The organism is Pedobacter boryungensis, assembly GCF_013204825.1.
Taxonomy (GTDB): domain Bacteria; phylum Bacteroidota; class Bacteroidia; order Sphingobacteriales; family Sphingobacteriaceae; genus Pedobacter; species Pedobacter boryungensis.
Genome location: NZ_JABMKV010000005.1, coordinates 57,672 through 146,455 on the forward strand (window position 1 = coordinate 57,672; position 88,784 = coordinate 146,455).

The following is an 88,784-nucleotide window of genomic DNA, read 5'->3' on the forward strand; positions in this document are numbered from 1 at the left end:
TGGACGAAAGCTGTAAAAAGGTTTCAAGAATTCATCATCATTTACATAATCTAAAACCAATTTAGAGAATGAATGAGTATCCTGATAAGAGATATATTTTGCCTTCATGTGTTGCGAAATTAAGCTAATTTACGAAACATTTTTAGGCTAAAGGTTTATTTTACAATTTGTCCATACAGGTCGAAATCTTCTGCACGATCAATTTTCACATTTACAAAACTACCATTAGCTGCGTAGCCTGAATTCGCATCTATTAAAACCTCATTATCAACCTCTGGACTATCAAATTCTGTACGGCCAATAAAGAAATCACCTTCTTTTCTATCGATTAAAACTTTAAATGTTTTGCCAACTTTTTCTTGATTGATATCGAAAGAAATGCCTTGTTGTAATTCCATAATCGCATCTACACGAGCTTGTTTGATTTCTTCAGGCACATTATCTACTAATTGATGAGCATGAGTTTTCTCTTCGTGCGAATAGGTAAAACATCCTAAACGATCAAAACGAGTTTCCTCAACCCAATTGTACATTTCCTCAAAATCTTGTTCAGTTTCGCCAGGATAACCACAAATTAAAGTGGTGCGCATCGCGATATTTGGAACTTTTGCTCTGATTTCATTTACAATATCAATGGTTTTTTGTTTGGTAATACCACGACGCATTGATTTTAGCATATTATCAGTAATGTGCTGCAATGGCATATCCAAATACTTACAGATATTTTCGCGTTCGTTCATCGCATCTAAAATTTCCATTGGAAACCCAGAAGGATAAGCATATTGTAATCTAATCCATTCTATACCTTTTACATCAGATAAACGACGTAATAACTCATCCAAATTACGTTTTCCATAAATATCTAAACCGTAATAAGTTAAGTCTTGAGCAATTAAAATAAGTTCCTTGGTTCCATTAGCGGCTAAAATTTTCGCTTCGTTAACTAACTCGTTCATATCCCTAGAAACGTGTTTGCCACGCATTAAAGGAATTGCGCAAAAAGAACATGGACGATTACAACCTTCTGCAATTTTAAAATAGGCGAAGTGCGAAGGAGTGGTTAATAAACGTTCGCCAATTAATTCGTGTTTGTAGTTTGCGCCTAAACTGTGCAATATATTTTGCAAATCGTTTGTGCCAAAATAAGCATCAACGTTAGTAATTTCTGATTCTAATTCTGGTTTGTAACGTTCAGATAAACAGCCAGTAACAATTACTTTTCCAACTTTACCTTCATCTTTTAACTGACTGTATTGTAAAATTGTATCAATAGATTCTTGTTTTGCATTGTCGATAAATCCACAAGTATTGATTACGATAATATCATCTTTGTTTAAACTATTTGATTCGTGTTCAACAGCTAAATTATTTCCACGCAATTGACCCATTAATACCTCAGAATCGTAAGTATTTTTTGAGCAACCTAAAGTAATAACATTGATTTTAGGTTTAGCGATAGTTTTTATAAGCTTGTTTTTAGTAATCATATTAATTAAATAACGAGTTCACGAAATCTTTTTTATCGAACAACTGTAAGTCGTCCATTTTTTCGCCAACACCAATATATTTTACAGGAATTTTAAATTGATCGGAAATTCCAATCACTACACCACCTTTTGCAGTGCCATCTAATTTGGTAATTGCTAATGCATTTACATCTGTAGCTTCAGTAAATTGTTTGCATTGTTCAAATGCATTCTGACCAGTAGAACCATCAAGTACTAATAAAATCTCATGTGGTGCATTTGGAATTACCTTTTGCATTACATTTTTAATTTTACCAAGTTCGTTCATTAATCCGACTTTATTATGTAAACGACCAGCTGTATCAATTATCACAACATCTTCTTTATTGGCAACAGCCGATTGCAAAGTGTCAAAAGCAACAGAAGCAGGGTCTGAGCCCATCGCTTGCGCTACAACTCTAACACCAACACGTTCGCCCCACAATTTAATTTGCTCAACTGCCGCAGCTCTAAATGTATCAGCTGCACCTAAAACTACTTTAAGATTTTCATTTTTCAGTTTATGCGCTAATTTGCCAATGGTAGTGGTTTTACCTACACCATTTACACCAACAACCATAATTACATAAGGCTTATGGTCACCATATTCGAAATTTCGGAAATCGTTGCTATTATTTTCTGCTAATAAAAGTTGAATTTCATCACGTAATAGATGATTTAACTCAGAAGTAGATAGATATTTGTCTTTAGCAACGCGAGCCTGAATGCGATCAATGATTTTTAAGGTAGTACTTACCCCAACATCAGAAGTTACTAAAACTTCTTCAAGGTTATCTAATACATCATCATCAACTGTAGATTTACCAGCAACAGCCTTAGTGATTTTACTTAAAAAACCTTCTTTAGTTTTTTCTAAACCCTTTTCTAAAGCTTCTTGTACTTCAGGAGCAGTTTCTTTTTTTTTGAAAAAATCGAATAAACCCATAGAATGATATTAAAATAAAAAAGCCCTTCCGTTTAATACGGAACGGCCTTTAATGCTATTCGTGAATAGAATTACTTGCTGATACCAGCAAGAGCATCTTTAACGTGATCGTTATGTACAATGATTTCTTTGAAAGAATAAGCACCAGTTTTTGGCGATTTGTTCATTGTGATAACTTTCGAATATTCTTTTCCTGTACCCGTTTTTAGGGTTGCAACTACTTTCTTAGCCATGTCTTTTAAATTTAATTATTGAGTGAGTGGATGTTTAAATTAGAATGTAAAATTCAGTTCTTCAAACAATTATCCTTCAATTATTTTATCTCTTTATGTACGGTTACTTTTTTCAATACTGGATTGAATTTTTTCAATTCTAAACGCTCAGTAGTGTTTTTACGGTTTTTTGTAGAAATGTATCTAGACATACCTGGCATACCGCTAGTTTTATGTTCTGTACATTCTAAAATAACTTGTACTCTGTTACCTTTTTTTGCCATTTTATTATTTATTTATGTCGATATAATCGACAAATGTTTTTTTACAAATATCCTTTTTTCATGAAGCGGTTAAGTGCTTCAGAAATACCAATTTTATTGATAGTTTTAATAGCTGATGTTGATACTTTTAATGTAATCCAAGTATCTTCTTCAGGAATATAAAATTTCTGAAGTTGTAGGTTAGGATAAAATTTACGTTTCGTTTTAACGTTCGAGTGAGAAACATTAAATCCCGACATCGCCATTTTTCCGGTTAAATCACAAACTCTTGACATGACTTTTTTATTATGTTGATTATTTCGCTACTTAATTTTTTTAAGAGTGTGCAAATATCTGAATTATTTTTGTAACCATCAATAGTCCACTTGAAAATATTTGATTTTGTTTATTCATTTTTTTAAACTTTACTAATAATACTATATTTGAAACACCTAATTGCTAAACCAAATTATCATGCAGATCACCTCTTTTGAGCAATATCAAGAAACGTATAAACAAAGTGTAAAAGAACCAGAAAAATTTTGGGCTGGTATTGCCGATAATTTCCTTTGGAAAAAGAAATGGGAAAATGTACTATCATGGAACTTTTCAGAACCAAATATTAAGTGGTTTGATGGGGCGAAATTAAATATTACAGATAATTGTTTAGATCGACATTTAATTGAAAACGGAGATAAGCCAGCAATAATTTGGGAACCGAATGATCCAGAAAGAGATAGTGTAACGCTCAGTTATAGAGTATTACATGACCGAGTTTGTCGCTTTGCAAATGTTTTAAAAAGGAACGGTGCAAAAAAAGGAGATCGGATTTGTATTTATATGCCAATGGTGCCAGAATTGGCAATTGCAGTATTGGCATGTGCTCGTATTGGAGCAATACATTCGGTGGTTTTCGGTGGTTTTTCTGCAAAATCTATTGCTGATAGAATAAATGATGCTGCTTGTAAAATAGTAATTACAGCAGATGGCGCCTATCGTGGTAATAAGCAAATTCAATTAAAAGAAGTCATAGATGATGCCTTAATTGGTTGCCCAACAATAGAAAAAGTAATTGTTTTAACACATACTCGCACTCCAGTTTCGATGTTAAAAGGAAGAGATTGTTGGTGGGAAGATGAAGTGAAATTAGTTGATGCAAATTGCATTGCAGAAGAAATGGATGCAGAAGATGTGTTGTTTATTTTATACACTTCAGGCTCAACAGGTAAACCAAAAGGAGTTGTGCACACTTGTGGGGGTTATATGGTATATGCAGGTTATACTTTTTCAAATGTATTTAATTACCAGCCAGATGAAGTGTTTTTTTGCACAGCAGATATAGGATGGATAACTGGCCATTCATATATTGTGTATGGACCACTTTCGCAAGGTGCAACAACCCTAATGTTCGAAGGAATCCCTACTTATCCAACTCCATCTAGATTTTGGGAAATTGTACAAAAACACAAGGTTAATATTTTATATACGGCACCAACAGCTATTCGATCTTTAATGAGTTTTGGTACAGATCCACTTACCGGAATTGATTTAAGTAGCTTACGTGTATTAGGATCAGTAGGAGAGCCGATTAATGAAGAGGCATGGCATTGGTTTGATGAAGAAATTGGTCATAAAAAGGCGCCAATTGTAGATACTTGGTGGCAAACAGAAACAGGGGGAATCATGATTTCGCCTATTGCGTTTGTAACGCCAACCAAACCTAGTTTCGCAACTTTGCCATTACCAGGTATCCAGCCGATTTTAGTTGATGAAAATGGAAAAGAAATTGAGGGGAATGGTGTAAATGGAAACTTGTGCATTAAGTTTCCATGGCCAGGCATGTTGCGCACTACTTATGGTGATCATGAACGTTGTAAACTAACTTATTTTTCTACTTACGAGAATTTATATTTTACTGGAGATGGCTGTTTGCGTGATGAAGATGGATATTACCGAATTACCGGCAGGGTAGATGACGTAATTAACGTTTCTGGTCATAGAATTGGCACAGCTGAAGTAGAAAATGCGATTAATATGCACGCTGGTGTAATTGAAAGTGCTGTTGTAGGCTATCCTCACGATGTGAAAGGGCAAGGAATTTATGCCTTTATCATTTATCCTGGTTTAAGTAAGGATGAAGACCTAACTAGAAAAGATATTCTACAAACGGTAACTCGGGTAATTGGAGCCATTGCTAAACCAGATAAAATTTTATTTGTATCAGGTTTACCTAAAACTAGATCTGGTAAAATTATGCGTCGTATCTTGCGTAAAGTTGCCGAAGGTGATACTTCAAATTTAGGCGACATATCAACTTTGTTAGATCCAACTGTAGTGCAAGAAATTATAGATAATTCAAAAAAGTTATAACATTAACTATTATTAGCCTGAATTTTTAAAACAATTAACTTCTCTTACCTGTTCTTTTTGCAACCAACCGATTGTTAAACGATAAGCATTAAGCACATGGATAAGTTAGAATTAAAAGGAAAGTGGAATGAAATTAAGGGGAAAGTTAAACAAGCCTATGGTGATTTAACTGACGATGATTTAAGTCATGAAGAAGGAAAAGACGATGAGTTGTTAGGAAAGCTTCAACAAAAAACAGGAAAAGGCAGAGAAGAATTAGTAAAGTGGATTAATTCACTTTAATAGTTTTTTAACCTAATAATAGACGACTACCTTAATTGGCTAGTCGTTTTTTATTTCCCTTTAACCTCAAAAAAATTCTCTGCATAAATTACATCCTTATCTGTAATTCCTTGAACCACAATTCTAAATTTCCCTGTAATATCGCTTGTATAAAAGCTTAATTCGGTGTCTTTTCCAGTATTTAATATGGCGCCATAATTCCAATACACAGTAGAAAAAAAAGCTGGTTCTACTGGGTCATTATAATCGCTTAGATAAAATTCTTTTTGAAGATGAATTCCTTTAACTAGCGTAAATATATTTTGATCTACAACTGTGCAACCTTGATAGGTAGTTGGAATGCCATTTACATTATATATTTTGCCAGTAACGGGTGGATGATTACCAGGGGTGCCGTTCGGATGATTTCGACAATTTAAGTTGTTGTATGAACAAACATAATCTCCGCAGGCATTAGCTCCTGTTCCGTTAAAATTATTGTCATTTTTATTATTGATAACAACTTCTTTTAAACGGATGGCTTTTTCATCAGTTCTTAAAACCAGTTCTGTATTATTTTGTAAAGTTGATGGTAAAATTGGTTGTTCAATAGCTGTGGATTTAGCTAATTTTTGATTCATGCTATTAAATTCATCATGAATCAATATTTTGGTACCGTTAGGTATTTTATCAGCTTTATTTAAAAATAGATACATTTTATTACCAGACGGAGTTATTAGATTTTCAACACTTAAATTAAATAACCCAGTTTTTGTAGTATTAATTAAGCTGATTTGTTGGGCTCCCATAGATCCGACAACCAATGAATCTGTGATTTCCTTCTTTAATCTCTTTGCTTGACCACTCATTTTTAAACTATCTACTATTGCTGTTGTATCAGTAGAATTAATGGATTGTAAACCTTGCCAAGTATATCTCCTCCAACCTTTTATTAGTAGAATTTGCTCTAAATAGTTAATGTCTTTATAACTATTTCCTTTAGTATTAATTGGAAGTGAATTCAATTCATTATTTAAGTATGTATAACTTTCAATGTCAGTCATTTTTTTGACTTCCAATCTGTTGTTTTGTACACAAGCAATTGAAACTAATGCATTTTTATCAACCTTAAGATTAAGCTTTAAATTTACTTTTTCTCTTTGTTTATAGGTTTGTTGATCTGTTATGACAGAAATTTTTTCTGGATCATCATAGTGAGCAAAGAACATCCGTTCAGCCAACGGTCTATTTGTGCTATCTAATATCGTAATGGTTGTCAATCCTTTAGGTACATTGGTCAATGGAACTTTTATATTTATATTCTCACCGTCCATAACAAAGGGAGTGGTTAAAAAACAAGTTCTAAAATTGTGAACCAGGATAGTAAATTTTTTAAATCCTATATTCTTTAAATTTATTCGTACAGTATCTTTAGCAATCGCATTTTGCATGGTTAATGTTAAACCTGTTTCAAAAGATTTTGGCAAATGATATAAAGTATCTACTAAACCAGAATGAATGAGCTTAATTGTGTAGTCTGCACCAATTTCTGGTGTGATGTGAAATTTTCCTATACCATAACTACTGGTTTCGATGGTATCGATTACTTTTTGATTTTTATATAAAAATGCTTTTAACACTACAGGCATTTGCTGTTGATCTTTAACCTCCCAACCAATACTTGATCTTAAACCATTAACCATATTTCCACCTTCGGGATAAAATTTAACTATTGCTTTATTTTTAATTCGAGGTAAAGCGAGATTGATGAAACTGCTATCTTTTTCGGCCTTTAGCTTTACATATATATTTGGATCTACTGTATTGGCTTGTGGCACTAAAGTTATTAAAGATTGTCCTGATGCATCTGTAAGTATGTTTTTTCTAACATTACCATATTTATAACTCACCTGAAGTGGTTTTGGTAAAAAACGATCGTCCTTAGTTGTTGCAGAAACTAAAACCTTATATGATTTACTCTCAGCATTTGGCATTTCAGCTAATTTTATACTTGCTTTAAATGGTGCGTCTATGTTAGATTTGATGGTAATATTTTGAACGAATATAGCCTCTGGTATTCCATTTATTAATTTATCAGTGTATGCTAAAAATCGATAATTACCAGTTGGTATAGAATCTGGCAATTTTAAACTTCCAAAACATAAGCCTTTGTCCATTAAAAATTTATCCTCAAATGCTAGTGTGCTATCCACATCTCTGATTAAAGCGACAGACATCACTCTGTGCTTAATGGTTGCTGTTTTTGCTTGCTGAATTAAATAACCTGTAAAGTAAGAGGTTTCATTATTAGAATACACGTTTTTATCAAAGTGAACAAAAAGATTACTAGTAGATTTGGCTAAAGCGTACCAAGCCATTTTTTGCTCTATGGAATTTTGAGCAAATGTATTTTGCAAACTAAAGCAAAAAATAAAATAGAAAATGACAAAGCGCATTGCTAAAGTTAACTTTTAGCGATTAAATTTTTGATAACAAAATTGATGCATAAAAAAATCGGTTTCCGTTTCCGAAAACCGATTAAATCACCCTTTAAGGAGAGGGTTTAAGTATTGTTAATATCCAAACAATTGTTCCAGCGTTAACGTAGTAACAGCGCCAAATTTCTGCATATCTTCCATTTTTACTTTTTTGTCTGATGCAACAATTAAGTAAGTATATGGCTTGTTAGCTACTTTTTGAGTATGGAAATCTTTAATACTAGCAAAAGTAATAGGTTTCAATTCTTTGTATAAATCTATTCTCGAATCGTAATCATAACCTAATTTTTTATCAGCAAAATAAGAGTAGAAAATTCCGTCTTTTGTAATACGAGCTGTTTCTAAGCCGTTTAATACATTTGCTTTTGCTCCATCAAATGATTTATCACTTTGTGGTAAAACATTTAATAATTCATTCATTCCATTCACTGCATCAGTCATTTTATCAGCTTGACTACCAACATAAGCAATCATGCTATATTGTTTATCTGCTTTATCTGGAGAAACATATTGAGCGAAAGTAGAATAGGCTAAAGCTTTAGACTCTCTAATCGTTTGGAAAACAATTGAACCCATTCCTCCACCAAAATAACTGTTAAATACTTCGATATTAGCAGCATCGGTTTTATTGTATAAACCAGTATTTCTTAACCAACGAATTTCCGACTGTACCATATCATAATTTGCAAAGTATACTTGATTTGCATTTTGAGTAGCATAAGTATAAACTTTAGCTGGGGCAGCAGGAGTAAACTCTTTAGGCATTAAATGCACTTTTTTAATATCAGTTGTGAAAGCAGCTAAATCTTTAGGGCCATAATAGGTAATTACATGCTCGTAATTAGTTAAGTTATGGATAAGAGAAATTAAATCCTCAGCTTTAATGTTATTAACTTCTTCGTTTGTTAAAACATTATTAAAAGGATTTACACTGCCGTATTGTGCATATGAAGTTAATGCATTCATAATTTGGCCTTTATTCAACTTATTGTTTTCTCGGCTTTTTAAGATTGTACTTTTAAGGTTCGATAATGCTTTTTCATCAGGTTTTACATTTGCTAAAATATGCTCAACCAAGCTCACAGCTTTATCAAAATTTTCTTGCAAACCGCTAATGTTTATCGTTGTAACTTCTGCACCAACACTTACATTATAAGAACAGGCGATGTTATAAAATGCTTTACTCAATTCTTCAGAAGTATATTTATCAGTACCTAAGAAAGTTAAATAAGTAGAAGCATATGGCAACAATTTATAATTATTAGCGCCAATATTGATTCTATAACTCATCCTAAAAATGGCATTATCATTGTTTTTTGTAGTTAAAACTTCAGCTAAGCCAACTTTACCAAAAACAATGTCTTTTTTGTAATCTAAAAATTTAGGTGCAATTGGTTTTACTGGAGCATCTAAAATACTTTTTACAAAAGGAGATGTTAAATTTGCATTAGCATTAATAGGCGTAATCGCTGGTTTTTCAACTTTGATCACGTTTTTGTCTTCGCCTTTGTGTTTAAAGCCAATTACATAATTGTCTTTGAAATACTGGTTAGCAAAAGCAACTAATTGAGCTTTAGTAATTTTAGAAGTTGCTTCTATTTCCCCTAGACTTTTATTCCATTCTGTTCCTCGGTTTAAAATAAACTCATTAGATAAGTTTTCTGCTCTATTGTTATTGCTATCAAAAGCTTGTAAGAAACCTAATTTTTGATTTGCAACGATAGATTTTAGTAAGTCATCATCAAATTTACCTTGTTTTAACAGTTCAACTTGTTCTAACAATAATTTAGAAGCTTGTTCTAAAGTTTGCCCTTGTCGTGGAGTTGCTGATAAATTAAACACGCCATAATCTTTCATCTGCTGATAGCTTGCGCTAGATCTCAACGTTTTTTGTTGCTTGTTTAAGTTGATGTCAATTAAACCTGCTTTACCATTAAATAAAACGCTTTTAGCTAAATTTAAAAGCAAGCTTTGTTGAGAATTTTGAGGGAAACCACGGTAATAAATTTCTACAGCTTCTGCACTTGGACCATAGACATCTACTTGTTGTATTTTTGTCAATGGTTTTTCTGGAGCTGGATTATACAAGGTCACTGGTTTAGCAACCATATAGCTAAAGGTTTTGTCAATCTTTTTAATCATTTCATCAGGATTAAAATCTCCTGTAAAAATGGCTGCCATATTATTTGGTACGTAATATTTATTGTAGTAATTTCTTATTTCTACTAATGATGGGTTTTTTAAATGTTCAATTGTACCTATAGTAGTTTGTTGACCATAATTATGAGTAGGGAATACCAATTCCATCATAGCCTCATCTAATTTATTGCCATCGTTATCTAAACCACGGTTTTTCTCTTCATATACAGCCTCTAATTCAGTATGGAAAATACGGAAAATAGGTTTACGGAAACGCTCACCTTGTAAAGCCAAAAATTTGTCAACAGAGTTAGATGGGAAATCTTCATTGTAAACGGTTTCTTCATACCAAGTATGTGCATTTGAAGAACTACCACCAATACCTGCTATCATTTTATCATACTCATTAGCAATAGAGAAATTAGAAGCTTCACCAGAGGTTTTATCTATCTCCTTGTAAATTTCCTTACGTTGAGCCGGATCAGTTGTTTTGTTATATTTTTCATATAACGCATCAATTTTAGCTAAATAAGGTTTTTCTTTTTCCCAATTTGCGGTTCCGAATTTATCAGTTCCTTTAAACAAAAGATGCTCTAAATAATGCGCTAAACCGGTTGCATTTTTAGGATCGGTATTGCTACCAGCCCTCACACTCATTCTAAATTGAATGTTTGGTTCTTTTGTATTTGGTGATAAAATTACCGTTAACCCATTTTTTAAGGTATAAAAACGTGTTTTAGAAGGGTCGTTAGTTACATATTTATAGCTGTAACCTCCTGAAGTTGCTGTTTTCCATTGGTAAGTGGATTGTGCAAATAAATTTTGACCTGTTATTAATAAACAGACAAATAAGAGTAGTTTTATTTTCATAATGAATAAGTTATAATCAAATATAAGTTGATAGACTATACTTTTCCTAAAAAATATTCGAAAATAATAATATATATCAGCTAATTAAGCTTCCAATAATTTCTTGTATTTTTACATTATGAATAATGACACCAAAAAACCTACTATTTTAGTTGTTAACGATGATGGTATAACTGCTCCAGGCATTAAAAGTTTAATTGAAGTAATGCAAGAAATTGGACATGTTGTAGTGGTAGCACCTGATGGGCCTCAATCTGGAATGGGGCATGCCATCACTATTGGTAAACCTTTGCGTTTCGATAAAGTTGATCTATACCCTGGTGTTGAGATGTACAAATGTTCAGGAACACCTGTTGATTGTGTTAAACTTGCTGTAAATAAAGTCTTTAAAGGTAAAAAACCTGATTTATGTGTTTCTGGAATTAACCATGGATTGAATAATTCCATTAACGTAATTTATTCTGGAACAATGTCCGCTGCGGTAGAAGGTGCTATAGAAAAAATTCCTTCTATTGGATTTTCTTTAGATGATTTCGCTCAAGAAGCTGATTTTAGTCATTGTAAGAAATTTATAAAAACTATTGCCTTAAAAGTATTAAATAATGGTTTGCCAGAGGCGACGTTGTTAAATGTAAATTTCCCGAAAGGAGCAGATTTAAAAGGAATTAAAATTTGTAGACAAGCAAACGCTAAATGGGCAGAAGATTTCGAAGAACGAACGGATCCTTATAAACGTCCTTATTATTGGTTAACAGGCGTATTTGAAAACTATGATAAAGGTGAAGATACTGATGTTTGGGCATTAGACCATGGCTTTGTGTCGGTTGTTCCTGTACAATTTGATTTAACAGCACATCATGCTATTCCAATTTTAAATAGCTGGGGATTTTCAGACAACGAGGACTCAAAATCTCAGGCAAATAAAACCGCTGGTCCAGACGGGAAAAACCTAGGTTGAAGTGAATAAGAGAATTGACGCAATAAAAGATACAGTTTGGAATGGTATAGCCATTGGATTTATTGTTCCTATTATACCCGGCGTTTTAGTGTGGTATTTAATGCAGCGTGTTACAGCTTTACATCATGCAGATTTATTGCTAATTGGTTGCGTAGCAATTAATGCCCTTTTAATGAATTTGTTTTTTAAAATTAATAAGGATAATATAGCAAGAGGAATTATTAGCATTACTTTTTTATGGGCTTTTGCCTTCTTTTTCTATAAAGTTTAATTTTGCTAAATAACTGATTCTAAATGAAATACTACCTCGTAGCCGGAGAAGCATCTGGAGATTTGCATGGCGCAAATTTAATGAAAGCGTTAAAAACTGAAGATCAAAATGCAGGTTTTAGATATTTTGGCGGCGATAAAATGCAAGCTCAAGGTGGTGAGTTAGTAAAACACTACGCTGAAATGGCTTTTATGGGTTTTACAGAAGTAATTCTTAACTTAAGAACTGTTTTCAAAAATTTAAAAGCATGTAAGGAAGACATATTACTTTATCAGCCAGATGCTTTAATTCTTATTGATTTTCCCGGATTTAACTTGAAAATTGCTGAGTTTGCTAAGCAACACGGTATAAAGGTTTGTTATTATATCTCTCCAAAAGTTTGGGCTTGGAATCAGAAAAGAGTATTAAAAATTAAAAAAGTAGTAGATCAGTTATTCTGCATTTTACCATTTGAGGTAGATTTTTATAAAAAATGGGGAATGGATGTCAATTATGTTGGTAATCCGTTATTAGATGAAATTGCTCAATTTTCACCAGATTTAGAGTTTAGAAAAACCCAGAACTTAAGTCGCCAAAAAATTATTGCCTTACTACCAGGAAGTAGAAAACAAGAAATCGAACGTTTATTGCCAGATATGTTAAGTGTAACGGCTAGTTTCCCTGATTATCAATTTGTCATTGCTGCTGCCCCAACTTTCACCGCAAGCTATTATCAACAATTTATCGGGGATAAAAATGTTAAGCTTGTTTTTTCACAGACTTATAATTTATTACACTACGCAGATGCTGCTTTGGTAGCATCGGGAACAGCCACATTAGAAACAGCACTTTTTAAAGTGCCTCAAGTTGTATTATATAGGGGAGGGGCTATTTCTGTTGGTATTGCTCGCTTAGTAATCAAAATTAGATTTATTTCATTGGTAAATTTAATAATGGATAGAAAAGTAGTTACAGAATTGATACAAAACGATTGTAATACAGAAAAAATCACTTCAGAGCTAAATCAAATTTTAACTGGAGAAAAAAGGAAAGTGATGTTAAATGATTACAATGAACTTGCCATAAAGATGGGGACAGCTGGTGCATCTGAACGAACTGCTAAATTGATTTTTGATTTTTTACGATAAAAATTTTCCATTAAAGAAAATTTTTCTACATCAACTAAAAATATAGGGGTTTTAAGTAAAAACACTTGTATAGTTTAATTGGATTAGATATCATTGCGTTCAAAAAATCCATACATGAAAAAAAATCTATTAATTCTCGCTATCATTAGTTTAAGTTTCGCGGCAAAAGCACAGTTTGAAGGTTCAAAGCAGATTTTCGAAAGTCCAAAATTAAAAACGGAAATCGCACAACATAAACTTGTGGCTATTTTACCATTCGACACAAAAATATCTTACAAAAAACAACCAAAAAACTTTAGTGTTGAAGGCAACAAAGAACAAGAAAAAACAATGTCGAAATCGATTCAATCTAGTATGTACACTTTCTTGTTAAGAAAGGGTAAAGACTATTCTGTAGAATTTCAAGATGTAGACAAAACTAATATTTTGCTTAAGAAAGCTGGCATGACTGACAAATTGGATGAGTTTACGAAAGATGAAGTTGCAAAAGCATTAGGTGTAGATGCTGTTTTAGGTGGTCGTTTTGAAACTGAACAAACTAAATCTGAGGCTGGTGCGATTGCATCTGCCGTACTGTTTGGTGGTTTTGGTGGTAAAACGGGTACTGGAACTTTGACACTTACTTTGAATAATGCTAATAATGGAGAGTTATTATGGCGGTTTTTTAAAACAATGGATGATGGCATTACCACATCTACAGATGATTTAGTAGAGCGTATGATGCGTAAAGTCTCTAGAAATTTCCCCTACGCAAAATAATAATCTTAAAACCTAATATTCTATATTTGATTACTGTGAGGTTGGAATAATTAATAAGAGTTATATTAAAATTTTACGGAGGTAAATCAAGTATGAAGGCACTCTCTATAAAGGATATTGCGTTAAAGGCCAATGTATCTATTACAACGGTTTCTTTTATTATTAATGGTAAGGCTAAGGAGAAATCAATTAGTGATGCTGTAATAAAAAAAGTTCAAAAAATTATTATAGATAGCGGCTATAAACCAAATCAGATTGCCCGCAGTTTAAGAACGGGCAATTCTAATATTATAGGTTTAATTATTGAGGATATTTCCAATTCATTTTTCTCTAGAATAGCAAGATTAATTGAGGATAAAGCTTATAAAAGAGGATATAAAATTATTTACTCAAGTACGGAGAATAATGTAGAAAAAGCTCAAGAATTGATTAATCTCTTTAAATCAAGAAAGGTTGATGCTTATATTATTTCTCCAATTAAAGGAATTGAAGAAGATATTCAGTTGTTATTAAATGAGCATAAGCCAGTAATTTTATTTGATAGGAATCTGCCAGAATTGAATACAAATTATGTTGGTGCAAATCACTTTGTAGCATCTTATCAAGGGGTAGAAAGTTTTATTAGGCAAGGAAAAAAGAGCATAGCGTTAGTTACAATTGATATTGATGTACAACAAATTATTGAGCGTTATGAAGGTTATAAAAAAGCGCTAATAGATTATGCAATTCCTGTTGATGAAGAATTAGTACTTAAAATTCCTTTCAACCAACCTGAAGTGGAAACCATTAAGCAAATCAAACACCTTTTTAAAGCAAAAAAGATAGATGCAGTATTATTTGCTACAAATTATCTAGCTATAAGCGGTTTGAAAGTATTGAAACAGATTAATAAGAAAATTGATGATCAATTTGCAGTAATCGGTTATGATGATCATGAAGCTTTCGAACTACACACCCCAAGTATATCTACCATACAGCAACCGCTAGAAGAAATTGCGGAAACGATTATTAAGTTAATATTAAATCAACTCTCATCTAAAACCAAACTTCCAGATCAACAAATTATTATTCCAGCTAAGTTAATTCTAAGAAAATAGCTGTAAAAATAGGTTATAACAATAGAACCCTAAATGTAACATAAAAGATACAATCAGTATTTAACTTTTTGAAGACTAATAATTAATATTGATATACTAAAACGTTTTACTTAAAATTCAAAAATTATTTATCTACGGAGGATTTTAAGGAAGTATTTAAGGTTTGAGTTGTTTTGCTTCTAAAGCAATTTTTATTTTAGTCTATTAGTAAAACGTTTTAGTGATGCTCGATGAGCGTTAAAAAGTAACTAACCAAATATAATATATGACTTAAAAAGAATGAATGGATTAATCTCCAAATTGTGTTTTACACTACCAAACTAACCAAAGAAAAAACTTATTTAATTCAAATTTTATGAAAAAACGGCTACTATTATTAGTCATAGCACTAATTAGCTTTATGAACGTAATGGCCCAAACCAGGGTCTTAACCGGTACAGTTGTCGATCAAGACGAAAAAACACCACTTGTTGGTGCATCAGTTAAAGTACAAGGTGCCTCAAATGGAACTTCAGTAGATGCAAATGGAAATTTCTCTTTAACGGTATCTGGCTCAGTTACCTTAGAGGTAAATTATTTAGGCTACCAACCTAAAACAATTCAAGTTAATGCAAATACCAAAACAGTAACAATTACTTTGGTGTCAGAATCTGGAAATTTAAATGAGGTTGTTGTAACCGCATTAGGTATTACCAGGCAAGCAAAAACATTAACCTATTCAACGCAAACAATTAAAAGCGATGAACTAAACACAGTAAAAACACCAAACGTAATTAATAGCCTAAATGGTAAGGTTGCAGGTGTTCAGATTAATAGAACCTCTGGCGGTGTTGGTGGTGCTGCTCGTATTACTATCCGTGGTGATAAATCTACACGTAATTCTCAACCTCTATATGTAATTGATGGTATGCCAATTACCAATCCAACTGAGGGTGCAAAAGTAGATATCTATAGCTCAATGCCTGATAATGGTGATATCTTGAGTACAGTGAATTCGGAAGATATCGAAAGCATCAACTTTTTAAAAGGTGCAGCTGCCACTGCTTTATATGGTAGTGCAGGTAGTAATGGTGTAATTTTGATTACCACTAAAAAAGGAAAACAAGGTGTTGGAAAAATTGATTTCTCTAGCAGTGTTACTTTTGATAATGTATACGGAACACCAGAATTACAAAATAGTTATTTACAAACCTCTGCACCAACTGCAACTGATGCGGGAAGTAAAGAGAGCTGGGGTGCAAAAGGAACATCAAAAAATCATGTTGATGACTTCTTTAACCAAGGATCTACTTGGATCAATAGTTTAAACTTTTCATCAGGTAATGAAAAATCAACGAATTTCTTTTCTTATTCGAATACTACAAATAAGGGAATTATTCCAACTAGTAAATTTGATCAGAACAACTTGAACTATAGAAATTCAAGTAAATTTTTTGATGATAGATTAACTTTAGATGCTAGTGTAATGGCTTCTATCCAAAAAGTACAAAATAGGGTTAATCCTGGAATGTACTTTAGTCCATTGTTAGGATTGTATTTATTTCCAAGAGGATTAGATTTTGATAATTACAAAAATAACTACGAGTATTTCTCTCCATCACGTTATTTAAATGCACAAAACTGGTGGAATATCAATTTAGATAAGAATTACACTGGCGGTGATGATCAACAAAATCCATATTGGGTATTAAACAGAAACAAGGTTAAAACCAATAACAAGAACATCTATACATCAGCTTCGCTAAATTATAAATTAACAGACTGGTTAAATGTTCAGGCTCGTGGTAACTATAACTACTACAATTCAGAAGCTCAAAGAGATGTGTATGCTACTACCCAAGCTACAATAAGTGGTGTAAACGGTAAGCTTTATCACAATGGATTTGAATCAAAAACATATTATGGTGATTTGATTTTTATGGGTAAAAATAGCTTGAGCGATGATTTTAGATTAGAATATACAGCAGGAGCATCGGTTACAGATATTAAGAAAATCAATACTACTATTGAAAATGGGAACTTATCTTATCCAAACTTATTTACGCTTTCTAACTTAATCTTTAATGGCACAAATGATAATGGTCGTCATTACAGAATTGACAATCACCATATTCAAACTCAGTCTATTTTTGCAAGTGCACAATTAGGTTATAAAGACAAATTGTTCTTAGACTTAACAGACAGAGAAGAATGGTCATCAACACTAGCATTTACACCAAAACAATCTTATAACTATTACTCAATTGGTGCTAATGCTGTGATTTCAGAATTATTTAAAATGCCAGAAGCAGTTAACTTTGCTAAGATCAGAGGTTCTTATGCAACAGTAGGTAATGGTATTGAAGATAACAGAACTAATCCACAACCAAATATTGATGCAGGTTCTTTTGTAAGTCCGGATGGATCTCCAGTTCAAGATCCAAGATATTATTTAAGACCAGAAATGAACAACACAATTGAGTTGGGAACAGAGTGGAGATTTTTCAAAAATCGCTTAACCTTAGATTTTACTTGGTATAAATCTAATATCAAAGGTCAGTTCTTAAAAGATGTAACCTTGCCTCCGGGAGTAGCTGCAGGTACAAAAGGAGATATTTCTGGCGGTAATATTCAGAACTCTGGTATCGAAGCTATTCTAGGATACAAATTGATGAACGAAGGTGCTTTCAAATGGAACACAACAGTTAACTTCAGTACTAATAAAAACAAAATTATTGAATTGTTCCCAGCAGCGCTTGGTGTAGATCCAAACAGCTTACTAACACTTGTTGGTGGTGGAAATAATTACTTAAAACAAGGTGGATCTTTTGGTGATATCTATGGCACAACTTTTCAACGCGATGCACAAGGACGTATTTTGGTTGATGCACAAGGCGTACCAAGTCGTAACGAAACAAAATCTTATTTAGGTAATCCTAATCCTAGATCTATTGTTGGATGGACAAATAATTTTACTTATAAAAACTTAACATTAAGCGTATTAGTTGATGGTAAATTTGGTGGTAAAGTATTGAGTTTATCTGAACCATTTTACGATTCATATGGCGTTAGTAAACGTAGTGCTGATGCTAGAGATGCAGGTGGTGTAACTATTCCAAATGCAGTAATTGCAGGTGGGGCAGCTTGGACGGGTAAAACTAAAGCTCAAGATTATTATTCTAAAATTGGTGGTAGAAACGAAATTGATGAAGCTTATATGTACAGCGCTACAGCAATTCGTTTAAGAGAAGTATCATTATCATATCGTGTTCCTGTAAAAGTTAAAGGAATAAGTAATCTTACTTTAAGTGCAATTGGAACCAATCTATTCTTTATTAAAAAAGATGCACCATTTGATCCAGAACAAGTTTCAGGTGTATATGCAGGTGGTGTTGGTGTTGATGTATTTGGATTACCAACTTATAGAAGCTTTGGCTTTAGTTTAAAATGTGGTTTTTAAAGATTGAATGATCATGAAAAATAAGATAAAAATTTTAAGCCTTACAATGGCAGCAATGGCAGTATTTGCTAGTTGCAAAAAAAACTTTGAAGAATTTAATACAGGTTTATCAGGGCTTACAGATGCACAATTAAATGCCGATTATACAAAAGTAATTGGTCCTATGAAGGAAGTGCAGCGTAACTTGATTAATCAGACTAACTGGATCTATCAGTTACAACAAAACTTAAATGGTGATGTTTATAGCGGTTATTTTATGAGCCCAACCACATATGGTGGAGATAACAATACGAATTACTTTATGAAAGATGGCTGGAATGATAGAATCATGATTAACCAGTTAGATGATGTAATGCAAAAAGTAAAGAGTTTTGAAGATGGAACTAAAGCTTATGCAGCAACAACTTTTAATTACAGTTCAGCAATGTTAAATATCCTGACAGTGATAGAAGGGCAAAAAGTTTCTGATATACATGGGCCAGTAATCTATAGTAAATTTGGAAAGCCAAATGCAGATTTGTCAGTAGATTATGATAGTCAGCAAGCAGCATATAATAACTTCTTTACTACTTTAGATAATGCCATTGCAAAATTGAAGCTGGCAGCTAATGCTGGTGATGTTACCGCGATGAAAGCAGCTGATATGGTATATGGTGGTGATGTAAACAAATGGATAAAATTAGCCAACACACTACGATTAAGGATGGCTATTCGCATCAGATATGCAGATGCAGCTACTGCTAAAACACAAGGTGAAAAAGCTTTAAATGCTGCAAATGGAGGCTTAATCGAAGCTAATGAAGATAATGCTTTCATTAATTACGGAGCTGGTCACCCTATCAATGATATCATCAATTCTTGGGGCGATTGTAGAGCAGGAGCACCACTAGGAGCAATTTTAGGCGGATATAATGATCCTCGCTTACCAAAATATATGACACCAGCAGCAGACGCAGCAGTAAGTGGTCAATATATCGGTATTCGTAATGGAATTACATTGGTAGATAATGACAGATATAGAAGTTATTCGAAACCTGCTGCGCTTTCTGCTAATGGAGATTATTTTAGTGGTACCAATGGAAAAGCAAGGTTAGCTTGCGCTGCAGAAACTTGGTTCTTGAAAGCAGAAGCAGCCTTATTGGGTTGGGCCAATGCAGGAAATATCCAAGTTGATTACGAGAATGGTGTGAAAGTTTCTTTTGATGAATGGGGTGTAAGCGGTTCTGCTGCAGCTTATTTAGCAGATAACACCAGTACAGCTAAACCTTATATTGATCCAAAAGCTATAGTTCCTGGTCAGAATGATGTTTTAGCAGGAAGCCCTTACTTAAGCAACATCACTATTAAATGGGATGGTGCTGCTACTGATGAGAAAAAGTTAGAACGTATCATCACTCAAAAATGGATTGCTATCTATCCTGATGGACAAGAAGCTTGGTCTGAATTTAGAAGGACAGGTTATCCAAAACTTTTCCCTGTAATTAACAATGCAAGTGGAGGTACAATTTCTACCACAGCATTTATTCGCAGATTACCATTCTGTACTAAATTTATCAATAGTAATCCAGGAGGTTATCAAAGAGCAATTGCTACCCTAGGAGGTCCCGATAATGGAGGTACCAAACTATGGTGGGATAAAAAACCATAATATTTATTTATCGACTGGATCAATTCGATCCAGTCGATATTTAGATTAAACCATTGACTAACAAATAGCTTATTGATATTTGTTCCTGTCTATTTATAATTGTTGCTAAAAACGCAACTGCTTGATAGGATTACCTATCCACCTATAAGCTTAATTCATCCTATGTTATTCAGATCACTTACCATTCGTAAAATATACCAACACACAAAAATTGTTGTGATTATTGGCTTATTTACTTCTTTGTCCCAATTTGCAAACGCCCAAGGAAATACCAATAATAGCCTAACTAAATATGTAGACCCACTTATAGGATCAGCAAAACACGGGCATGTTTTTGTTGGTGCTAATGTTCCTTACGGTGCAGTTCAATTGGGTCCGAATAATATTTTTGAAGGATGGGATTGGTGCAGTGGCTACAATTATGCAAGCAATACCATTACAGGTTTTGCACATACACATTTAAGTGGAACTGGAATTGGAGATCTTGGCGATATTTCGATTATGCCTACCACAGGAAAATTGATTTTAGAGAAGGGTCAAAAAGATAATTTAAGCAATGGCTATGTTTCTACATTCTCCCACGATAAAGAAATCGCTAAAGCAGGTTATTATAGTGTTTGGTTAGATAAATATGATATTAAAGCAGAACTTACCGCAACGGAAAGAGTAGGTTTTCATCAATATACATTTAAAAAAAATGCAGAAAATCCACATTTAATGCTTGACCTAGTAGAGGGAATTGGTTGGGATGCAGCTGTAGTTTCGCAAGTAAAGTTGGTTGATCCACAAACTATTGTAGGGTATAGAAACTCTAAAGGATGGTCTGCCGACCAACGGTTATTTTTTGTAATTAAATTATCTCAACCCGTTAAAGATATTTCCATTTATGATGGTTCATCGCTAATAAATGGAAACAATGCTACAGGAAAACAATTAAAAGCTGTTGTTAATTTTCAGGCCATTCAACAGGATGTTCTGAAAATTAAGGTAGCTATTTCGCCCGTAAGTATTGAAAATGCAATACTCAACCTCAAAACTGAATTACCAGGTTGGGATTTTAACGGTACAGTAAAAAGGGCAAATCTAAAATGGGAAAAGGAATTACAGAAAGTGAAAATAGATGCCTCAGTCAATTCAAAAAAAATCTTCTATACAGCTCTTTATCATACAATGGTAGCTCCTTCATTATTTAATGATGTAAATGGAGATTACCTAGGTACAGATAAGAAAGTATATAAGAAGGCGAATTTTAATAACTTAACTACTTTTTCACTTTGGGATACCTATCGTGCTGCACAACCTTTATATACTATTCTTCATCAAGATAAAGTGAGTGATGTGGTCAATACGATGTTAGCCATTTATAAACAGCAAGGTAAATTGCCAGTTTGGCACTTAATGGGTAGCGAAACCAATACAATGATTGGTTACCATGCAGTTCCCATAATTGTTGATGCCTACTTAAAAGGTTATAGAGGTTTTGATGTGAAATTAGCGTATGACGCTATCAAGCAATCGGCCATGCAAAAAACAGAGGGCATCGATTATATTCAACAATTAAAGTTTATTCCCGCAGATAAAGTAAATGAATCTGTAGCGAAAGCATTAGAATATGCGATAGATGATTATTGTATTGCCCGCATGGCAAAAGCATTAGGAAAAACTGCCGATTACCAATATTTTACCAAAAGAGCTAAACTTTACGAACTTTATTTCGACCCTCAAACCCAGTTTATGCGTGGGAAATTAGCAGATGGGAACTGGCGTACACCTTTTAGTCCATTTGCTTCTAAACACCGTGAAGATGACTATACCGAAGGTAATGCATGGCAATATGTTTGGTTAGTCCCACAAGATGGTGAAGGATTGGTAAAGTTGTTTGGTAGTGAAAAATCGTTTATTAACAAATTAGATTCATTGTTTACTGTTCCGTTTCAATTTGGAGAAGAGAGTTCGCCTGATATTTCTGGATTGATCGGAAACTATGCCCAGGGCAATGAACCTGGTCATCATATTCCATATTTATATCCGTATGTAGGTCAACCTTGGAAAACAGCAGATTTAATTAGAAAAATTGATAAAGAATTTTTTACTGCAAAACCAGATGGGTTATGTGGAAACGAAGATGTGGGGCAAATGTCGGCTTGGTATATTTTTTCTGCTTTAGGTTTTTATCCGGTCAACCCAGCTAATGGCGCTTATGTTTTTGGCTCGCCTTTATTAAATGCAGCAACAATTTCATTGCCAGCTAACAAAAAGTTTGTCATCAAGGTCATTAACAATAGTGCTAAAAATAAATATATCCAAAAAATAATACTCAACGGTAAACCTTATACCAAATCGTATTTATTACACCAAAGTATTGTAAATGGCGGAAACCTTCAAATTTACATGGGTAATCAACCTTCATCAACTTTTGGTGTAAATGTTAAAGATAGACCAGTTTCTAATATGAATTAGCTCACTTCCATCAATAAAATATGAAGATCATTAAAAGTGCCTATTTGTTTTTTGCCTCAACTTTAGTTTGTCTATTTTTTGCTTTTCCCGCATCAGCACAACAAAAATATGAACTCAATTCAGACTGGTTTTGTGCAAATATAAATGAAGTAAAGGTGGGTGGAGCAGAGCTATCTAAACCTGATTTCCCGGTAAACCAATGGATGAAAGCTACGGTGCCAGGTACAATACTAACCACCTTGTTAGATAATAAAAAAGTGCCAGATCCATTTTATGGAATGAATAATGAGCTGATCAAAGATATCTATCATACAGGAAATGCTTATTACACCTATTGGTTTGTAAAATCATTTAACCAAGTGGCTAAAGGCGATGAACAAATTTGGCTTCAGTTTAGAGGAGTAAATTATAAAACAGAAATTTATTTAAATGGTAAAAAGGTAAATGCCCAAGTACACGAAGGCATGCATTTACGCCAACAATATAACATTACCTCATTATTAGCTGCCAATGGAAACAATCGCTTAGCTGTTTTGGTGTATCCACCAGATTTTCCTGGCAATCCAAACGGTGGACAAGGTGGTGATGGAACCATTGCCAAAGGATTAACTACTCAATATACAGCGGGTTGGGATTGGATACAACCAATTAGAGATCGTAATACGGGCATATGGGATAAGGTTACTATAGAAAAAACAAAAGTAGTAAACTTGCAAAACCCTCATATTGTAACGCTAGTTCCTGGCAAGCGTTCTGTAGATGGTTTGCAACAACCCGCAATAATTAAAGCATCCGCTGAGTTGATAAATACAAGTTTCAAACCTGTTACTGGTACTTTATTAATGACAATGGCTGGCAAAACAAGTCAAATCAAAGTGGTATTGCCTGCAAATAAAAATACAGAAATACAATTGCCTCAACTTCTTTTGCAGAATCCGAAATTATGGTGGCCAAATGGTTATGGTGAACAAAATCTATATCCAGTTAAATTACAATTTATAACTTCTACTGTTTCTGATGAGGAAAATTTAAATGTAGGTGTAAGACAAATTGAAACGACTTTCAATACCCATACACAAAGTATGGAAACTACTATTAACGGGCAGAAAATCTTTATCAAAGGTGGTAATTGGATTATTTCTGATGCCATGTTAAGGTTTTCACCCGAAAGATATGATGCAGAAATCCGTTTCCATAGAGATATGAACCTGAACCTGATTAGAATTTGGGGAGGAGCAATAACTGAGCGACCTGAATTTTATGAAGCTTGCGATAAATATGGCTTATTGGTTTTTCAGGATTTTTGGTTTAGTGGCGATGCCAATGGCAGATGGTACGATCCACTTAAAAAAGAAGATCAATGGATAAGAAGAAAATATCCAGACAATCATCAATTGGTTTTAACAGCTGCGGCAGATCAGATAAAAATGATTAGAAACCACGCCTCATTGGCGTTTTGGTGTGGAGGAAATGAAATTACGCCACCTGATGATATTCTTCTTCCATTAAGAGATGAGATTTTGCCAAAGCTTGATGGTACTCGCACTTTTATCGATTTTTCTAATAGCGATGCCATGTCTGTAAATACATTTGGTGGGAATGGGGATGGACCCTATGGTATCCAAAATCCACGAACATTTTGGACAAACAGAACTTTTCCTTTTAACTCTGAAATTGGCTCAGTGGGTGTTGGAGACTATGAATCTTTAAAAAGATTTATCCCAGCAGCGAATCTTATTGCACCACAATACCAAGGCAAAGTAGATTCTGTTTGGCAATACCATAAGTATATTGGCTACGATCAATACATCAAACCTTATGGAGATGTTAAAAATGTACAGGACTTTGCGCAAAAAGCACAACTAGTTAATTACAATCAATACAGAGCATTAATGGAAGGCTTTTCTGCACACATGTGGGATTGGTATACAGGATCAATTATATGGAAAACGCAAAATCCATGGACAGCATTACGTGGACAGATGTACGATTATTATTTAGATGTTAATGCTGCATTATATGGACTAAAATCTGGTAGTGAACCTCTGCATATTATGCTAAATCCTGCAGATAGTATGATTACTGTTGTGAATAATCATTTTGTATCTAAACGTAATTTGATGGTAAAAGCTGTTGCCTATGATATGGCAGGTAAAGCCCACTTCCTCGACCAAATCTTTTATGAAATTAATCCAACTACAGTTAAAAAATGTTTTTCTATAAAAGGCGCTATTGAGAAGCTGAAACAAAAAGATGGTCTATTTATTCAGCTCTCTTTATTGGATGAAAAAGAACAAGTATTAAGCGAAAATTTCTATTGGCTTGAGGACGAAGATGGCACCTATAGAGGCCTACAAAGAATGGATAAAACAACACTTTCAATCCAACCAAAAGTAATAAGCAAAAACAAACTAGAAGTTAAATTAACTGCTCCCTCCAATCAACCTGTTGCATTTTTTACCAGAATAGCTTTAATAGATAGGCAAACAAATAAAAGAATACTACCAACTTTTTATTCAGATAATTACGTAAGTATTATGCCTGGAACCTCAAAAATACTAAGTATAGATTGTAACAATGTTGATTTAAATAATTGTGAAATAGAAGTTTATGGATGGAATGTAGATAGAGTAAGTAAGGCTATATTCTGATATTGGTTCGAAGAAACAAATGAAAAATTTGTTTTTCATATTCCTGTAAATCAATATGTTAATGATAAAAAGCGTAGATAGGTAAATAAGTAAATAAGAAGTCCTAAAGTTTAGAAGTTCGGTTAACAAAGTAGCCTATCATTTAATGGCTTAAAGTAAGAGGAAACCTGTTTTGTTAATAATTGATACTTTTGGCTGAAGGATAATTGATATAGAATAGAGATAACATGAACAAACCTGTTGTATTAGGGGTAGATATTGGCGGTTCGCACATTACAGCCGCATTGGTGAATTTAGAAAATGGAACTTTAATTAAAGGCTCTATTAAACGTAACGCAGTAGATTCAAAAACAGGTAAAGAAGAAATTTTAAATGATTGGTGCAAAGTAATCAATAAAGCATTTGAAGGTTCAACCCATATTGATCGGCAAATCGGCATTGCAATGCCAGGCCCATTTGATTATGAAAACGGCATTTCCTTAATTAAAGATCAAGATAAATTTAAGTCGTTATATCTAGTAAATATCAAAGAAGAGTTAGCTAAGCGTTTGCAAATTGAGCCAACTAATGTCAAATTTATAAATGATGCGGCTGCTTTTATGCAAGGAGAAGTTTTTAATGGCGCCGCTAAAGGATATAAAAATGCACTTGGCTTAACTTTAGGAACAGGATTAGGATCAGCGGTTTCTATAAATGGCATTGCTAAAGATGCAGCCTTATGGGATTCTAAGTTTTTAGGTGGCATAGCCGAAGATTATTTATCAACCCGATGGTTTGTAAACAAATACTTCAGCTTAACAGGGAAGAAATTAGCTGGCGTTAAAGAACTAGCCGCTATTGCAACTACCGATCCCTATGCTAAACAAGTATTTAATGAATTTGGCCGTGCACTTGGTCATTTTTTAGCAGATATCATCAAAGAAAAAAATGCAGAAGTTGTGGTGCTAGGTGGTAATATTTCTCAAGCCTTTAATTTATTTGCACCTCATTTAATAAGTAATTTAAAAGCTTTTCACTTAGATACAGAAATTAAACTAACAGGCTTAAATGAACATGCAGCTTTAATAGGTGCAGCTAGCTGTTGGGATTTAGTATCTAAATAGTTAACATCACATCAATCTATCTAAAAATCTAAACCATGAAAAGAAGAAGATTTATACAAAATACAGGCTTATTAGGTGCGGGTGTACTTGCATCTAAATTCTCATTTGCAGTTGCTCCCGAAGATTTTCCAGTGGTAAGAGTTGCAGCATCAAAACGTCATTTTACAAGTGTTGCAGTTGATAAAGCCATCAAAACATTCCAAGGGAATGTAGCTGATAAAGAATTGGGTTGGTTGTTCGAAAACTGTTTTCCAAACACATTAGATACAACGGTTACGCATACGATAAAAAACGGTAAACCCGATACGTATGTAATTACTGGAGATATAGATGCCATGTGGATGCGGGATAGTTCAGCGCAAGTTTGGCCGTATTTACAATTTGTGAATGAAGAGCAAAAAATAAAAGATCTTATCGCAGGTGTAATCAATCGACAAACGCAGTATATTTTAAAAGATCCGTATGCTAATGCATTTTATAACGATGAAAATAAAGTAGGTGAGTGGAAAAGTGATAAAACCGCAATGAAACCTGGTGTACATGAACGTAAATGGGAAATTGATTCATTATGTTATCCAATTCGCTTAGCCTATAATTATTGGAAAAAGACGGGAGATAAAGCTCCCTTTGATGCAGACTGGAAAAGAGCCATCGAGACTACTTTGAAAACGTTTATAGAACAGCAACGTAAAGAAAACAAAGGACCATATCGTTTCCAACGCGAAAGCTTATATCCAACAGATACACTTTCTATGAGCGGATATGGATTTCCTGTAAAACCAGTTGGACTAATTTGTTCTTCTTTCCGTCCAAGTGATGATGCAACAGTTTATCCATTTTTAATTCCATCTAATTTTTTTGCAGTAAGTAGTTTAAAACACGCTGCAGAAATGGTTACTGCGTTACATCATGATAAAGTACTGGCAGATAAATTATCCGCTTTAGCAAATGAGGTTGATGCAGCCCTAAAGAAGTATGCAGTTAAAGATCATCCCGAGTTCGGAAAAATGTTTGCTTTTGAAGTTGATGGCTTTGGAAGTGCCTATTTAATGGATGATAGTAATGTGCCAAGTTTACTATCGATGCCATATTTAGGCGCTATTAATGTGGAAGATCCAATTTATAAAAACACAAGAAAATTCATTTTATCAAGCAACAATCCCTACTATTTTAAAGGTACAGCAGCAGAAGGAGTTGGCGGCCCGCATATTGGACCAGATATGATTTGGCCAATGGCAATTACAATGCGAGGCTTAACTTCTGTTAGCGATGCTGAAATTAAAAACTGTATCGCAATGCTGAAACGTACGCATGCGGGTAAGGGTTTTATGCATGAAAGCTTCCACAAAGATGACCCTAAAAACTTTACGCGTAGTTGGTTTGCTTGGGCAAATACGCTATTTGGCGAGTTTTTATGGAAAGTATACAACGAAAAACCTCATTTATTGAAATAGAAAATCTAATTACTAACCATTATATAATGAATAAATTCCTTTCACTCATCATACTTGTTTTTACAATTAGCTTTGCGCAGGCTCAACAAACTGAAACTTTTAAAGAAAAGGGTTACACCTTAATTTTTAAAAGTAATTATGCAAATCTAGATCCCGCGTTAAAGAAAAGAATGGTAGAAACTTTCTTCCAAGTGTACCCAAAATTGGCTAATGATTTTAATAAAAACGCCCATAAAGAAGTAATATTTCATATTGATACTGCTTATAAAGGTGTTGCTGCAACTGGTGGAGGTAGAATTGTTTATAATCCAGAGTGGTTTGTAAAACATCCGGGTGATATTGATGTAGTAACTCATGAAGTGATGCATATTGTGCAAAATTACGGTGATAATGATGGTCCGGGTTGGTTAACAGAAGGAATTGCAGATTACGTTCGTTTTAAATATGGAGTAGATAATACAGGTGCAAAATGGTCTTTAACACCTTTTAAACCAGAACATAGTTATAAAAATGCATATAGAATTACTGCCAGATTTTTAAATTGGTTAGAAGTAAATGGAAATAAAGGAATTGTTGTTAAACTTGATTCCGCAATGCGAAGCAATACGTATAAAGATACAATTTGGAAAGATTTAACAGGCAAAAGTCTAGACGAACTTTGGACTACCTATGCCGCAAATCCTGGTTCTTAAATCTTTTTAAGGAACCAAAGAATTAAAATACGATTGAACCACCATCTTTTAGAGAATAAATAATGATTAAAAAACTATTAACTACCGCTTTAATTTTTACCGCTTTAGGTTTATCAGCACAAACAGTTGGCAAAATTACCGATCCTGTAGAATGGATAAATCCTTTAATGGGAACCCAATCTAAACCAGATCTTTCAAATGGCAACACTTATCCAGCTATTGCTGTGCCATGGGGAATGAATTTTTGGACACCACAAACTGGTAAAATGGGGAATGGTTGGGCGTATCAATATGATCAAGATAAAATTCGTGGTTTTAAACAAACCCACCAGCCTTCACCATGGATGAATGATTATGGTCAGTTTGCAATTATGCCAGTTACCGGAAGTTTAAAATTTACGGAAGATGATAGAGCAAGTTGGTTTACGCATAAAGCAGAAGTTGCAAAACCTTATTATTACAGCGTTTATCTAGCAGATGCCAATGTAACCACAGAGATTACACCGACAGAAAGAGCAGCACAATTCCGTTTTACCTTTCCAAAAACAGATAGTGCTTTTGTAGTTGTAGATGCATTGAATAAAGGCTCATATATTAAAATCATTCCTCAAGAGCGCAAAATCATTGGGTATACTACCAAATATGCCCGCGGCCCACTACCGAGTAACTTTAAAAATTATTTTGTTATTTATTTTGATAAAGCATTTACAATTGCTAAAACATGGTCTGGGAATAAGTTAAATACAACAGATTTAGAATTACAAAGCGACCATACGGGTGCTGTAATTGGCTTTAAAACTGCCAAAGGCGAAAAAGTAAATGCAAGAGTTGCTTCCTCTTTTATCAGCTTTGAGCAAGCTGAGATTAGTTTAAAAAGAGAATTAGCCAATGATAGTTTCGATGTTACTAAAGCAAAAGCAAAATCGATTTGGAATAAAACATTGAGCAGAATTGCCGTAGAAGGTGGAACCGTTGACCAAACACGTACTTTTTATTCATCATTTTATAGAACACTTTTCTTCCCTAACAAGCTATACGAAATTGATGCGAACAACAAAATTGTACATTGGAGTCCGTATAATGGTAAAATAATGCCGGGCTATATGTTCGCTGGTACAGGTTTTTGGGATACATTCAGAGCTTTATATCCATTCTTAAATTTGGTTTATCCTTCTATAAATAAAGAAATGCAACAAGGGTTAATTAACGATTATAAAGAGGGTGGATGGTTGCCAGAATGGAGTAGCCCAGGTTATGCAAATATTATGATTGGGAATAATTCTGCTTCTGTAGTGGCCGATGCTTACATTAAAGGCATGCGTGGGTATGATATTGAAACCTTATGGGAAGCGTTAAAACATGGTGCTAATAATGAAGGACCAATAGAAGCGGTTGGTCGTTCGGGTGTGAAGTATTACAATGAATTAGGCTATGTGCCTTTTGATGTAAAGGTAGATGAAAATGCTGCTAAGACTTTAGAATATGCCTATGATGATTTTGCAATTTATCAGTTAGGTAAGGCCTTGGGTAAACCCGCTAGTGAAATTGATATTTACGCAAAACGAAGCATGAATTATAAGAATTTATTTGATCCTGCTTCTGGTTTAATGCGTGGTAAGAATGCCGATGGTACCTTCCAATCGCCGTTTAGTCCGTTTAAATGGGGTGGAGCATTTACTGAAGGTAATAGCTGGCATTATACCTGGTCAGTTTTTCAAGATGTAGCTGGTTTAGCAAAACTGATGGGTGGAAATTCAAAGTTTGTAGAGAAACTTGATTCTGTATTTTCTATGCCTCCAGTATTTGATGAAAGTGCTTACGGAGGTGTAATTCACGAAATTCGTGAAATGCAAATTGCCAATATGGGTCAATATGCACATGGTAATCAACCTATACAACATATGATTTACTTGTACAATTATGGTGGTGCACCTTGGAAAGCTCAATATTGGGTACGTGAAGCCATGAATAGATTGTATAAAGCTACACCAGATGGCTATTGTGGTGATGAAGATAATGGTCAAACTTCTGCTTGGTATGTTTTTTCAGCAATGGGATTTTATCCAGTTACACCAGCAGTAGATCAATATGTAATTGGAGCACCATTATTTAAAAAGGTTACCTTAAACCTAGAAAATGGTAAAAAGGTAGTCATCAATGCACCAGCCAATAGTGACGGTAACAGGTATATTCAAACATTGAAAGTAAATGGTGCTAATCATAATCAAAATTGGTTAAGCCATTCAGCTTTACAAAAAGGAGCAGTTTTAGATTTTAATATGTCTTCAAGTCCTAATAAAACTAGAGGAACAACTGAAAGTGCTTTCCCTTACTCGTTTTCTACAGCGAAGAAATAAACTTTAGCCGCAGATTTGTTGATTACACAGATTCATCTAATCTGCTAATCTGCGGCTAATAATTTGACTTATGAACTAATCAAATTCGTTTTGAGTGCAAATTCATACAGCGCCACGGTAGAATCTGATAGCTCTAACTTACGCATGATGTTTTTTCGATGAGTATGCACAGTAAACTCCGAAAGATATAAGCGTTCGGCAATGTCCTTAGTACGGAGATTTTGACAAACCAAACGAATAATTTCCACCTCTCTTTTGGTTAATTTATACTTTTTTAAGAAATCATCGAAATAAGAAAACTGTGTATCAGGCATTTCTTTCTCCTCAAAACTTGGAAAGAACTCTTTTCCAGCTAATACTTCTAAAATAATAGTGGCTAAGTTTTGCAAGTCATCAGATTTTACCATGTAAGCACTCGCACCTCTGTGTTTGCAATCCTTTACCAATTCAAACGAGTGGTAATTTGTGAGGACGATAATTTTCGCTTTAATTTTTTTGTCCTTTAATTCGTTTAAAGCTTTAAGGCCATCAAGGCCAGGCATATTTAAATCTAAAAGAATAAGGTCTGCCTCGGTTAACAACGACGAGTTTAAAAGCTCAAGTCCATTATTTACCATTGCTATAATTTCGAAGCGTTCATCGTTACTAAAATGAGCCTTTATTCCTTGTAAAACTACAGGATGATCATCTGCCAATATCAATTGAATTTTCATAATGTTGTAGTTTTTGGTATGGGTAATTCAATTAATGCAAAGGTACCTGCATTTGGTTCGCCTTTTATCTCTAATTTTCCAGACAAATACGCAATGTTGGTTTGTAATAACTTCATTCCAACACCTGTGGTCTCGGTGTTTTCGTTGGGTATGCCCTTGCCATTATCTTCAATATAAATAGTGATGGCATTTTCTAATTCGATAATTTGTACAAACAAATGAGTTGCTTGGGCATGTTTAATGGTATTATTTACAATTTCTTGAATAATACGATAGGCACTCAGTATAAAGTTTTGAGGCCAATCCTTGGTGTCGTCCAATCCTTCAATTACATGTTCTACATGCAAACTATTTGCAGCCTTAATGTTGGTGAGGAGATCCAGAATAGCTGCTTTAAACCCATATTTTTCCAATGCAATTGGCATTAGCGTATGACTAATATTTCTTACTGTTTCAGAGATATCATTCATTAAATTTTTAGTAGTCTTCAGTTTATTTTCTGCATCACTATCAGCTACAAATAAATTGTCTTGCAAGGTATTAATGTTAAGTTTAGCGATAGATAACATAGCACCAACCTCATCGTGCAAACGCCCAGCTATTCTTTTCTTTTCTTCTTCTTGCGCATCCGTCAGCGTATTCATCAAATCAATATGATGTTGTTTTTTTAAGTCACTTAAAGTTGCATCGTGTAAAAGAATCGCTTGTTTTTTACGTTGAGCGATAATATAGGCAATGCCACCAAGCAATAACACCACTATGGTAGCCCCTATAATAATTAATAAATTACGTTGTTTTTGTTGATTAAGCTCTAGCTCCTGTACTTGCTTTTGCTTTTTCGTCAGCGCTAATTCTTTCTCTTTTTCATTTACCCTGTACTTGGTTTCGAGTTCATTTGTAATTTTAGACAAACTCATGTGGTACAAGGTATCTTTCAAATGCATTTCCTGCTCCAAATTTTTAATCAATGTATCTTGACCAACTGTGTTATATTGAGAGAAGTTTTTTAAGGCATTTGCGTAAATCAACCGTGTGGCTGGTGGCATTGAATATTTTTTAATGAGCCCCTGTGCTTTTTTAAAGTAGAAAGAAGCCGAATCACTTTTTCCTTCTCTTGCATATATATTCGAAAGTCCTGTCAAAATTTCAACATCAATATTCGGAGTATATTGTTTAGCCATTTTTAGCATGAAAGCCTTGAGGTAGTTTGCTTTAGCCAATTTATGGTTTTCTTTAGCATCGAAATATCTACTTTCTGCCAACTGATATTGTTTACGCGAATGTAAACTATTTTGATCCATGCCAAACTTTTTATGCTCGGCATAGTAACTCTCGAAATTGCTGTAATTCTTTAGCAGAAACGACAGATTAATCATTTTATTAATGCCATTTCCTTTTTGTTGGGTAGTCGCATTAGGTAAGTTGAATGTCTTTTCTGCATAGATAAAAGCATTCTTGTAATCGCCGTTTTTCTCATAGTTCCTAGATAAAATCTCAAAAAACAAACCTGTACGATCTGTCATGGCGTTATCCAAATCAGGAATAAGATCTTTTAGAATGGAAAAAGCTTCGTCATCCTTTCTTACACTTAAAAGTGCATTAGCATAGGCAAAACGTGTATCTTTTAATAAGGCAACATTATTGCTTTCCTTGGCTAATTTGAGCGCTAATTCGTAAGTAGGTTTTAACTTTTCATTATTTCCAGCTTTCAAATCTAAATTTGCTCTATTTCGTAAATTTAGCACACGGGGAATAATAAATTGAGGCTTATCTTTTGTAAATGCCTCCAGTTTATCATTGTAAAAAGATGATTTTTCATTATCCCCAATACGAGTATAAACCCTTGTTAAATCAGATAATACATTTACAACCGCTCTTTCAGGTAATTGCCCTAAATAAGTTTCAGCTTGTTTAATATATTTCACCGCATTTTCCTGATTGCCTAAGCCTAATTCTACGAGAGCTGTCACAGAAAGCAAACTTACCGTTAGCTCATCTCGCTTGGCCTCCCTTGTGTATTGTAAGGATTCTTCTAGCAAAACTTTTAATTCATCAGAATAGACCATTTTTGGATTTCGGCAGTATCTAACCAATTGGGTCACCTTATCAATAGATGCCGGCATCAATTTTATTTCAGAAATATCTTTTAATGGGGGAGGACTGCCAGGGGTTTGTGCAGGCAAAATAGTGCTCATGATAATGAGCATCAGCAACATTGAGAGTTTGAGAGCCGTAAATTTTGAGTGCATAATTTAAGCTCTAAAATAACAATAAATAACAAAAATGATACATGTTGAAACAATAATTAGGAATTATCGAGTTCAGTATTCTAATATTTGATATTCTAGGAAATAAATTTGCGAGCCCTAAACTTTTAATTACTTTTGTGCCTCATTCACTAAATATGGCAGCTGTTAACTGAAACTGCCAATTAAAATGGGGGATTAGCTCATTTGGCTAGAGCGCTTGCCTGGCAGGCAAGAGGTGACCGGTTCGAATCCGGTATTCTCCACCATTTTCCCTTCCCACCTGAACATACTACAGATCAATTAAGTTAATTTGAATTGATAATAAATACATTTCAATTAATTTGATGTGTAGATTAACTAAAAAACGTATTTTCTTCTAAACCTATTTACTAAATTAGCGTTTAATATACTATTACCTGACTTAAACCTATGAAAGAAACAGCTGAATTGAGCGTCGAACAATTAAACTATATTCTATCGCTAACCAAAACAGCTACTGCAGTACATGTGGGCGAAGATGCTACCATCAAGTTTGCAAATAAAGCAATGCTCAATATCTGGGGCAAAGATAATCAGGTAATTGGTAAGACATTAGCGCAGGCATTACCTGAGCTGGAGGGCCAGCCTTTTATAGAAATGTTTGCTCGTGTTTGGCGTGAGGGAATAACTATTTCGGGAAGCGATACCGCTGCAGACCTCATGATTAATGGGGAGACTAAAACATTTTACTTTGATTTTGAATATAGGGCTGTAAAAGATAGCAATAACAATGTAATTGCCATTTTACATACAGCGACCGACGTGACAGAACGGTACTTAAATAGGCGTGAACTGAAAGAGGCAGTACAGAATCGGGAGCTTTTGCAACGAGAACAATCATTAAATGAGGAATTAGCTTCTTCTAACGAGGAGCTCAATGCAATTAACGAAGAACTTTCTAAAAGTAGGGAAGATCTTTTTGTGATGAACAGAGACCTAGAGCAGAGGGTAGAAGAAAGGGTTAAAGCCTTTGCCGAAAGCGAAGAACGTTTTCGCAGTATGGCCGAAAATACAGATATATTAATAGCCGTAGGAAACGAAACAGGCAAAAAGTTCTATTTTAACAAAGCCTGGACTAAACTGACTGGACGTACGTCAAAGCAATTAATAGATTCGGGCTGGGAAGATCTGATGGATGAAAGAGACAGTGAGGAATATAAATCAGTTCAATTAGGCGCATATCAGAAGCGAGTATCTTATTCAAATGAATTTAGGCTGAGAGGGGTAGATGGTAAGGTACACTGGATGTTAAAGAAGGGAACCCCAAGATTTCTCTCTGATGGTACCTTTGCGGGTTATATCAGTTCGTGTGTAGATATCACTCAAAGAAAAGAGGACGAACAGCTATTGCAAGACTTAAATGAGGAGCTAGCCACTTCTAATGAAGAACTGGCTGCCGTAAATGAAGAGCTAGCTGCAACCAATGAAGAACTTGAAAAGTCTTTTAATGAACTTGTGATTAGTGAGCGTCGTTTTCGCACTCTAATTAGGCAGGCGCCAGTCGCTATTTGTGTCATCAGGGCACAAGATTTAATGATTACTGATGTGAATGATGCCTATCTTGAATTGGTTGGAAAGGAAAGGATAGAACTTGAGGATCATACCATTTGGGATGCAGTTGCGGAAGCTGCAGAGGGTTATGCACCGGTACTGCAAAATGTAATTGATACAGGCATTCCCTTCCACGCTAGAGAACATGAGGTAACGTTAATCCGTAAGGGAGTTCCAGAAAGAATATTTATAGATTTTGTTTACGAACCATTGAGGGGCTTATCCGGAGAAATTATCTCTGTCATGGTAGTTGGAAATGATGTAACCGATAAGGTGATAGCTAGACATAGCATTGAAGATTCAGAAGAACGAAATAGACTTGCCGTAGAGGCAGCTGAAATTGGCACCTATGATTATAGCTATGAAACCGATACACTTACTACCGGTGGTCGCTTTAACTTAATCTTTGGTGTGGCGAATGGGGTAAGGAGAGAGGAGATCATACAAATGTATCATCCAGACGATGTTGACTTAAGTCCAGCCGCCCATGAAGCAGCAAAAAATGATGGCAAGCTTTTTTATGAAACAAGGTTTCAAAAAGCTGATGGTTCGCTCCGTTGGGCTAGGTTTCATGGTAAAATTTACTATCACAATAATGGTCAACCTAAAAGGATATTGGGCACTGTGCTGGATATTACAGCATATAAAAAGCTTCAGCAGCAAAAAGATGATTTTATTTCAATTGCAAGCCACGAGCTAAAAACACCTATAACTAGTCTAAAAGCCTCCTTACAATTGCTACAACGCATGAAAGATAATTCCTCTCCACATTTTCCAAAGCTCATTGAGCAGTCGGCACGGAGTATGAACAAAATATCTGAACTAGTTGAGGACCTCCTGAATGTAACCCGAATGCAAGAGGGGCTTGTGCAGTTGAATAAAGAAAACTTTACCATTGCACAAATGCTCGATGACTGTTGTACCCATGTGAGACAATTAGGAACCTATGAACTGATTGTAGAGGGCGACAGAAACCTTCAGGTCATTGCAGATGAACATCGCCTTGAACAAGTTGTCGTTAACTTCGTGAACAATGCAATTAAGTACGCACCGAATGAAAACAAAATATTTTTAACCGTAGAGGATTTAGGTGATACAGCCAAGGTGTCTGTAAGAGATACCGGGCCAGGTATTGCGAAGGAAAAATTGCCCCATCTCTTCGAACGCTATTTTAGAGCCGATCCATCTGGAGCCCAGGTCTCGGGTTTGGGATTAGGCTTGTATATTAGCGCAGATATAATTGAAAGGCATAAAGGAAAGATTGGTGTAGATAGTGAAGAGGGCAAAGGAAGTACTTTCTGGTTTATCATTCCTAAAGCTTAATACGTACACGATATTTATATTGTTATAATGTGCTTAGCTTTGATGCGATGCTCTCCACCTAAACATACAACAATCTGATCGTATTGTTTTTTTAATCCTGTGGCAGAGTCTCGATTCACTAGATTTAATACAACCTTTTGTTCTACCTGAAATTATAAAAAAACATAATTTGAACAATGTCACTTGCCATGTGTTTACAGTAAAAAATATGTTATGGAAAGTTTCGAAATTCAATTAATAGATAAAACCTATACCATTGAACCCCAAGAGAATGGAACATTTAGGGTAATGGACGGTGAGCAAAAGATAGGTGTAGTTTATCCTGAGGTAGGTAATTTTGATGTGGAATGGAAAACGATGGATGATATGGGTAGTGATTTCGCGGGGCAGATAGGTGAGCTAATTTCAGAACATCAAATGGGAAATTCAAATCTTTAACTTAGATATATCAAACCGTTTAACTATTATCAAAGAAGCTTTTCAATGACTTTTATGTAATGAGTTGTGCTACCTTTCGAGTCAATTCATCAATGTTAAACGGTTTTGGGATGAATGATGCGTCTGGGCAGCGCTGGTTTGCCTCTTCGGTACCTTTGTGGGCAGAAATTAGGATGATTGGAACATGAGAAGTTTTAGGATTAGCCTTTAGTTCCTCGCAAAGTACCATACCATCACCATCTGGAAGCATCACATCCAATAAGTAAAGGTCGGGAACGCTCCGAGAGTTTTCCATGAAGCTGGTCACGGTTGCAAACATTTTAAGGCTATAGTTTTCTCCTTCAAGAATAAATCCATACAGTTCACGAAGGTCGTCGTTATCTTCTAAAATGTAGATTAATTTTTGCATAACTCAATTGTGTATCTCTTTTTTGAACAGGGGTTTTTAGCTTTTTGTTTAGAATTGTTCATACATAGAAGTTGTATGGGTGTAAGCTCGGCAAGCAGAAACAGGTTGTAGTCACTTACTAGATCATAAAAATCCTTCTGTTGCTATAATACCCAATAACAGCAACTCAAGCTAATTACATTTGTTTTTATTATCTCCAGCTAACGGAAAACATTATCGCCTTTACACGTGTTCGGTATCTATATGGAGAAAAACTTACGCAAACAAATATTAGATTTTAATTTCCCAAGGCTGCCTGAAATGACGCAGTTAAAATATACTAGAATGGCAGAAAATGCTTTCCGGTTTTTCCGAGGAACCTGCCACCTTTTTTACGACCGGCTTTGTAAGATGAAAGGGATACCTACTTCTCCCTTAGTATGGATTTGTGGCGATTTGCATATCGAGAATTTTGGTAGCTACCGTGGAGAAAATGGACTGATCTATTTTGATTTAAATGATTTTGACGAAGGGGTGCTTGCTCCTGCAATTTTTGAAATCATCCGATTAGTAACCAGCATCTTTGTTGCCTTTGAAGTGTATGAGATTGCTGAAGATCAGGCAGCAAATCTTGTCTCTATATTTCTTGGAAGCTACTCTTCTGTACTTGCCAAGGGTAAGGCAGTCGCAATTGATCCGAGAACTGCTAGGGGCATTGTTTCCAATTTTCTTAAGCATTCCGAGCGTAGGAGCTATAAACAGTTACTAGGCAAGCGAACGGTTTCCAAGGGAAAAAAGATCTTACTGTCACTGGAACATGAAAAGCATGCTAAGGTCGAAAAAAAGCTAAAATCTGCCTTAATTGCACATATCTCTAACTGGCTGGAAACAAGTCCAGCAAGCCCATATAATTATAAGGTAAAGGATGTAGTGTTCCGCATTGCAGGTACTGGTAGCCTTGGGGTAAAGCGGTATCTTTTCCTGTTAAGGAGCACAACGGTGAAGGGAAGATATCTTTTACTAGATATGAAACAGTCGTTTGATTCTTCCCTTTCGCCCTTTGTTGAAACAAAGCCAAGGTGGGATACCCAGGCGGAGCGAATTGTTTCCATACAGCAGCGAATGCAGTATGTATCATCAGCACTGCTTGATGTGACCGAGTTTGAAGGCGAGAGCTATGTTTTGGGTGAGATGCAGCCTATGGAAGATACCTTTGACTTTTCATTGGTTGCTGGCAATTATCGTTCGCTAATCCAGGTGATTGAGGATATGGGCGCACTTACCGCTTCTAGCCAATTACGAAGTGGTGGGATGGAGGGTTCTGCAAATATAGATGAGCTCAGGAAATTTGGTCTAGATTTTACCAGTTGGAAAGAGCAAATAGTGTACATGGCAAGAGAGCTCGCAAAACAAAACGATAATGATTATAAGGAGTTCCTGGCCGGATATGAACAGGGAGAATATAAGAACGAAAACAGTAAACTCAAAGCAAATGAAAAAAAAGAGAAAGTTAAACTTTGAAAAGATTGCTCATTCAATGACTTGTTGGGCTGGGAGTTCAGCAGCTTTTTTAGTTGCACTTGTGTTTGTGATGTCCTGGGCAATAAGTGGACCTATATTCCATTTTTCGAATACCTGGCAATTGGTAATTAATACCGGAACAACAATCGTGACTTTTCTGATGGTATTTCTGATTCAAAAATCTCAAAATAAGGATGGTAAGGCGATCCAGTTGAAGCTAAACGAACTGATTGCAGCTTCTCATTACACCAGTAACCGTATGGTGAATATTGAGAGCCTTACCGAGGAGGAGTTGAATGTACTGCATGCCTATTATTCGAAGCTTTCCTCTTCTGCTAAAAAAGAGGAGGATATCCATCTGCCCCGTTCTATAGACGCTGCCAAACTGCACATCACCCTTAAGAAGTTCCCCAACCCATAGTTGAGGTTAAAGATTAATATTTAAAGAATATGAAATATACCATTTTTTGAGTGATAGATTGAAGAAGATACTGACTTCATTAATATCTTTTCAGGTATTACCAGACATTATTTATTGCACTACACAACACGCCTCTTTTGCCGTAATCGGTAAACCACAATTGACCGACACCAATTCCCCAAGATCCATCTTTTGGGTCAGATAACAGATTCTCCCAACTCAGATCCCTTTCAATTTCTGATTTAAAAGCTTTGGTAAAAACTCGGTCGTAATAAGTAATAAAATCCTTATTGTTTTTTAAAGTAACAATTTTCTTTTTGATGGTTACCTTAATTGGATAGTGGGTCATATTTGATAAACGCACTTTCTCATTTTTATTTAAAGCAGCAATAAATGATTTCATGCCCTTTAATTCAAAATCTTCTGGACTATCTTGTGCTTTTAACCATATAGGAACACATATCAATAAAATCAGCGGTAATAACTTTTGTATGTTCATAGTTTTAAACGATTAAACTTAAGGTCATATTTTTGTTTTCAAATTTGATATAATGTTGGTTGGTTAAGCATTTTGCCATTTGCAAATACTCTAGCCCCATCAGTATTTCTTCGTTTACCTAAAATCGGCCTTGGCTAGTGCGGAATGCAATAAATTAGCCTACTCAGAAACTTTAACAGCGCTAGGCGCAGCCGTGGATTTATTTATGCGCATATATTTATTAAATGTTATAAATGAGCTTCGCTTTGCTGCGGTATTTTGCATACTTTTTTCATCTGTTGGAAAAAAGTTTGTCCGCGAAGCGATAAGAACTATTAAAAGTTTTCGAAGGATTTATTGGTCTATAATAAACAAGGGAGCAATTCCTTAACCTATGTATTTTAATTTTTAGCTAACACCCTATCAATCAAATAATTCATTAATGCAATAGCAGTATCAATTACTGGGGCAGCCATTTCATCTTTATACATCACGTCAAGGTTTCCCTCTCCAAAATACAAACCATTATTGGCCAAAAAAGATAAACGGATTGTGCCCTTTTCAGGAAAATCTCTACGAGGTTTATACCACGGACCAATTTTACCAGCTACGATTTCACCTTTATTCAATAAATCTGTTGTTAATTTTAACGACTCCTCATTTGGTGAATCATAGAAAATGGTTTTCCCTGTATGGTTAATGTAACGACAAGAACCATCTTTATAAGCTGCAACCACATCTAAACCATTTTCTAAGCCAACTTCTACCACCACGCCCAATACTTCCATTTGCGCAGGATCAACACCTTCTTCAAAAAGCTCTTTCCAAAAAAGTAAACGATATCTAGAGTCAACATTTGGATCATTCGCAATCTGAAGCATTTGAGCTTCATCAGATACGCCCTTATTTAATAAGTTTAAGGGGTGAGTTGATAATGCATCTTTAGAGATAAGCTCTAAATCATCTCCAAATAGCAAATGATAGATTTTATTCTGACTTTCTTCTAGGTAAGGACCGGTGATTAATTGAGACATAACAAGTAGAGAGATTAGTGAGTAGGTTTTAAATCTGGCGAATGAAGTTTTAAGAATTCAGCTTTTATAGTGCCTAATCCTGTAGTAGCATCTTTAAGATTTTTATAGGCATTTGTACCATAAAAACGTTTACTAAAACCCAAAAGCGATAGGCCCTGTTGTTTCGTTGTTGCCTGATTATAGGCATGGTAACGGTAAACATTCCATTCTGCAATTGTTGCCTTGCCTTCTCCTGCACTTAAGGTAAACTCTAACACAATCTCGCCAGACTTTGGCAGATTAGTCACCTTAAAATTCACCATAGGATCATTGTCTTTTCTAATTTTAAGCTCTTTTACCTTTGCCGCAACTGCATCTTCAATTTTTACTTGACCAAGCATTAACTGCACCATCACCATTTCATTATATTTTTCAGGCAGTTCGCCTTTTACAATATATTCTTGCTGAAAGTAAGCAGGAGTTGGGTGCGCACTGTAAGAAAGACTATATTTTTTTTGCATAAAGGAGATAGGGCCAGGAACCATTAAATAATCCTTAACGACTGGAAAAATAGGCGTTAAGCTAACAATCGTAGCACTAGGCGCTAATTTATCTTTAACAGTAGCGGGAAGTAAATAGTTCATCGCGGCAATCGCACCGATGTAAAGCAATCTTAAATTCATTTTTCTTTGGTTAAGCCTAAAGGCGGTGAAATTATATGGTGTCATCTTCATTTCGAGCTAAGCAGAGAATAACGATTATTAGCAAACTAAATCTTTGGCCTTGTAGTAAATATTAGGTTCAAAGGTTTGGCTACGCTTTTTTTTTAGTTATCTATTTCGCTATGTTCCAGTCGAAATGACGATTAAATTATTAAAATAAATTACAGTCCAAATTTAACCGCTTTGGAATTTCTGGTCAATCGTCTTTTAAGGTAGGTTTTTGCAAAATGCTTTAGCACATAATTTTTGGCTATCCGCCTAAAGCTGATTTTTAAGCATACCTAAATTCAAAATTTAGTATTCATTTCTCCCACATTCCTCCCAGTCTCCTCCTACGTTTCTCCTGAAAAAGGCCCTTTGAGCAGAACAAACCTAGGACAATCCTCGAACAACTCTAGGACAAGATCACTTTTTAACTGACATTTCCGGACATACACAGACAATTTCGGACATTTTTAAAGCATTGAAATTAGGCTTAAAAGCGCTAGCAGCAAGAACTCTCCGTTTAGGGTAAATTAAAAATATACGTCATTGCGAGGCACGAAGCAACCTTAAAGCGTTTGTCTAGCTAACATCATCGTTGTAAGCTAGCTTCGTTCCTCGCAATGATGAAAAATATGGAAGCTATCTTAAGAATTGGGCTTCAGAGCGATAGCAGCAAGAACCCTCATTTACCTATAAACCGACCTTGGCTGGTGCGGTTTGTAACAATTAGCCACAGCAGTGACGCTGCAGCATCAGGCGCTTCGGTGGTTTTTGGTTCTTTTTTCCATAAAAAAGGACTAGGCCCCGCCGGCCAATGAGGCGAAAATATAATAGACTAAACTACGCTTCATAAGCTAGCTTCGTTCCTCGCAATGACGACAAAAAAGTCATAGGAATTGGCCTTAGGAGCGATAGCACAAAGAACTCTCCGTTTAGGATACAACCGACCTTGGCTGGTGCGGTTTGCATCAATTAGCCACAGCAGTAAACGCTGTAGCATCAGGCGCTTCGGTGGTTTTTGGTTCTTTTTTCCATAAAAAAGAATTAGGCCCCGCCGGCCAATGAGGCGAAAATTAACATTTCTTTTCGATCATGACTACGCTTTAAAAAATTAAACACAGCATTATCGCTATACCGATGACTTTCTTGAAAATTAACAACCACTATCAATCCTACTTTATATAAAACCACCCCAAAAGATGATTTTTTACTAAAGAATCACCCTGTAATTTTGCTCATTAAATTACGATGGCTATGTCTACAGCAGAAATAATTTCTCAAGGAATAGTGTAACCCCATCTTAATTCTCGCTCACAAATTAGATAAGCTCAAAGCCTTTGCTAGGAATTAGCATAGGCTCTTGGGTATAAAAAAATACATTCCGGAAATAGATTAACTACCTATGAAAAAACAGTTATCCAAAAAATTGCCAGGCTTATTGCTCAGTGTATTCCTATTGATGCTTAGCATAAAAGTTAATGCTCAAGCGCCTACGATAAGCGACTTCAGTCCAAAAAAAGGGCCCATAGGAACCCAAGTTCATATTACAGGTACAGGGTTTAGCTTAGACCCCACAAAAAATATGGTGTTTTTTGGAGCAGTAATGGCAAGAAACATTCAAGTAATTTCAAGTACACAACTGGTAGCCGAGGTAGCTGTTGGAACTGATAATGGTGACCTAACCATTACCAATCTGGAGACTAACCTAACTTGCAGTACAGATAACTCATTTAATATTACTTATACAAGTTCTGGGCCTCTAACATTTGCAACTTCACCAACTGTGATTTATCTTCCAAAATCTTATGATATCATTCCCAAAGATTTTGATAATGATGGGAAAATTGACTTTTTAATTTCTACTGGAGGTTCTAATTTGATTATAGAAAGAAATAACTCAACGCCTGGAACACTAAGTTTTACTACAAATCAGAATTCAATTAATCCAGTTGTTTCTGATAACAACTCCATGACAACTAAAGTTGCGGATTTTAATGGTGATGGACTCCTTGATATTGTAACAGTTACTAGGGCTTTAAAAAAAATCACCATATATACAAATACATCAAATCCGAGTACTCCAGGAATTTCTTTTTCTGCTGCTGATATTCCTATTGGAATTACTGGATATTTTCTTGAAACAGCAGATATTGATCATGATGGTAAAACAGATTTAATTATAGCGGATGTTGGAACTCAAGATTTTACAGTTATGCTAAATACATCATCTTCTTCAGCAATTACATTTGGTAAGGAGAATAATTATCAACTTGCAAAAGCAAATTATACTATTTATGCGTTAAAAGCTGCCGATACCGAAAATCGAGGGGTTTTTGATATTGCAATAGGAGCCAATTATGGAGAAGTAACTATTTATCGTAATACTTCGACACCGGGAAATATACAATTAACCCCAAAATCATATCCAATTCCTGAATACACAAGTATTTCCAAAGGTTTAGACTTTGTAGACCTAACTGGAGAGGGGTTACCAGAAATGATAGTTTTATATAATGATAATTTCGTTGTAAAACGTAATCAAGGGGCAGGATCATTTTCTGCAAGTTTAAATTATCCTGTTACTAATAAAAGTTTAGCATCTCTTTCTATCTCATTGGAAATTGAAGATGCCAATGGAGATGGAAAATCAGACTTAATCTTAAATAATCCAAGTTCTGGAGCGGCAGAAATTTACATTAACGATTTTGCCGCCACCAATAGTTTTCTGCCTCCAGTATCAATTCCAACTGCAACATCACAATCAAAAGTATTTTTGTCCGATGCAGATGGGGATGGTAAATCGGATATTATATATGGAAGTGGCACGTCTCTTCCAGGCAGTACCTCCATACTTTTAAACACTCAAATTATTCCAACAGAGTTAACTACCCTGCCTCCAACTAATATTTCGAGTGCTGCGGTTACTCTAAACGCTACGGTTAAAGCCAATACAGCAGATGTTATTGTAGGTTTTGAGGTTGGTACAACTCCTGATTTATCTACCAGCTTTACATTTGCCGCCACTACAAATGGTACTATAATGGCAGGTTCCGGGGTTAAAGATGTGAGTTACACATTAAACGATCCTGGTGCTCCAGGCATTTATTATTATCGTGTGGTAGCGACTAACACTAATGGAGAAGTTTCGCGAGGTGCTATATTAAGCTTCGAGATTAAAACAGAAATTAGTGCGATCACCACAATTTCACCTAATCCGAATAATGGCACAACAGGGAGTGTAGTTTATAAAGTTGATTTTTCTGGAGTAGTAAATGGTTTGGATGCTGCTAACTTTGCGCTTACCCAGACTGGTGGGGTAACAAACGCTACTATTAGCAATGTTATCCAAAACCCAGTTGCTGGCAATTTGTGGCAAGTGACAGTCGCTTTAGGTAAAATTACTGATAATGGAACGATTCAGCTTTCATTGGTCAATGCCAATAATTTGTCTGCTCCAATCAGCACTACACTTCCATTTGCAGGAGAAGTGGTTACCATCACTCCAGATGTAATTGCCACTACCTTACCCGCTACCAATATCACCCCAACCAGCGCCACCTTAAATGGTGCTGTTAGAACTAATTCGAGTGATGTTAATGTGAAATATGAGTTTAGTACCTTGGCTGATTTTAGCAGTAAATTCGCTGCTGATGCTACTGTAAATCCTGTGGTAACCGCAGGATCTGGCCTAACGCAGACATCATTTGCATTTGATAATGTTACCATTCCGGGCACTTACTATTACAGAGTGGTGGCCACTGCCAATGGCAAGGATACCTACGGAGAAATTATGAGCGTGCAGGTGGACTATGCGATCAACGCCATCAAAACAGCTTCGCCAAATCCAAACGATGGCAGTACCGGCCTGTTGCTGTACGAAGTAGAATTTAACGGAGTGGTAAACAACCTAAGTGCAGCTAACCTAAGTTTGGCCACTACTGGAACAGTGAACGCGGCAATTTCTACAGTTGTTAAAAGTGGTAATCCAGCCAAACCTAATTCATGGTTTGTAACCCTAACCATTGCGCCGGGAGGTAATGGAACCGTTCAACTTTCCTTAGCGAATACAACTAATTTATCGTCATCCATCAGCAATGCTTTACCAGTTAAAGGTGAAATATATACCATTGAGCCGCCCCTATTAGTTATTACGCTGCCCGCTACAAATGTCAGTGCTGGGGGTGTAACCTTAAACGGCTCAGTAAAAACAACATTGGATGGAGTATATGCGGATATTCTTTATGGTACTAAACCAGATTTATCTGGTGGGGTTTTAGCATCTTCTGTAGCAAAAGATATCTCTAAGGGCATTGGCTTTGTTGACTTCTCGTTCGATGTTAAGAATTTGCCTCCTGGTAAATATTATTATGCGGCCGTCGCTCAAGAGAAACCTAATTTACCTGAAATTATTGGTCAAATTATGAGTGTTGATATTCCGGTAAGTATTGTAGAGATAAAGCCATTAATTCAGGGTCCATTAAATTCTCCGAAATCAGGACCACTTTACCGTGTTAAATTTTCAGCTCCAATAGATTTTTTAAGCACTTCGAATTTCACCGTTACCATGACAGGGGGCGTATTTGGGGTAACAGTTACTGGTGGTATTCCCGATCCGAATGATCCTAATTCTTATCTAATTTCATTGAATGTGCCCTTGGGAGGAGATGGTTCATTAACCTTAAATCTGGTAGACGATGGAGCATGGCCTTATAAAGTAGCAGAAGGTTTACCTTTTGCTGGTGAAACTTTAATGGTAAATGGAGTTCCATTGGCTCCACAAGGTTTAAGCGCTAATCCAGGAGATGCACTGGTTAAACTAGACTGGACTGCTAATAGCGAAAGTGACATATGGTATTATGAAATTTATCGCGATACTTCCCCAAACCCGACTACTTTAATCAAAAGTGTTCCGGCAGGTACATTTACCTATACCGATGTCAATTTAACCAATGGTACCAAGTATTATTATCGAATTGCAGCAATAGATAATTCTGATTATATAAGTGATTATTCTACAGACGCTTCAGCAACACCTCTTCCAGGCCTAGCACTTAAAGCCGACCAAACCATTACCTTTGCACCTTTAACGGATAGGGTATATGGCGATGCCGACTTTGACCTAACGGCTACGGCAAGTTCAGGGCTGCAGGTTACCTATACCAGCAGCGATAACAGCATTGCTACGGTAACAGGCAGTACGGTACATATCCTGCATGCAGGTACGGTTACCATATCCGCAGACCAGGGAGGGGATAATAATGCATACAATAAGGCAGGGCAGGTATCACGTGTGCTCACCATTGCCCAGAAACAGATCGATGTTGCCGCTGATGCAAAAACAAAAGTCTTCAACACACTAGATCCAGTATTTACCTATACCTATACGCCGAACCTGGTCAATGGGGATACCTTCGGCGGAAACCTTTCACGTATCGCTGGGGAAGCTGTAGGTTCTTATGACATCACCCTTGGTTCACTGAGCCTGAGCAATGATTATAAGATCAACTTTACAGATGCGCAGTTGACCATTACAGCGGCACCGGTCAACAATATTGCAGCGCCACAGGGCTTAACTGCTACTGCTGGCGATGCACAGGTTCAGTTAACTTGGAATGCGAACAGCGAAAGCGATGTTGCCAGCTACGAGATCTATGGCGGAACTTCGCCAAACCCGACTATGCTGTTAACAAGTGTGCAGAAGGATGTGTTAACCTATACCCATCCTAATTTAACCAACGGTACCACCTACTATTACCGTATCACAGCTAAGAATACCGCTAACGCCGAGAGTACCTATTCGAATGAGGTTTCGGCCAAACCGGTCCACCTGTTCTTTTCACAGAGCATTATCTTTAATGCCATACCGGTTAAGACCTATGGTGATGCGGACTTTGACGTGATCGCTACAGCAAGCTCGGCACTTCCAGTGGGCTACTCGAGCAGCGACAACAGCATTGCTACTGTTGTAAACGGTAAGGTGCATATCCTTAAAGCAGGTACGGTCACCATCTATGCAGACCAGATAGGAGATAACCAGTATTCGGCAGCGGCACAGGCCAGCCAGATACTAACCATCAACAAGGCAGCGGTAACGGTAAGTGCCAATGCCATGACCAAGAACATCGGAGATGCAGACCCAGCATTGACTTACTCTTTAAGCAGTGGAAAGCTGATCGGAACGGACAGCTTCTCCGGACAGCTGGACAGGGTACCTGGAGAGGGCGTGGGCAGCTATGCGATAGGCTTGGGAAGTTTGACAGCTGGCAGCAACTATACGCTGAGCTTTGTGCCATCAACGCTGACCATCTCACTGAAATCGATTGCAAGCTTCAAGCTGGATGCCAATAATATCCTGACACCAAACGGCGATGGGATAAATGATAAACTGGTGATCAAGGGGCTAGGGAATTACCCAGCGGCAAAGCTTACCATTGTAGATAGGGAAGGTCGTACGGTATACCAGAGTGAAAACTACCAGAATGATTTCGACGGGATGTACAAAGGTTCACCACTGGCCACGGATACCTATTACTATGTGCTGGACTTCGGAAAGGGAATGGGCAAGATCAAGAACTTCTTCACGATCGTGAACTAACTATTTTAAATATTTAACAAAGGGAGGCCAAAAGCCTCCATTTGTTTATTGCACTATTAAAGAATTTAAATAAGTAGATGTATAAAAAGTGCAATGTTTTTTAAACTTACATCATAACCGGAAGAAAATTTAATCTTTAGATAGGTTAAGACGCTGCAAGAAGCTACGATTGTATCTATTAAGTTGATTTAAGAACCCACGAAAAGAAATTCGATTGTAAGGAATAATAAACAATGCTTGAGTTCCCATGCCGGGTGAGCTTTTAATCTCAAAGCTTCCATTCCATTTCTCAGCACGACTTTTAAGATTTGATAATCCATTTCGTTTTGAAGAAATTTTCGAAGCATCAAAGCCAACACCATTATCAATAATTTTAAGATATAGACGGCCCTTTGCATAACTTAAGTCAATATTTACAATGTGGGCATGTGCATGTTTAATAATGTTATTTAAAATCTCTTTAAACATTAGAAATAAATCTCGTTGGGTTTCATGGTAAATCCGATCATCAGGAAAATTCTCTTTGATGTGAATATTAACTCTGATAGAATCATCTTCGAAAAGAATACCAGTATAACGACGAATACGAACAGTTAAACTATCCATGTCTTCAGGAGATGTTTTCATACTCCAAACAATTTCATCTAATGCTTGGGTAGATGCGAGTATTTCCTGTCGAATATTCCCTAGATTCATGTTTTTTTGTTTTTCATCAATATCACTTTGGTGTGAGATATGTGTAAGAAACTGTATATTGGTTAATCTAGACCCAATATCGTCATGGAGATCTCGGCTTAGCTCATCTCTGAGCTTTTGCATCTGCAACATATTACGTGCCCGCTGATTTGCAATCCATACATATAAAATAATAAGCAGAAGGAAAACAATTACAAAAGCTGAAAACTTAAGGTTTTTTTCTTTTTGCAAACGTACTTGGTTTATTTCTCTGTCTTTTTTCAAAATTGCAATCTCTTGGATATTCCGCTCTCTACGAAACTGTTCTTCCATACTTTTAAGCTGTAAGAGCAAACTATTATTGTGCACTTTGTCACTTACTTCGAGATAGACATTTTTATAATGTAAGGCCTGTTTGTATTGTCCTTTTTGAGAATAATAATCCGAAAGATAACGGTAAATATCAATTTCCATAGATTTATCACCATCTCGAGATGCGGCATGTAATGCACGGAGTAAGATCTGTTCATCATTAAGCGATGGACTTTTATTAACCGATGCGATTTTAGCTTCTGCACTACGTATAAGCGAACTGTCTTTAGCAAGTGTTGCAAGTTCTAAGCTGCGTTCGTAAGATGATTTAGCCTGTATGAAATTATTTTTTCTCGAATAATAGTTACCAATCATTACCTGAAGTTCAGCTTCGTCTTGTGGCAGATTTAGGCTGCGCAGTACCTTTAATGCTTGTTTATAATAATCAAGGGCCAGTTTATCATCCATTAAACCTTCATAGGCATTGCCTAAGCCTATAGCAGCACCAGCAATACCACGTTTATCTTTTAATTGAGTTTTAAGCTCCATTGCTTTTTTTGCATAAGGCAACGCTTGAGCATACATTTTCATTGAATAAAAGTCTGTGGCAATATTTTGATAGCTGAAAGATACTCCTCGTTTATTTCCAGCTTTAGTGAAAAGTCGTAAAGAACTTAAATGAGCATCTAATGCTTTCTTAAATTCGAACAATTTAATATAGGTATTGCCAATACTCATATGTTGAGCGGCTATTGCTGAAAGATCACCATCCGCTGTAAAATACTTCAATCCTAAGTTCATATAAGGAATTGCTGCCCTATAGTTACCCTGTTGTTTAAGTAGTAATCCTGCTGTATAGTTGTAGTAACCTTTTGCAGTATTAGCATACGTATTTTTAGTTTGCTCTGATAAAGATTTTAAAAGTGATAGATACATATTAGCACTATCAACTTTACCTGTACTAGCTAGTAATGCAGCCAGATGTGAATAGGCATATGATAACAAGTCAGCTCTATTTAGTGATTTGTTAAGTGAAATGGATTGATACAGCAATTGTTTAGCACGCTTGATATCTAATCTGCTATATTCAGTACTAAGCTTATTGAGAGCATTCACCTGATCAGCATCTTTTGTATTGCGAGAAATTACAATTTTCAAACTATCTATAAGTTCATGTTGTGCGAAACAGGGTAAAAAGAAGCCGCTAAAGCAAATAAGGACAACGGTTAGGATAAAGCGAAAATTCATTTTGAAATAATTCTTACTTGTATTCACAATAACGATAGGACATAAAGATACAGTTACCGTTTAAAATATCAAGATTGTATAGTTTCTTTAATTAGATGAGCCTATATATTCATTGTATTTTTTATCGGATCTGTTAACTATAATCTTAAAGGAATAGTTGTTTTCTTAAGTCATTAGTAATAAGTATTATATAAATGATTTTATTTTCAAAGTAGCTAGAGGAATTGAGTCAAATCTCTATTTTGAAATTGACAATAATTGCAAAAAAAAACTAGCTTTTCGATAGAAAAGCTAGTTTCGAAATGTATTAATATTTTTCTTTTAGGATTATTTTTACGGTATAATGGTCAATGTTCCTTTAAGTTTTTCGTGCCCATCTCCTGGCTCGATCAAAAAGATATATGCACCTGTCCCTAGGTTTTTGCCTTTATATTTTCCATCCCAAGTGTTATCATAGTTTCTTTTTTCAAATACTATTCTACCAGTGAGGTCTAATACTCGCACATGATTTTCAGGATATAATTTAATATTTTTTATAATCCAGTAATCGTTTATTCCATCTGCGTTTGGAGAAAGAATGTTTGTGACATCACTAAGTGTTATCGGTATGCGTAAAGCGTTTGAAATGGTAAGGGTACTGTTACTATAGGCAATATTATAATTGTCTGCTGTTGCTCCACTTACAGTTAACGGATAAACACCAGCAGGGGAGGTAACAGTAGCATTTGTTGTAATGCTTGGTGGAGAAGTCAGTACTTTTACATCTTCTCCATACACAAATCCAAAATAACTCACCGTAAATATAGGATTAGGAGTACCAGCTATTTTAACCTGAATATCAGCACTAATAAGAAGTGTGGCTTTCTTGACTGTTAAAGTTTGCATAACATCAGTTGCTGGACTATATTTACTATCTCCTGGTTGGCTTGCCGTAATGGTTGTTGTTCCTGCGCCTTTTATATGAATTTTTCCATTTACAATTGTTGCAACCAAAGGATTACTGCTTTGGTAAGTGATTTGAATTGTATTATTTGAACTAGTTGCACCTGGTACAAAATCAGCATCTCCATAAGTTGCAGTAGCCGTTGAAGGAAGATTTATGGTTTGTGGGGTTAGTACATTAGGGTTTGCAGTAACTTTTAGAATACCTGGCACATAGCTAATCAAATAATTATTTGCTGTTGCTGAACTTGCGGTAATGGGATAGTCTCCCGGTGTAGAAGCAATTGTAGCAGTTGTAGTTAGTGTAGGTTGCGTAATTAAAGCAGTTTGATTTTCACCATTTACGAAACCAGAAAAACTAGCTGTAAGTGCAGGATTTGCGCTACCTTCTTGTTTTGTTTTTGGATCAGCAGTAATCGTAAGTGGTGCTTTATTAACAGTGAGCACCTGAACCACATCTTTAGCACTGATATAGGTAGCGTCACCTGCCTGACTGGCCGTAATATCTGCTGTCCCAGCACCCGTAATATGAAGTTTTCCTCCTACTATAGTCGCTACACTTGTATTGCTGCTAAGGTAAGTAATTTGAATTTTATTGTTATCACTTGTTGCTGTAAGCGGTATATCAGCAGTTCCATAGGTAACAGCTGCAAGGGGATCAAATTTAATGACTTGCGGGATTGTTGCCTGAGAGGTAATTGTTAAAGTTCCAGATACGTAATTGATAAAATAGTTTGCAGCAGTAGCAGCAGATGCTATAATTTTATAAGTTCCTGGAGGTGATGTTGCTGTAGCTGTGGTTGTATAAGTAGGTTGTTTTGTAAGCACTGTTTTGTCTTGCCCCAATACAAAGCCTGTGATGGTACCCGTAAGTGGCGGAATTGGAGACCCTGCAGTGATAGATTTTGAATCCGCTTTGATATTTAGCGTTGCCTTTTGTACCTCTAATGTACCTGTAACAGGACTGTTTCCATATCTGTTTACCGGATCTAAGAAGATAGCGTTGCCCGGCTGATTTACCGTGATTGTTGTTGTTCCAATACCAACAACATGAATTTTGTTGTTTACAATGGTTGCTACTTTGGGATCAGAACTGGTATATGTGATTGGTATTGTTGGATTATCACTCCATGCATTCGGATCAAAATCTGAATCTCCGTAAGTAGCAGCGCTTTCCAGATTAAAACTGATATGCTGTGCTAACTTTTTATCGTCATACATATTCATTACACCATTAACGTAAACAATTTGATAGTTTGCTGCAGTGGCTCCATTAGCAACAAGTGGGTAAGGGTTCCAGTTATTCGTCTGGTTTATTGGGCTTACAATAGGGGAATTTGCTGTTGCATTAGTAGTTACAGTAGGCAACTTGGTAAGAACTGTTTCATTTTCTCCATTAACAAAGCCCTTGTAAGTTACCTTAAAATTTGAAGGCACAGGGGCACCAACTTTTTTGTAGACAACGTCTGGTTTAATGGTAAGCATAGCTTTGTTCACCGTAAGGTTAAGCACGTATTCTTGGCCTGCAACACTTGCCTTAATCACTGTTTTTCCTGCACCTACAATATGAATTTTACCTGCAACAATAGTTGCTACTGTTAAGTCACTGCTGTTATATGGGATTGGTGGATTTGCAGATGCAGTGCCTGCTGGATTAAAATCAGCTGCACCATATGTTGTGGTTAATTCCTTAGGATATCCATTATTTAATGCTGGCACACTACTTTCAAAAGCACCAATATCTATTGTGCCGGTCAAGGTACGGGTTTTAGCCTTCATGTGGTTGATGTATTCTTCCAGTACGGGATAGTTGGTTGCCGCAGTAGAAAGAGTTGTTCCACCATCTATAGCATTAGAAGTAGGCAAAAGCGAAAAGTCTTTATTTGCATAATCTTTAAAACCAGGGTCATTTAACCCCATATTGCCATACATGTCATTGATATGTGTTACCCTACCAGCATTTGGTTTTTTTCCGCCTCCTGATGTATTGTATTCATACAGGTCAACTACATGAGGACTTAGCCAGTTGTTGCGCATATTTACCTCCCCAGACAAGTTTGTTGAAAGAATATTAAGTTGGGAAGGAATCGTGCCTGCAGGAGAGCCTGGAACAGCTTGTCCATAGATGATATTATTGCGCATATCTACCTTTGTGGTAATGGTAACGGTATCTCCGCCGGCAATATCTCCACCATCTGCCATTAAAAATAAAGATACATCATAAGCTGCTTTGGAAGGTTTTGAAGGATCAATGTTGTATGTTTTATTACGTTCTATTACTACTGTATTGTTGTAAAAATGAAGTGTACCCGGGCGATAATATTTATATTCACCTTGATCACCGCCATAACGGATAAAACGGGTTGCACCATCAACATCACTAAAAATAACATTTCCATACATAAATGTTTCCTTGTAGCTGGGCAGCAGATCCAGTACACCAATTCCGCCTTGCGGCTCAGCAATTTGTACAGCGTGGCCAGCAGACGAAACAATATAATTGTATCTAAATATGTTTCCTGATGAACGGTCTTTTAGTGAGGCACCCAATGCACCATCAATTAACTTATCGAAAAAATTGTATTGATAAACTACGTTTTCTGCTTCTACGTACAAACCGTGATCGTGAAAATCACCCACAACACCAATTTTGGTAAAAGTATTTTTCTCTATAAGGATATTTTTGGAATGAGCATGATACAGAAACTTGGAATTAATAAAAAGACCTATTCCACAATTGTTGATGTTACAATTTCGAACTACTAGATCTTGCACTCTTTCTGCATAGATTCCTGCTGAAAATACGTCGTACGCTACCTTGGTCTGAGGCGCACTTGCAGTCGTGAAAGTTTTTGTAGGATGTGCATTTCGGATTTCCAGATTATCGATTATAATATCATGTGGAATAGGGCCATAAGAGCCAGCTCCCGTTCCAGGCCCAATAAAAATAAGTCCAAAAACATCTGTATTTGGAAAAGCTAGTTTTTGTGGGTCAGAGGTGGCATTTTCTCCATCAATGATCGGTTTTTCTCCATTTGGTCCGGGAATACCTAAGATAGTGATTGGATTTCCAGGTTCTCCGCTTGTGGAGATAAGAAATTTCTCTCGGTATGGGTTTGGATCATAATGAATGCTCACTATGTCGCCTGCTCCAAGGGTGTTCCAAGGAACCTGAGAAAGTTTAGTCATTGTCTGCCCAGGACCAACATGATAGTTTTTTTGAGCAAATGAGGTCAAATTGCTAAAGGAAATTAGCAAAAAAAACATCAGTGAATAATATATTCGACCGATGGGTATGGATAAATTTTTATGCATATTGTTGTGAATAATTTGTTGAATTTATTTTCTAGCGCTTTGGTTGAAATAAAGAATTATCCCAACAAACAAAGGTAAATCAGTCTGACATGCTATAAAATCATCTTTTAAGGTGAGGACTGATTTGTGTTTACGAAACAGATTGTCCTTAAACCTCATTGTATTAGTAAATTAAATGCCAATGGTCTTTTACACTTTATTTTTAACCTAATTTTAATTTAAGTGATAAAAAGAAATGCTCTAGTCTTTTAGGAGTATCTATAAAACTAATCTGCTGATTTGATTTACTTTAGCTGATGAATTATTTTTTGCAATACCAATTATATGAACAAAAGAATCTTTCTATTGCTATGTGTAGGTTACACCATGTTGATATCCTGTTTTCACAAATCGCCAGAAACAGCACTGGCAGATAACGTTGCTCAGATCTTAATTTGCGAAACAGAAACACAAAGTTATCTGATTTGTAAAGAAGAAATTTTTCAAGTACGTTCTAAATCATCAGGACAAAGAGGAACTTACATATCGGGTGATAAAAAATACCGATATTCAGTACGTGAAGCAAATTCAGGGAAACTTCTTACACGTTTAGTGAGTAAACCAAACGAAGACTTTAACTTACTGGGGTTTGATGGAAAATTGCTTTGGTGCTACAGTGCTGATCCAAAGATAGGTTTGCATGCAAGAAATCCTGCTTCGCTAAAAATGGTAATCAATAAAGGTGGCCTTTTATCGCTCAATCCTGCCATTGGGCAAATGCCTAGAGTACCATTAGCAGAAGCCTATCGCTTTTATCAATTTGACAGCGAGCATAATAGCATGCTTTTGTTGAATAACAACGGTTTCGTATTTCGCTTAGCACAAAAAACATTATTAGCTTCAAACGAGAAGACAATGCCTTCAAACTTAAATCCCATTATTTATCCACTATCTTCTGTTGTTTATCTGGATGCTGAAAGAGAAGTTTCCTTAACTCCAGATGTAAGAAACTATTTTCGGAAAGATCATAGCAATGAGTATTCATTTTTAATGGGAAAGCTATTGGTTGAGAATGATAGGCAAAAAATTGCAGCTTTCAAACATCGTGTAATTGGGAAGATAGGTGCAACTAAATGGGATGCTTTATCCATGCAATCAAGTTTGTCTTCAGTTAGCTTGGGAGCGGATTCAAATACAGTGTATATAATGGAAGCCACAAATCTCCAAGATACAGCAAATATTCATTTGTCCGCATATCATGTAGTAGAGAATAGCTATAAAAAGAAATGGGGCAGTACAATTGGAGGCATTTATTACAACTATACAGCTGCCTTAAGAGCTAACCCGAAAGCCTTCGTATTTTCATCTGGTAATCCCGACTACGATTTTGAATGGTTTGGATTAACAAAAGGGGTATTGGTAGGAGTAAGGATGCTTTATATGTTTGGCTTAGATGCTAATTCGGGAAAGTTATTGTGGAAAGTTAAAATATAGTGCGACTGAGATAGTATTTAATCATATTTCATGGCGATATAAATTTGGTGTTTATATTTAGGTGTGATTATTTTTAGCTCATTTTTTCTCCTGTTTTGTAGCGTAATTTTTATGCCTTTTTTATAGAGTGTTTCATTTTGTCTTTTGTAAACTATCTGGTCATCATCTTCACAATTTTCATATTCTTTTTTAACAATCATTTTACCAGTTGATAGGTTGAAATCAACATACACAAAATATTCGCATATTTTACCATCAGTGCTCGAATAGCCTATTAAATAAAAATCTCCATTTTGATAGCGATATTTATCTGTATGCCCCCATTTCCAACTACTTCCTCCACTCTGAGTGATGTTTAGAATGCCATTTTTGATCTCTATTTTTTCCAAAGGGTCACCCATTGTTCCGCCATCTTGACTTTCATAAAGTGCCTGTTGGGACTTTTTCCACATCATCCATTCTCCATTTTGCAATTTGTAAATTCTTAGCTCTCTTGGTATGCTTTCATAGGTTTCGTCTTCTTGCTTTGTGTTGTAGGCAACAACAAGTTCTTTCGTTCCATCATTGTCCAAGTCTCCTAAAGTAGTGGTCAAAATAAAATAGCTTTCGGGTTTTGGAATGCGTTGAGCGAAAAGGGTAAGGCTATTTAAGCAAATAATTACCAATAGTGTCGTCTTTTTCATCATGTAATAATTAAAGCTTATAATTTTTTTGAATATAATATTTTGCCTGACTGCAAATCGGCAACCATGAGATGTGCCATCTTTATACCAACAAACTGGTTTTCATAAATCCCATACCATTCAAAATCTCTAGATGGCATACCGGCTCTGTATTTTTTATCAAAAGGTGATTTCGTCTTTTTTGCAACTAGATTGAAGAATACATCTGGAAAAGCCAATGTCCACTTCTTGAGATATTGCCCAGAATTAATCGTTACCTGGCTAATCAAAGCTGCTCCACTATTTCCATAACTACTACTATGTAATAGATAAATCTTAGTAGAATCACCACCAAGATTCTCACCTGTAATTGTGCGACGACCCCTGTTCATCTTTTCATTAAAATTAGTTTTAAAATCTATTTTAGCGGGTCTTTTATCATTTATAGTGGACTTTTGCTCCCAAGATTTTTCGGCAATAGCTAGCTTATTAAGGTCTTGTTCTAAGAGAAAACGACCAAATAAATAGGCTTCTTCATCAGTTTTTTCATCCTTAGTGATGTACTGTTTGCTATTGCCAGTTAGTTTAAGTAGCTGACTTGGGTTTAAAAAAACTGAATTTCCGGTGGGTTTAAGTCTTTTGGTAAAAGGCTTAGATTTTTCTGTAGCAACAGATCTTAGTGTAAAGAGGTTTAATTTAAAAGTACTACCACTCTTATTGATGATCGTCAACTGGCTATCAAGGGGGTTATATCGGTAATACTGATTTGCTTCTGCAACATCAGGGAGTGAAGCGTTCAGTTTTAAAGTTGGGTTGATCATAGCCATATCTTTTTGAGTTCTCAGAATTGTTAAATCTGGAACATTTCTGGTATGCAATCGATGTAGATTATCATAACACCATATTGTATTGCCTTGAACACCAATAATTTGGAAATCATCTGGGCCGCTGCCTGTTACCAATCTATTTAATAGTTTTCCATCATTAAGTTGATAAACAGAATATCTAAAAATTGAGGAAGAGTTAGCGAGCTTTAATTTATTTGCCCGATGCAATACGGTTTTATAAGTTAGCTCATGGATGATAAGTAGTGCATTTTTACCTTCTCCGGCAACAATAACCGACTTGATTTCTGCGGCCTTTTCAATTTGTGGGGCATTTAATGAACAGGAAGAGAAAAGAAAGAACAAATAAAAATAACAGATAGATTTGATGGTGCTACACATAAAAAGCTTATTGAAGTTTGTTTCTGCCTGTAAGTAGATAAATGCAAAAAAGAAGCGCACAGGTAATTCCTACACATATAGGTGATAAAAGTAGCACTGCCGAACCGGTACGACCTTTATTTTTAAGATACATGCTAAAAAAAAGTAGAAAAAGAATAATAAGCAAACCACTAACCCACTTAAAAGTATCGTAAGTAGATACTTTTTGCTCTTCCTTGAGTCCTAAAACTCCAATTAATAAATAGAGGTATACCAAAGTAACTATTGCGTTGATCACCCACATGAGTTTGTATGCTAATAACATTTTCATTTATTTTTTCAAGACCGGTTTAACTAGGACTATATAAGCTTGCTAAAGTAGTGTAGGGGTGGTAAAAGAGAAATGCTCTTTTAAGGTGATATTTACTCTTCTGAGCAATTTAAGGGTGAGAAAACTGCACATTTGATTTTTTCGATAAGCTTTTTGGATGATTTTTTAGCGGAATATGGTTGATGTTTACATAATAAATCACCCCAAAAGATGATTTATTGCCGCTGCTAATACCTCTACCTTTGTAACCAAGATTTATTCAGTTTAGCAAGTGCTTTCTAGATTGTACGCTGTTAAATTGCTTGATTTTTATCGTATTAAATTAACTAATGTCCTCATCCCGGTCCCCTGTCTTTGTTTTACTTCTCTTCTTATTTTTGCCGAGTTTTTGTTTTGGTCAAACTCGTGTTATCGATAGTTTAAAGAAAGTTATACAGTCTTCTGGAACCACTAAAGAGATATGTGCGGCCCATAATAAGTTAGCAACTGAATTCACTCGCTATGATTTAAATCAAGCAAAAGAACATTTACACATTGCATTTTCAATAGCAAAATCAATCAATTGGGATCTTCATGTTGCTTATAGCTACACTGAGTTTGTGAATATCTTCAGGAATACCGCAATGACAGACAGTGCTGAATATTATCTAGAAAAACTCAAGCAACTTTCCCTTCAACATGGCTCAAACTCTTCAGATGATATTAAAATAAGAAGTAATTATAATTCTGTAAAAGGACTGATGCTTAAAAATGAAGGGAATTATAAGGCGGCTATACCTTATCTTCTTCAGGCTTTTAAAGAAAGCGAAATATTGAAGAACCCTATATCTGCTGCGGGACAACTGCTGAATATAGGTAACACGTACCTTAAATTAGGGGCTTATGAAACAGCCCTCAACTATCATTTGAAGGCATTAGACGGTTTTTTAAAAATTAATAATAAAAAAGGGCAATCTTTCTGTTATCAAGCTATCGCGGGGGATTTTGTTGCTCTCCAAATCTATGATAAGGCCTTAGATTATGCCATGAAATCTAGACGTATTAAGGCTCTTTTAAATGATAAACGGGGAATCTGTTCTTCAAATACGAGTTTAGGTTTAATCTATCGCGGTTTGAAAGCCTATGAAAAATCTTTAAAATATTTTCAAATCGCACTCCATATTGCTAGAGAAATGCAACTCTTTTCAGAAGAATATGAGGCGCTGATGGAGTTGGGCAATACCTATTTGGAGATGAACGAGCCGTTAAAGGCATTAAATGAGTTCAAACTCGTGCTTAGATTAGCAGTTAAATCTGGAGACGAAATTAAAATTAAGGCCATAGAGGCAAAACTTAAGTTCCTTCAACCTACGCTAGTTTCAGATATAGGTTGGGAAAAAAAGCTATTCGATAATATCCATTTATATGCGAAAGATGGCAATAAAGAACAGGAGCTTGAAAGTTATAAATACCTCGTTAAATTCTATCAGGACAAAAATGATTTTAAAAAAGCCTTTTTTTATAATGAGCAATTCCATACCAAAAAAGATAGCTTGTTGAATTATAAACTTGCCATGCAATTAAAGAAAAAAGAAGAAGTTTTCAATTTGGAAAGGCGAGAGAAAGAAATAACCTTGTTGAAAAGAGATCGACTAATTAATTTGGCAGCTTTGGAGAAGCAAAGAGTTGTTAAATATTCTCTGGTTTTTTTTAGTTTCTTGATGGCATTTGTTTTGCTATTGACGGTTTATCGAAGAAATACCATTCTCAAAGCCAATGCTGTTTTAGCTCTAGAAGATATGCGGATATCTATCGCAAGAGATTTGCACGATGATATTGGCTCTCGCCTGACTAATATCCAGTTAATGACTGAACTTATTCGAAATCCTAACATCATCAAAAATCCGCAGAAAGATTATATCTTAGCTATACGCGAAGAAATAATGGCATCCACAGAAGCGCTAGATGAAATTGTTTGGAACATGAATGGTAAAGCTGCAATTGATGTAAATTTGCAAGTGAGAATGAGAAGATATGCGGGGGAGATTTTTGATATGGGTAAAATAGATTATCAGATGAATATGTCTGATGAGTTGATCGATAAACAGTTTTCGCATGAAAAGCAACGTGATATCTTTCTGATGTTTAGGGAAATATTAAATAACATTCGGAAACATGCCGAAGCAAGTAAGGTGCTGATAGAACTTAAAACTAACAGACATCATATCTGTCTTAACATTTCGGATGACGGTAAGGGTTTTGATTTAGCTAACCTTGAAACAGAAAGAAACGGCCTTAAAAATATTAAAAGTAGAACAGAAAAATGGAAGGGAAAACTTGTACTCGCTTCTATGCCTGGAGTAGGCACACAATTCACAATCACCATACCTAAAGACGGTAGTACCCTTAAACAATTATTAGTATACATCCAAAATTTAATGTCTAAAATAAAATGGAACAAAAATTAGTCATCTTTGAAGATAATGAAGCCCTGAGAAATTCATTAGTGTATCTGCTTAATTCACATACAGATTATGTAGTTGTTGCAGATTTTAATAATGTAGTTGATGTTAAAAAACAGGTAAGCCAGTATAAACCTGATTTAGTGATTATGGATATTGATATGCCTGGAAAGGATGGCATATCAGGCGTAGAAGATATTAAGGAGGTAAGGCCACAAACTACCATTATTATGTATACCCAGTTTGAAGATGATGAAAGACTATTTAAAAGCATATGTGCAGGGGCAGATGGTTATATCTTGAAAAAAACTTCACCAGAAAAGCTTTTCGATGCGATTACTGAAGTATTGAATGGGGGAGCTCCCATGTCGCCTATGATTGCAAAAAAAGTAATCAGTTCTTTTAAAACTTCTCGACAAAAAGATAGTATTCAAATCAAGTATGATCTGACAAAAAGAGAAGCAGAAATTTTGCAGTTACTTACCAAAGGTTATAGTGTTAAACTGATTGCTCATGAAATGAACATTGCTTATGATACAGCACGTTCACATTTAAGAAACACTTACAGGAAACTTCAAGTTAATTGCGGTAAAGAAGCCATCGCAATTTTACTAGCTTCAAAAATTATCTAATTGTTTTTGAGAACTTGAATTGTTGCTATAGATTGTATTAAAAGTTTTCAATGTACTTTTTTACAGCGACTTCAAAAGCTTGTGGATCTGGTAAATTAGCTAGGTTTAAAGTAGTAGGTGGTAAATGGCTATATTTTTCAGTTAAATAACTATGCATCCATTTAAATTCTTCTGTTCCTTTAATTGACTTTCTACCATTGAAGAGTTTTTCAATGCCTAAAATTAAGGTGGAGGCACATTTCCAGCTCATTTCTTCGCCTTGAATAATAATACCAATACTGACTAATTTAGCTAAAGAGGGAACTACTTCTTCATAGGTTGGAATAGCGTGGTCCATGTAATCCCAATAGGAGATGATATTTCCAAGTGTAACTTCTTTTGTATCCGACCCCATATTGCGTATGCATTGAAGAGTCATAATGTCATGGTTAGAAAATTCCATTACTGTTTATTTTTAAAAGAATGTTCTCTTTTATGAAATTCACCATCGTTCCCATATTCCAAATAGCAAATGCTTTTATCAGTAAGTTTTTCAAATACTTTACCATTATTAAAAAGCCTTTCAGGGTCGAAACTCAGAGTTTCATGAACCTGGAAGCTCAAAATTTCTTGGTAAACATTATCGTCAAATTTTAAAATATGATAGGTATTCAATTGAGAATCATCAAGCCAGTTTATCATATAACCAATTTCATCCACACCATCATCATTAATATCTCCGCAGTTTTCTAGTAAAGTTAACCCAGCTTGAAACGGAGAATTGCTAAGAGCATAGTACTTTCTTTTCCCTAAACTGGAGTAAAGTCGAGTAGAGGGGTTAGATAATCGAATAAGACGAAGATTATTGGCTTTGTTGTTTAAATCCTGAACTTTAAAAGTTTCTTTGCCTGTTTTTAAACTGATGTATGATTCGGAAATAGTTTCTTCTTCCTGTCCGTTAAAATATCCCGAAATTTTTAAACGCTTTCCTTGTAATTTATTCGTCGAAATCTTTTGCAGATGTATAGCATGCATTTTCTGATTAGGAAAGCAAAAATAGAATAAGCCTAGGCTAATCCATAAAAAGAAAGTTGTGAATAGAAAAAAAGATTTCATAGATTTTATAAAATACCAGCAATGATACCTAAAATATGGAATTGTTTTTTTAGGCGAAAAAGTGATTGGATTAGTAATGGATTAGTTTTTCCAGATAAACATGTAGCAATTTTATCTGGTGATACTTTTTGAATTATAGCATATAAGAATGAAATATTGGTTTTTTCATCATGAAGACTGTTTTGTCAAAAACTACTTATTGGTTTAATTTTTTTTATTGCTGTAGATTTTTTAATACTTTTTTTTCTAATTACCCTCAAAAAGACGATAAAAAAACAAGTTTCCATCCCCATTTTTTGCTTGTTGATGAGCTCGTTAGAGGTGAAATGGGTTCTTTTTTTAGGAATTGAACTATTAAACAGTCATTATCCCTTTATTATGTCTTTAACTGGGACTGCCTTGCCAAAGATGTCGTCTAAAATCCCTTTAATTAACCTTGCTATAAGGCTGTTATTGCCAAATGTATATGGTGTTTTATACTAATCTAAATCGTAATAGGTTATCAAATGTTAATAATTAGATGTTTACACGTATATAAGTAGGTGAAATATATAGTTTACACCCTGTTTACACCTTGTTTGCACCCTGTTAACTCCTTGTTAAATTTAGATGTATAAACAAATAAACTGCTCCAAAAGAAGGTTGAATTATTTTTTAAGAAAGATTTCGGATTAAGCTTTTTTTCAAAGCGTAGCCGAGAACTTAGCGCTTAGCGAAGCTAAATCTTAAGTATAAGTATTTGTTTAAAGATTTCTCCATTTCGCTGCGCTCCAGTCGAAATGACGATTTGTTGTTTGTCAGCTTTTTGCAGCGGGGGCATCAAAATTCTAAGCTACCGTCATTTCGAGCGTAGCCGAGAAATCTTTGAACTTTGCGCTAAAACAACATAGTGATTAGTGAGCTAAATCTTTATTATAAGTGTTCGTTCAAAGGTTTCTCCATTTCGCTGCGCTCCAGTCGAAATGACGGTTTGTGTTTGCAAAACGTTTCGTTTAAAGGTTTCTCCATTTCGCTTCGCTTTAGTCGAAATGACGTTTGTAAATGTATTTGTTTAAAGATTTCTCCGTTTCGCTTTGCTCCAGTCGAAAGGACGGTTTGGATTTAAGTTGGTGGAGTGATTCGTTTCTATAGCTTTATCGTCCTTTCGGGTTAGTAGAAACCATGTGATCAGCAAAGCTAAATTTTTGTGTTGTTAAAGATTATTGGTCGTTAAGAGGTTTCTCCGTTTTGCTGCGCTCCAGTCGAAATGACGTTTGTGTTTGCAAAAGGTGTTCGTTTAAAGGTTTCTCCGTTTTGCTGCGCTCCAGTCGAAATGACGGTTTGTGTTTGCAAAAGGTGTTCGTTTAAAGGTTTCTCCGTTTTGCTGCGCTCCAGTCGAAATGACGGTTTGTGTTTGCAAAAGGTGTTCGTTTAAAGGTTTCTCCGTTTTGCTGCGCTCCAGTCGAAATGACGGTTTGTGTTTGCAAAAGGTGTTCGTTTAAAGGTTTCTCCGTTTCGCTGCGCTACAGTCGAAATGACGGTTTGGGTTTAAATCTTATTACCCCTAAAAGACGATATATAAACCTATATCATAAGCTTATTTTTGCCCCATTCAATAAGCTAGGGTAGGTGTAAATCTATCAATATCAGGGTTTTAGGTGAAACCGTGATCATGCTTCATCACATTTAAAAATACATATCATGAAAAACTATTTTAAAACATCAGCCTTTGTAATTATTTTGGCATTCACTTTTTTTTCTTGCAAAAAGAAAGACAGTCAACCTAGCACTCCATTAAAATCAGAAATTGCTGTAAAAATTAAATCAGGTAATTTGGTTTCACCAATTGCTTCAGGGACAAAAGGTACGGCAAGTATAAGCTGGTCTAACTATAACGTAATTTTAGGAGACGTTTCTTTTTCAGGAACAAAAGATGGTGTTCCTGCATCGCCTTTTACTATTCCAAGTAAAGAATTTGAATTTAAAGATGGTTCCAAAGCTGATCTTTTAGGAACGCTATTAATTCCAGAAGGAAGTTATTCAAAATCACAGTATACATTAAACTTTAAAGCAAGGACAGGAAATGCACTTGAAATCTCAGGTGTATATACTGATGTTAATGGAATTGCATATACTATTAAATTTGTTTGTAAACAGGAGGTTGCTTCAATTGCGGTTGGTGAAGATAAAATTATCAAACCAACGCAAAACTATTTAGTTGATATCATCATGGATTGGGACAAGTTGAGTGCTAACATCACAACATCTGATTTAGCAAATGTAACTTACATCTCTAAAAATTCAATACTGATTGATGAAACCAATAACCCAGATTTATACGCAAAGTTTAAAAATAACCTTTCTACTATTGCACATTTTACTTATAACCAAAGTAAAGATTTTTAGTTAAAATTTTGAAATTGGAAAAAGCACAGCTCATGTAGCTGTGCTTTTTTTTGCTATTTAAAGGGCTGAATATTTGTGAATTATAAGTGTATTTCTTTACTAGTTTTTTAGCAATGAGTTGGTGAAAAAAAAATATCTTTTTTAAAAAATAGAATTCATGGTTTTGCCATAATACGTGTATTTCTACCCCTTTCTAGTCTTTTTAAGGACTAAACAGTAGCTACTTCCACCCCAAAAGATGATTGATGCGGCTTTTCTTAGTCGATAATTTTATAACAGTTTAAAATAAGTATTAATCCCTTTTCAAACTAATCAAATATGTTTAATATCTATTCAAAAAAATCTTACGGATTCTTTCTTCAAAAGTCTCCTTTGCTCATTCAGAAAAAAACTGCAATGGAAGCTAATACATTGGCTAAAAATGCCTTAAGCCAATCATCACTCATTTAAAAATTTATATCTATGAAAACATATCTTAAGTTAGCGTTATTGTCTTTCGTTTTTGTTGTCATTACAAAAACAACTTTCGGACAAGGGAATGTAGGTATCGGAACAAAAACGCCCGACCCAAGTGCATTATTAGATTTAACTTCTAATAATTCGGGATTACTTATTCCTAGAATGAATACCAATGAACGTTTGGCCATTCTTAATCCAGCTAATGGATTAATGGTATATGATACCGATTTGGGCTGCGTTTATTTCTACGAAGCGGGTCAGAAACAAAAATGGAATTCAATTTGCCAGATCTCTGGAAGTGGAATTTTAACAGGGAACACACCGCCAACGGCTACTTTACCAGTTAATCCTTCTCCAGGAAGTTGGTATATAGATTTAGTGACTAAAATACTTTATGGTCCCTATAATTCGACTACAGGCTGGCCAATGCCAGGTATTCCATTGGCTTCAGGTGCTCAAGGCCCAGCAGGACCGGCGGGTCCAGCGGGAGTTCAAGGTCCGGTAGGTCCTATAGGAGCAAAAGGTGCAGATGGAAATGGTATTCAGACCACAACCGCTAACCCAAATGGTACAATAACTTACACCTATACAGACGGTACAACATTTACCACTCCAAACTTAAAAGGTCCAAAAGGTGATGTAGGAGCTACGGGTGCAACTGGTGCTCAAGGCCCGATAGGACTAACTGGCCCAGCGGGCCCAGTGGGTGCAACAGGTTTAACTGGTCCCGTAGGTCCAGCGGGTGCTCAAGGCCCAGCAGGTCCTACAGGAGCAAAAGGTGCAGATGGAAATGGTATTCAAACGACAACAGCTAACCCCAATGGTACAATAACTTATACGTATACAGATGGTACAACATTTACAACGCCAAACTTACAGGGTGCTACAGGTGCAGTTGGTCCTGCCGGTCCAGTCGGAGCAACAGGTCCAGTAGGTCCGGCCGGTGTTCAGGGTCCAATTGGTGCACCAGGTCCAGCGGGTGCTCAAGGCCCAGCAGGTCCTACAGGAGCAAAAGGTGCAGATGGAAATGGTATTCAAACGACAACCGCTAACCCCAATGGTACAATAACTTATACGTATACAGATGGTACAACATTTACAACTCCAAACTTACAAGGTGCTACAGGTGCAGTTGGTCCTGCCGGTCCAATAGGTTTAACAGGTCCTGCTGGTGCAGTAGGTCCGATAGGTCCACAAGGCCCAGCCGGTGCAAATGGAGCTGATGGTTTACCTGGTGCGGTTGGTCCTGCTGGAGCAATAGGTCCACAAGGTCCCGCTGGCCCTATGGGTGCAACTGGTGCTACAGGCGCAATTGGTCCTGCCGGTCCAATAGGTTTAACGGGTCCTGCAGGTCCGATAGGTCCACAAGGCCCAGCCGGTGCAAATGGAGCTGATGGTTTACCTGGTGCGGTAGGTCCTGCTGGAGCAATAGGTCCACAAGGTCCCGCTGGCCCTACGGGTGCAACTGGTGCTACAGGCGCAGTTGGTCCTGCCGGTCCAATAGGTTTAACGGGTCCTGCAGGTCCGATAGGTCCACAAGGCCCAGCCGGTGCAAATGGAGCTGATGGTTTACCTGGTGCGGTTGGTCCTGCTGGAGCAATAGGTCCACAAGGTCCCGCTGGCCCTACGGGTGCAACTGGTGCTACAGGCGCAGTTGGTCCTGCTGGTCCAATAGGTTTAACAGGTCCTGCTGGTGCAGTGGGTCCGATAGGTCCACAAGGCCCAGCCGGTGCAAATGGAGCTGATGGTTTACCTGGTGCGGTAGGTCCGCAAGGTCCCGCTGGTCCTACGGGTGCAACTGGTGCAGTTGGTCCTGTTGGTCCAATAGGTTTAACAGGTCCTGCTGGTGCAGTAGGTCCGATAGGTCCACAAGGCCCAGCTGGTGCAAATGGAGCTGATGGTTTACCTGGTGCGGTAGGTCCGCAAGGTCCCGCTGGTCCTATGGGTGCAACTGGTGCAGTTGGTCCTGCTGGTCCAATAGGTTTAACAGGTCCTGCTGGTGCAGTGGGTCCGATAGGTCCACAAGGCCCAGCCGGTGCAAATGGTGCTGATGGTTTACCTGGTGCGGTAGGTCCGCAAGGTCCCGCTGGTCCTACGGGTGCAACTGGTGCAGTTGGCCCTGCCGGTCCAATTGGTCCCCAAGGTCCCGCTGGTGCTGATGGTTCACTGACCGGTCCAGCTGGAGGAGATTTATCAGGAACTTACCCTAATCCAACGGTAGCAAAAATTCAAGGGGTGGGTGTAAGTACTACACCGCCTATAGCAAATCAGGTATTAACTTATAATGGAACAAATTGGGTGCCTGCTACTCCTGCAGCTGGTGGTACCACAAATATATATAACACTGATGGCGCTTTAACAGGTGCTAGAACGGTAGCAATGTCGGGTAATAATTTAAGTTTCACGGGAACTGGAAATGTAGGTATTGGCACCGCCCCAACAAAAAAATTAGATGTTGATGGGGATGTCCTATTTAGAAAAGCACAATATGTGAATACACGAACAGACCCTTCTCCAGCTTTAACTATACTACCAGATGATTACCATATTTTGTGTACAAACGTAGGTACAGTAAATATTACCATGCCTGATCCGACCCTTTTTAAGGGAAGAATTTTAATCATAAGTATGGCATTTAATTCGACTGGACAATATGTATTAGTTGGCGGAGTAAATCCTATCAAAAATAATCCTCAGAGTATTGCGGCTAAAACTTCGGCAATGCTCATATGCGATGGATTGAACTGGTATAACATTTCTGGATTTTAAAAATGATGAATAAGAATTATAAAATATTTGGATTAACTGTAGCGTGTGTCTTTGGGTTAAATCAAATTACAAAGGCTCAGGTTAGGGCAAATTTTAATCTTGGAAATGACGAGGCGATATCAAGCTCTGCATTCTTTGATGCTTCAAGTTCTGCCTTTTGGAATACGAGTGAAAATGAAGGAAAAGGACTTGTATTTCCCAGAACAGATCTTACCTTGCTTAAATCGCTTGTAATTACAGGGCCTAATATTCCTAGCAATTACCCTACTTTTTTAGATGGGATGTTGGTTTACAATACGGCTACTGGTACTGCTGCTTTGGGGGGCGGGACTGTAACACCTGGTTTTTATTATTATAGCAATCAAACCCAAGATATCAATGGAGGAGTTTGGACTCCACTTAAAGGAGCAGGTGGTGCTAATGGCGGTAAATTTATTGTTAGCACCCAAGATAATCTTGATGGCACTTTTACTTTCAATTATAGTGATGGAACAACCTTCACAACAGGAAATTTAAAGGGTGCAAAAGGTGATAAAGGTGACAGCGGATATACTTATCAGGCTATCCCTGGAACTACAGGTCAACCTGGCCTCCCTGGTTCTGGTACACCAGGAGCACCCGGTGCGGGAGTTACCATTGTAACCAATGATAGTGGTACTTGGGTTTTTAATCCAACCAACAATACCTGGACAAATATTAATGGTGCAGCAGGAGCAAAAGGAGATAAAGGTGATAAGGGAGATACAGGATTTTCAATTCAAGGACTTCCAGGAACTACAGGTCAACCTGGCCTTCCTGGATCTGGAACCCCTGGGGCACCTGGAGCGGGAGTTACCATTGTAACTAACGATACTGGTACTTGGGTTTTTAATCCAACAAATAATACATGGACAAATATTAATGGAGCGGCTGGAGCGGCAGGTGTAGCAGGAGCAAAAGGCGATAAGGGAGATAAAGGAGACAGTGGCTATACCTATCAGGCTTTGCCTGGAACTAGTGGTCAACCTGGTATTCCTGGATCTGGAACCCCTGGAGCCCCTGGCGCTGGTGTGACTATTGTAACCAATGATAGTGGTACCTGGGTTTTTAATCCAACCAACAATACTTGGACGAATATTAATGGAGCGGCAGGTGTAGCAGGAGCAAAAGGCGATAAGGGAGATAAAGGAGACAAAGGTGATACTGGATTTTCAATTCAAGGACTTCCAGGAACTACAGGTCAACCTGGTCTTCCTGGATCTGGAACCCCTGGAGCCCCTGGCGCTGGTGTGACTATTGTAACCAATGATAGTGGTACCTGGGTTTTTAATCCAACCAACAATACATGGACAAATATTAATGGTGCAGCAGGAGCGGCAGGTGTAGCAGGAGCAAAAGGCGATAAGGGAGATAAAGGAGACAGTGGCTATACCTATCAGGCTTTGCCTGGAACTAGTGGTCAACCTGGTCTTCCTGGATCTGGAACCCCTGGAGCCCCTGGCGCTGGTGTGACTATTGTAACCAATGATAGTGGTACTTGGGTTTTTAATCCAACTAACAATACATGGACAAATATTAATGGTGCAGCGGGAGCAAAAGGCGACAAGGGCGATAAAGGAGACAGTGGCTATACCTATCAGGCGTTACCAGGAACAACTGGACAACCTGGTATTCCTGGTTCTGGTACACCTGGAGCCCCTGGAGCTGGTGTGACTATTGTAACTAATGATAGTGGTACTTGGGTTTTTAATCCAACGAACAATACCTGGACAAATATTAATGGAGCGGCAGGTGCAGCAGGAGCAAAGGGTGATAAAGGAGATAAAGGAGACAAAGGCGATACTGGATTTTCAATTCAAGGACTTCCAGGAACTACAGGTCAACCGGGTCTTCCTGGATCTGGGACACCGGGGGCACCTGGTGCTGGAGTTACCATCGTAACCAACGACAGCGGTACCTGGGTATTCAATCCTATCGACAACAGCTGGACAAATATTAATGGTGCAGCTGGAGCAAAGGGAGCAGATGGAAATGGAATTTCTTCTACAACTGATTTAGGAAACGGGCAGATCAGGTTTAGTTATACAGATGGAACTAATTTTGTAACCTCAGATCTAAGAGGTGCAAAAGGTGATAAAGGCGACAGCGGATATACTTATCAGGCTATCCCTGGAACTACAGGTCAGCCTGGTATTCCTGGTTCTGGTACACCTGGAGCCCCTGGAGCGGGTGTGACTATTGTCACCAATGATAGTGGTACTTGGGTATTCAATCCAACTACTAATACCTGGACAAATATTAATGGAGCGGCAGGTGCAGCAGGAGCAAAGGGTGATAAAGGAGATAAAGGAGACAAAGGCGATACTGGATTTTCAATTCAAGGACTTCCAGGAACTACAGGTCAACCTGGCCTTCCTGGATCTGGAACCCCTGGGGCACCTGGAGCGGGAGTTACCATTGTAACTAACGATACTGGTACTTGGGTTTTTAATCCAACAAATAATACATGGACAAATATTAATGGAGCGGCTGGAGCGGCAGGTGTAGCAGGAGCAAAAGGCGATAAGGGAGATAAAGGAGACAGTGGCTATACCTATCAGGCTTTGCCTGGAACTAGTGGTCAACCTGGTATTCCTGGATCTGGAACCCCTGGAGCCCCAGGAGCAGGCGTTACGATTGTAACCAACGACAGCGGTACCTGGGTTTTCAATCCCATCGACAACAGCTGGACAAACATAAACGGAGCGGCTGGTGCAAAAGGCGACAAGGGTGACAAGGGAGATACTGGCTTTTCAATTCAAGGCTTACCAGGCACGACAGGTACACCTGGCATTCCTGGCTCTGGAACCCCTGGAGCCCCAGGAGCAGGCGTTACGATTGTAACCAACGACAGTGGTACCTGGGTATTCAATCCAACAACCAATACGTGGACAAACATAAACGGAGCAGCAGGTGCAGCAGGAGCAAAGGGCGACAAGGGAGATAAGGGAGATAAGGGTGACAGTGGCTATACCTATCAGGCTATGCCTGGAACTACGGGCCAACCTGGCATCCCTGGCTCTGGAATCCCTGGAGCACCGGGAGCAGGCGTTACGATTGTAACCAACGACAGTGGTACCTGGGTATTCAATCCAACAACCAATACGTGGACAAACATAAACGGAGCAGCAGGTGCAGCAGGAGCAAAGGGCGACAAGGGAGATAAGGGTGATAAGGGTGACAGTGGCTATACCTATCAGGCTATGCCTGGAACTACGGGCCAACCTGGCATCCCTGGCTCTGGAACCCCTGGAGCACCGGGAGCAGGCGTTACGATTGTAACCAACGACAGTGGTACCTGGGTATTCAATCCAACAACCAATACGTGGACAAACATAAACGGAGCAGCAGGTGCAGCAGGAGCAAAGGGCGACAAGGGAGATAAGGGCGACAGCGGCTATACCTATCAGGCTATGCCTGGAACTACGGGCCAACCTGGCATCCCTGGCTCTGGAACCTCTGGAGCACCGGGAGCAGGCGTTACGATTGTAACTAACGACAGTGGTACCTGGGTATTCAATCCAACAACCAATACCTGGACAAACATAAACGGAGCAGCAGGTGCAAAGGGTGATAAAGGTGATAAGGGAGATACGGGATTTTCAATCCAAGGTTTACCAGGCACAACAGGAACGCCAGGTCAACCGGGTTCTGGCCTACCGGGTGCTCCAGGAGCAGGCGTTACCATTGTAACGAATGACAGTGGTACTTGGGTTTATAATCCCACAACGCAAATATGGACTAACATCAAAGGTGCTGATGGTAAAGATGGTTTAACCAATGGTATTGCTGGAGGAGATTTATCGGGCAATTACCCTAATCCTACAGTAATTCAAATCCAAAATACTCCAGTTGATAACACCAAGCCTTTAGTAGATCAAGTATTAACGTTTGATGGAGGAAAATGGGTGCCGAAAACAGTTTCAGCTACAGCACAGCAAAATATCTATACCACTGATGGAGCGCTACAAGCAGCAAGGACTGTTGATATGAATAATAACAATTTAACATTCGCTGGAAAAGGGAATATCGGTATTGGCGTTCAGCCTCAACAAAAGTTTGATGTGGATGGTAGCGTACAGTTCCGTAAAGCACAGTTTGTGAATATCAGAACTGATAATGGTGCTAATGTTACAGTGGGACCAGATGATTATTATCTGCTACTATCTAATACGAATCAGACAATTTATATTACACTACCAGATGCCAAACAGAACAAAGGGAGAATGTTAATTTTTATGGTACCAAATTCCTCATCAACTGGTGCATTTGTATTGGTAAATGGTGTTTCGCCAGTTATTGGACAACCCAATAATGTTACCGCTCAAACAGCCACAGGAATTATCAGTGATGGTAACAATTGGTATAATACAACAGGATATTAATTTATAAAGTTATGAAGTATTTAAATCGAAAAATCTGTTTACTCACTGCAGTTGCATTGGTAACAGGTATGCTAAAGTCGAATGCACAGATTAGAACCAATTTAAATTTGAGCAATGATGGTGCTCCAGCGAGCACTGCATTTTTGGATGCTTCCAGTTCGGTTGTGTGGAATAGCAGTTCCAATAACCTAGGGAAAGGATTGGTCTTTCCAAGAACAGATCTCACCAAGCTATCCAATTTGGCGATGACTGGCTTCTCCTTACCTTCAAACTTTCCCAATTACATGGATGGGATGATGGTATATAATGTAGGAAGTGGGGTTACTCCCATTGGCAATGTGTTAGTGGCTCCTGGTTTTTATTATTATAAAAACTCAAGTAATACCCTATTAGGTGGAACTTGGATGCCTGTTTCGGGGGGTAGTAATGGTTCGAGCGATTGGTCTATTTTTGGAAACGCAAATATTAACCCCGCCACAAACTTTTTAGGCACTACCGGACCAGATCCATTGATTTTTAAAGTCAATAAGATTATTGCTGCCACTTTTAGTCCAAATGGATCACTCCCTTCTAGTTTAAATATAGAAGCTCCACTTTTAATGAATGGGGAAACGATGTTATGGAATGGAGGTATTCCTGGTCAACTTAACTTAATGGTTGGTACTACCAAAACCAAAACACTCTCTGGTCAGAATAATACACTAATTGGCGGCAACACAGGTTTAAACCTAGCCGCTACAAGCTTCAACACTTTTGTTGGAGCAGGAGCTGGAAGTGAAAATACAACAGGGATTGGTAATACTTTTATTGGGGATGGGGCTGGCTTGCTTAATCAAAATGGACATTCAAACATTGCCATTGGTAAAAATGCCGGACCGATTGGTGTGTTAAATAATACAGTTGCTTTAGGTTATGGCGCAACAGTTAAGGCAGACAATTCGATGGTATTAGGAGGAATAAATGCTTACCGTGTAAATGTGGGTATCAATACAGAGGCACCAAGATCATCACTTGATGTGGCAACAGATGACGCCATCGTTCTTCCCGTTGGTCCTACTACTAAACAGCCTGGTAGTGTTGGTTCACCATTAAATGCAGTTCCAGGCATGATTCGTTTCAATTCGGAAAGTAATTTTTTAGAATACCGTAACAACAGTAAATGGGTAAGCGTAGGTTTTGGTCCGGGTTGGAATTTAACGGGGAATGCAGGGACAATTCCAACGGCAAATTACATTGGAACTGCAGATAATCAGCCAACGGTATTTAGCGCTAATGCTACAGAAGCTTTCCGTATTGAACCAAATGGTACTAATCCGGGTAATGTAAATTTAAAAGCACCTTTGTTTGTGAATGGACAACGCATGTTGTGGGATGGTGGAACGCCTAGTAAAAATAATATTGTAATAGGAAATACGATACCTTCTGGATTGTCAGGAACTGATAATATTTTTATGGGAAAGAATGCAGGGGCTACCACAACCGATGGAGAGGCTAACATTTTTATTGGTGAAGGTGCAGGAATTGCGAATACCATAGGAGCTAGAAATACCGCCATTGGAACTCAGGCTGGTCCCTCTGTTGGTAATTTAAGTAATACAGTCGCCTTAGGCTATAAAGCCAAAGTAGATATTAATAATGCTGTGGTAATTGGCAGTGCCACCGACCCAGTAAGTGTGGGTATTAATATTTCCAGTCCAAGAGCGGCATTTGATATCTCTGATAAAGGTGCTATGATTGTACCAACTGGTAGTGAAGGGCAGCGTCCTAAACAACCTGTGGCAGGTATGGTAAGATATAATCAAACCTCATCCATGTTAGAATACTACAATGGAACAGAATGGATCAGTTTAAGTGATTATAAAACTGTGCTTAAGGGAACTTATGACTCGCCTGGCCAGTTAATGGCACCAGGATTTTGGCATGTTACAGATATTCCAGTACCAGGTGCTAAAATTGGCGGTGTGGTTAATGTGAGTTTATCTAAAGGTTTATCTCCATTTATAATTAATCTTCCAAGTACTGTGACTCAGGATGGAATCGTAACTGTACAGTTTTATAGCCTACCAGTACCAGAGAATACTGTTAATCCACAAAGTATGGTTGTGGGCGGAGGTCCTTTTCAAATATTCGTTTCAGTAATTCAATAGCAGCAGCATGAAATACTCAATGCATAAACTTTCGGTTTTAATAGTGGTGACTATTACTCTCTCTAGCGCTAAAGTAATGGCGCAAGTAAGAAGTAACATGTATTATTTTAATAATGGTGCACCCAATAGTACCGCCTTTTTAGATGCTTCCAGTTCTCCAGGATGGAATAACTCCAGCAGTTTTGGAAAAGGATTAATTTTTCCACGAGTAGATTTAACCAAGCTTAGCTCTTTAGCTATAACTGGATCAGTTCAAGCTGATAATTTTCCTTCTTTGATGGATGGCATGATCGTATATAATACTGCGGTGGGCAATTCCTTAATTGGCAACATTGCGGTATCACCAGGGTTTTATTACTACAAAAATAGCAGCAACAATTTACTAGGAGGGGTATGGTCTCCATTGGTAAGTGCAACTAATCCAGGTACAAATAATTGGCCTTTAACAGGAAGTTCTGGTGTAAATAAATCAAGATATTTTGGAACGCAGAATCTTAACCCCTTAATTTTTAAAGTAAATGGGATAGAAGCCGCCCGGATTTTGGTGAATGGCGATCAACCAGGAAGCTTAAATTTGAATGCTCCCTTACAACTGAGGGGAGAACCTATCTTATCTTATGGGCGAGATATGAGCGGGAATAATTTGTTGGTAGGAAATATTGTAGCCAGCTCATTGACTGGTAAAAATAATACCTTGCTGGGAGCAAGTTCGGGTAAAAACTTAAATTTGGGCAGCAATAATACCTTAATTGGTGCATTGGCAGGTTCTGCAATTACGGATGGGTATGAAAATACTTTTATTGGTGATAATGCCGGTAATGCTACCTCAAAGGGATCTTTTAATACCGCCATTGGTCGTTATGCTGGACCATCTGGAGATTTAAAGTATACTACTGTAATTGGTAATGGTGCCGTTGCAAAGCAAAATAATACCTTAATAATGGGTGCCGATCTAAATAGATTGGCCATTGGCATTAATACCGAAACGCCTAGGGCAACGCTAGATGTTGCTACTGATGATGCCATTGTATTACCAGTAGGAGACACCAAGACCCAACCTGTCACAACAGCAGTTCCGGGTATGCTGCGCTTTAACAAAGAGCGTGATTTTGCTGAATATTTTAATAATTATAAGGCCTGGGTAAATCTATCAAAAAATACTGGCTGGACTTTGGAAGGGAATTATGGAACAGTCCCCGCATATAATTATGTAGGTACTGCAGATGATCAGCCTATGCGGTTTGGAGCAAATAATCAGGAAGCTTTTAGAATTACGCCAAAGGGTAAAGTTGCACCCGCATTTGTGAATATAAAAGCTCCATTATGGTTAAAGGGTCAAAGAATGCTTTGGCAGGAAGATGCAGGGAAAGGGCCAAATATGATGTTTGGTGCTTGGGATAAAATTCCAAACCCCTATTTAATTACAGGTGCGAATAACATTCTTTTTGGAGTAAGTGCTGGTGGTAATATCACGAGCGGAAATAATAACATTTTTTTAGGATATAGTGCTGGTTTAGCAGCATCAACTGGCAATGATAATATTGGTATTGGAGGTTTCACAGGACCCGATTATCCAGGAATTTCAAAGAGCATGACATTTTACGTTAAAAATAGACCAAGAAAAAGTAATTCATTAATATTTGGTGATGAGATCACCGGCTACCTATTTAATGCTGTTGGAGTTAATACAAGTTCGCCAGTTGCTATTTTTCACGTAAATAGTACAGATGCCATGATTGTTCCCTCAGGAACAACTACGCAACGCCCCCCAACTGCCGAAGGAGGAATGCTTAGATTTAATGAGACTACAAAGTTATTAGAATATTTTGATGGTTTAAAATGGGTATCACTCAGTCCTCCAAAAATATTGAAAATGGCTTATACTGCACAAAATTATACTTTACCAGTATGGGGTTATCAGACATATGATATTCCATTTCCTGGTGCAAAACTAGGTGGGGTGGTTGACGCACAGGTGCAACAGGAATCTTATTACTCAGGACAGGCTGCGGATGTCATAATGACTGAACACCGGGTAATTGCTGATGGGATAGTTAGGGTAGTGTTTATGACGATACGAATGGGGACTAATACTACACCATCACCTATTTATTTTGTAGGCCCTCCAGGTCCTGGAGTACCATTTAAGCCAACGTTTACGATGAACATAACTGTTATTCAATAAGCCATTAATTAGATATATCTCATGAAAAATTATATAAAAACAATCATTTGCTTAACTGGAGTATTAGGATATCTAGCAGATAACTGTACAGCGCAAATGGTAAATAATGGAGCTATTGTAAATTCCACTGCAAACTCTACCATTATGCTTAACAATACTGATTTTATTCACCAAAAGGGAGAACTGTATTTAAATGGTTGGCTTGGGCTTTCTGGCAATTGGAGTAATTTAGACAACTCCTCAAAAGTGCTAAATCCTTTAAGTACGGGAACGGTTGAGTTTTTTGGCAGTAACCAAAAAATAGCAGGCACAAATACCACTGAATTTCACAACTTATGGTTAAAGGGTACAGGGATTAAAACTTTAGGCTTTAAACAAGAAGTAAATGGGGAGTTAGATTTAACTGACCGAGAGTTGGCTTTAGAAAGTTACGATTTAACCGTAAGCAATGCTAATGCAGATGCGGTAAAGCGTTCCTCAGGTTTTGTCAGCTCAGCTAATACACCGGGCTCGTTAATTCGAAAAATGAAAGGAAATGCTGATTATTTATTTCCTACAGGGTCTTCTAAAAAGGGCTTATTATATAGACCAGTGATACTTAAAGGTCAGGGGAATGATAATACATTAAGTGTAGCCTTGCTTCCAAGTGATCCGGATGAGAATGAACTTTCTGCTGGAACGATCGATAAGAAAAGTGGTCTACTTGATATTAATCATAAATTTTACCACAAAATTGAAAAATTGAGTGGAACGGATGCTATGAATATTGATATTTTATTTGATCCATCGAAAGATGGAAATTTCAAAGAAATGGCTTTCTTAGGCGCAACCAGTTGGTCGCCTTCTAGATCAAACGTGCTTGTTGGACTTTATGGCGACCAGTTGAGTAAGAAAACTTCGAAAAAATTAATGGATATGAAAGGACTGAAATATTTTGCCCTTGCCAATCAAACGGCGGAAGAGTTTTTCATACCTAATACTTTCTCACCCAATGGGGATGGTGTAAATGATACTTGGGTGATTCCTGGTTTAGAAATGTATCCTGATAATGAAGTACGAATCACCAACCGTTGGGGTGATGAAGTTTATGGACGGAAATCTTATTCTAGTGCTAATGCTTGGAATGGTGGAGGCTTGAACGAAGGAACCTATTATTATTTTATCAGTATAAATGTAGCAGGTAATATAAAAACCTACTCTGGATACCTCACTTTATTACATTAAGTATATGAAACAATCAAGATATTTCAAAAAACTCTTTTTAATACTTGGCTTCATGCTAAGTACCGGGGCACTTTTTGCCCAACAAGATGCATTATATAGCCAATATATGTTTAATGGATTGGTTTTAAATCCTGCATATGCTGGCAATAAAGGCATTCTTAATGTAAACTTGGTAAATAGAAACCAATGGGCTAGGCAAAAAATTGCAGGTGCCCCTAGAACCCAAGCTTTCACTGCCGATGGTATTTTTAATGATGGAAAAGTTGGTCTTGGGTTGCATGTCATTAATGATGAGCTAGGTGCGCAAAAACAGTTCTCAGCCATGTTCTCTTATGCCTATAAAATATCACTTTCTGAAGAAACCAAGCTTTCTTTTGGGGTAAGTGGAGGAGTATCTAATTTTTCGCTAGATGGTACAAAACTAACCTATAATCAGGAAAATGACCATGCTATTCCTTCAGATGTCATATCTAACTTAACGCCTGATTTTAGTGGTGGAATTTACCTGAGTAATGATAAGTATTATGTGGGTGTTTCTACAACGCACCTCTTAACCTTAAAGCATGTAGATCATTTTGCTGACTATATGAATGGAAATAGGCACTACTTTGCTACTGCCGGGTACATTTGGCAAGTAAGCCCTACACTCAAAGTTTATCCTTCAAGTTTGTTAAGAACAGATTTGAAAGGACCAATGGACCTTGATTTGAACGCCTCGCTGATTATTAATGATAAGATTGGATTAGGTGGGAGTTACCGAACCTCAGCAGGTCGCGAATACAAATCGAATTCAGCAGTCGCCATGATGCAGTTGTACTTGTTCGATAGCAAAATGAGACTGGGTTATTCGTACGATTTTGACTTAGCCAACTTTGGCGTCCCAAGAAATTCACATGAAATTTCAATTGGATATTTAATTCCAGGAAAAACAATATGGAAATCTCATGCCTCACCAAGATACTATTAGAATAGCAGATTAATTATGAAGAAATATTTAGCATATGTTTTGCCCATACTGATGTTGGCAAATGTGTCGCAGTCAAATGCGCAATCAAAAAATCCAGATACACTGTTTAAATACGAGCAGTATGCAAAGGCACTGCCCTTGTACCAAAAAATGGTACAAAAAGATTCTACAAAAAAAGATGTAGTCTTAAAAATAGGCAGAATCTATAATTATGCAAAGGAATATCCGAAAGCAGAAACTTGGTACGCAAAAGCAGGACAGCAGAAATTATTGGAAGATCCTGTAAGAATGCTTGAATATGCGGAACTACTGCGCATCAGCGGTAAATATGCACAAGCTGCACAGGCTTACCGAGCCTATTACCAGAAAACCCCGGGTGACTTAAAAGCGTTGAGGCTGGCGAAGCATTCCGATTCGCTAGAAGCACTAAGAAAAGTAGCTTTAGTGAAGAGTAAATCGTGGGTGAGTTTACTGAATAGACCAAACACAGCTTATGCTGAGTTCTCGCCTTGGTTGTTAAAAGATCAGCTACTTTTTTTAACCGACAGGTTTAAAACGGATAGCTTGAGTAAGCCAGCTAAAAATGCAATTTATCATAGAACTGGTAAAGGCTTCTCTTTTGCTATGGCTGATAAAATTGATAATCAACAGTCTAAATGGATTGATTCGATCTTTAAAAAGATTCCGGAGAAAATCATGAATGGTGACACTTCGTTTTTAGCTACCTTAAAAAAAGAGCTCAATGTAGGGCCATTATGTTTTAATAAAACAGGCGACACGATATTCTTTAGCAGGGTACGTGATTTGTCCAAGGAAAAATCGAAAAGCAAGGCTAAAATTCAGTGGCAGTATTCTTACAACGAATTGTGCTTTATGGTAAAGAAAGCCAATGGCTGGTCTGAGGTTCAGGTATTTCCTTATAATAACTATTTGAAATATTCGATGATGCATCCGGCGCTTTCAACAGATGGAAAGCGGCTGTATTTTGCATCAGATCGCCCTGGAAGTTTAGGAGGCTTCGATTTATTTTATTCAGAGCGCTTAGCAAATAACAACTGGTCGTTTCCTGAAAATGTAGGCTGCTTGGTAAATACGCAAGGTAATGAGTTATTTCCTTCTATTGATGATCAAAATACTTTATTTTTCTCATCTGACGGCCATTTAGGGCTGGGTGGACTTGATTTATTTTCTACCTCTTTAAAAGACTCAGAAAATTGTGCGCTCAAAGAACCCTTCCATTTACCAGCACCCATAAATTCTTCAGCAGATGATTTTGGTATGTTCGTTATTCAGCCATCTCAAAAAGACCAAAAATATGGTTACTTAAGTAGCAATAGATTACCGGGCAAAGGCTTAGATGATTTGTATAGCTTTTATCTGAATTTGGTAACGGCTTGTCCAGTAGATGTGATGGTTTTAGATAGAACGAGTAAAAAACCGCTTGCAAATGTTAAGGTTTCGCTAGGTACAAATGTTAAAGATTCGCTCAATACGCATTATACTGATGCCGCTGGTAAATTAACTTTGACTTTAAAAGACTGCTTACCTGAAGTAATTAGCTTAAGCAAACCTGCCTATGTTTCCTTATCAGATAGCATAGGGTTAATTAGAGGAAAAACAAGCTATACCTATTTGATGGATATGGCTAAGGGCTTTGCAGTTGAGGGTAAAGTAACTGATGCACTTACAGGAACACCATTAGATTCGGTAACTGTGCTGATCAAAGAAAATAAAACACTATTTAAAAGCCCTCAAACCAAGGCAGATGGAAAATACGCTTCGGTTCTGGAGAAAAACAAACGCTATCTCATCCTAGCGAAGAAACAAGGTTATTTCACCAAAAGAAGTGTCGTGGTGAGTACCTTAGATAAACCAGAGGGTACCATTTTTAATGTTGATTTTGAATTGGAAAAAGTGGTGATCAACAAGGAGATTAAAATTGAGAACATCTATTACGATTTTGCAAAAGCAACACTTAGAAAAGAATCACTACCAGAATTGGATAAAATTCGTGATATGTTACTAGATAACCCAGAGCTAATGGTAGAGTTAAGTGCACATACGGACTCTCGTGGAAAAGATGCTGCAAATATGTTGCTCTCTCAGAGACGTGCAGAAAGTGTAGTGAAATACTTAGTTAGCAAAGGAGTGCCGGCTAGACAGATGATTTCTAGAGGATATGGCGAAACTAAATTGATTAATCAATGTGCAAACGGGGTTAATTGTACGGAGGCAGAACACCAGCTTAACCGTAGAACAGAGTTTAAAATTATTGGTTATGTTAAATCATTGCCAGTAAAAAAAGCAGCACCTAAAACTGTTGCTAAACCAATTGTGAGGAAGAAATAGTTTTAAAAGAAAGTGTAGCCTGGCTAGTTTGCTAATTTAAGCTACACTTTCTTTTCTTTAGTTGTTTAATTGTGATAATGGCTGCAGTATTGTACTGTGGCCTTATTTCGTTTAAAGCATTAACCTATTGATATAGAGAGGAGGAAGGTTGTGGTCTCTTTGGTTAAATCTGTGGTTTCTTTTCCCCGATTCATTAGGGTGCCATTTTTCTTTTAACAGATAGATTAAATAGTATCTTTCATCCATAAGTGTGAGTTAAAATGCTTTTTTGTTAAATTTGATGTTACTTTAAGATGATTTTATAATTTATCTCACCCTTAAAGACGATTTTATGGATGTGGTTTTACAATATATTTGTAAAAATTAATAATTTCTCTGCGCTATTAATATAGAACTAAAAAAGAGCTCTTAGTTAATCTGGAATTATTGAAGTTAAACCATAACTAACATAATCGATTACAAAAATAAATTCATCGACCAATTATGAAACCAGAAAACATTGAATTAGTACAAAAGAGCTGGTTCTTAATCGCTCAAATGGATAAAAAGGTTTTAGGTAAATTATTTTATACCAGGTTGTTTAAAATTGCCCCAGAAGTAAAACCGATGTTCAATAAGAGAACCATGCCTGCTCAATATGAGAAATTGCTCGATATGCTTTCTTATATCATTCACCATGTAGATCATCTAGATACCATAGCCGAAAATATTGCTGGACTCGCTAAACGCCACGTTGCTTATGGGGTTAAAGCTGAACATTACCAAGCTGTAGGCACGGCATTGCTATGGTCGTTAGGACAAGGCTTTGGCAAATATTGGGAGGAAGAATTTACCGTGGCTTGGAACGAAGTTTACGGTATTATCGCTGCTAAAATGATTGCTGCTGGGATAAATTAGCAAAAAACATTTCAGTTTAGATTTCATAGAGACGATTAATGTTTTATAAACCAATTACGCTGAAATTTTTCATTGCTATTATGGGGCTTTTTTCAATTTTTTCGCTCTTTACAAGGTGTAAGCCCAAATCCAATTATTATATTTCAAATGGACAATGGTATTTTAAAGAGGCATTAGTTAAAGGTGCAGAGATAAATAGTTTTACTGCGCTTAATGATGTTTTTGCCGTAGATCAGTCTAGCGGCTATTACCGAGGAGAAGAAATTGAGAATAGTGATGGTAGCACTTTTATTGCCCTAGATAACTACTATGCAAAAGATACAAACCAGGTGTATTATTGTGAGACCTATAGAAAAGGACAAGAGTATTACTTATATACCCACAACACCATACTTAGGCTACCCTCTGCAGCTACAGACAGCTTCTGCTCTGTAGGAGAAGGTTATGCCAAAGACAATCAGTCAGTTTATTTTAAAGGTAAATCTTTTGAGGTAGCAGATCCTATTCATTTTAAGCTGCTCGGGCTAGATTTTGCAAAAGATGGTATTCAAGGTTACTATGCTTGCAAAAAGATCAAAGGTAGCAGCGCAAGCTCTTTTACAGTAATTAGCGAGCACTATGCAAAGGATGATAGCAGTGTGTGGTATGTAGAAAGAGATTATACTGATCAATCTGTTTATATCTCTAGACTAAATATAGCTGACCCAGGGTCATTTGCTGTTCAAGCTCTTGGCTACAGCAAAGATGAAAAACATATCTTTTATAGAGATAGCCTAATGCGCAGGGCTGATGTAAAGAGTTTTCAGCCTGTAGAAGGCAAAGCCTATGATGCTCAGGATAGCCGTAATGATTATTTGGAAGGGAAGAAAATCGGAAGAAATAAAAATTAAACATACAACTGCTTTTTATGCAGTTGTATGTTTAGTGTAACTCTACTAGCCAATAACCACGTTTTTGGCATAAACCGCCTTTTCACAGCCGAAAGTTTGTTGCAAATAATCATCCATTTCATCTGCTTTAGTTGCAAGACCCGCTAGGTCATTTAGCATTGTTTCATAAAGTTTCTCATTGTGAATGCCCCCTAATGGAAAACGATAAGAAATATAAATCATGTTATCTGACAGGCCCAACTGATATTGCTTAAGCGGATTGCTGAGCAAATAGGAAAGGATGGCCTCTGTGTTCTGTTTGGGCATTTTATTCAATGGACTAGTGGCATAAATATAGTTGCCACTGATAAATATACGTAGCTCAGCACTTCCAGAATGTCCCACCCAATATTCGTGGCCAGCCCGCATCAGTACGGGATTAATACCTGCTTTAGCTAGGGCATCCTCACAAAAACGGCCCACAAAAGAAAGTTCATATTCATCAAACCAACTCTCTTCTAATCCTGCTCCGCAAGACGGGCAATAGTGAGAGCGATTAACAATAACAGTATCACAGCTATTGCATTTAATGGCATATGACTGATGATTAGTAATTTTTAATACGCCAATTAACTCTTCTAAGCGAGCAACTGGAATGGCGAAACCCATGTTATCTGCTTCTGTAAATTTCGAAGCGACAATCCCTATTAGCTTACCTTGTTCATCTAGCACAGGTCCCCCGCTATTACCAGGGTTAATTGCAGCATCAATCTGGATAAAATTTTGACTAGATAGTACTTGGTTTACTGATGAGATAATACCTTGAGTAATACAATAAGGCATGCCGTAAGGGTAGCCTGCAACAGAAACTTTTTGGGTGTTGAAAAGAGGCTCTGTATTAAATAGCAGATCAGGAGCAACAATCGGCGTACTCACTTTTAAAAGTGCTAAATCTGCACCGGGGTCGGCAAGAATAACCTCAGCCATTAAGCGTTCCTGTTTATTGTTTTCAACGCTTACCGCATGGCAGCCGTTCACTACGTGGAAATTAGTTACAAAAATTTGTTGCTCATTTAAAAAAAAGCAAGTTCCCGATCCCTTAGCGGTATTCACCTTAAAGACTAGGGATTCGATTATAGAAAAATTCATAAGTATATATTATTTAAAAAAACTGCTAAAAGAAGATAATACTTTGTTAATAGATGAAGTATCTGCAAAAAGAGAGGCAAGTTGGTTTTCTACAGCCTCAGCACCATTTGGCGCCGAGGGTGGGGTAGTGGCAAGTTTAGCTAATATATCGGCCTCCATAAATTTTTTAAGGCTGTTAAACAATACTTCCGCACATTCTTTCCAAGGCTTTTCGGCAGATGCAATCAGCGACTGACAAAGGAAATCCTCTATTTCTGCAGGTAAATTAAATTCGTACAAAATGCCGGTATAGTTCTGGATAATGGTAAGCGAGCAGGCCTCGAATTCCCCATTGGTAAATTCTTTTTTAGAGAGTTCATAAGGGCGATCGAAATTTTGTTGCAAGTTTTCTAACCTAGCGGCATATTTGCTGGGTACAAATACTTCACCCTCAAAAATCTCTAGACTAAACTGTTCATAACTTAGCTTTTGAAGTTCTAATAGGAACTTTTTACCAGACTTGATGCGCTCATTAAAATCTACATAACCATTATTTAAACGACTGATTTCATCATTGATCCCATTCCCAAACTTCCCTTGGAGGTTAAGGATATAATCTAGTTTTTGTAGGCAAATGATGATGGTATCCCATGCATAAGGGTTCTTACGGTTATGCTCATATTCATTCGCATTTTCGATTGCGCTATTCACTAAATTGGTAAAAATAGTCCAGCCAGATTTGATAATGCTTTCAGGATGGGCTTTAATCAGTGGTTCTCTCAAACGTTGAGCAGCGAAATGAGTTGTAAATTCATCATCCCAATAATCGGCTCCTAGGCAAACGCTGCGGAATAGTTCGTACACAATAATTGGCATACAGGCTTCAAAAGGAAGTTCGGCAACAAAGGAAAGCTCATCGTCTTTCTTTTCAATTTGCGCCATTACCAATTCTGAAAAATTGATTTCCCCTATCTTTCTCATCAGTGCCACCCTGTTTTCTACAGGAAGTGCTAAGAAGGGAGCATTGATGCTTAACTTTCCTTCGGCTATGCGGACTTGAATGATGGCTGAGCCATGTGGAATGTCAAATGCTGTTTGTTCTGCATTTCCATATTTGCTGCATAGTTTAGGATTACAGTAGGCTATACAGGCTCGAATAGCATCTGGATAATTTTGGTTTTGAAAAAGCTCTTGTGCTTTTGCCCATGACACTTCTAGCTCATATAAGCCAGGTACAGCCACGGGGCTAACAATTCGGCGGTAAAATGCCGGAGAATGATTGATCATAATTAAATTTTAAAGTATTTAGCTAATTTTTTAAGGCACTAGAATGATCATAATGCCAGTTTAAAAATATTTCTTATAGGGGGATTTAAAAATCGTCTTTTGAGGGGAGGTGGGATGCTAAACTCAAAACGCGAAGGATCCTTTGCAGAAAATGTCTACTATCTACGCCGTCTTTTCGACTGGAGCGCAGCGGAATGGAGAAATCTTTGGACTCTTCGTAAGTGGAGTTTTGTTAGGCAGGAGTTGTTCTCGGCTATTTCAAAAGGATAGCCTCCTAGTCTCTCTTCATTCATAAGGTAATGGTCAGCAATCTTTCTATCTGTTTGGAACTACGAGTGCTCAGCGCAGCTCATCGTAATGTGGTAAAAAATACTATTTGCATTAAGATTCCCAATCGAGTTGGGAATGACGCACAACGAATAAAACCTATACGTTAAGTGGAATTAATCCAAAAGGATTAGATTTTATCATCCAGTTTTAATAGGGGTAATACTTAGGGCTATTAATTGTTTAAAGATTACGGCTTTTAGGGTTCGAAACAGGGATTAAGCTTTGCTAGTGCTTGTTAGCCTGAGTGCCTCTAATATATGCAATACCCCCTAAAAGATGATTTTTTGGGGGTGTTTGATGATTTAATTTTGTTGAATTATAATCCCATCCCTGTATTAAAGCTTCTCTTTCATTTCGTTTGAGGTTTTTTTACCCGAATGAGCAGGTTATAGCCATTAAAATAAATCAATTTCATCATGAAAAAATGTTTCTTCCATCACTTGATCAAATTTGTATGCTGCATTGCAGTATGTCTGGTTTCGTTAAGTGTTAAAGCGCAAGTTCCAACAATTACGGGCTTTAGTCCACAAAGCGGACCAGTAGGTACTGATGTAACGATAACCGGTACAAATTTCGATACCAATCCTGCATTAGATGTGGTGCTGTTTGGTTCTGCAGTTGGTAAAGTCAAATCAGTAGATCCTGCCGGTAAAAGTATGGTAGTTACAGTTCCTGCAGGTGCAGATTTGAAAGGCATATCGGTTACTAATTTAAGTTCTAAGTTATCTGGCTTTACCTCTAAAGGTTTTGATATTACTTTTAGCAGTAACGGACAAATTGATTTTGGAAATACAGTTCAAACGCCTGTAAATTCTTTGCAGACCATACAGATTGTATGCGATGATTTAAACCAAGATGGAAAGATGGATCTTGTGATGCTTGATACTCATGCTGCTCCGGTAGCTATATTTTATCTGAATACAAGTATTGGGACCAGTGTAACTTTCGATACTTCTTTTAGTATTACACTTTCCAATACAACAAATACTATCAATACGGCAGATATAGATGGAGATGGAAGAAAAGATTTGATTACATCTGAAGGTGGATTTCAATACCATTATGCAATTAATCAAACCAGTTCACAAAGTCAAAACTTAACCTTTGGCAATCTGGTGGCAGGTGTTTTGCCCAATGCACAAGGTAATACTGTGCTCTACAGTTTACTTTCGAAAGATTTAAATGGTGATGGGAAAAATGATTTGCTATTTCCAACATCTAATTCTATACACATTATACCCAACACAACAGCTAATGGTACAGTAAGCTTTGGGAATAATGATGAGCTCAATATTGGCTTAAATATTAAGCAAGTTCAGGCCCAAGATTTAGATGCAGATGGTAAACCAGAACTCGTTATTTCTTTCGCTGATGCTAATGGAAAAACAGGATTAAGTATTTATAAAAATATGACAGTTGCACCTGGCGATGTGCCAGTGTTTACTTTTTATACAGACTTGGCTGCGGGTACACAACTTACCAAGTTTGCGATAGGGGATATCAATCAAGATGGTAAGCCCGATCTAATTTTGCCAAACCGTAATCCAACGAGCAAAGAGAATCAGATTTCTGTATTCATAAATAACGACAATATAACCTTTAGTGAACCATATTTTATCAGCACACCCAACGGTGTAGCAACCGATGTTTTTTTAACAGACATAGATGGGAATGGATTAAGGGATATTGTAACAGAAAATGCAACCGATAGCTATGCACTCGTTTTGCAAAATATGGGTACAATAAATGGGCAAGTGAATTTTAAACCATTTAATGTGGGTACAAACTTAGCCCAAATTGCATTAAACGTTGCGGATATAGATGGAGATGGAAAACCTGATTTGGTTGCTGCTGATAATAACTTGAAACAACTTTCCGTCTTACTAAATACAACTCCTACAAATCAAGCTCCCACGATTACTTCTTTGAATCCCTGGATTGGTAAGGTTGGGGATGATGTTGTGATTACTGGTACGAACTTTAGTAACATTCCTGCTAATAATGTAGTTTTCTTCGGTGCAACAAAGGCTTTTGTTAAGGGTGCTACTTCAAAGAGTTTAACGGTAACTGTACCTTATGGAGCGAACAACCAAAATTTAACAGTTACCAATTTAGAAAGCGGGAAAACGGGCTACTCGGCTAGTCCGTTTAAACTAATTTTTCAAAATTCAGGTGGCGTTGATTTTAGGCTGCTTAAAAGTTTTCCAACCGGACTGGCTAGTGCAGGATATGTCAATGCAGGGGACTTAAATGGAGATGGTTTTGCTGATATGATTGCACTAGAACTTGTGAAGGATTCAAAGATAACCGTTTTATTAAATAATGGTTCGGGTGATTTTTCTAACAAGATTGATTTGCAAATTGGTCTCACTACCCAAAAGGTGTCTCCGGTTATTGCCGATTTTGACGGCGATGGTAGACTGGATATCGCAATTGGTAGCGATGATGGGCAGATTTTTGTTTTAAGAAATAACACCACATCACCAGGTAACTTATTATTTGATGCTTACCAGACATTTATAGGGGGAGTTGACGAAG

The 88,784-nt window shown here is 36.8% G+C and carries 58 protein-coding genes and 1 tRNA gene (1 of these 59 only partly in view); 36 read left to right on the forward strand and 23 right to left on the reverse strand.

Annotated features, from left to right (window positions below; translation table 11 throughout):
• The 6 genes from bshC to rpmB form a co-directional block, all read right to left on the reverse strand.
• A protein-coding gene (gene bshC / locus HQN85_RS15345) for a bacillithiol biosynthesis cysteine-adding enzyme BshC (protein ID WP_173273906.1) crosses the window boundary here: on the reverse strand, positions 1-108 show its 5' portion. The gene continues 1,482 nt to the left of window position 1, outside the view; the window shows 108 of its 1,590 coding nt (coding positions 1-108); the start codon lies at positions 106-108; its stop codon lies beyond the left edge, outside the window.
• A 47-nt stretch (positions 109-155) separates the two neighbouring features.
• On the reverse strand, positions 156-1,487 hold the full coding sequence (gene rimO, locus HQN85_RS15350) for a 30S ribosomal protein S12 methylthiotransferase RimO (protein ID WP_173273913.1): 1,332 nt from the start codon (positions 1,485-1,487) through the stop codon (positions 156-158).
• A 1-nt stretch (position 1,488) separates the two neighbouring features.
• Complete coding sequence (gene ftsY / locus HQN85_RS15355) at positions 1,489-2,451, reverse strand: signal recognition particle-docking protein FtsY (RefSeq protein ID WP_173273915.1); 963 nt, start codon at positions 2,449-2,451, stop codon at positions 1,489-1,491.
• A gap of 71 nt (positions 2,452-2,522) precedes the next feature.
• Positions 2,523-2,684 (reverse strand): DUF4295 domain-containing protein, encoded by a 162-nt coding sequence (locus HQN85_RS15360; protein WP_173273917.1) that lies wholly within the window; start codon positions 2,682-2,684, stop codon positions 2,523-2,525.
• A gap of 80 nt (positions 2,685-2,764) precedes the next feature.
• On the reverse strand, positions 2,765-2,947 hold the full coding sequence (gene rpmG / locus HQN85_RS15365) for a 50S ribosomal protein L33 (RefSeq protein ID WP_008242799.1): 183 nt from the start codon (positions 2,945-2,947) through the stop codon (positions 2,765-2,767).
• A gap of 41 nt (positions 2,948-2,988) precedes the next feature.
• Positions 2,989-3,222, reverse strand: coding sequence for a 50S ribosomal protein L28 (gene rpmB / locus HQN85_RS15370; protein WP_173273919.1), 234 nt, complete (start codon positions 3,220-3,222; stop codon positions 2,989-2,991).
• Positions 3,223-3,400: 178 nt separating this feature from the next.
• On the opposite strand from rpmB, the gene acs reads away from it, so the two are divergent.
• Together acs and HQN85_RS15380 are read left to right on the forward strand one after the other, a co-directional pair.
• On the forward strand, positions 3,401-5,296 hold the full coding sequence (gene acs / locus HQN85_RS15375; RefSeq protein WP_173273920.1) for an acetate--CoA ligase: 1,896 nt from the start codon (positions 3,401-3,403) through the stop codon (positions 5,294-5,296).
• Between the two features lie 96 nt (positions 5,297-5,392).
• Positions 5,393-5,578 (forward strand): CsbD family protein, encoded by a 186-nt coding sequence (locus tag HQN85_RS15380; protein ID WP_173273922.1) that lies wholly within the window; start codon positions 5,393-5,395, stop codon positions 5,576-5,578.
• Between the two features lie 50 nt (positions 5,579-5,628).
• Here the strand turns inward: HQN85_RS15380 and HQN85_RS15385 are convergent, their stop codons facing one another.
• A complete protein-coding gene (locus tag HQN85_RS15385; protein ID WP_173273924.1) occupies positions 5,629-7,935 on the reverse strand; it encodes an RNA-binding protein in 2,307 nt (768 codons plus the stop codon).
• A gap of 195 nt (positions 7,936-8,130) precedes the next feature.
• A complete protein-coding gene (locus HQN85_RS15390) occupies positions 8,131-11,064 on the reverse strand; it encodes a M16 family metallopeptidase (protein ID WP_173273925.1) in 2,934 nt (977 codons plus the stop codon).
• A 118-nt stretch (positions 11,065-11,182) separates the two neighbouring features.
• Between HQN85_RS15390 and surE the strand changes: the two genes are divergently transcribed.
• The 13 genes from surE (at position 11,183) to HQN85_RS15455 (ending at position 31,080) form a co-directional block, all read left to right on the forward strand.
• Positions 11,183-12,022, forward strand: a complete 840-nt coding sequence (gene surE / locus HQN85_RS15395) for a 5'/3'-nucleotidase SurE (RefSeq protein WP_173273927.1) — start codon at positions 11,183-11,185, stop codon at positions 12,020-12,022.
• Position 12,023: 1 nt separating this feature from the next.
• Positions 12,024-12,293, forward strand: a complete 270-nt coding sequence (locus tag HQN85_RS15400) for a stationary phase survival protein SurE (RefSeq protein WP_173273929.1) — start codon at positions 12,024-12,026, stop codon at positions 12,291-12,293.
• A gap of 23 nt (positions 12,294-12,316) precedes the next feature.
• Positions 12,317-13,420: a lipid-A-disaccharide synthase gene (gene lpxB / locus HQN85_RS15405; protein WP_173273931.1), complete on the forward strand. Its 1,104-nt coding sequence runs from the start codon at positions 12,317-12,319 to the stop codon at positions 13,418-13,420.
• A 114-nt stretch (positions 13,421-13,534) separates the two neighbouring features.
• Entirely contained in the window at positions 13,535-14,179 is a 645-nt protein-coding gene (locus tag HQN85_RS15410) for a hypothetical protein (RefSeq protein WP_173273933.1), read from the forward strand.
• Between the two features lie 92 nt (positions 14,180-14,271).
• A complete protein-coding gene (locus HQN85_RS15415; protein ID WP_173273935.1) occupies positions 14,272-15,276 on the forward strand; it encodes a LacI family DNA-binding transcriptional regulator in 1,005 nt (334 codons plus the stop codon).
• A 355-nt stretch (positions 15,277-15,631) separates the two neighbouring features.
• Entirely contained in the window at positions 15,632-18,715 is a 3,084-nt protein-coding gene (locus HQN85_RS15420) for a SusC/RagA family TonB-linked outer membrane protein (protein ID WP_173273937.1), read from the forward strand.
• Positions 18,716-18,728: 13 nt separating this feature from the next.
• On the forward strand, positions 18,729-20,363 hold the full coding sequence (locus HQN85_RS15425) for a SusD/RagB family nutrient-binding outer membrane lipoprotein (protein ID WP_216847308.1): 1,635 nt from the start codon (positions 18,729-18,731) through the stop codon (positions 20,361-20,363).
• Between the two features lie 162 nt (positions 20,364-20,525).
• Positions 20,526-22,823, forward strand: a complete 2,298-nt coding sequence (locus tag HQN85_RS15430) for a GH92 family glycosyl hydrolase (protein WP_173273941.1) — start codon at positions 20,526-20,528, stop codon at positions 22,821-22,823.
• A 20-nt stretch (positions 22,824-22,843) separates the two neighbouring features.
• A complete protein-coding gene (locus tag HQN85_RS15435) occupies positions 22,844-25,474 on the forward strand; it encodes a glycoside hydrolase family 2 protein (protein ID WP_173273944.1) in 2,631 nt (876 codons plus the stop codon).
• A 227-nt stretch (positions 25,475-25,701) separates the two neighbouring features.
• Positions 25,702-26,577: an ROK family protein gene (locus tag HQN85_RS15440; RefSeq protein WP_173273946.1), complete on the forward strand. Its 876-nt coding sequence runs from the start codon at positions 25,702-25,704 to the stop codon at positions 26,575-26,577.
• 35 nt (positions 26,578-26,612) lie between these two features.
• Positions 26,613-28,031, forward strand: a complete 1,419-nt coding sequence (locus HQN85_RS15445; RefSeq protein WP_173273948.1) for a glycoside hydrolase family 125 protein — start codon at positions 26,613-26,615, stop codon at positions 28,029-28,031.
• Positions 28,032-28,057: 26 nt separating this feature from the next.
• Positions 28,058-28,723: a basic secretory protein-like protein gene (locus HQN85_RS15450; protein WP_173273950.1), complete on the forward strand. Its 666-nt coding sequence runs from the start codon at positions 28,058-28,060 to the stop codon at positions 28,721-28,723.
• A 62-nt stretch (positions 28,724-28,785) separates the two neighbouring features.
• Complete coding sequence (locus HQN85_RS15455; protein ID WP_173273952.1) at positions 28,786-31,080, forward strand: GH92 family glycosyl hydrolase; 2,295 nt, start codon at positions 28,786-28,788, stop codon at positions 31,078-31,080.
• Between the two features lie 68 nt (positions 31,081-31,148).
• Here the strand turns inward: HQN85_RS15455 and HQN85_RS15460 are convergent, their stop codons facing one another.
• Entirely contained in the window at positions 31,149-31,793 is a 645-nt protein-coding gene (locus HQN85_RS15460) for a response regulator (RefSeq protein ID WP_173273954.1), read from the reverse strand.
• Positions 31,790-33,988 carry a sensor histidine kinase gene (locus tag HQN85_RS15465; RefSeq protein WP_173273956.1) on the reverse strand — a complete coding sequence of 733 codons (2,199 nt, stop codon included), beginning with the start codon at positions 33,986-33,988 and terminating at the stop codon, positions 31,790-31,792. Before HQN85_RS15465 ends, HQN85_RS15460 begins: the two co-directional genes overlap by 4 nt.
• Positions 33,989-34,231: 243 nt before the next feature.
• On the opposite strand from HQN85_RS15465, the gene HQN85_RS15470 reads away from it, so the two are divergent.
• The 3 genes from HQN85_RS15470 to HQN85_RS15480 all read left to right on the forward strand — a co-directional run bounded on the left by HQN85_RS15470 (position 34,232) and on the right by HQN85_RS15480 (position 37,393).
• Positions 34,232-34,308: transfer RNA gene (locus HQN85_RS15470), tRNA-Ala, on the forward strand.
• Positions 34,309-34,471: 163 nt separating this feature from the next.
• Complete coding sequence (locus tag HQN85_RS15475) at positions 34,472-36,955, forward strand: PAS domain S-box protein (RefSeq protein WP_173273958.1); 2,484 nt, start codon at positions 34,472-34,474, stop codon at positions 36,953-36,955.
• A 213-nt stretch (positions 36,956-37,168) separates the two neighbouring features.
• The gene (locus HQN85_RS15480) at positions 37,169-37,393 is read left to right on the forward strand and encodes a hypothetical protein (RefSeq protein ID WP_173273960.1); all 225 of its coding nucleotides are present in this window, start codon (positions 37,169-37,171) and stop codon (positions 37,391-37,393) included.
• Between the two features lie 52 nt (positions 37,394-37,445).
• Here the strand turns inward: HQN85_RS15480 and HQN85_RS15485 are convergent, their stop codons facing one another.
• Positions 37,446-37,802, reverse strand: coding sequence for a response regulator transcription factor (locus HQN85_RS15485; RefSeq protein WP_173273962.1), 357 nt, complete (start codon positions 37,800-37,802; stop codon positions 37,446-37,448).
• Positions 37,803-38,045: 243 nt separating this feature from the next.
• Here HQN85_RS15485 and HQN85_RS15490 point away from each other — a divergent pair, with 243 nt between their 5' ends.
• Together HQN85_RS15490 and HQN85_RS15495 are read left to right on the forward strand one after the other, a co-directional pair.
• Entirely contained in the window at positions 38,046-39,302 is a 1,257-nt protein-coding gene (locus HQN85_RS15490; RefSeq protein WP_173273964.1) for a DUF2252 domain-containing protein, read from the forward strand.
• The gene (locus tag HQN85_RS15495) at positions 39,274-39,723 is read left to right on the forward strand and encodes a low affinity iron permease family protein (RefSeq protein WP_173273966.1); all 450 of its coding nucleotides are present in this window, start codon (positions 39,274-39,276) and stop codon (positions 39,721-39,723) included. The genes HQN85_RS15490 and HQN85_RS15495 overlap by 29 nt, the downstream gene beginning before the upstream one ends.
• Positions 39,724-39,820: 97 nt before the next feature.
• Here the strand turns inward: HQN85_RS15495 and HQN85_RS15500 are convergent, their stop codons facing one another.
• The 3 genes from HQN85_RS15500 to HQN85_RS15510 all read right to left on the reverse strand — a co-directional run bounded on the left by HQN85_RS15500 (position 39,821) and on the right by HQN85_RS15510 (position 41,897).
• Positions 39,821-40,222, reverse strand: coding sequence for a hypothetical protein (locus HQN85_RS15500; protein ID WP_173273968.1), 402 nt, complete (start codon positions 40,220-40,222; stop codon positions 39,821-39,823).
• 380 nt (positions 40,223-40,602) lie between these two features.
• Positions 40,603-41,235, reverse strand: a complete 633-nt coding sequence (locus HQN85_RS15505) for a hypothetical protein (RefSeq protein ID WP_173273970.1) — start codon at positions 41,233-41,235, stop codon at positions 40,603-40,605.
• A gap of 14 nt (positions 41,236-41,249) precedes the next feature.
• Positions 41,250-41,897 carry a hypothetical protein gene (locus tag HQN85_RS15510; RefSeq protein WP_173273972.1) on the reverse strand — a complete coding sequence of 216 codons (648 nt, stop codon included), beginning with the start codon at positions 41,895-41,897 and terminating at the stop codon, positions 41,250-41,252.
• Positions 41,898-43,323: 1,426 nt separating this feature from the next.
• Between HQN85_RS15510 and HQN85_RS15515 the strand changes: the two genes are divergently transcribed.
• Complete coding sequence (locus HQN85_RS15515; protein WP_173273974.1) at positions 43,324-48,516, forward strand: MBG domain-containing protein; 5,193 nt, start codon at positions 43,324-43,326, stop codon at positions 48,514-48,516.
• Between the two features lie 129 nt (positions 48,517-48,645).
• Here HQN85_RS15515 and HQN85_RS15520 read toward each other — a convergent pair whose 3' ends face one another.
• Together HQN85_RS15520 and HQN85_RS15525 are read right to left on the reverse strand one after the other, a co-directional pair.
• The gene (locus tag HQN85_RS15520; protein ID WP_173273976.1) at positions 48,646-50,751 is read right to left on the reverse strand and encodes a tetratricopeptide repeat-containing sensor histidine kinase; all 2,106 of its coding nucleotides are present in this window, start codon (positions 50,749-50,751) and stop codon (positions 48,646-48,648) included.
• 333 nt (positions 50,752-51,084) lie between these two features.
• Positions 51,085-54,930: an MBG domain-containing protein gene (locus HQN85_RS15525; RefSeq protein ID WP_216847309.1), complete on the reverse strand. Its 3,846-nt coding sequence runs from the start codon at positions 54,928-54,930 to the stop codon at positions 51,085-51,087.
• Positions 54,931-55,332: 402 nt separating this feature from the next.
• On the opposite strand from HQN85_RS15525, the gene HQN85_RS15530 reads away from it, so the two are divergent.
• On the forward strand, positions 55,333-56,481 hold the full coding sequence (locus HQN85_RS15530; RefSeq protein WP_173273980.1) for a hypothetical protein: 1,149 nt from the start codon (positions 55,333-55,335) through the stop codon (positions 56,479-56,481).
• Between the two features lie 17 nt (positions 56,482-56,498).
• On the opposite strand, the gene HQN85_RS15535 is transcribed toward HQN85_RS15530, so the two are convergent.
• Positions 56,499-57,164, reverse strand: a complete 666-nt coding sequence (locus tag HQN85_RS15535; RefSeq protein WP_173274020.1) for a hypothetical protein — start codon at positions 57,162-57,164, stop codon at positions 56,499-56,501.
• A 17-nt stretch (positions 57,165-57,181) separates the two neighbouring features.
• Positions 57,182-58,369 carry a hypothetical protein gene (locus tag HQN85_RS15540; protein WP_173273982.1) on the reverse strand — a complete coding sequence of 396 codons (1,188 nt, stop codon included), beginning with the start codon at positions 58,367-58,369 and terminating at the stop codon, positions 57,182-57,184.
• 639 nt (positions 58,370-59,008) lie between these two features.
• On the opposite strand from HQN85_RS15540, the gene HQN85_RS15545 reads away from it, so the two are divergent.
• Positions 59,009-61,126, forward strand: coding sequence for a tetratricopeptide repeat-containing sensor histidine kinase (locus HQN85_RS15545; RefSeq protein WP_173273984.1), 2,118 nt, complete (start codon positions 59,009-59,011; stop codon positions 61,124-61,126).
• Positions 61,111-61,752: a response regulator transcription factor gene (locus HQN85_RS15550; RefSeq protein WP_173273986.1), complete on the forward strand. Its 642-nt coding sequence runs from the start codon at positions 61,111-61,113 to the stop codon at positions 61,750-61,752. Before HQN85_RS15545 ends, HQN85_RS15550 begins: the two co-directional genes overlap by 16 nt.
• 37 nt (positions 61,753-61,789) lie before the next feature.
• Here HQN85_RS15550 and HQN85_RS15555 read toward each other — a convergent pair whose 3' ends face one another.
• The 3 genes from HQN85_RS15555 to HQN85_RS15835 form a co-directional block, all read right to left on the reverse strand.
• On the reverse strand, positions 61,790-62,194 hold the full coding sequence (locus HQN85_RS15555) for a hypothetical protein (protein ID WP_173273988.1): 405 nt from the start codon (positions 62,192-62,194) through the stop codon (positions 61,790-61,792).
• Positions 62,194-62,847, reverse strand: a complete 654-nt coding sequence (locus HQN85_RS15560; RefSeq protein WP_173273990.1) for a hypothetical protein — start codon at positions 62,845-62,847, stop codon at positions 62,194-62,196. The genes HQN85_RS15555 and HQN85_RS15560 overlap by 1 nt, the downstream gene beginning before the upstream one ends.
• 1,209 nt (positions 62,848-64,056) lie before the next feature.
• The gene (locus HQN85_RS15835; RefSeq protein ID WP_262888158.1) at positions 64,057-64,179 is read right to left on the reverse strand and encodes a hypothetical protein; all 123 of its coding nucleotides are present in this window, start codon (positions 64,177-64,179) and stop codon (positions 64,057-64,059) included.
• Positions 64,180-64,527: 348 nt separating this feature from the next.
• Between HQN85_RS15835 and HQN85_RS15565 the strand changes: the two genes are divergently transcribed.
• The 11 genes from HQN85_RS15565 to HQN85_RS15610 all read left to right on the forward strand — a co-directional run bounded on the left by HQN85_RS15565 (position 64,528) and on the right by HQN85_RS15610 (position 83,522).
• Positions 64,528-65,232, forward strand: a complete 705-nt coding sequence (locus tag HQN85_RS15565; protein WP_173273992.1) for a hypothetical protein — start codon at positions 64,528-64,530, stop codon at positions 65,230-65,232.
• Positions 65,233-65,550: 318 nt separating this feature from the next.
• Entirely contained in the window at positions 65,551-65,682 is a 132-nt protein-coding gene (locus HQN85_RS15840) for a hypothetical protein (RefSeq protein WP_262888159.1), read from the forward strand.
• Positions 65,683-65,694: 12 nt separating this feature from the next.
• A complete protein-coding gene (locus HQN85_RS15570) occupies positions 65,695-68,460 on the forward strand; it encodes a collagen-like domain-containing protein (RefSeq protein WP_173273994.1) in 2,766 nt (921 codons plus the stop codon).
• A gap of 2 nt (positions 68,461-68,462) precedes the next feature.
• Positions 68,463-72,863, forward strand: coding sequence for a beta strand repeat-containing protein (locus tag HQN85_RS15575; protein ID WP_173273996.1), 4,401 nt, complete (start codon positions 68,463-68,465; stop codon positions 72,861-72,863).
• An 11-nt stretch (positions 72,864-72,874) separates the two neighbouring features.
• Positions 72,875-75,010, forward strand: a complete 2,136-nt coding sequence (locus HQN85_RS15580) for a hypothetical protein (RefSeq protein ID WP_173273998.1) — start codon at positions 72,875-72,877, stop codon at positions 75,008-75,010.
• Between the two features lie 7 nt (positions 75,011-75,017).
• Positions 75,018-77,195, forward strand: coding sequence for a hypothetical protein (locus HQN85_RS15585; RefSeq protein ID WP_173274000.1), 2,178 nt, complete (start codon positions 75,018-75,020; stop codon positions 77,193-77,195).
• Between the two features lie 21 nt (positions 77,196-77,216).
• On the forward strand, positions 77,217-78,419 hold the full coding sequence (locus HQN85_RS15590; RefSeq protein WP_173274002.1) for a gliding motility-associated C-terminal domain-containing protein: 1,203 nt from the start codon (positions 77,217-77,219) through the stop codon (positions 78,417-78,419).
• 4 nt (positions 78,420-78,423) lie between these two features.
• A complete protein-coding gene (locus HQN85_RS15595) occupies positions 78,424-79,386 on the forward strand; it encodes a PorP/SprF family type IX secretion system membrane protein (RefSeq protein WP_173274004.1) in 963 nt (320 codons plus the stop codon).
• Positions 79,387-79,401: 15 nt separating this feature from the next.
• Positions 79,402-81,735, forward strand: a complete 2,334-nt coding sequence (locus HQN85_RS15600; protein ID WP_173274006.1) for an OmpA family protein — start codon at positions 79,402-79,404, stop codon at positions 81,733-81,735.
• Positions 81,736-82,218: 483 nt separating this feature from the next.
• A complete protein-coding gene (locus HQN85_RS15605) occupies positions 82,219-82,632 on the forward strand; it encodes a globin domain-containing protein (RefSeq protein WP_173274008.1) in 414 nt (137 codons plus the stop codon).
• A 38-nt stretch (positions 82,633-82,670) separates the two neighbouring features.
• On the forward strand, positions 82,671-83,522 hold the full coding sequence (locus tag HQN85_RS15610; protein ID WP_173274010.1) for a DKNYY domain-containing protein: 852 nt from the start codon (positions 82,671-82,673) through the stop codon (positions 83,520-83,522).
• 45 nt (positions 83,523-83,567) lie between these two features.
• On the opposite strand, the gene HQN85_RS15615 is transcribed toward HQN85_RS15610, so the two are convergent.
• Both HQN85_RS15615 and HQN85_RS15620 read right to left on the reverse strand, forming a co-directional pair.
• Positions 83,568-84,650 (reverse strand): trypsin-like peptidase domain-containing protein, encoded by a 1,083-nt coding sequence (locus HQN85_RS15615; RefSeq protein WP_173274012.1) that lies wholly within the window; start codon positions 84,648-84,650, stop codon positions 83,568-83,570.
• 9 nt (positions 84,651-84,659) lie between these two features.
• Positions 84,660-85,916 carry a type III secretion system chaperone family protein gene (locus HQN85_RS15620; RefSeq protein WP_173274014.1) on the reverse strand — a complete coding sequence of 419 codons (1,257 nt, stop codon included), beginning with the start codon at positions 85,914-85,916 and terminating at the stop codon, positions 84,660-84,662.
• Between the two features lie 746 nt (positions 85,917-86,662).
• Here HQN85_RS15620 and HQN85_RS15625 point away from each other — a divergent pair.
• The coding region (locus HQN85_RS15625; protein WP_173274016.1) for an FG-GAP-like repeat-containing protein at positions 86,663-88,784 on the forward strand (2,122 nt) is incomplete at its 3' end.

Coding starts and splice junctions, on each gene's coding strand:
- HQN85_RS15580 (WP_173273998.1), top strand. CDS start 72,875: ATGAAGTATTTAAATCGAAAAATCTGTTTACTCACTGCAGTTGCATTG.
- HQN85_RS15360 (WP_173273917.1), bottom strand. CDS start 2,684: ATGGCTAAGAAAGTAGTTGCAACCCTAAAAACGGGTACAGGAAAAGAA.
- HQN85_RS15435 (WP_173273944.1), top strand. CDS start 22,844: ATGAAGATCATTAAAAGTGCCTATTTGTTTTTTGCCTCAACTTTAGTT.
- HQN85_RS15465 (WP_173273956.1), bottom strand. CDS start 33,988: ATGAGCACTATTTTGCCTGCACAAACCCCTGGCAGTCCTCCCCCATTA.
- HQN85_RS15500 (WP_173273968.1), bottom strand. CDS start 40,222: ATGAACATACAAAAGTTATTACCGCTGATTTTATTGATATGTGTTCCT.
- HQN85_RS15485 (WP_173273962.1), bottom strand. CDS start 37,802: ATGCAAAAATTAATCTACATTTTAGAAGATAACGACGACCTTCGTGAA.
- HQN85_RS15595 (WP_173274004.1), top strand. CDS start 78,424: ATGAAACAATCAAGATATTTCAAAAAACTCTTTTTAATACTTGGCTTC.
- HQN85_RS15440 (WP_173273946.1), top strand. CDS start 25,702: ATGAACAAACCTGTTGTATTAGGGGTAGATATTGGCGGTTCGCACATT.
- ftsY (WP_173273915.1), bottom strand. CDS start 2,451: ATGGGTTTATTCGATTTTTTCAAAAAAAAAGAAACTGCTCCTGAAGTA.
- HQN85_RS15480 (WP_173273960.1), top strand. CDS start 37,169: ATGGAAAGTTTCGAAATTCAATTAATAGATAAAACCTATACCATTGAA.
- acs (WP_173273920.1), top strand. CDS start 3,401: ATGCAGATCACCTCTTTTGAGCAATATCAAGAAACGTATAAACAAAGT.
- HQN85_RS15390 (WP_173273925.1), bottom strand. CDS start 11,064: ATGAAAATAAAACTACTCTTATTTGTCTGTTTATTAATAACAGGTCAA.
- HQN85_RS15530 (WP_173273980.1), top strand. CDS start 55,333: ATGAACAAAAGAATCTTTCTATTGCTATGTGTAGGTTACACCATGTTG.
- HQN85_RS15505 (WP_173273970.1), bottom strand. CDS start 41,235: ATGTCTCAATTAATCACCGGTCCTTACCTAGAAGAAAGTCAGAATAAA.
- HQN85_RS15515 (WP_173273974.1), top strand. CDS start 43,324: ATGAAAAAACAGTTATCCAAAAAATTGCCAGGCTTATTGCTCAGTGTA.
- HQN85_RS15550 (WP_173273986.1), top strand. CDS start 61,111: ATGGAACAAAAATTAGTCATCTTTGAAGATAATGAAGCCCTGAGAAAT.
- HQN85_RS15445 (WP_173273948.1), top strand. CDS start 26,613: ATGAAAAGAAGAAGATTTATACAAAATACAGGCTTATTAGGTGCGGGT.
- rimO (WP_173273913.1), bottom strand. CDS start 1,487: ATGATTACTAAAAACAAGCTTATAAAAACTATCGCTAAACCTAAAATC.
- HQN85_RS15520 (WP_173273976.1), bottom strand. CDS start 50,751: ATGAATTTTCGCTTTATCCTAACCGTTGTCCTTATTTGCTTTAGCGGC.
- HQN85_RS15540 (WP_173273982.1), bottom strand. CDS start 58,369: ATGTGTAGCACCATCAAATCTATCTGTTATTTTTATTTGTTCTTTCTT.
- HQN85_RS15615 (WP_173274012.1), bottom strand. CDS start 84,650: ATGAATTTTTCTATAATCGAATCCCTAGTCTTTAAGGTGAATACCGCT.
- HQN85_RS15380 (WP_173273922.1), top strand. CDS start 5,393: ATGGATAAGTTAGAATTAAAAGGAAAGTGGAATGAAATTAAGGGGAAA.
- HQN85_RS15600 (WP_173274006.1), top strand. CDS start 79,402: ATGAAGAAATATTTAGCATATGTTTTGCCCATACTGATGTTGGCAAAT.
- HQN85_RS15415 (WP_173273935.1), top strand. CDS start 14,272: ATGAAGGCACTCTCTATAAAGGATATTGCGTTAAAGGCCAATGTATCT.
- HQN85_RS15475 (WP_173273958.1), top strand. CDS start 34,472: ATGAAAGAAACAGCTGAATTGAGCGTCGAACAATTAAACTATATTCTA.
- HQN85_RS15460 (WP_173273954.1), bottom strand. CDS start 31,793: ATGAAAATTCAATTGATATTGGCAGATGATCATCCTGTAGTTTTACAA.
- HQN85_RS15425 (WP_216847308.1), top strand. CDS start 18,729: ATGAAAAATAAGATAAAAATTTTAAGCCTTACAATGGCAGCAATGGCA.
- HQN85_RS15510 (WP_173273972.1), bottom strand. CDS start 41,897: ATGAATTTAAGATTGCTTTACATCGGTGCGATTGCCGCGATGAACTAT.
- HQN85_RS15555 (WP_173273988.1), bottom strand. CDS start 62,194: ATGGAATTTTCTAACCATGACATTATGACTCTTCAATGCATACGCAAT.
- HQN85_RS15450 (WP_173273950.1), top strand. CDS start 28,058: ATGAATAAATTCCTTTCACTCATCATACTTGTTTTTACAATTAGCTTT.
- HQN85_RS15385 (WP_173273924.1), bottom strand. CDS start 7,935: ATGGCTTGGTACGCTTTAGCCAAATCTACTAGTAATCTTTTTGTTCAC.
- HQN85_RS15410 (WP_173273933.1), top strand. CDS start 13,535: ATGAAAAAAAATCTATTAATTCTCGCTATCATTAGTTTAAGTTTCGCG.
- HQN85_RS15430 (WP_173273941.1), top strand. CDS start 20,526: ATGTTATTCAGATCACTTACCATTCGTAAAATATACCAACACACAAAA.
- HQN85_RS15570 (WP_173273994.1), top strand. CDS start 65,695: ATGAAAACATATCTTAAGTTAGCGTTATTGTCTTTCGTTTTTGTTGTC.
- HQN85_RS15420 (WP_173273937.1), top strand. CDS start 15,632: ATGAAAAAACGGCTACTATTATTAGTCATAGCACTAATTAGCTTTATG.
- surE (WP_173273927.1), top strand. CDS start 11,183: ATGAATAATGACACCAAAAAACCTACTATTTTAGTTGTTAACGATGAT.
- HQN85_RS15575 (WP_173273996.1), top strand. CDS start 68,463: ATGATGAATAAGAATTATAAAATATTTGGATTAACTGTAGCGTGTGTC.
- HQN85_RS15585 (WP_173274000.1), top strand. CDS start 75,018: ATGAAATACTCAATGCATAAACTTTCGGTTTTAATAGTGGTGACTATT.
- HQN85_RS15620 (WP_173274014.1), bottom strand. CDS start 85,916: ATGATCAATCATTCTCCGGCATTTTACCGCCGAATTGTTAGCCCCGTG.
- HQN85_RS15495 (WP_173273966.1), top strand. CDS start 39,274: ATGAAAAAAAAGAGAAAGTTAAACTTTGAAAAGATTGCTCATTCAATG.
- HQN85_RS15590 (WP_173274002.1), top strand. CDS start 77,217: ATGAAAAATTATATAAAAACAATCATTTGCTTAACTGGAGTATTAGGA.
- HQN85_RS15535 (WP_173274020.1), bottom strand. CDS start 57,164: ATGAAAAAGACGACACTATTGGTAATTATTTGCTTAAATAGCCTTACC.
- HQN85_RS15605 (WP_173274008.1), top strand. CDS start 82,219: ATGAAACCAGAAAACATTGAATTAGTACAAAAGAGCTGGTTCTTAATC.
- HQN85_RS15545 (WP_173273984.1), top strand. CDS start 59,009: ATGTCCTCATCCCGGTCCCCTGTCTTTGTTTTACTTCTCTTCTTATTT.
- HQN85_RS15610 (WP_173274010.1), top strand. CDS start 82,671: ATGTTTTATAAACCAATTACGCTGAAATTTTTCATTGCTATTATGGGG.
- HQN85_RS15490 (WP_173273964.1), top strand. CDS start 38,046: ATGGAGAAAAACTTACGCAAACAAATATTAGATTTTAATTTCCCAAGG.
- HQN85_RS15560 (WP_173273990.1), bottom strand. CDS start 62,847: ATGAAATCTTTTTTTCTATTCACAACTTTCTTTTTATGGATTAGCCTA.
- lpxB (WP_173273931.1), top strand. CDS start 12,317: ATGAAATACTACCTCGTAGCCGGAGAAGCATCTGGAGATTTGCATGGC.
- HQN85_RS15565 (WP_173273992.1), top strand. CDS start 64,528: ATGAAAAACTATTTTAAAACATCAGCCTTTGTAATTATTTTGGCATTC.
- HQN85_RS15455 (WP_173273952.1), top strand. CDS start 28,786: ATGATTAAAAAACTATTAACTACCGCTTTAATTTTTACCGCTTTAGGT.
- HQN85_RS15840 (WP_262888159.1), top strand. CDS start 65,551: ATGTTTAATATCTATTCAAAAAAATCTTACGGATTCTTTCTTCAAAAG.
- rpmG (WP_008242799.1), bottom strand. CDS start 2,947: ATGGCAAAAAAAGGTAACAGAGTACAAGTTATTTTAGAATGTACAGAA.
- rpmB (WP_173273919.1), bottom strand. CDS start 3,222: ATGTCAAGAGTTTGTGATTTAACCGGAAAAATGGCGATGTCGGGATTT.